The sequence below is a fragment of the Staphylococcus sp. GDY8P131P genome (assembly GCF_017891975.1).
GTDB classification, from domain to species: Bacteria; Bacillota; Bacilli; order Staphylococcales; family Staphylococcaceae; genus Staphylococcus; species Staphylococcus nepalensis.
In genome coordinates this window covers 57,672-173,014 of sequence record NZ_JAESKF010000020.1, presented here as the reverse complement: position 1 = coordinate 173,014, position 115,343 = coordinate 57,672, and the positions used below count along the sequence as shown (strand labels likewise).

Annotated in this window: 107 protein-coding genes and 3 pseudogenes (2 of these 110 cut by a window edge); 34 read left to right on the top strand and 76 right to left on the bottom strand. The window is 33.0% G+C overall.

The window, feature by feature from the left end; all coding sequences use genetic code 11:
• Positions 1 to 685 carry the 5' portion of an MsnO8 family LLM class oxidoreductase gene (locus KA894_RS13565; RefSeq protein ID WP_115341975.1) on the bottom strand. The gene continues 332 nt to the left of window position 1, outside the view, so 685 of the gene's 1,017 nt are visible here — the first part of the coding sequence; its start codon is at positions 683 to 685; its stop codon lies off the left edge, out of view.
• A 367-nt stretch (positions 686 to 1,052) separates the two neighbouring features.
• A complete protein-coding gene (locus KA894_RS13560; RefSeq protein WP_103372479.1) occupies positions 1,053 to 2,717 on the bottom strand; it encodes a Na/Pi cotransporter family protein in 1,665 nt (554 codons plus the stop codon).
• Positions 2,718 to 3,044: 327 nt separating this feature from the next.
• Between KA894_RS13560 and KA894_RS13555 the strand changes: the two genes are divergently transcribed.
• Positions 3,045 to 3,983, top strand: a complete 939-nt coding sequence (locus KA894_RS13555; protein WP_115341974.1) for a magnesium transporter CorA family protein — start codon at positions 3,045 to 3,047, stop codon at positions 3,981 to 3,983.
• Positions 3,984 to 4,092: 109 nt separating this feature from the next.
• On the opposite strand, the gene KA894_RS13550 is transcribed toward KA894_RS13555, so the two are convergent.
• Positions 4,093 to 5,523, bottom strand: coding sequence for a sucrose-specific PTS transporter subunit IIBC (locus tag KA894_RS13550; protein ID WP_103372481.1), 1,431 nt, complete (start codon positions 5,521 to 5,523; stop codon positions 4,093 to 4,095).
• A gap of 114 nt (positions 5,524 to 5,637) precedes the next feature.
• Complete coding sequence (locus tag KA894_RS13545) at positions 5,638 to 6,213, bottom strand: peptidoglycan recognition protein family protein (RefSeq protein ID WP_096808539.1); 576 nt, start codon at positions 6,211 to 6,213, stop codon at positions 5,638 to 5,640.
• A gap of 211 nt (positions 6,214 to 6,424) precedes the next feature.
• On the opposite strand from KA894_RS13545, the gene rsp reads away from it, so the two are divergent.
• Positions 6,425 to 8,524, top strand: a complete 2,100-nt coding sequence (rsp, locus tag KA894_RS13540) for an AraC family transcriptional regulator Rsp (protein ID WP_210134007.1) — start codon at positions 6,425 to 6,427, stop codon at positions 8,522 to 8,524.
• 146 nt (positions 8,525 to 8,670) lie between these two features.
• A complete protein-coding gene (locus tag KA894_RS13535; RefSeq protein ID WP_096808537.1) occupies positions 8,671 to 9,015 on the top strand; it encodes a DUF4889 domain-containing protein in 345 nt (114 codons plus the stop codon).
• Between the two features lie 254 nt (positions 9,016 to 9,269).
• Here the strand turns inward: KA894_RS13535 and KA894_RS13530 are convergent, their stop codons facing one another.
• From KA894_RS13530 to KA894_RS13515, 4 genes are all read right to left on the bottom strand, one after another.
• Positions 9,270 to 10,544 (bottom strand): cation:dicarboxylate symporter family transporter, encoded by a 1,275-nt coding sequence (locus KA894_RS13530; RefSeq protein ID WP_103372483.1) that lies wholly within the window; start codon positions 10,542 to 10,544, stop codon positions 9,270 to 9,272.
• A 556-nt stretch (positions 10,545 to 11,100) separates the two neighbouring features.
• Complete coding sequence (locus tag KA894_RS13525; RefSeq protein ID WP_103373764.1) at positions 11,101 to 12,045, bottom strand: SDR family NAD(P)-dependent oxidoreductase; 945 nt, start codon at positions 12,043 to 12,045, stop codon at positions 11,101 to 11,103.
• 73 nt (positions 12,046 to 12,118) lie between these two features.
• Positions 12,119 to 12,640: a TetR/AcrR family transcriptional regulator gene (locus tag KA894_RS13520; protein ID WP_115341973.1), complete on the bottom strand. Its 522-nt coding sequence runs from the start codon at positions 12,638 to 12,640 to the stop codon at positions 12,119 to 12,121.
• A gap of 257 nt (positions 12,641 to 12,897) precedes the next feature.
• Positions 12,898 to 13,254 (bottom strand): DUF3139 domain-containing protein, encoded by a 357-nt coding sequence (locus KA894_RS13515; protein WP_096808533.1) that lies wholly within the window; start codon positions 13,252 to 13,254, stop codon positions 12,898 to 12,900.
• Positions 13,255 to 13,652: 398 nt separating this feature from the next.
• Here KA894_RS13515 and KA894_RS13510 point away from each other — a divergent pair, with 398 nt between their 5' ends.
• The 3 genes from KA894_RS13510 to KA894_RS13500 all read left to right on the top strand — a co-directional run bounded on the left by KA894_RS13510 (position 13,653) and on the right by KA894_RS13500 (position 15,184).
• On the top strand, positions 13,653 to 14,093 hold the full coding sequence (locus tag KA894_RS13510; RefSeq protein WP_096808532.1) for a MarR family winged helix-turn-helix transcriptional regulator: 441 nt from the start codon (positions 13,653 to 13,655) through the stop codon (positions 14,091 to 14,093).
• 242 nt (positions 14,094 to 14,335) lie between these two features.
• Positions 14,336 to 14,707, top strand: coding sequence for an Hsp20 family protein (locus tag KA894_RS13505; protein WP_103372688.1), 372 nt, complete (start codon positions 14,336 to 14,338; stop codon positions 14,705 to 14,707).
• 42 nt (positions 14,708 to 14,749) lie between these two features.
• Positions 14,750 to 15,184 carry an Hsp20/alpha crystallin family protein gene (locus tag KA894_RS13500; RefSeq protein ID WP_096808530.1) on the top strand — a complete coding sequence of 145 codons (435 nt, stop codon included), beginning with the start codon at positions 14,750 to 14,752 and terminating at the stop codon, positions 15,182 to 15,184.
• Positions 15,185 to 15,318: 134 nt separating this feature from the next.
• Here KA894_RS13500 and KA894_RS13495 read toward each other — a convergent pair whose 3' ends face one another.
• From KA894_RS13495 to KA894_RS13420, 16 genes are all read right to left on the bottom strand, one after another.
• On the bottom strand, positions 15,319 to 16,482 hold the full coding sequence (locus KA894_RS13495) for a nitrate/nitrite transporter (RefSeq protein WP_119487912.1): 1,164 nt from the start codon (positions 16,480 to 16,482) through the stop codon (positions 15,319 to 15,321).
• A gap of 559 nt (positions 16,483 to 17,041) precedes the next feature.
• Positions 17,042 to 17,695 (bottom strand): nitrate respiration regulation response regulator NreC, encoded by a 654-nt coding sequence (nreC, locus tag KA894_RS13490; protein WP_119487911.1) that lies wholly within the window; start codon positions 17,693 to 17,695, stop codon positions 17,042 to 17,044.
• Positions 17,696 to 17,716: 21 nt separating this feature from the next.
• Positions 17,717 to 18,757: a sensor histidine kinase gene (locus KA894_RS13485; RefSeq protein ID WP_096811195.1), complete on the bottom strand. Its 1,041-nt coding sequence runs from the start codon at positions 18,755 to 18,757 to the stop codon at positions 17,717 to 17,719.
• Positions 18,758 to 18,760: 3 nt separating this feature from the next.
• Positions 18,761 to 19,213: a nitrate respiration regulation accessory nitrate sensor NreA gene (gene nreA / locus KA894_RS13480; protein WP_096808527.1), complete on the bottom strand. Its 453-nt coding sequence runs from the start codon at positions 19,211 to 19,213 to the stop codon at positions 18,761 to 18,763.
• 14 nt (positions 19,214 to 19,227) lie between these two features.
• On the bottom strand, positions 19,228 to 19,905 hold the full coding sequence (narI, locus tag KA894_RS13475) for a respiratory nitrate reductase subunit gamma (RefSeq protein WP_096808526.1): 678 nt from the start codon (positions 19,903 to 19,905) through the stop codon (positions 19,228 to 19,230).
• Positions 19,898 to 20,473 (bottom strand): nitrate reductase molybdenum cofactor assembly chaperone, encoded by a 576-nt coding sequence (gene narJ / locus KA894_RS13470; protein ID WP_096808525.1) that lies wholly within the window; start codon positions 20,471 to 20,473, stop codon positions 19,898 to 19,900. The genes narI and narJ overlap by 8 nt, the downstream gene beginning before the upstream one ends.
• A complete protein-coding gene (gene narH, locus KA894_RS13465; protein WP_103372691.1) occupies positions 20,466 to 22,034 on the bottom strand; it encodes a nitrate reductase subunit beta in 1,569 nt (522 codons plus the stop codon). Before narH ends, narJ begins: the two co-directional genes overlap by 8 nt.
• Positions 22,024 to 25,707: a nitrate reductase subunit alpha gene (locus tag KA894_RS13460; RefSeq protein WP_210134005.1), complete on the bottom strand. Its 3,684-nt coding sequence runs from the start codon at positions 25,705 to 25,707 to the stop codon at positions 22,024 to 22,026. Before KA894_RS13460 ends, narH begins: the two co-directional genes overlap by 11 nt.
• A 321-nt stretch (positions 25,708 to 26,028) precedes the next feature.
• Positions 26,029 to 26,967: a uroporphyrinogen-III C-methyltransferase gene (cobA, locus tag KA894_RS13455; protein ID WP_103372693.1), complete on the bottom strand. Its 939-nt coding sequence runs from the start codon at positions 26,965 to 26,967 to the stop codon at positions 26,029 to 26,031.
• The gene (nirD, locus tag KA894_RS13450) at positions 26,958 to 27,272 is read right to left on the bottom strand and encodes a nitrite reductase small subunit NirD (RefSeq protein WP_096808521.1); all 315 of its coding nucleotides are present in this window, start codon (positions 27,270 to 27,272) and stop codon (positions 26,958 to 26,960) included. The genes cobA and nirD overlap by 10 nt, the downstream gene beginning before the upstream one ends.
• 3 nt (positions 27,273 to 27,275) lie before the next feature.
• The gene (gene nirB, locus KA894_RS13445) at positions 27,276 to 29,681 is read right to left on the bottom strand and encodes a nitrite reductase large subunit NirB (RefSeq protein ID WP_103372694.1); all 2,406 of its coding nucleotides are present in this window, start codon (positions 29,679 to 29,681) and stop codon (positions 27,276 to 27,278) included.
• Positions 29,674 to 30,138 (bottom strand): precorrin-2 dehydrogenase/sirohydrochlorin ferrochelatase family protein, encoded by a 465-nt coding sequence (locus KA894_RS13440; protein WP_096808519.1) that lies wholly within the window; start codon positions 30,136 to 30,138, stop codon positions 29,674 to 29,676. Before KA894_RS13440 ends, nirB begins: the two co-directional genes overlap by 8 nt.
• The gene (locus tag KA894_RS13435) at positions 30,110 to 30,859 is read right to left on the bottom strand and encodes a sirohydrochlorin chelatase (protein WP_210134003.1); all 750 of its coding nucleotides are present in this window, start codon (positions 30,857 to 30,859) and stop codon (positions 30,110 to 30,112) included. The genes KA894_RS13440 and KA894_RS13435 overlap by 29 nt, the downstream gene beginning before the upstream one ends.
• A gap of 140 nt (positions 30,860 to 30,999) precedes the next feature.
• Positions 31,000 to 31,536: a GNAT family N-acetyltransferase gene (locus KA894_RS13430; RefSeq protein ID WP_096808517.1), complete on the bottom strand. Its 537-nt coding sequence runs from the start codon at positions 31,534 to 31,536 to the stop codon at positions 31,000 to 31,002.
• A 331-nt stretch (positions 31,537 to 31,867) separates the two neighbouring features.
• Entirely contained in the window at positions 31,868 to 32,686 is an 819-nt protein-coding gene (locus tag KA894_RS13425; protein ID WP_119487909.1) for a formate/nitrite transporter family protein, read from the bottom strand.
• Positions 32,687 to 32,800: 114 nt separating this feature from the next.
• Positions 32,801 to 32,968 carry a UTRA domain-containing protein gene (locus tag KA894_RS13420; RefSeq protein ID WP_369967516.1) on the bottom strand — a complete coding sequence of 56 codons (168 nt, stop codon included), beginning with the start codon at positions 32,966 to 32,968 and terminating at the stop codon, positions 32,801 to 32,803.
• 48 nt (positions 32,969 to 33,016) lie between these two features.
• Here KA894_RS13420 and KA894_RS13415 point away from each other — a divergent pair.
• Positions 33,017 to 33,214, top strand: a pseudogene (locus KA894_RS13415) (family 1 glycosylhydrolase); the annotation flags it as partial.
• A 334-nt stretch (positions 33,215 to 33,548) separates the two neighbouring features.
• On the opposite strand, the gene KA894_RS13410 reads toward KA894_RS13415, so the two are convergent.
• The 3 genes from KA894_RS13410 to KA894_RS13400 all read right to left on the bottom strand — a co-directional run bounded on the left by KA894_RS13410 (position 33,549) and on the right by KA894_RS13400 (position 34,882).
• Positions 33,549 to 33,725 carry a hypothetical protein gene (locus KA894_RS13410; protein ID WP_170006822.1) on the bottom strand — a complete coding sequence of 59 codons (177 nt, stop codon included), beginning with the start codon at positions 33,723 to 33,725 and terminating at the stop codon, positions 33,549 to 33,551.
• Positions 33,726 to 33,805: 80 nt separating this feature from the next.
• Positions 33,806 to 34,279 carry an SRPBCC family protein gene (locus tag KA894_RS13405; protein ID WP_096808514.1) on the bottom strand — a complete coding sequence of 158 codons (474 nt, stop codon included), beginning with the start codon at positions 34,277 to 34,279 and terminating at the stop codon, positions 33,806 to 33,808.
• Positions 34,280 to 34,294: 15 nt separating this feature from the next.
• A complete protein-coding gene (locus tag KA894_RS13400; protein WP_119488207.1) occupies positions 34,295 to 34,882 on the bottom strand; it encodes a helix-hairpin-helix domain-containing protein in 588 nt (195 codons plus the stop codon).
• A 160-nt stretch (positions 34,883 to 35,042) separates the two neighbouring features.
• On the opposite strand from KA894_RS13400, the gene KA894_RS13395 reads away from it, so the two are divergent.
• Together KA894_RS13395 and KA894_RS13390 are read left to right on the top strand one after the other, a co-directional pair.
• Complete coding sequence (locus tag KA894_RS13395) at positions 35,043 to 35,381, top strand: PadR family transcriptional regulator (RefSeq protein ID WP_103372697.1); 339 nt, start codon at positions 35,043 to 35,045, stop codon at positions 35,379 to 35,381.
• Complete coding sequence (locus KA894_RS13390; RefSeq protein WP_107644167.1) at positions 35,371 to 36,150, top strand: hypothetical protein; 780 nt, start codon at positions 35,371 to 35,373, stop codon at positions 36,148 to 36,150. Before KA894_RS13395 ends, KA894_RS13390 begins: the two co-directional genes overlap by 11 nt.
• 140 nt (positions 36,151 to 36,290) lie before the next feature.
• Here KA894_RS13390 and KA894_RS13385 read toward each other — a convergent pair whose 3' ends face one another.
• From KA894_RS13385 to KA894_RS13360, 6 genes are all read right to left on the bottom strand, one after another.
• On the bottom strand, positions 36,291 to 36,806 hold the full coding sequence (locus tag KA894_RS13385; protein ID WP_096808510.1) for a YceI family protein: 516 nt from the start codon (positions 36,804 to 36,806) through the stop codon (positions 36,291 to 36,293).
• Between the two features lie 181 nt (positions 36,807 to 36,987).
• Complete coding sequence (adcA, locus tag KA894_RS13380; RefSeq protein WP_119488208.1) at positions 36,988 to 38,532, bottom strand: zinc ABC transporter substrate-binding lipoprotein AdcA; 1,545 nt, start codon at positions 38,530 to 38,532, stop codon at positions 36,988 to 36,990.
• Positions 38,533 to 38,855: 323 nt separating this feature from the next.
• Positions 38,856 to 39,470, bottom strand: a complete 615-nt coding sequence (locus KA894_RS13375; protein WP_103372820.1) for a DsbA family protein — start codon at positions 39,468 to 39,470, stop codon at positions 38,856 to 38,858.
• 27 nt (positions 39,471 to 39,497) lie between these two features.
• Positions 39,498 to 39,869, bottom strand: a complete 372-nt coding sequence (locus KA894_RS13370; protein WP_103372821.1) for a cystatin-like fold lipoprotein — start codon at positions 39,867 to 39,869, stop codon at positions 39,498 to 39,500.
• 583 nt (positions 39,870 to 40,452) lie between these two features.
• Positions 40,453 to 40,782 carry an ASCH domain-containing protein gene (locus KA894_RS13365; RefSeq protein ID WP_103372822.1) on the bottom strand — a complete coding sequence of 110 codons (330 nt, stop codon included), beginning with the start codon at positions 40,780 to 40,782 and terminating at the stop codon, positions 40,453 to 40,455.
• A 126-nt stretch (positions 40,783 to 40,908) separates the two neighbouring features.
• Entirely contained in the window at positions 40,909 to 42,354 is a 1,446-nt protein-coding gene (locus KA894_RS13360; RefSeq protein WP_096808506.1) for an MDR family MFS transporter, read from the bottom strand.
• Positions 42,355 to 42,576: 222 nt separating this feature from the next.
• Here KA894_RS13360 and KA894_RS13355 point away from each other — a divergent pair, with 222 nt between their 5' ends.
• A complete protein-coding gene (locus KA894_RS13355) occupies positions 42,577 to 42,681 on the top strand; it encodes a putative metal homeostasis protein (RefSeq protein ID WP_017722768.1) in 105 nt (34 codons plus the stop codon).
• Between the two features lie 187 nt (positions 42,682 to 42,868).
• Here the strand turns inward: KA894_RS13355 and KA894_RS13350 are convergent, their stop codons facing one another.
• Positions 42,869 to 43,555, bottom strand: a complete 687-nt coding sequence (locus KA894_RS13350; RefSeq protein WP_096808505.1) for a 2,3-diphosphoglycerate-dependent phosphoglycerate mutase — start codon at positions 43,553 to 43,555, stop codon at positions 42,869 to 42,871.
• A gap of 370 nt (positions 43,556 to 43,925) precedes the next feature.
• On the opposite strand from KA894_RS13350, the gene KA894_RS13345 reads away from it, so the two are divergent.
• A complete protein-coding gene (locus KA894_RS13345; protein WP_115341963.1) occupies positions 43,926 to 44,288 on the top strand; it encodes an aggregation-promoting factor C-terminal-like domain-containing protein in 363 nt (120 codons plus the stop codon).
• 119 nt (positions 44,289 to 44,407) lie between these two features.
• Here the strand turns inward: KA894_RS13345 and KA894_RS13340 are convergent, their stop codons facing one another.
• Together KA894_RS13340 and KA894_RS13335 are read right to left on the bottom strand one after the other, a co-directional pair.
• Positions 44,408 to 45,277, bottom strand: a complete 870-nt coding sequence (locus tag KA894_RS13340; protein ID WP_096808503.1) for a cation diffusion facilitator family transporter — start codon at positions 45,275 to 45,277, stop codon at positions 44,408 to 44,410.
• A 307-nt stretch (positions 45,278 to 45,584) separates the two neighbouring features.
• Entirely contained in the window at positions 45,585 to 45,965 is a 381-nt protein-coding gene (locus KA894_RS13335) for a GtrA family protein (protein ID WP_103372825.1), read from the bottom strand.
• A gap of 257 nt (positions 45,966 to 46,222) precedes the next feature.
• On the opposite strand from KA894_RS13335, the gene KA894_RS13330 reads away from it, so the two are divergent.
• Positions 46,223 to 47,428: a putative multidrug effflux MFS transporter TcaB gene (locus tag KA894_RS13330; protein ID WP_096808501.1), complete on the top strand. Its 1,206-nt coding sequence runs from the start codon at positions 46,223 to 46,225 to the stop codon at positions 47,426 to 47,428.
• A gap of 122 nt (positions 47,429 to 47,550) precedes the next feature.
• Here KA894_RS13330 and KA894_RS13325 read toward each other — a convergent pair whose 3' ends face one another.
• Positions 47,551 to 48,015 (bottom strand): GyrI-like domain-containing protein, encoded by a 465-nt coding sequence (locus KA894_RS13325; protein ID WP_096823759.1) that lies wholly within the window; start codon positions 48,013 to 48,015, stop codon positions 47,551 to 47,553.
• A gap of 163 nt (positions 48,016 to 48,178) precedes the next feature.
• Between KA894_RS13325 and KA894_RS13320 the strand changes: the two genes are divergently transcribed.
• Positions 48,179 to 48,787, top strand: coding sequence for a C39 family peptidase (locus KA894_RS13320; RefSeq protein WP_096808500.1), 609 nt, complete (start codon positions 48,179 to 48,181; stop codon positions 48,785 to 48,787).
• A gap of 23 nt (positions 48,788 to 48,810) precedes the next feature.
• On the opposite strand, the gene KA894_RS13315 is transcribed toward KA894_RS13320, so the two are convergent.
• On the bottom strand, positions 48,811 to 49,623 hold the full coding sequence (locus KA894_RS13315) for a metallophosphoesterase (RefSeq protein ID WP_096808499.1): 813 nt from the start codon (positions 49,621 to 49,623) through the stop codon (positions 48,811 to 48,813).
• Between the two features lie 222 nt (positions 49,624 to 49,845).
• Here KA894_RS13315 and yidC point away from each other — a divergent pair.
• Together yidC and KA894_RS13305 are read left to right on the top strand one after the other, a co-directional pair.
• Positions 49,846 to 50,655 (top strand): annotated as a pseudogene (gene yidC / locus KA894_RS13310) (membrane protein insertase YidC).
• Between the two features lie 125 nt (positions 50,656 to 50,780).
• On the top strand, positions 50,781 to 51,281 hold the full coding sequence (locus KA894_RS13305) for a GNAT family N-acetyltransferase (protein WP_096808498.1): 501 nt from the start codon (positions 50,781 to 50,783) through the stop codon (positions 51,279 to 51,281).
• 221 nt (positions 51,282 to 51,502) lie between these two features.
• Here the strand turns inward: KA894_RS13305 and pcp are convergent, their stop codons facing one another.
• The 16 genes from pcp to KA894_RS13225 all read right to left on the bottom strand — a co-directional run bounded on the left by pcp (position 51,503) and on the right by KA894_RS13225 (position 66,990).
• Positions 51,503 to 52,144: a pyroglutamyl-peptidase I gene (pcp, locus tag KA894_RS13300; RefSeq protein ID WP_119488158.1), complete on the bottom strand. Its 642-nt coding sequence runs from the start codon at positions 52,142 to 52,144 to the stop codon at positions 51,503 to 51,505.
• 43 nt (positions 52,145 to 52,187) lie between these two features.
• The gene (locus KA894_RS13295; protein WP_115341961.1) at positions 52,188 to 53,114 is read right to left on the bottom strand and encodes a DUF979 domain-containing protein; all 927 of its coding nucleotides are present in this window, start codon (positions 53,112 to 53,114) and stop codon (positions 52,188 to 52,190) included.
• Complete coding sequence (locus KA894_RS13290; protein WP_119488157.1) at positions 53,107 to 53,811, bottom strand: DUF969 domain-containing protein; 705 nt, start codon at positions 53,809 to 53,811, stop codon at positions 53,107 to 53,109. Before KA894_RS13290 ends, KA894_RS13295 begins: the two co-directional genes overlap by 8 nt.
• Positions 53,812 to 54,169: 358 nt before the next feature.
• The gene (locus KA894_RS13285) at positions 54,170 to 54,610 is read right to left on the bottom strand and encodes a DUF805 domain-containing protein (RefSeq protein ID WP_096808494.1); all 441 of its coding nucleotides are present in this window, start codon (positions 54,608 to 54,610) and stop codon (positions 54,170 to 54,172) included.
• 129 nt (positions 54,611 to 54,739) lie between these two features.
• Positions 54,740 to 56,344 (bottom strand): M20/M25/M40 family metallo-hydrolase, encoded by a 1,605-nt coding sequence (locus KA894_RS13280; protein ID WP_119488156.1) that lies wholly within the window; start codon positions 56,342 to 56,344, stop codon positions 54,740 to 54,742.
• Positions 56,345 to 56,573: 229 nt separating this feature from the next.
• Positions 56,574 to 57,965 carry an MFS transporter gene (locus KA894_RS13275; RefSeq protein WP_103372829.1) on the bottom strand — a complete coding sequence of 464 codons (1,392 nt, stop codon included), beginning with the start codon at positions 57,963 to 57,965 and terminating at the stop codon, positions 56,574 to 56,576.
• A gap of 566 nt (positions 57,966 to 58,531) precedes the next feature.
• Positions 58,532 to 59,293, bottom strand: coding sequence for an alpha/beta hydrolase (locus KA894_RS13270; RefSeq protein ID WP_103372830.1), 762 nt, complete (start codon positions 59,291 to 59,293; stop codon positions 58,532 to 58,534).
• A 15-nt stretch (positions 59,294 to 59,308) separates the two neighbouring features.
• Entirely contained in the window at positions 59,309 to 60,001 is a 693-nt protein-coding gene (locus KA894_RS13265; protein ID WP_096808490.1) for an ABC transporter permease, read from the bottom strand.
• A complete protein-coding gene (locus KA894_RS13260) occupies positions 60,001 to 60,942 on the bottom strand; it encodes an osmoprotectant ABC transporter substrate-binding protein (protein ID WP_096808489.1) in 942 nt (313 codons plus the stop codon). The genes KA894_RS13265 and KA894_RS13260 overlap by 1 nt, the downstream gene beginning before the upstream one ends.
• Before the next feature lie 15 nt (positions 60,943 to 60,957).
• Entirely contained in the window at positions 60,958 to 61,593 is a 636-nt protein-coding gene (locus KA894_RS13255; RefSeq protein WP_096823757.1) for an ABC transporter permease, read from the bottom strand.
• A complete protein-coding gene (locus KA894_RS13250) occupies positions 61,593 to 62,777 on the bottom strand; it encodes a betaine/proline/choline family ABC transporter ATP-binding protein (RefSeq protein ID WP_103372831.1) in 1,185 nt (394 codons plus the stop codon). Before KA894_RS13250 ends, KA894_RS13255 begins: the two co-directional genes overlap by 1 nt.
• Before the next feature lie 283 nt (positions 62,778 to 63,060).
• A complete protein-coding gene (locus KA894_RS13245) occupies positions 63,061 to 63,528 on the bottom strand; it encodes a thioesterase family protein (RefSeq protein ID WP_115341958.1) in 468 nt (155 codons plus the stop codon).
• 12 nt (positions 63,529 to 63,540) lie between these two features.
• Complete coding sequence (locus tag KA894_RS13240) at positions 63,541 to 64,494, bottom strand: 3-hydroxyacyl-CoA dehydrogenase NAD-binding domain-containing protein (RefSeq protein WP_210134001.1); 954 nt, start codon at positions 64,492 to 64,494, stop codon at positions 63,541 to 63,543.
• Entirely contained in the window at positions 64,494 to 65,381 is an 888-nt protein-coding gene (locus tag KA894_RS13235) for a beta-keto acid cleavage family enzyme (protein WP_096808484.1), read from the bottom strand. The genes KA894_RS13240 and KA894_RS13235 overlap by 1 nt, the downstream gene beginning before the upstream one ends.
• A gap of 179 nt (positions 65,382 to 65,560) precedes the next feature.
• Entirely contained in the window at positions 65,561 to 66,121 is a 561-nt protein-coding gene (locus tag KA894_RS13230) for a TetR/AcrR family transcriptional regulator (RefSeq protein WP_096808483.1), read from the bottom strand.
• A gap of 272 nt (positions 66,122 to 66,393) precedes the next feature.
• The gene (locus tag KA894_RS13225) at positions 66,394 to 66,990 is read right to left on the bottom strand and encodes a YdeI/OmpD-associated family protein (RefSeq protein ID WP_115341957.1); all 597 of its coding nucleotides are present in this window, start codon (positions 66,988 to 66,990) and stop codon (positions 66,394 to 66,396) included.
• A 181-nt stretch (positions 66,991 to 67,171) separates the two neighbouring features.
• Here KA894_RS13225 and KA894_RS13220 point away from each other — a divergent pair, with 181 nt between their 5' ends.
• The gene (locus KA894_RS13220) at positions 67,172 to 68,551 is read left to right on the top strand and encodes an APC family permease (RefSeq protein ID WP_115341956.1); all 1,380 of its coding nucleotides are present in this window, start codon (positions 67,172 to 67,174) and stop codon (positions 68,549 to 68,551) included.
• Between the two features lie 726 nt (positions 68,552 to 69,277).
• Positions 69,278 to 70,648 carry a CitMHS family transporter gene (locus KA894_RS13215; RefSeq protein WP_096808480.1) on the top strand — a complete coding sequence of 457 codons (1,371 nt, stop codon included), beginning with the start codon at positions 69,278 to 69,280 and terminating at the stop codon, positions 70,646 to 70,648.
• Positions 70,649 to 70,693: 45 nt separating this feature from the next.
• Here KA894_RS13215 and KA894_RS13210 read toward each other — a convergent pair whose 3' ends face one another.
• From KA894_RS13210 to KA894_RS13195, 4 genes are all read right to left on the bottom strand, one after another.
• On the bottom strand, positions 70,694 to 71,878 hold the full coding sequence (locus KA894_RS13210; protein WP_115341955.1) for an MFS transporter: 1,185 nt from the start codon (positions 71,876 to 71,878) through the stop codon (positions 70,694 to 70,696).
• A gap of 309 nt (positions 71,879 to 72,187) precedes the next feature.
• Positions 72,188 to 72,961, bottom strand: coding sequence for an ABC transporter permease (locus KA894_RS13205; RefSeq protein ID WP_096808478.1), 774 nt, complete (start codon positions 72,959 to 72,961; stop codon positions 72,188 to 72,190).
• Positions 72,958 to 73,608: an ABC transporter ATP-binding protein gene (locus KA894_RS13200; protein ID WP_096808477.1), complete on the bottom strand. Its 651-nt coding sequence runs from the start codon at positions 73,606 to 73,608 to the stop codon at positions 72,958 to 72,960. Before KA894_RS13200 ends, KA894_RS13205 begins: the two co-directional genes overlap by 4 nt.
• Positions 73,609 to 73,734: 126 nt before the next feature.
• Positions 73,735 to 74,517 carry a CPBP family intramembrane glutamic endopeptidase gene (locus tag KA894_RS13195; protein WP_096808476.1) on the bottom strand — a complete coding sequence of 261 codons (783 nt, stop codon included), beginning with the start codon at positions 74,515 to 74,517 and terminating at the stop codon, positions 73,735 to 73,737.
• Between the two features lie 173 nt (positions 74,518 to 74,690).
• Between KA894_RS13195 and KA894_RS13190 the strand changes: the two genes are divergently transcribed.
• On the top strand, positions 74,691 to 76,274 hold the full coding sequence (locus KA894_RS13190) for an FMN-binding glutamate synthase family protein (protein WP_096808475.1): 1,584 nt from the start codon (positions 74,691 to 74,693) through the stop codon (positions 76,272 to 76,274).
• Positions 76,275 to 76,350: 76 nt separating this feature from the next.
• Here the strand turns inward: KA894_RS13190 and KA894_RS13185 are convergent, their stop codons facing one another.
• Positions 76,351 to 76,857 (bottom strand): thioredoxin domain-containing protein, encoded by a 507-nt coding sequence (locus KA894_RS13185; protein WP_119488105.1) that lies wholly within the window; start codon positions 76,855 to 76,857, stop codon positions 76,351 to 76,353.
• Between the two features lie 198 nt (positions 76,858 to 77,055).
• Here KA894_RS13185 and KA894_RS13180 point away from each other — a divergent pair, with 198 nt between their 5' ends.
• Complete coding sequence (locus tag KA894_RS13180; RefSeq protein ID WP_103373361.1) at positions 77,056 to 78,132, top strand: M42 family metallopeptidase; 1,077 nt, start codon at positions 77,056 to 77,058, stop codon at positions 78,130 to 78,132.
• Between the two features lie 114 nt (positions 78,133 to 78,246).
• Here the strand turns inward: KA894_RS13180 and KA894_RS13175 are convergent, their stop codons facing one another.
• Positions 78,247 to 79,065 (bottom strand): SDR family oxidoreductase, encoded by an 819-nt coding sequence (locus KA894_RS13175; RefSeq protein ID WP_119488106.1) that lies wholly within the window; start codon positions 79,063 to 79,065, stop codon positions 78,247 to 78,249.
• A 417-nt stretch (positions 79,066 to 79,482) separates the two neighbouring features.
• Here KA894_RS13175 and ppx point away from each other — a divergent pair, with 417 nt between their 5' ends.
• The 12 genes from ppx (at position 79,483) to hisIE (ending at position 92,042) form a co-directional block, all read left to right on the top strand.
• Positions 79,483 to 81,012 (top strand): exopolyphosphatase, encoded by a 1,530-nt coding sequence (gene ppx, locus KA894_RS13170; protein WP_182478051.1) that lies wholly within the window; start codon positions 79,483 to 79,485, stop codon positions 81,010 to 81,012.
• 67 nt (positions 81,013 to 81,079) lie between these two features.
• On the top strand, positions 81,080 to 83,239 hold the full coding sequence (locus tag KA894_RS13165; protein ID WP_170006909.1) for an RNA degradosome polyphosphate kinase: 2,160 nt from the start codon (positions 81,080 to 81,082) through the stop codon (positions 83,237 to 83,239).
• 278 nt (positions 83,240 to 83,517) lie between these two features.
• A complete protein-coding gene (locus tag KA894_RS13160; protein WP_103373340.1) occupies positions 83,518 to 84,813 on the top strand; it encodes a D-serine ammonia-lyase in 1,296 nt (431 codons plus the stop codon).
• A 321-nt stretch (positions 84,814 to 85,134) separates the two neighbouring features.
• Positions 85,135 to 85,950, top strand: a complete 816-nt coding sequence (locus tag KA894_RS13155) for an ATP phosphoribosyltransferase regulatory subunit (protein ID WP_103373341.1) — start codon at positions 85,135 to 85,137, stop codon at positions 85,948 to 85,950.
• A gap of 16 nt (positions 85,951 to 85,966) precedes the next feature.
• Positions 85,967 to 86,584, top strand: a complete 618-nt coding sequence (gene hisG, locus KA894_RS13150; RefSeq protein WP_103373342.1) for an ATP phosphoribosyltransferase — start codon at positions 85,967 to 85,969, stop codon at positions 86,582 to 86,584.
• Positions 86,574 to 87,842, top strand: a complete 1,269-nt coding sequence (gene hisD, locus KA894_RS13145; protein WP_369967532.1) for a histidinol dehydrogenase — start codon at positions 86,574 to 86,576, stop codon at positions 87,840 to 87,842. The genes hisG and hisD overlap by 11 nt, the downstream gene beginning before the upstream one ends.
• Positions 87,829 to 88,842, top strand: a complete 1,014-nt coding sequence (locus tag KA894_RS13140) for a pyridoxal phosphate-dependent aminotransferase (protein ID WP_119488108.1) — start codon at positions 87,829 to 87,831, stop codon at positions 88,840 to 88,842. Before hisD ends, KA894_RS13140 begins: the two co-directional genes overlap by 14 nt.
• Entirely contained in the window at positions 88,811 to 89,389 is a 579-nt protein-coding gene (hisB, locus tag KA894_RS13135; RefSeq protein ID WP_096808464.1) for an imidazoleglycerol-phosphate dehydratase HisB, read from the top strand. The genes KA894_RS13140 and hisB overlap by 32 nt, the downstream gene beginning before the upstream one ends.
• Positions 89,386 to 89,964 (top strand): imidazole glycerol phosphate synthase subunit HisH, encoded by a 579-nt coding sequence (hisH, locus tag KA894_RS13130; RefSeq protein ID WP_096808463.1) that lies wholly within the window; start codon positions 89,386 to 89,388, stop codon positions 89,962 to 89,964. Before hisB ends, hisH begins: the two co-directional genes overlap by 4 nt.
• Positions 89,957 to 90,661, top strand: a complete 705-nt coding sequence (hisA, locus tag KA894_RS13125) for a 1-(5-phosphoribosyl)-5-((5-phosphoribosylamino)methylideneamino)imidazole-4-carboxamide isomerase (protein ID WP_119488109.1) — start codon at positions 89,957 to 89,959, stop codon at positions 90,659 to 90,661. Before hisH ends, hisA begins: the two co-directional genes overlap by 8 nt.
• On the top strand, positions 90,658 to 91,416 hold the full coding sequence (gene hisF / locus KA894_RS13120; protein ID WP_103373345.1) for an imidazole glycerol phosphate synthase subunit HisF: 759 nt from the start codon (positions 90,658 to 90,660) through the stop codon (positions 91,414 to 91,416). Before hisA ends, hisF begins: the two co-directional genes overlap by 4 nt.
• Positions 91,413 to 92,042, top strand: coding sequence for a bifunctional phosphoribosyl-AMP cyclohydrolase/phosphoribosyl-ATP diphosphatase HisIE (hisIE, locus tag KA894_RS13115; RefSeq protein WP_096808460.1), 630 nt, complete (start codon positions 91,413 to 91,415; stop codon positions 92,040 to 92,042). Before hisF ends, hisIE begins: the two co-directional genes overlap by 4 nt.
• Before the next feature lie 115 nt (positions 92,043 to 92,157).
• Here the strand turns inward: hisIE and KA894_RS13110 are convergent, their stop codons facing one another.
• The 3 genes from KA894_RS13110 to KA894_RS13100 form a co-directional block, all read right to left on the bottom strand.
• The gene (locus tag KA894_RS13110) at positions 92,158 to 93,072 is read right to left on the bottom strand and encodes an ABC transporter substrate-binding protein (protein WP_096808459.1); all 915 of its coding nucleotides are present in this window, start codon (positions 93,070 to 93,072) and stop codon (positions 92,158 to 92,160) included.
• A 429-nt stretch (positions 93,073 to 93,501) separates the two neighbouring features.
• Entirely contained in the window at positions 93,502 to 94,002 is a 501-nt protein-coding gene (locus KA894_RS13105) for a GNAT family N-acetyltransferase (RefSeq protein WP_115341950.1), read from the bottom strand.
• 74 nt (positions 94,003 to 94,076) lie between these two features.
• Complete coding sequence (locus KA894_RS13100) at positions 94,077 to 94,784, bottom strand: SDR family oxidoreductase (protein ID WP_096808457.1); 708 nt, start codon at positions 94,782 to 94,784, stop codon at positions 94,077 to 94,079.
• Positions 94,785 to 94,981: 197 nt separating this feature from the next.
• Here KA894_RS13100 and KA894_RS13095 point away from each other — a divergent pair, with 197 nt between their 5' ends.
• Entirely contained in the window at positions 94,982 to 95,251 is a 270-nt protein-coding gene (locus tag KA894_RS13095) for a DUF1413 domain-containing protein (protein ID WP_096808456.1), read from the top strand.
• Between the two features lie 214 nt (positions 95,252 to 95,465).
• Here KA894_RS13095 and KA894_RS13090 read toward each other — a convergent pair whose 3' ends face one another.
• The 6 genes and pseudogenes from KA894_RS13090 to KA894_RS13065 form a co-directional block, all read right to left on the bottom strand.
• Positions 95,466 to 95,657, bottom strand: coding sequence for a hypothetical protein (locus tag KA894_RS13090; RefSeq protein WP_096808455.1), 192 nt, complete (start codon positions 95,655 to 95,657; stop codon positions 95,466 to 95,468).
• Between the two features lie 323 nt (positions 95,658 to 95,980).
• A pseudogene (locus KA894_RS14955) lies at positions 95,981 to 96,829 on the bottom strand (SDR family oxidoreductase).
• A gap of 12 nt (positions 96,830 to 96,841) precedes the next feature.
• Entirely contained in the window at positions 96,842 to 97,891 is a 1,050-nt protein-coding gene (gene uxuA, locus KA894_RS13080) for a mannonate dehydratase (protein WP_119487859.1), read from the bottom strand.
• A 19-nt stretch (positions 97,892 to 97,910) separates the two neighbouring features.
• The gene (gene uxaC / locus KA894_RS13075) at positions 97,911 to 99,338 is read right to left on the bottom strand and encodes a glucuronate isomerase (protein WP_232164873.1); all 1,428 of its coding nucleotides are present in this window, start codon (positions 99,336 to 99,338) and stop codon (positions 97,911 to 97,913) included.
• Between the two features lie 4 nt (positions 99,339 to 99,342).
• Positions 99,343 to 100,746, bottom strand: coding sequence for an MFS transporter (locus KA894_RS13070; protein WP_096808453.1), 1,404 nt, complete (start codon positions 100,744 to 100,746; stop codon positions 99,343 to 99,345).
• A 593-nt stretch (positions 100,747 to 101,339) separates the two neighbouring features.
• Positions 101,340 to 101,981 carry a bifunctional 2-keto-4-hydroxyglutarate aldolase/2-keto-3-deoxy-6-phosphogluconate aldolase gene (locus KA894_RS13065; RefSeq protein ID WP_096808452.1) on the bottom strand — a complete coding sequence of 214 codons (642 nt, stop codon included), beginning with the start codon at positions 101,979 to 101,981 and terminating at the stop codon, positions 101,340 to 101,342.
• A gap of 585 nt (positions 101,982 to 102,566) precedes the next feature.
• Here KA894_RS13065 and KA894_RS13060 point away from each other — a divergent pair.
• Entirely contained in the window at positions 102,567 to 103,412 is an 846-nt protein-coding gene (locus tag KA894_RS13060; protein WP_115341947.1) for an HAD family hydrolase, read from the top strand.
• Between the two features lie 3 nt (positions 103,413 to 103,415).
• A complete protein-coding gene (locus KA894_RS13055; RefSeq protein WP_096808450.1) occupies positions 103,416 to 105,140 on the top strand; it encodes a glycoside hydrolase family 3 protein in 1,725 nt (574 codons plus the stop codon).
• Between the two features lie 221 nt (positions 105,141 to 105,361).
• Here KA894_RS13055 and uidA read toward each other — a convergent pair whose 3' ends face one another.
• The 7 genes from uidA to gntK form a co-directional block, all read right to left on the bottom strand.
• A complete protein-coding gene (gene uidA, locus KA894_RS13050; protein ID WP_096808449.1) occupies positions 105,362 to 107,155 on the bottom strand; it encodes a beta-glucuronidase in 1,794 nt (597 codons plus the stop codon).
• Between the two features lie 37 nt (positions 107,156 to 107,192).
• Entirely contained in the window at positions 107,193 to 108,596 is a 1,404-nt protein-coding gene (locus KA894_RS13045) for an MFS transporter (protein ID WP_096808448.1), read from the bottom strand.
• Between the two features lie 524 nt (positions 108,597 to 109,120).
• Entirely contained in the window at positions 109,121 to 110,335 is a 1,215-nt protein-coding gene (locus tag KA894_RS13040) for a helix-turn-helix domain-containing protein (RefSeq protein WP_103372987.1), read from the bottom strand.
• 142 nt (positions 110,336 to 110,477) lie between these two features.
• Positions 110,478 to 111,551, bottom strand: a complete 1,074-nt coding sequence (locus tag KA894_RS13035) for a YkvI family membrane protein (protein WP_096808447.1) — start codon at positions 111,549 to 111,551, stop codon at positions 110,478 to 110,480.
• Between the two features lie 430 nt (positions 111,552 to 111,981).
• Positions 111,982 to 112,755: an SDR family oxidoreductase gene (locus tag KA894_RS13030; protein WP_115341945.1), complete on the bottom strand. Its 774-nt coding sequence runs from the start codon at positions 112,753 to 112,755 to the stop codon at positions 111,982 to 111,984.
• Positions 112,756 to 112,873: 118 nt separating this feature from the next.
• A complete protein-coding gene (locus tag KA894_RS13025; RefSeq protein ID WP_103372990.1) occupies positions 112,874 to 114,232 on the bottom strand; it encodes a gluconate:H+ symporter in 1,359 nt (452 codons plus the stop codon).
• A 189-nt stretch (positions 114,233 to 114,421) separates the two neighbouring features.
• Positions 114,422 to 115,343: the 3' portion of a gluconokinase gene (gene gntK / locus KA894_RS13020; protein WP_096808444.1), read on the bottom strand. The gene runs 635 nt beyond the window's last position; only the last 922 of its 1,557 coding nucleotides appear in the window; its start codon lies beyond the right edge, outside the window — the gene reads right to left on this strand; it ends in the stop codon at positions 114,422 to 114,424.

Sequence of the window (115,343 nt, the reverse complement as noted above, 5' to 3'; positions counted from 1 at the left end):
TCTCCGATACGACAGCAGCTAACGCGACGATTATTTTCCCTTCAGGATAATGGGCTTTATATGTACTGATTGCTTTGTGTAAAAGCGCCTGATCAGAATTTAAAAAATAAGCATAAATAAAACCAACTTTTTCATCAGCTGCAAAACATGCTGAACGCTCACTTCCCCCTAAAAGAAAGACTTGCGGTTTCTGAATTTCTTCATTACGGATTGTTGTTTTTAAATTTGAATAGGCATCTACTTCTGAAAATGTTTCATTATTAAATTGATTGAGTCGATGAAATTTATCGTTGAAAGATGTAGGTATGTCCTTGATATCTTCTTGCAAGGCTTGGGTAGCTAACGGAAAACCACCAGGTGCTTTACCAATACCTAAATCAACTCTTCCTGGAGCAATATGGCTAATAAAATGAAACTGCTCAATCACTTTGAATGGGCTATAATGCTGTAACATAACGCCACCAGAACCAACTCTTATATGGTTTGTTTGATTTAATAAATGCGTAACTAATATTTCAGGACTTGTCCCCACTACTTCATTTATATTATGATGTTCTGCCACAAAATATCTTGTATAATTTAACTTTTCTGCTACTTGTGCTAATTCAACGGTTCTAGATAAGCCTGTATTAACTGATTCATTATCGTCTATTGGACTTTGGTCAAGAATACTTATAGCTGTCATAAACAGCCCCCCAATCATTTTCTGAAAATTATATTAATTGTAATCTTAGACGTACTTCTTGTTTTTGTCAAGTATCCTTATCGATTTACTATGTTTTAAAAAGTGATGCCCACAGACCATTGTTCTCTCTCATTATCGATAAATGACGATACTAAAACGACACTAATTTTTAGCCCATACATGCTTTATTGCATAAAAAAAGAGACCCGATTGGATCTCTGATTGCCTACAAAGAGCAATGAGCTCTTGTATTCTTAAGCACAACAGATGGCCGGGTCTCTCAAAGTATGAAAATCAACATTGATTTCATATGTTTGCTATCATAATATTAAATTTTACATATACTATAGAACTCAACGTCATTTTTTTAATATGACCATCCTAATGTATGTTCTACTACGTTTTCATTTTCAATATTATCAATATCTATCATAGATTCTGAAATATTTCTTGAATGGTAACCAATACGTTCTAAGATAGCTATCATATCTAGATATAACAAGCCACCTTCTAACGTACACTCTCCTGAACTTAAACGCTTAATATGTTTTTTTCGGAGATCATGCTCAAGTGAATAAGAGTCATTACTTAAACTTACTATTTCATCTTTTTTAACTCTGTCATACACACTAAACATTTCAACTGTCTTTTCAAGAGACGCATTGACATGATTATATAATTTTTCAATACTTCTTTCTGCCTTCTCAGAAATCTGTATTGAGTCTGCTTCTTTTTTCTTTAAATCTAGTAAATACGCTTCAGTCAAACTCGCTACTTTTATAAACGTTCGATTTACGTCGAATAGTACAGACATTCTTTCTGCATCTTGTTTCGATATCTTTTTCTCTGAAATTTTAGTTAAATATTGTCTTACATTTTCATACATGCTTTCTACAGCAGCACGCTTTTGGAGTATCTCTTTTTCTGTTTTTCCATCACAATTTTTTATGTTTTCGAACATATCGAATGTCATTCTGCCTATGTTTTGAATTTCATCTTGTGCTTCTTGCAAAGCTATATTAGGCGCTCTATTAATTAAATTTTTATCTAATACTCTTGGCTTATATTTTTCATTCAAATCTTCACCTGGCACTAATTTCGTCACAATCCAAGCTAAAACAAAGATAAATGGTAATTGAATCAGTGTATTTGTTACGTTGAAAGTACCATGTGCAAAGGCGATTACCATTTCAGGTTTTAAATTCATGGCACCTTGCATCCACTCAATTACTAATTGAAATAGTGGCAAGATGATTAAGAATATCGTCGCGCCTATAACATTAAATAATACATGAACCAAGGCCACACGTTTTGCTGCTAATGATCCAGCTAAACTGGCAAGAATTGCAGTAATTGTCGTACCAATGTTATCTCCCAACAATACTGGTAAGGCACCGTGTAGACTAATCAAGTCATTAGCAAAGAACCCTTGTAAAATACCGATTGTGGCACTTGAACTTTGTATAATAACTGTTAAGACTGTTCCAGCTAACACACCATAAATTGGATTAGAAGACATATCTAACATAATTTGTTTAAAGGAATCTAAATTAGCTAATGGTTTTACTGCACCGCCCATTAATTCTAAACCATAGAACAATGCACCGAAACCAAATAAAATCATGCCTATATTTTTAACTTTGCGTTTTTGTATAAAGAAAATTAAAAACGCACCAATGGCTAAAATAGGCAACGAATAGGCACCAATATCAATACCTATAATAAATGCAGTAACCGTAGTACCAATATTCGCTCCCATAACGACGCCAATAGCTTGACGCATTGTCATAAAACCTGCACTAACAAGACCTATAGTAATAACTGTAGTACCTGAACTACTTTGAATTAAAATTGTCACAATCATACCTGCTAGTACACCCATCAAAGGGTTACTCGTAAAGGTATTTAATATACTTCTTAATCTATCACCAGCAGCAGCTTGTAAACCGTCGCCCATTTGTTTAATACCATATAAAAAGATTCCCAATCCACCTATAAAAGTAAATATAATCTCCATTACAGAAGAGTCCATCGTCACACCTCTTTAAAATATTTGTAAACTATGTGAATTATAACTAATTTTTGTTAAGCTAATGTTAATTTCTAGTTAAAATTAGAATCTAATTTCTAAATAATTTTGTAATCTTATTTCAACAGGCGTTTATTCGCATTTCAAAGCCCGTCATTACAACCCTGACAGTAATATGTACATTTATAAAAATTATGTCTATTTAATGAAATATCTAAATATTGATTAAATGCTTATCCAAAATAACATTAACAATATAGAATAGAACTTGTCATATTTTCAAATCTTCGCTACTATTAAAAAGAATTTAACGAAGGGAAGATTTATATTGTGATCACTGCTTATAAACATACACGTACACAAGAGGTTGTGACATCTACTTTAGACCATAACGCATCATGGATTAACGTTATAGACCCAAATTGGGAAGAAATAGAACAATTAATGACCTTATATCATATACCTGAAGATTTTATTAAAGACCCACTAGATACTGAAGAAAGTTCACGTATTGAATATGATGAAGATACACGCTATTCTCTTATTATTCTAGACTTACCTGTTGTCAATGATACAAACCTTAAAGTGCTGTCTTTTACCACGATTCCTTTAGGTATTATTATTGGTAATCAAAAAATAATTACTGTATGTAATATTGAAAATGAGTTTCTCGAAAAATTCAGCCAGCAAAATATTAATTTACATTTTCACAGTCGCTTCGCACTCAATATTTTATTAACTATTGCGAATCATTACAATAGAAATCTTAGATTATTGAACAAAACGAGATTACGTATAGAGCGTGATTTAAAAAATAATGTTACAAATAAGCAATTATATAACTTAATGGAAGTTGAAAAGAGTTTAGTTTATTTCTTAGCTGCACTCAAAGGCAATGAAACAATTATCAAAAAACTTTTTAGAGTACCTGCAATCAAGCGGTTTGAAGAAGATGAAGCGTTACTTGAAGACTTATTAATTGAAAATAACCAAGCTTTGGAAACGACGCGATTATATACAGACATATTAGAAAGCATTACTACTTCGTATGCATCATTACTTTCAAATGAAATGAATAACACTATGAAAACACTAACACTATTCACTGTATTTTTAACGCTACCGACCCTAGTATTTAGCTTTTTTGGAATGAATGTTCCATTACCTATCGATGAACATAGTTATATTTCTTGGATTATCGTAATCGGTATTTCACTAACAATTGTTTCTTTAGTCGGCGCATTTTTATGGCGTAAACAAAAATTTTAATAAAAAGAACTAAAGACAATTTATCTTTATTTTTTATAAAAACACACCCCTAAAATGAATGATACCATTCAACTTTAGGGGTGTATCTTAAATTATTGTTTATCCGTAATCACACATATTTTTTTCTGAAAGACAAAGCATACGTTACAACAAATGTAACTATAAAAGTAATAGCTATACCTATGCCATAATGTAACCATCCGTGATTCACACCACTGATGGAAATGAACCCTGGTAAACCTGCAGTTCCTAATGCGATCGCTTTTACTTTAAAAAATGATATATAGGCTGCACCAATTCCAGAACCTATAATTGCTCCAATAAATGGGTATCTTAATTTTAAGTTCACTCCAAACATTGCAGGTTCAGTAACACCTAATAATGCTGAAATACCTGCAGCAGAAGCTATCCCTTTTAATTTCTTATTCTTTTTTATAATTAGAAAAGCAGCAAGCGCAGCTGCGCCTTGTGCCACATTTGACATCGTTGCTATCGGGAAAATAAATGATCCGCCGGTCGTTGCGTTATCAGCAATGAGCTGAGTTTCAATTGCGATAAAGCTGTGATGCATGCCTGTTATCACAATAGGTGCATATAACAGTCCAAATATTAGTCCTCCAATTGCACCGCCGAATTCATATAACCACGTTAAACCATCTGAAAGCCAGTAACCCAATGTTCTTGTTATAGGTCCAACAAATAAAAATGTTATAAAAGCGGTAACTAATATTGAGATTAAAGGTGTCAATAAGTTATCTAACACCGTTGGCACGACCTTACGCAATCCTTGTTCTAATTTAGCCAATATATAAGTTGCTACTAACATAGGTAATACTTGTCCTTGGTATCCGACTCGATTAATTTCTAACCCAAATAAATGCCAGTGAGGGATTGATTTTCCTAATTCAACCGCTTTAGGATAATCGTATGCGCTCATTAGTTCTGGGTGAACTAGAATCATCCCTAGGGCAGCCCCTAAAAACGCATTACCGCCAAAACGTTTTGCTGCGCTAAAACCAATTAAAATTGGTAGCAACGTGAAAGGTGCATTAGCAAATATATCAATCATTTCTGCTAAGCCTTTAAATTGGCTATGTACCTCTATTAAAGAATGATGATTATAAAATATACCTGGCGCTGTTAAAATATTATTAATACCCATTAACAAACCACCAGCTACAATTGCTGGGATAATAGGTACAAATATGTCTGATAACATTTTCACAAATTTTTGGAATGGGTTCATGCTCTTATTACCTTCAGATTTCACCTCTGAAGTTGTCGATGCTTCTTTTCCTGTGATTTTTTCCAATTCTGCGAACACCTTATTTACAGTACCTGAACCTATGATAATTTGGTACTGACCTCCTGTAGCAAAGGTGCCTTTTACTACTTCCATTGATGATAAACTTTCTTCATCAATCAAACTTTCATCTTTGAGCACAAGACGTAATCTCGTGGCGCAATGTGCCATTGCATCAATATTATTCTCTCCGCCAATCGCATTTAAAATACTCTCAGCTGATTTTTTATAATTCATAGTTTAACCTCCCAATAACGAAACCGGTTCCAAATTCCTTTACTATTATTGTAACCGGTTCCAAATTAGAACGCAATATTTTTTGAAATTTTGATGATTTTTAAGCTTTATTATTTATCCAAGAATCTCAATGTCCTTTTTGCTAATATCGCTATAATACTGGCTTATTTTAAAAATAAAATAGTCTTTGAGTTTGTTAATACTTTCCAACGTATCTAGCCCATTTTGTAAATGAATTAGCCATGACCTAGCTGGACAAGCCGTATTATAAAACTCTTTATGGATTCTTACCGTGGTTCTATTAACAGGTAAATGATATTTCTTTAATATTGCAGCAGCTAACCAGAAACTAACTTCTTCTACCTTCATAAACTCATTATCATTTAATACACCATTTATTTTAGATTGGCATCGTTCTATCCCAATATAGTGGGTATTCGCAAACTTATCTCCACAGTGCCATTCCGTATAATGTGTTGGATGAAACCAATAACAAGTCGTTTGATCAACATAAACACTTGCCCACCCTTTTTCTAACTCATCTTGGTCGATTCTTTTTTTTAACCAAGTGATATATGCTTTTGCTGTATAATTTTCTGCATCATCATGAAGTACCACACCTAATATATCTCTTTTCAATTCTGTGATTGTCTCAGTTAGATTAAAATAATCAGAATATATATGTTCCATAAGCCACTCTCCTATTATTAAAATTTCTTACCATGAACCACTTAAATTTATCTATAAAATAATTAAGGACGTATACAATTTAATTTATCAGACGAAATCAACTGCCAAAATAGGAAAAAAGTTATATTTAATATGTTAATATTCACAACTATTTATTATATAATGTAATTTAACTAATATATCAATACACTATTAGGAGTTGCTAGATTAAATGGAACATGCCACATTATGTATCCACGAGTTTTTAACTACAAACACTCGCCGTTGTATCAATCAAGTGATATTGTTATTTTCTTTAAAAGGTCAGATAGATATCAATATAAACGGTAAACAAGGGTCGTTTGATAGTAATATCGTCATCATCAATCATAGTGATCTGTTTCGTATCACACATGCAGAACAACTTGTTGAGTTAAAAATCCCTATTCAACAAATCATCCCGCTAAATCAATTGTTTTTTAATTGCCATTATGATGTTAAAGTTTTAAATTCATCAGAATATTTAAAGCATTTAATTTTAAATATGATTGAAAAATTAAGTGACCATAGCACAATAGAGCTACCACAATTAACTGAAATCATCGCTATCTTAGAACAAGAAACTAAAAAATCAAATGATTATTTTTACATACCAAACATCCAATCTGATAATGAACTGTTAAATAAAATATCAGAATATATTAAATGTCATATCACTCGGCCTATCATGTCTAAAGAAATTTCTGCTACTTTTTATATTTCTGCTTCATACATTTCAATTTTGTTTAAAAAGTATTTAGGGATCAGTTTTAAACATTATATTACAAGTTTAAAAATTGCCATTTCGCTTTCAGAGGTTATGAACAGTAATAAAACGATTTACACTATTTCAGAAAATATGGGGTTCAATCATTACGCAAATTACACGCAACAATTTAAAAATTATCTAAATTTAACACCCATCTCGTATAGAAAAAGGCTAAACTTACTACATCATAAGTCTGTTAAATTATTAACTACTGATGTAAGCGATTATTCATGTTATTTTAAATCACAATTAATTGATAAACCTCAGACGTTTAATATACAAACAATCAATTTAGATTACCTAGAATACGATGACTCTGCGAAGCAACCTACTGTTTTTATTCATATAGATAGTATTATGGATGTTATTCAAACAAATTTAAATCAAAAGCTTAACTTTAGCGATCTTAGCAATTGCTATTTGCTCATAAATAACATTAGCAATCTTGCATTAGAGACATTAAATTTAAATGGCATTGTCAATTTTATCGATACACTGTTTTCTCAGTGTATGGGTGTGGTCATTAAAATTAAATCCATAGAACAATACGAAAAAGTCGAACAAGTTATCTCTCAATTCCTTATATTTAAACCAAAGTATCATAACCACAATGAGATGTATCATTTTATGATTCTATTCGATACAGAATATCTTTCTTTAAACGATGTAAATCGTTTGTATATCAGAGCTAAAAGTTTAAGTATTAATATCAAATTAGCTATAAATATTGAAGGTGTACTTAACCAAACGCAAAACCTCAATCATACAATTACACTTTTACATAGATTTAATTTTGACTTCAATTTTATCGATATAGAACGAAATGATGTCCGAGCTATGGTGCATAAATATAGCAATCGATTTGACAATATTTCAAATTATCAAGATTATTATGAAATATTCATCGCTATATCCAAGTTGAAGCCTTCCAAATGTGTATACACAAAGATTACGAAAAATTATTTTACTCAACGCGACCCCAAAACCCCTTTAGGGGTATCAGAAATGATGCAACATTTTTTATTTTTAATAAAAAATGGGGCTGCTATAGGTTATGAATTAATGTCTAAAAATGGCTCAGATATTGCTTTAATGAATCAACATGGCATTTATGAACCTATTGTTTATATCTTTCAGTTCTTGAAACCATTTTATAATAAACCTGCTCTGATACAATCTAATTATTTAATTACAAAAGATAAGCTTGGTATACACTTATTATTATTTAATTCAAAACAACACACTACAGAAAAAACACAAAAATTCATATTAAAAAAACAATCATCTATTTCAAAATCGATTTTGTTTATTCGTACTTTAAATAGAGAACATGGTTTTATTGCTTACGCATTGCCGCCTATTTTTAATAATACTTTTATCGAGCAATCGCTTTTACGAAACATTGAACGTTCAAACATGCCAAAATCTGAATTACGGCATACTACGTTCCCTAATAGTCCAATAGAATTTGATATAGGACACGACGAAGTCAAATACATGCTTTTAACGCCTACGCATAAGTAACAATTTTTATATAATACAGTCAATAAGAAATAAGGCGAAATTCGTACAATTGTTTTTAAAAGTACACTCTTTACTTCTTCTTCAATTGCATTATCCTAATATTTTAGATATAACTGAAGTAAAGGTATATAAAGGAGAATCTTATTTTGAAAAACAATAAAATGTTTGCAATTATTATCAGTGCTATTATGGTTATTGTAGCAATTGTCTTAGTTATCATGATGGTTTCAGGCGGACAAAAAGAAACATATTTCGGCTACATGAAAAATAGTACAACAGCTGAAAAAGTGGTGAGTGAGAAAGACCATAAAGTAGAAGAAAATGTAAAAATACCTTCTGAATCAGGATTTAACCCTAAAAAAGGCGACTTCGTCAAATTAACTAAGTCTGAAAATGAAGACGACTATAGTAAAATGGAAGTAGTCGATCACGATGATGTACCACATGGTTTAATGATGAAGATCCATGACATGGACATGAAAGGCATGTAATATAAAATTAATTTAATAGCATTCTATTTATGGCTGGTGCGTTCATTAATGCTCCAGCCATAAATATGATATAGACAGTAGCTAATGTGTTGAAGCATAAACATATAGCACCATTCCACTTTTTAACTTCCCTGTAGACGCTAGATAACGAAACTTATTTAAAATTATCTATTTTATTTCTAGTATTTATATAAAAAGCACTGAATAGCTCATTTTGCTATTCAGTGCGAAAATGTCAGAATTCAATTTTTTAATTATATAGATTTTAAATAGGCTTGGCCTTTTTCTTTATCATAAGCGTTTTCCCATTTTGCGATAACAATAGTAGATAAAGCATTGCCTAAAACGTTAACACAAGTTCGTACCATATCTAATAATCTATCTATACCAATAATCAGCGCTAAACCTTCCGCTGGTAATCCCATAGAAGTTAGCGTTGTAATAAGCACGACAATGGATACGCCTGGTACGCCTGCCATACCTTTAGAAGCTACCATTAAAGTGACCATAAGCATTATTTGTTGTCCGATTGACATGTCTATACCATACATTTGCGCAACAAATAATGCTGCTATAGATTGATATAATGCAGAACCATCAAGGTTGAAAGTATATCCGATTGGCACTACAAACGATGTAATGTCTTTTGGTGAACCAAAGTTCTCCATCTTTTTCATTATGATTGGTAATACAGATTCAGAACTAGACGTAGAAAATGCCAATACCAATTCATTTTTTAATATTTTAATAATAGAGAAAATACTAATACCACACATTCTAGCTACAATACCTAATACCACAATAACAAAGAACACCATGGCACCGATAACTACTAATAATAATTTTAATAATGGTAGTAATGCTGCGGCGCCAAAAGTCATTATGGTTGTACAAATAAATGCGAATACACCAATTGGAGCTAATTTCAATATTTTATTTATCATCCAAAATATAGCTTCTAATGAACCATTTAAAAAGTCCTTAACTGGTTGCGCTTTTTTACCAATGGCTGATAATGCAATACCAAAAAATACTGCAAAGAATATAATCGGTAATAATTCTCCTGCGGTTAAAGCTTCAAAAAAGTTTTGCGGTACAATGTTTACAATTGTATCGATAAAATGGTTGCCATATGTAGATTCTTCAGCAGCTTTCGCTGAGGATTCATATGTTGAAATATCACCTTTTGGTAGTTTATCAGGATTTAATCCACTACCTGGTTTAAATATATTTGCAAAAAGTATGCCTAGTCCAATAGCAACTGTTGTTATTATTTCAAAATATAAAATTGTTTTAAAACCGTAACGTCCTACTGTTTTAGATTCACCTAAGTTTGAAATAGACAACGCTAGTGAACAAAAAACAACTGGAATTACAATCATTTTTATTAAATTCAAGAAGATATCGCCAAAAGGCTTAATATAATTTGCAATCTCATCATGTCCATAAAGTAATAGACCTACGATAATACCTAATACCAATGCGATAATAACTTGCATTGGCAAACTTATTCTTCTTATTATTGCCATGATGTTACTCCCCTCTTCTGACATTGCTTAATTATATCAAAATATTTTTTGTTTAGATATAAATTTTTTTGATAAAATTTATAATATTACATTTATATTTTATTATTACTCTATTTATATATATATAAGTAACATTAACCTTTTGTCTAATCCCTAAAAAATCTAGTTGAGTATTAAAGCAATACATAAATAGAAGAGATTTCAACATACTATAATTTCACGTTTCAGCGCTTAAAATCACTTCTCTTTTAGTTATTTTTATATTTGTGTAACATAAATAATCAGTACTATTTTTTAATATTCGTTTCACTTCAAGCGTGAATAAATTGTTATATTACAATATCATTTAACATTCGTTATAGTAAGTAGAAAATCTATGTTATGTGGCTTAAGTTGTAATAAAGTAAGCAATGGATTGAAAGAATAGAAAGTAAAATCTATTTATTATAAAAAATAAACCTGATACATCAATCGATGTCTCAGGTTCTTTTATGATATTGACAGTGGTTGACTAGATTGAGTATGTGAAATAATGATTCCACTCCTCATACTTAAATTAATCATCCGCACGATTTAAAGTTTCCTTTAATGCTTTATCAAAGTCAGTACGTACGATAGGCCCAATTCTATTTTGATATTTATCACCATTCAAAATAAACCCTTCTTTTGTGATATACATCATTTCAATAATTTCTCTCATAAATGGATTGAACCGTCCTATTAATGAAATCATTAGTTTATTTAATGGGATGATGCGCTTTTTATAATTTGTAATTTTACGAATCTTATGAATGATCTCTTTCCCTGAAATGGGATTACTTCCTGGTATATTCCAATTTTCTTCGTATGAAGTTTCTTTTTCTGCAATATTTACAATCATTTTGGCAGCATCTGGTAAATAAATATACTCACGAGACGTTTTCAAATTTCCAATGAAAATTGTATGTTTATTATTTAATACGCCATCTATTGTGGGCTGTAAATATGTGTTTTGAGCACTAGGTCCAAAATAATCAGGTAATCTAACAATTAATGGCTTTGCTTTAGTCCATTTATTTTTATCAAAAATCAAATTTTCAAATTGAAGTCGTATTGCACCTTTTTTCGTATTTGGAAGTTTTGGATGATTTTCATCTCCTTGCGCACACTGACGGCCATATACATATATACCATCAATAATCACTATTTTTTTCTCTAACTTATCTGCTACCTGCATCACGTTTTCTCCGATAATAGGTAATTTCGATTTCATTTCTTGATAAGGTACGTTAGCACATTGAAATATTATATCTACATTTTCAGAAGCTTCTAATATGCTTTGGTAATTAAATATATCGCCTAGTGCATAAGTGAGATTAGCGTTATTATGTTTTTTAATTAAAGTTTCTAGTTTGCGTTTAGATCGCCCAAAAGCAATTACTTGTATATTACGTTGTAGCAATTCATAAACTAACGCTTGACCTGTACCGCCAGTCGCCCCTAAAACAATAACTTTATTCATGTTAACACTTCCTTTTTGTTAGTGATCAATCAATAAATAAACTTCCAAAAAAATAAATAACCATTTCAAATGATTATTTATTTAAATTACGATTTATCAAACTAGGTAAATTTATAAACTGAGAAATATTACATAATATACCTCTCGCTAAAAAAGTAGTAACTTCGTTTTCTGGGTTGTTCACATTTTCATTTTCAAATCTTTTTAACGCATAATCTCTAATTTTTAATAAACCTGTTCTAACTGTATTTTGTATATTTTCTTCTGTCACCGAAAACGCGATCACTTGAATATTAACTTCATTAGGATATTTATTAGAAATCGTTTCATAAGCCGTAATCATATCTTCTACAATATCTGCGTTATTAGATTTAATTTGTTCAAAACTTTCTATAATTCTTTCAAATGCTTGATTTAAAGCCGCAATAAATAATGCTTCTTTTGTTTTAAAAAATTTAAAAACATAGGGTTGCGAAATACCCGCTATAGTCGCTATATGTGCCGTTGTAGTTTTAAAGTAACCATTCTTCGAAAACGCTATTAAACTAGCTTCTAAAATTTCATTTTTTCGTTTCATGCTATTTTTATTTTCCATTTCGGCTCTGCCCCTTTATTTATTGATTGATTAATAAATAATATAAACCTAATAATATTATAATGCAAATTATACATATTAATATTAAAAATAAACTATAAAAGTAAACTATTAGATTCACTTTTACTTTTCACTTAATATATTTACCTCTCATTAATAAAAAATGGCTGACACCCTATATAAATAAGGAATCAGCCAACTTTATATTGCTTTTGCTCTAATCAATAAAATGATAACATCATTAAACAAATAACTTTTTAATCTTTAGGTTTATATTTCTCTTTAAACGTATTATGTTTTGCATCTTTTACATTTTTCTTAGTTTCTTCATCAAAACCTTGTACTAATATCCCCTTAAATGTGCTAACTGGTTGCACAACATAAGTATGTTCTGAATCATCTTTGAATTTAACTTCCTTATAATACAATCCTTTTTTAGCACTATATAAGGTTTTTTCAGATTGGATTTTTTCTGTTAAATGCGTTTCATCCATATAATTATCAACTAATTCCAAATTTTTGTGGCCTTGATACGTCCTTAAACCGAAGAAAAATGCCACTGCTAAAACCAATGAAAGCACCAATAGTCCTAAAATTTTTAAAAACGTCTTCATCTTTAATCTCCTTTTAATAAAAACAATCAATTAAATATTTTTTCATTCACCATTAAACCCATCAACTTTTTGTTAAAATACATAATATTCATATTATGAATGATAATAAATCATTTATAAAGTATTATATCTTTTTGTAACAAAATGTTCTTAAATTATGACTTTAATAAGTGATTAGATTTATTTCAAACAACGAATAAACGTACATTTTTGTTTTAATTTTTCAGATGGTATGTACTTGTATTAAGGTTGAATTTCTTTTAAATAAGCAATATTCAATATGTCTACTCAGATAATACTTAAATAATAGTATAAAAATATTATGAATAAGGTGCACAACAGTTCCTTGACAATGTTCGTGGTTCATAATAAGGTTAAATTTCAAAAGGGGTGATTAAATGGAGGAAAAAATTAGCTACTTAGAAAAACAACTGTGCTTTCTTTTTTATGTTTCTTCTAAAGAAATTATAAAAAAATATACTACCTATTTAAAAGAGTATGATTTAACATACACTGGCTATATTGTTATGCTCGCTATAAAAAATGATGAAAAGATAAACATTAAAACACTTGGTCAACGTGTTTATCTTGACTCAGGGACACTAACACCTTTACTAAAAAAATTAGAGAAGAAAGGATATGTTAGTAGAACACGTGAGATTGATGATGAACGTAATTTACAAATCGCACTTACAGACCAAGGTGCTGAAATTCAAGAGGCATTATCCCATGTTTCTAGAAAAGTTTTTAGTGAATTCGATATGGATATTGAAGAAGCTATTCACTTAAAAGAAACTCTACAAAACTTCGTAAATAAAAATTTTAATAAAGAACTTTAATATATAAAGAGGCAAAGAAAAGTTTGGATGTTATAAATCATACATCTCATTTGAACTTATACTTGCCTCTATTTTTTTAATAAGTCATTTAAATATAATACTTTCAATATTTTGCGAATATCCTTCCATTACACTATGATGAAATTGAAATATAAATTACTTTTAACTTTCATGCTTTGACTTTGACTTTCTTTGACTATTGTATTATAATATGAATATAAGGTTAAAGGAGAGGTGAAAAGATGATGCAAAACACTCAAAATTTTCCAACAGATATAATTGAAAGTTTACTAACTGAGCATCATGATTTTAAAGTAGATGTGTATGAATCAAATGGTGCATATCAAGTCATAGCTGAACTCCCTGGTTATAGCAAAGACGATGTCACTATTCAATTTGAAGATAAAACATTAACGATTCGCGTAACACAAACTTCTACTACAACCGAAAACCAAGATCAATACTTGATTAGAGAGCGCAATTCAAATGAACAAAGTAGACAATTTATATTTAAAAATGTAGATAAAGAAAATATCAAAGCAACAATGGAAGATGGTATTTTAAGTGTTGAATTACCAATTAATCACACAAAAACACAAATTAATATTGACTAAATTATAAACTAAATATAATTAAATTGAAGGAGAGATGTTTTTATGGCTTTCAATATGAGACCTTTTGATAATTCATTTTTCGATGTGAACCCTAGCGATTTTTTCAAAGATTTTGGACGTCAAATCTTCGATCAATTCCCAGGCAGTAGCAATATTAAAACGGATGTTAAAGAATTAGAAGACGCTTACGTAGTAGAAGCTGAATTACCAGGAATGAAAAAAGAAAATATTAATTTACAATTTGAAGATAATATTTTAACAATTGAAGGTAAACAAACCTTCGAAAATAACAAAGAAGATGAAAATGGACGTATTATCCATCAAGAACGTAGCTATAGTGATGTAAAACGACAATACCAATTTGATAATGTTGATGAAAATGGTATTAAAGCTGCGTATGAAAACGGTATGTTAAATGTTACACTACCTAAAAAAGAGAAAGAAGAATCCTCATCTTCTAACATTCAAATAGATTAATCCATCTAAAAAAGGCAACGCTTTAAAATCAAGCGTTGCTTTTTTATTTGTATTACTTTCTAGCTATTTATAAAGTAATCTAAATAAAACAACTACTATTAATGAATAGTTAACTATTTGACTATATTATTATATTAAACAGTGCTTACCTTGTTTCTTTTCAACATATGCATCATTGTTAACAAAGCAATCGTTCCAAATATAGCTAACAATATAAAAGCCAAATGACTTGTTCCTGTCATCATCGTTACATAAGATATAACAATAGGTGGGAAAAAGCCACCTAAGCCCCCCATCATAGAAACAATACCATTTGCAGAACCAGCCTCATTACTAAAGTAAAACGGTACAAGTTTAAAGATAAGCCCATTGCCTAACCCAGCACAAATACTAATGAGTAAACAACCAATTGTAAATAACAGAATATGATTTGAGATGCCTAAAATAATTGCGCCCACAATCATCAAAGAAAAATCAATCATCAATAATATAACGGCATTAAATTTGTCTCCTAATATCCCTCCCAAAGGCCTTAAAAATGTTGCTAATGCTATAAATACGCCCGACCGTAGACCAGCATCTACTTCGCTAATACCAAAGTCTTGTACAAGATAATTAGGTAAAAATAATCCAAATGCCACAAAAGCGCCAAAAGTAATAAAATACCAAAGTGATAAATAATATAATTTCAAATCTTTAAACAGACGTTTAGATTGTTCAATTAAAGGCACTTTAACCTTTTTCTCTTTTGCATCTCCAAATAAAAACATTAAAACTGCAAATAAAGCGATTACGACTAAATAACTTCTCACCGTCGTTTGCCAACCAATGATTGAAGCTATAGGTGGTGCCAAAAATGATGAAATTGCAGTCCCAATATTACCCATACCATATATACCATTTGCTAAGCCGACGCGTTCTTTAGGGAAGTATTTAGGGATAGATGTAACACCAACCGAAAACACAGCGCCACCGACGCCTAGAAAGAATCCTGAAGTCATTAACATCCCTGTTGTTTGAGCTTGACTTAAAAAATAAATTGGAAATAATAAAATAATAAAGCTACAGAAAAAGACCCATTTAGCACCTATGACATTTGTTAAATAACCAAACGGTACTCTTAAAATAGAACCGAGTATAACAGGTATTGCTAATATAATAGAGAGTTGATTCCCAGATATATTAACGTCTTGTGAAATAAAAGGTATTAACGGTGCGATAATACTCCATGCCATGAACCCCACGACTAAACTTAAAGATTGTAAAGTTAATTGAAAACCGCCACTTGCTTTGTTCATTACATTCACCTACATTTACGTTTTTTAATTAAAACACTAGTATTCTACAAATAGCCTACAATAATCATGTATTTCATTATTAAGTATTAAGGAATTAACTATGAAAGGTAAAACTGGTGTAACATTTGAGTCTTTAAAATTTTTAACATCGTAGAATACTAGCTATATAGTTAGTGTAAAATCTTTGTGAAAAAATAAACATAAGGATTATCCCTTAACTTTTGTCAAATTCCCCCTATTTCTATATTCATGAATTGATTATAAATAGTTTGTAAAATCACCCTTATATGCATAAACTTTAGTTCATATCGTCTACTTAACCTAAGGCTTTTATATAAAAAAAAGACCCGTTTGGGTCCATGCTTTTTTATGAAGCATCACTTATCAATGGATTAAATTAACATTACTGATGGCATATGTGTGTTAGCCTATACAACGCGTTTACGCAAATGTATAGTTCTAACCAATCCTTAGAGGAGACAATGAAGTCATTAAAAAACATGTGATTTCTGTCCTATTCTCGGCGTTATGGTTTTACATGAATATATTATCTAATAAACTAAAAATCAACTAGTTTTTTCTTCATCGCATATGCTACTAATTCAGGTTTCGATTTTAGTTCCAATTTTTGCATAATATGTGTCTTATGCGCTTCTACTGTTTTGACCGATACAAATAATTGTTCTGCTATTTCTTTATTACCATAGCCTTTTGCAATCAAAGGTAATATTTCAATTTCTCTTTTAGATAAAATTTTAAAAGGATCTGATGTTGAAGCTATATCTTGTGAAGTATTACTAATAAATTCATTTACAAGAGAAGTGGTTAGTTTCATATCTACATATGTCTCACCTTTATAAACAGTTCTAATTGCTAAAATGAGCTGCTCATCTGGAGCATTTTTTAAAATATAACCTTTTGCTCCATTTTTTAATACATGAAATAAGTATTCTTCATCATCATACATTGTTAATATTAAGATTTTTGTATCAGGGAAACTTTCAGCTATTTTACTGGTTGCTATTAGCCCAGATTCTCCTGGGGGCATACTCAAGTCCATCATTAATACATCCGGTTTATGTTTCATTACTTTTTGATATGCTTCTACACCATCAGCAGCAGTTCCCACAACTTCCATATCGTCCTGGTAGTTTAGAATCATAGAAAACCCTGTTCTGACAACCGCGTGATCATCTGCAATAACTATTCTCAAAATTAACTTCTCCTTACTCCCTTAAATTGGCACTTCTAAAGTCACAATCGTTCCTCTCCCAATTTGGCTATCAACATTCACTTCCGCATTAACTAATTCAGCGCGCTCATGCATGCCATAAAGCCCTAAACCAGTTCCTTGTGGTTGGTCTGTTTTAATAAATCCTCTACCTCTATCAACAACTTCAGCAATTAATCTATTATGATTATAATGTAAATCAATATCTACTTTATCGATATTAGCGTACTTAATGGCATTAAATAGTGCCTCTTGTACCACACGGTAAACAACCGTTTCAATTTCATTATCGAATCGTTGGGCATCTAAATTGGAATGATAAACAATTTTCATTCCATAATTCGATTCAACTTGTTTGAAATATGTTTTAAACGCTGCATCTAAACCTAAATCATCTAAAGAAGATGGTCTTAATTCAACAGATAAATTGCGTATATCATCTATAAGCTTGGACATCAACCCTTCGATGTGTTTTGAATCTTCAAGCAAATCAGCCATTTCTTGCTGATATTTTAATAATCTCAGCTCTACATCTATATTCAACATTTCTTGAACAACGCTATCATGCAATTCTCTAGAAATACGTTTTCTTTCATTCTCTTGTGCAGAAATTGTTTTTTGCATCATCTTACGTTGGTACATTTTATCATGACGCTCAATTTGCGGAGAAACATTTTGTAGAGTGAATACTTTAATGTCATTGATTGGATCAATCGTTTGGTATGTAGCAGTAAATGGCTCAACAGTACCTCTATTTGTTTTCATAAAAACCTGAAAACTTGTGTTTCCTACTTCTTCAGCTTCAAGAAAGCAATTTTTGCATGATTGTAAATCAAATTCATTTGTATAACCATCACATCGATTACATATAACATGAGTCATATCACGATAGTTCTCATCATTGGAAATAATATCTTTTGCAGCTTGATTCTTAGCAATGACTTTACCTTCATTATCAACGAATACTATCTTTTCTCTTGTGTTATTAAAATACTGCAATAATAATTGACTCATATCTTCCATCTGATTTATTTGCACTATCATCACCTAGTCTTCTTCTTTAAAAATACCTAACACATCACTTATTGAAAGTGTAGCATGCGCTAAAGGTAAGTTTTTTCTATTTCTCTGTCCTAAAAGCAAAACACCGTACACCTTATGGTTGTACCATAAAGGGATTGCCACCATTGCAGTTAAACATTCAGTTAAAACAATCGGATATTTATATTTTTCTGAAGGTAATAAACATTGGTCTACATTTTCAATAATCATACGTTTACCTGTCTTCATAACATTACCAGCAAGCCCTTTACCTTTTCTCAAGACAATCAGTTTATATCTAGTATTCAGATTGCCTGAAACATAATGCCATTTAATAGGTGATATTTGATTTTCTTGCTCATAAAACGCTAATCCCGCAAAGTCAAAACCTTCTCTTGTTCTAATTAAATCCAAAGCTGCTTGGTAATCAATCTTTTTATTTAAAAGCAATGAACTCAATATACGGCCCCCTTTTATACTTTATGTTTACGATAAATAATATAACTTCTACTCACATATGTTAATGGCACACTCCACACATGAACTAGTCTCGTAAATGGCCATAATGCCATAATTGTAAATCCTAACAACACATGGAATTTAAATGAGAGTGGTACATTTGCCATCAAAGCTGCATCTGGTGAAAAGATAAATAAATTTCTGAACCAAATTGATATGGATGCACGATAATCAAAATCGGGCGTCACAGCGTTAGTAACTAAAGTAGCGTAACACCCCATACAAACAATCAGTAATAATAAAAGGTTAACAATGATATCTGAAGCTGAACTGAGCTTTCTAATATTTTTTTGAGTGATGCGTCGTGCAGTTAATAACAACATACCTACCAATGTTATTATACCAAATATACTACCAATATACACTGCCCCTATATGATATAAATGATCGTTAACGCCAACCGCTCGTAACCAAGAAGCTGGAATAATTAAACCAACAAAGTGTCCAACCGCTACTGGAATAATGCCTAAATGGAACATGAGGCTCCCCCACCTCAAGCGTTTTTTTTCTATAAATTCACTCGATTTTGCCGTCCATGAAAACTTATCAAATTTAAATCTTGCAATATGTCCAATAAAAAATATAGCGATACATAGGTAAGGAAATATAACCCATAAGAATTGATTAAACATTTGCTTTCACCTCATTTGTTGGCTCAATACACGCTTTTAGCGTTTCTCTTAAAGCTTTAACCAAATAATAATAAGGGCTATCTTGTTCTGCCAATTGATTTGCCATAGCGTACGTACCATCTTCAATAATCATAATGACAAACTCAATATTGCTTTTTGCTCTTGGGTCATTTTGCCATTGTGCAATATATAAAAATTCCAGCATTAGTGGTAAAAAATCAGATAACTCATTGTCCGCCATTTTCAAACCAAACATTTCGTATAGTACTTTTAATTTAGCTAATAATTGTCCCCGTTCTTTTTGAGTATCAAATTTATTATAAGTCATATACAACGGCGCCTTCTTATTAAAATCAAACGTGTCAGAATAGAGTTGTTGAACCTCTAAAAAACGATATGCATGTATGCGCTCTCGATATATAATAAGGTTATGATAAGCTGGATGGTCTGGATGAATGATACTTTCAAATGGTTTAGGATGTAATGTCAATTTTTCAGGAAAATCTAATTGTTGAGCGAAATATCCGAGTGTTTCTTGAAATGATTTAAATTGTGCGATATTAATCACGGAAAATCCCTCCATAGAAATTATCATTATATATCTCTTGCCCCGATTTTTCTGAAGCTGTGCCTACAGGCACGCCGCACCCTTCGCAATTTGAACCAAAATATTCTCCTCCATATCCTTGACTGCCTTGTGCATGGTACGTATCCATATAGGCTTCTTTATGAGAAGTTGGAATAACAAATCGATCTTCATGCTTAGCAATAGCAAGTAAACGATACATATCTTTAGTTTGACGTTCGGTCAAACCTAATCTCTGTAACTTATCTTCATCAAATGGTTTATTCGTAACTTGGGCGCGCATGTAACTTCTCATCATCGCCATTCTTTGCAGTGCTTCTTTGACTGGTTCAGTTTTTCCCGCTGTAAGTAAACTTGCTAAATATTGTATTGGTAAACGCATTTCTTCAATAGCCGGGAAAATCATATCAGGATTTCTATTGGCATCCATCGCCGTTTTACCCTCGAAATAACTCATAATTGGACTTAGTGGAGGGCAATACCAAACCATCGGCATTGTGCGGTATTCTGGATGTAATGGGAATGCGAGTTTATATTCAATAGCTAATTTATAGACAGGTGAATTTTGCGCCGCTTCAATCCATTCCATAGAAATGCCATCTTTTTGTGCTTGTTCAACCACGCTTTCATCATATGGGTTTAAAAATAAATCTAATTGTTTTTCATATAAATCTTGGTCATTTTCTGTTGTAGCTGCTTCTTCAACTCTATCAGCATCGTATAAAAGTACTCCTAAATATCTCATTCGTCCTGTACACGTTTCTGAGCAAACTGTTGGTAAACCAGCTTCAATTCGTGGGAAACAAAATGTACATTTTTCAGCTTTATTTGTCTTCCAATTAAAATAAACTTTTTTGTAAGGACAACCTGTCATACAGTATCTCCAACCGCGACACGCTTCTTGGTCAACCAAGACAATACCATCTTCATCTCGTTTATACATAGCACCTGAAGGGCATGAAGCTACACAACTTGGGTTTAAGCAATGTTCACATAATCTAGGTAAGTACATCATAAACGTTTGATCAAATTTAAATTGAATATCTTCTTCAATACGTTGAACATTAGGATCTTCGGGACCTGTTACGTGTCCTCCAGCTAAATCATCTTCCCAATTTGGCCCCCATTTTAAATCTAATTTATCTCCTGAAATAATAGAGTGGGCTTTTGCTACTGGTGAATGATTTCCTGCTTTGGCTGTAGTTAAATGTTCGTAATTATAAGTCCACGGCTCATAATAATCTTTGATTACAGGCATATCTGGATTGTAAAATATTTTTCCAAGCGCGATTTTTGCCCATTTACTACCAGACTTGAGTTCTAATTTTCCTTTTTTATTTAAAACCCAACCACCTTTATAATGTGACTGATCTTCCCATCTTTTTGGATACCCAATGCCTGGTTTTGTTTCAACGTTATTGAACCACATATATTCTGCGCCGGGGCGATTAGTCCAAGTGCTTTTACATGTAACGCTACATGTATGACAACCAATGCATTTATCTAAATTCAATACCATTGCAATTTGTGCTTTAATCTTCAAGCCAGTCTACCTCCTTCAGTTTTCTCACTGCTACATAAACATCTCTTTGATTACCTATCGGCCCGTAATAATTAAAGTGGTAACTGATCTGAGCATAACCTCCAACGAGCTGTGTTGGTTTTAAATGTATACGTGTAGGTGCGTTGTGCGATCCGCCCCGCGTATCCGTTAATTGCGAGCCAGGTGTTTCAATATGTTTATCTTGTGCGTGATACATAAACATTGTCCCTCTCGGCATACGATGTGATACTACTGCTCTAGCTGTTACAACACCATTACGGTTATACACTTCCAACCATTCATTATCTAGAATGTCATGTACTTTCGCATCTTCAGATGAAATCCACACTGTTGGTCCTCCCCTAAACAATGTCAACATGTGCTGATTATCTTGATAAGTGGAGTGGATATTCCATTTGCCATGAGGTGTTAAATAACGTAGTACAAGAGTATTTTGATCCATCGTCACTTTCTTGTCTCTCGCACCGAATACCATCGGCGGTAATGTTGGTTTATAAACAGGCAAATTCTCGCCAAATTGTTGGAAAATTTCATGGTCAATGTAATAGCTTTGTCTTCCAGTTAATGTTCTAAATGGTACTAAGCGTTCTACATTCGTTGTAAATGGTGAATATCTTTGGCCATTTTTATTAGAACCCGGGAAAACCGCTGTCGGTATAACTTCTCTAGGTTGTGCCGTAATATTTAAAAACGAAATTTTTTCAGAAGCACGTTCACTTGAAATATCTTTCAATGGCATACCTGTTTGTTGCTCTAAATCTTCATAAGATTTTTGAGATAATTTGCCATTTGTTGCTGAAGAAAGATTTAACACTACATCTGCGGCGCGCCTTGCGGTATCTATTCTAGGCCGTTCATGCTTGATTGAACGCGCATCTGCATCGCTCCATGTACCTACCATACTTTTTAATTCTTCATATTGTTCGGCAACAGTAAAGCTCACACCATGCGCACCTATTTTTGCCTTTTCAAGCAGTGGACCTACCGTAATAAATTTGTCATAAATTTTTGTATAATCCCTATCAACCACTGCAAACCCGGGCATCGTTTTACCTGGGACTGCCTCTATTTCACCTTTAGTCCAATCTTTAACAATGCCATTAACATTGGAGATTTCTTGCGATGTATCATGTGCCAAAGGCGTTGTGATTACATCTTTATAGACACCATTTAAGTGGGTTTTCGCTGTTTCAGATAATGCTTTACTCAATGTTTTAAAAATATCCCAGTCTGAGCGAGACTCCCATAGTGGATCGATGGCTGGATTAAATGGATGCACAAATGGATGCATGTCTGTAGACGATAAATCGTGTTTTTCGTACCACGTTGCAGCCGGTAAAATGATATCTGAATATAAAGGTGTAGCAGTCATTCTGAAATCTAATGATATAAGCAAATCTAATTTACCTTCTGTATCATCTCTCCACTTGATTTCTTTAGGCTTAGCTTCTTCGTTAGGTTCAGCCATCAAACCAGATTTAGCTCCAAGTAAATGTTTCATAAAATATTCTTGTCCTTTTGCGGAACTTGAAATTAAATTTGAGCGCCATAAAAATAAAGTTTTTGGATGATTTTTCTTTAAATCAGGGTCTTCGATTGCAAATTTAGTTTCTCTAGCTTTAACTGAATCGATGGCCCTTTTTAATATTGCCTCATTATTAAACTCACCATTATCTCTAGCTTCTTCACCAAATGCCAAACTATTTTTATCAAATTGTGGATATGATGGTAACCATCCTAATTTTGCAGCTAATACGTTATAATCTGCCGGATGTTGATGTTTAATATTCTCTGCCAACGGAGATTTAATACTATCTACATTAGATTCTTCATATTTCCACTGGTCCGTAGCGAAATAAAACCAACTTGTACCATTTTGTAATCGAGGCGGGCCTTGCCAATCTTTTGCAAATGCTATTGTATTCCAACCTTCAATTGGTCTACATTTCTCTTGACCAACATAATGCGCCCAACCGCCGCCATTAACGCCTTGACAACCACACAGTAATACAAGGTTCAAAATAGAACGATAAATTGTATCTGAATTAAACCAGTGGTTAATGCCGGCGCCCATGATAATCATAGACTTTCCTTTGGTATCTATCGCATTTTGTGCAAATTCTCTTGCAACTTGCGTTACTACGCTTGATTTAACACTGGTGATTTTTTCTTGCCAAGCAGGCGTATAATATGATGTGGCATCTTCGTATCCCTTTGCTTCTAATTCATGCCCAAAGCGCTGTATGCCATATTGACTCGTCATCAGGTCATATACCGTAGCAACGTATTTTTGTTCACCGTTGGCTAATGTTATTTCCTTAACAGCAATCGGCCTTTCAAAAATACCGTTTCCTTCGTTATCAAAGAACGGAAATTGAATCTGCTTTAATTCATATTCATCTTCTACAAGACTTAAAACGGGTTCTATTTTGTTACCATTTTCGTTTTCTAATTTAAGATTCCACTGTTTACCTTCTTCCCAACGTTGACCCATTGTGCCATTTGGTACAGTTAATTGTTGTGTCAATTTATCAAAAACAACTGGTTTCCAATCGCTGTGTGCTGTTTGTGTTCCTATGTCTTCTGCTCTTAAGAAACGTCCTGCCTTGTATCCATTTTCGTCTTCGTCTAACATGATAATAAACGGCATATCTGTGTATTGTTTAGCATAATTAATAAAATATGGGTTAGGATGATTAACATAATATTCTTGTAAAATAACATGTGTCATGGCTTGTGCAACTGCTGCATCAGTTCCTGGATGTGGTGCTAACCAATTATCTGCAAATTTAACGTTTTCTGCGTAATCCGGTGCAACTGAAATAACTTTAGTACCTCTATAACGGACTTCTGTCATAAAATGTGCGTCTGGTGTCCTTGTTAGAGGCACGTTAGAACCCCACATCATAATATATGAAGCATTATACCAATCGCTTGATTCTGGAACGTCTGTTTGTTCTCCCCAAATCTGTGGTGATGCAGGCGGTAAATCTGCGTACCAATCATAAAAACTTAACATCTCACCACCAAGCAAGCTGACAAAACGCGCACCAGAAGCGTAACTCAACATAGACATAGCAGGGATTGGAGTAAAGCCTGCGATTCTATCTGGTCCAAATTTTTTAATTGTGTAAATGATTTGAGCTGAAATTAATTTAGAAACATCTTTCCAATTTGTTCGTACAAGGCCACCCTTTCCACGTGCTTGTTTATAAATTTTAGCCTTTTCTTCATCTTCTACAATCGATGCCCATGCAGCTACTGTATTGTTGTGATGCTTTTCTAATGCATCTGTCCATAATTCCCATAATTTACCACGAATATATGGATAACGAATTCTTAAAGGGCTATACTCATACCAAGAAAACGATGCACCACGCGGGCAACCTCTAGGCTCAAACTCAGGCATATCTGGGCCGCAACTTGGATAATCGGTTTGTTGGTTCTCCCATGTAATAACGCCGTTTTTCACAAACACTTTCCATGAACACGAACCCGTACAATTGACGCCATGGGTTGTTCTTACGACTTTGTCGTGGCTCCAACGTTCTCGATACATTTTTTCCCATTCTCTACTTTTACTTTCTAATACAGACCAATCACCATTGAATTTTTCAGTTGGTCTGAAAAACTTCATTCCAAACTTTTTCATTTTATACACCCTCTCAACATCGTTACCTATAAAATCTATATCATATGCATATCTGTGTTGTAGTTATCTTTTTGCTTTTCTTAATTAAATTGTACTTTTTTTCACAAATTCTATATATTAGGGATTTACCTAATTGAATATAAAAAAGCCCTAATTATCCAAAATTAACTGTTATTTGCACAGTTGATATAATTAAATAAAACACTTCTTTAAAATCAATATTAATAGTTGATTTTAGGGAAGTGTTTATTATGCGTTAAGGTATGCTTTTTTTATAATCATGACAGATTCATAAGCGTTTCGCGCGCTTCATATCATCGGTTATTCAATTAATTCTATATATTCATCAAATGTATACTTTTCTGTTATCTCATTAATAAGTTCTAATTGTGTTTCATGATACATTGACCTATCTTCTGGATTAATGATACAAAAATGCCCTTCGCTATATAGTGATAATGCTTTATCTATAGCAAGTTGGTAACCTCCAGTAATTAAGTAATTTTTTGTCGCCTTTTGTTTAAAATAATTTTCACAATCGATTTCAGACATTAATGAACCAACTAAAACCAAGCCAGGTGATCCTGCTTGTCTTTTTATAATTTGACCAATTGTCGTCACAGTTCCCTTAATTACTTTTTCCTGATAAGTAGAAATGTTATATACAACAACTACTGGGTAATCTATCTCTGTTTTCTGGTAGATTTGAGTCATCATTTCATTTAAATTTTTAATTCCCATATAAATAGCCAACGTGCCGTTTTTTAAGATTGCACTTATATCTACTTTTTTATGATTCTCTTTGCAAAAGTGCCCCGTTGTATAAGTAACATTTGTAGCAATTTTCCGTCCAGTAAGGCCCTGACCCATTATTGCCACTGCTGCACTAGCAGAAGTAATACCAGGTACAATTTCACAATCAATATTTTGTGCCTTTAAAGCAACGACTTCCTCACGCACTCGTCCGAAAATAGCTGGATCTCCACCCTTTAATCTCACAACACAACCATGTGAACTAGCTGCATCAATAAGTTGCCTATTAATTTCAGCTTGTTGAATATGTTTGTGGTAAGGTTGTTTTCCAACGTTAATGACTTTTATACCAGGCTTAGCTAGCTGTAAAATAAACGGATTTACAAGCCGATCGTATAAAATAATATCGGCTTGTCTTATCAAACGTTCTGCTTTACGTGTTAACAAATCTGGATCGCCTGGCCCAGCGCCAACAAGGTATACCTTCCCCTTCTTATTTAAAGACATATATAAACATCCCCATCGTGTATCACCGCTTGATAAACCTCTACACAACCCGTATCTGGCGATTGCACTAATCCTGTATTCATATCAATTTTTTGATCATGTAACGGACAATATACATAGTCTCCGCTAACAGTACCTTCTGATAATGGACCATCTTTATGTGGACATCGATTTTGAATTGCATGGATTTGTCCATCTTCAGTTAAAAATAGGCCGATTTCTTTATCTTCAATAACAACTTTTTTACCAATCAAGGGCGTTAATGAATCAATTGAAGACACTTTAATTTTAGTTTTAGAATCCATGATTTACACCTTCTCTACTTCAAATATTTGTCGTGCTTTTTTATGGTTTAAAAGTGCTGACCATGGCTCTTTATCCATTGCACTTTTAACTTTCATAATACGTTCATATAGTGTTGTTTGCTTTTTTTCATCCAATAAGATTGTGCTCACATTTTCAAAACCTAAACGTTCTAACCAGGGGGCTGTACGCTCTGCATAAATACCTGTTTCTCTATAATATTGCATAAACGCCCCACACAATTTGATAACTTCATCTTCCGTTTCGACTGTTGTTAAATATTGGCCAATAGTTACTTCAGTACCGCCATTGCCTCCAATATAAATTTGGAAACCATTTTCAACGCTAATAACACCAAAGTCTTTCACACCTGATTCTACACAGCTTCTGGGACACCCCGAAACACCCATTTTAAATTTATGCGGTGTATCAATATATTCAAATGCTTCTTCTAAACGAATGCCTAAACGTGTAGTGAATTGTGTACCAAATCTACAAAATGCTTTACCCACACAACTTTTTACTGAACGTGTTTTTTTACCATACGCTGACGCTGAACGCATGCCTAAGTCTGACCACACTTTAGGTAATAATTCTTTCTTAATTCCATAAAGGCCAATACGCTGTGACCCTGTCACTTTAACAAGTGGCACGTTGTATTTTTTAGCAACTTCGCCTAATCTAATCAGTTGTTCAGCGTCTGTGACACCGCCCCGCATTTGAGGAATAACAGAGAATGTGCCGTCATTTTGAATATTGGCATGATAGCGTTCATTGGCAAAACGTGATTCAATTTCATCTGTATGTTGGAACGGGTGGATCATATTGAGATAATAATTAATAGCTGGACGACATTTTGGACACCCATTTTTATCTTTAAAATCCAAAGCATGACGCACTTCTTTAGAGGTTTTAAGTGATTTTGCTCTAATTTGCGTTACAATTTGATCACGTGTCAAATCAGTACATGCACAAATGCCTGCCGGTTTATTTGCTACAAAATCATCCCCTAGTGTATGTTCAAGAATTTGTCCTATTTGTCCTTTACACTTTCCACAAGAATTACCTGCTTTCGTTAATTGCGTTACTTCGTCAATACTTGTTAACCCATTTTGTGTTATCGCATCAACGATAGTACCTTTATTGACGCCATTACAGCCACAGACTGTTTCATCGTCAGCCATATCCGCAATATTTAGACCGCTTGATTCACTGCCTTTATGTAAAAGCGAAACCATAGTATAGTCTTGAATTTCTTCTTTTTTCTTCATCATATTAAAAAATCTGGAGCCATCTTCTATGTCACCGTATAGCACTGCGCCAACAATATTGTCTCCTTTTAGAAAAACTTTTTTATAATGTTTATTAACGCTATCGAAGATTTCTATGCCTTTCACTTCAGCATCTTCACGTATTTGTCCAGCGCTATATAAATCACAACCTGATACTTTTAACGATGTGAACGTAGTCGATCCTTGATACCCTTCAGTTGGCATATGTGTTAAATAATCTGCTAACACCCTGCCTTGTTCATATAATGGAGCTACTAATCCATAAGTTTGTCCTCTATGTTCAGCACATTCTCCCACTGCATAAATGGATTCGTCACTTGTTCGCATAAAATCGTTCACCACAATACCTCTATTTACCTCCAACCCACATGATTGTGCCACTTGTGTATATGGACGAATGCCTACAGCCATCACAACTAAATCTGCTTTCAAGGTAGTCCCATCTGCTAATTCTATCCCTGTTACATCATGTTCACCTAATATTTTTTCTGTACGTGCTTCCATTTTAAAATGCATACCTTGAGCTTCTAAATCTGCTTTAAGTAATTCACCGGCTTTTTTATCTAATTGCATTTCCATCAACCATTCTGCAAGATGAATTACAGTAACTTCCATGCCTTGATCCATTAAACCGCGTGCACATTCTAAACCTAATAAACCACCGCCTATTACGATTGCATGTTTATTTGTTTGAGCAATCTCAATCATACGTTCAGTATCATCTATGGTTCTCCATCCTATTACACTATTTAATTGAGAACCTGGAATTGGTAGCACAAACGCACTTGACCCTGTAGCAAATATACAAATATCGTAATGGAATTGTTTGTTTTTTTCTGTGATAATTTCTTTTTTCTCACGATTAACTGATATAACTGGATCATTTGTAACCAATTCAATGCCATGTGTTTTATACCATTGATAACTATTCATAATGGTTTCTTTAACAGACATTTTCTTCTGCAAAATATTAGAAAGCATGATTCGATTATAATTTGGGTAGGGTTCTTTACCAATGATAGTAATTTCGTATTGCTCAGAGTCTCTTTCTAATATTTCTTCAATCGTGCGTAAACCTGCCATTCCATTTCCTATCATTACTAATCGTTTTTTAGACATGTTTATCCTCCTCATATACTTCTGCTAAAAACTGCTGTACTGCATGTGATACTTTCTTGACTTTGTTATAGTCTGTACCATTTGATCTAAATAAAATTTTCAAATCATGGTACTGAATTTCTGGCATATTATAGAAATCTGATTGTGTTTTGTCCCCTGTATGGTTAACAAGTTGATGTGGTAGTGCATCCTTTTTAACTTGATTATTTACTGAGGTATCGTTTGTTGCGATGATAATCATATCTGCTTTTTTAATGTCTTTACTGTCATAAGTTTTAGTTATTAATTTCAAGTTGGGGTGTTCTGTTTCAAAGAACTCTGGTAAAAATGTTTTGCTTATGATTGTTAATGAAATAATATCCTCATTAACTAATTGTTGAAATTTTCGATAAGCAATTTTTCCGCCACCTATAATGACAACTTGCTTATCAGCTAAATTGAGTTGTATCGGGTACATGATTACGTGTCTCCAATTGGGTAATTTGGTCTTTAATAATCAATTCCAATAAAGGGTGAAAATTTAATGATTTTGTAAATTCAATACAGCTATTATTTCTCATATATTGAATTTCACTTTTCATTTTATAAACTAAAAACCCATCGTATAAAAAGACAGGAACTACCAATATTTCTCCGCCCTCTGCCAATATCTCAGGTAACCGTTTTTTATAGCTATAATCCCCATATAGCATCACCATATTGATAGGTTTATTAGCAACATTACAATTATTTATTACTTGTTTAAGTTGTTCATTCGGTTGCTTATAACGTTCACTACCATGCGCAATAAAAACTATTTTGCTAATGGATGGGCTAACATACAGCGCGTTTTTAATTCTTTCATTTATGATGTTAACGATATGGTAGTGTGTTCCTAATGGTTGTGTAACCTGATACTCTATATACGGGTAATTGTTTTTAAGATGCTGTAATATTGTCGGGATATCTTGCAAATAATGTTTAGCTGAAAATAATAAAAGCGGTACGATGTTAAATTCATGTACACCTTGTTTCACTAGACTTGAAATCATGTTATATAAATGGTTAATATCACTTTCCAAAAATGTAATGTGAAAGTTGATACCACTTTCTTTCATTAGTCTATAGATGAATCGTTGTAACGCCTCATTTTGATAACCTCGTCTCATACCATGTATAACGAGTATATTTTCTCCCATGGCGCCCCCTCCCTTTACACTTGAATTGTAATATATTTCCAATGCTTTTTGTGAACAAATTCACAAAAAGTAAAAAAATAGGGAATCCCTTTAGTGAAAAACTAAAGGAATTCCCTATCATTTATTTAATTTTTATATCATTAAAACGGCGGTTCGCCCAACACGTCTTCATCAAATCGTTCTGGAATCAATACTTTTCTCATAATAACGCCTAAATCGCCATCATCGCTTTCATGCTCTGCGTATATTTCATAACCTCTTTTTTTGTAAATATCTAATAACCATGGATGTTTACGCGCAGAAGTTCCTAACGTAACTGCTGGTACTTTCAGTGTGTCTCTGAGATATGTCTCTTCAACATATCTCAACAATTTACCGCCTAAACCCTGTCCATCATATGATGGCTTAGTAGCAAACCACCATACAAATGGATAAATAGAAATACGGCGTTTACTTTCCCAAGGATAGCGCACTGTTATTGTAGAAATAATTTCTGTCTCATTTTCCAAGACAAATGTTGTACCAGTTTGTAAATTCTTTTCAACCATTTCAACAGTAGCATTGACAGATGGCCAATCAATACCTAATTCTCTTAACGGCGTAAAAGCCTCATACATTAATTTTTGTAATTCTACTGCATCATCGATAACAGCAATTCTAATATTATATTCAGACATTATGTCACTCCCTAACGTTTCTCATCTATGCAATGATTTGAACTATACTGAGATCATTAATCACAATAAATACAATATTGTTTCTTTATAAATGAGTCAATTGATTTGTTTTATTTACTCACTAGAACACTAGAGCGCCAAAAACAATTTGTTGAGTGATTTAGCGATTATTTAAAATACGATATAAACCCCTTTACACCACTTGCTGATTTTATATTCGAGGCTAATCTATTTATTAATAGACAGCGCTTAAACTAAAAAAAGCTATGAAGAAACCTAACGTGAGAGGTACTCCACAGCTCAATTAACTATATTTAATTGGTTCATTTATTTAATTATGCAAGCTATCTCGTTTACCATTCAAGTAAGCATAGACTAAGCCTACGAATAGACCTCCACCAATAAAGTTACCAATAAAGGCAAATACGATATTTTTTAAAACATGTAACCAAACGACAGCATCAAAGTTATAAAATAACATGCCTGCATATAATCCAGCATTAAACACCACATGTTCATATCCCATAAATACAAAGACAATCACACCACATGCAATGAAAAAGGCTTTTGATAAACCATCTTTAAATTGAATAGAAACATAGATACCAATATTTATAAAAAAGTTACAGAAAATAGCTTTACCTAAAATGGCATACCATGACGTATCGATCGTTTTTCCATCTACAAGTTCAGTCAAACTTGTAACCATTTCAGAAGTCATAATTGGCGTAAATTTCATCAAGCCAAATAATATGATGCCACCAATCATATTAAAAAAGAAACATACTAACATGATAATAAAAGCTTTATTCATACCGATTAACTTATAATACCAGCCAACTGTTAAATACATAAAATTACTAGTTAATAATTCAGATTGTGTTAACACAATTAATACTAAGGCTAAACTAAATGAAATAGCGCCTAATAAGTTAATGACACCTTCATTTGCACCAACCATTTGTGTCTTAAGCGCTAGCATAAAAACTGTCACAATAGCTAATAAGAAGCCTGACATAATTGATTTTAAAGCATAACGTCCGCGGGTTTGATCAAACATAACTTCTTTCATCTGTACCTGATTGTTAATATTATCAATTGTTTCTCTAGACATATATGTATCTTTAATAGATTTATGATTTTCTATCATAATGACACTCCCCCCTTATAAATTTCATCGAATAAACACCCCACACGTATAAATCTATTGTATTATTTTTCATTCAAATTTAATAGGGTGTAAGCTATTTTTATATTTAAACACTTATTTTTGAGATGGTATATAGAAATGCGCATGCTTATAATGATATAGAAGATGTGAACAATCAAATGGTACGCCAGTCGTAGTATAAAATACTTGTTCATACCTTAAGCAAGGATCCCCGTCATTTAGTGTTAATATTTTAGCCTCTCCATTATCTAATTTATCCACCGTAAAATAAATATCTGAAAAACCAACGGCTGCCGTAGATGAAGATGGGTTGATTTAATGGGCTATACGCCGTGGGGTATCATTGATATCGTTTCATTTACTACAGGCGAAATGAAAAAACGCTATGGCCTAATTTATGTAGATAGAAATAACTTGGGTAATGGCACCTTAGAGCGAAGAAAAAAAGATTCATTTAATTGGTACCAAAATGTAATTAATACAAATGTCGAATCACTATTTTATTAATATAAAATGTAAAGCTAGCTCGCTTATTAGTTCGTAGGTTTAACCAATTAAATGAATGAATCAGGATATGTAGAAATCAGAAAAATAATAGCTTAACAAGTTTGAAAATTTTATAAAAACAAATAAACGTCAATTTCTATTGAAAAAATATAGAAATTGACGTTTATGTTTTAGTCAGAGGTATTTATCTTTCAACCTCATTTAAGATGATATCGGCAATAGATAACTAGAGTGAGCATAAACTTTAACCAAATTTTTCATTCCTTACCATGGTTGCCTGAATAAAATCATAAATGCTTGTTAACTAACGAAACTTTTTATTCTAGTTTTCTTATTATTTTTTTAATTTTGTCAGTGTGTGTAGGCCATAGGCAAAAATACCATAACCTGCTAAAGTACGTAAAAACCATTTGAATGTGCTGCTACGTAAACTTTTTTCATTTAACAAAACAGCTGGTACAAGCGTACTAACAGCATACAACCCCAAAACTTTTAAATAACGTTTATACAATACACTCACCTCATTTCACTTTTATTATAACTAAAAGTGACGATGTGTGAGCACTCTAATTTTTACATATCTTTGACTTTTTACATATTTTTTAAAAGTGATTCTAAATTATCAAACGTGCTATTCATACCATCTTCTACGCCCATATCTAATAATTGCCGTGCTGATTTTGGATGAGGTAGTTCAGCTGTAGAAATAATACGTGTAATCGTGTCATCTTTTTGTTCTATTTGAATGATATTATGCATACCAGCCATATTTTTATCAATATGACCTTCCTTGTCAGCAAAGTAATCGTAATAATCAATCAAATTCGGTTCTTTTACTTCATTATATTTTGTTAATGTATAACTGGCGCCTTGATTAGTATATATTGCAAAAAAGGCTTGTCCTCCTTTTTTAATATTGAATTCAAATACTTCAGTTGTTGCATTTTGTGGGTGAAACCACTGTTCAAATAAAGCACGTTCTGTATAAGCTTGAAAAATTTGTTCTGCTGTTGCTTCAAAATCTCTTTTGAAAATAATTTTATTTTCGTTCACTTCTATTCCCATTTAATATACTCCTTCTTATGATTCGTTCATAATGACGTAAGACGTAACGATTTTTATTTTTGCATTTTTACTGTGACTCTCAAATTCAATAAAATCTGCAAAGTAAATTTTCATACCATTAACATTTGTCTGAATACCGTGCATTGCCCCGAATTTTCCGTGTGTTAAATGATGTGTAACTTCAATTTTTTTAATTTCTGTGCTGTGTGCTTCTATTTCATTATAAAATTCATCTAAGCTTTTTAATTCAAATGCGCCTGGTACCTTCCAAATGAAATTAGAAACCACAATTTGTGATAACTTTGTTTTATCGGCTAATGCAGAAGCTAGTAGAAAGTCTAACATTATTCGACGTTTTGGCTCATTATCACACGCCACATCTCCAACCAATTCAAACGGTATTTCAGATAATTTTTCATTTTTAAATGATAGTCCTTGTTCTTTTAAGGCTTTGTCCAATCTATCTATCGCTTTTGGTCCTACGCCATGAATATCTAAAATAGACGTTCGGTCATATTCTGCTACTTTTTCTAAAGTCATAACACCAATAGATTGCAATGCATTTGTAGCTGGACGTCCAATTTTAGGTAGCTCTGTTGCCATCATTAGCCTCCTCTCTTAGTCATTATATACCCCGTTAAATCTATTTTAGTTATGTGGTATATTTGTTATTAAATTATCAACTACCTTTTATTATAAGATAGTTGACAAGTTTTAAAATCCATACTATCTTTTATCATAAGATAGTGAAAAGAGGGATGTCATGTCAATTTCAAATCAAATGATGAAAGGTTTGTTAGATGGTGCAATTTTAGCGCTCATCTCTCAAGGAGAAACTTACGGATATGAAATTTTGGATAAATTGGAATCTCAACAATTTCCTGAAATCAGCGACGGCAGTATTTATCCTGTGCTATTAAGGTTAAGTAAAAAAGGCTATGTGATTTCTATTTCAAAAAAATCAGATTCGGGCGGGCCAAAGCGTAAATACTATAGCATCACGGAAGAAGGTAAAATGGAATTAGCTAACTTTAAATACAAGTGGAACGATTTAAATAATGGTATGAACAATTTAATGTGGAGGGTTAACAATGTTGAGTAAAAAAGCGGAAGATTTTTTATTAAAGTTGAGAATTGAGTTATTATTTCGTGGAAAAAATGAAGACGAAGTAAATTCAATTGAAGAAGAATTACGTGACCATATTACACTTGCAGAAGAAAACAACGATAATATCGAGGATCTATTAAACACACCCATTAAATCATATGCAGATAAATTTGCAAAAAATTTAAATATGACTCAAGGATTATTTAAATATATTTTATATTTCATATCTTTTATGTTTATCATGACAGCGATACCTAGAATGTTAGATCATTCATTTCAATTAACGATTGCTTTAATTTGTTACTTCGTTCTTATCTTTTTGGGATCATTTATCTTTATTTTATGCTTTGTCAAAAAATCAATTATGCGCTGGGGTGACAGTAAAATAACTTATGCTATTATTGGAATTTCATCTTCAGCTATTTTTGGTTTATATCTATTAAGTGAATATTTATTACGAAACTATCCACTTTATATAATTTGGTCACCTAATCAAACAACTAATTTCACCCTTGGGTTAATCCTTTTACTAATAACAATGGTGACTTGCTTTATTTTAAAACAAAAGTTTTACGCAGGTCTTATTCTATTATTATGCATCCCCAATCTGATTGGCACACTATTTACAGGCGGTGACTTTACAAACAAAAACTATGTCATGATTTCTTCAATCGCCTTAATTATCATATCTTGGATTTTTATCATTTATATAATGATTAAATATTATCGTGAAAAACGGTCAACCGATACAAACGGGCCCTAAAAACAAGCGTGATATCAACGACTAACATTGTAAAATAGATTTTATTGTTCTACTGCAACTATCTATAATGAGTATGATAATTAAAGGCCGAAGGGCACCATTATGCCCACCGGCCTCACTGCTATATTTAAATAACTATATTAGTCTTCTAATGCAAATTCAAGACTTACTTGGAAATGCACATCTTTGCCAATCATAACGCCACCAGTTTCAAGTGCTTGGTTAAATGTGATACCGAATTTTTCACGGTTAATAGTACCATTAGCAACAAAACCAGCAGTTGTTGCGCCATTCATAGGGTTTTTACTTTGTCCTTCATATGATAATTCAAAAGTTTCTTCTTCTGTAACATCTTTAATTGTTAAATTACCAGTAACAGATTGTTCTTCGACTTTTGTAACTTCAAATTTAATTTCAGGATAATTCTCAGCATCTAAGAAATCACCACTTCTCAAGTGATTATCACGATCACCTACACGTGTATCAATTGAATCTGCTTTAATCGTAAGCTCGCCTTTGATTGAATTTAAATCATTTAAATCACCTTCAAGTGATGCATTAAAATCATTAAATCTACCTTTGATATTTGAAATCACTAAATGCTTAACTGAAAATTCTACTACTGAATGCGCTGGATCAAAATTAAATTTTGTCATAATAAATTCATACCTCCAAATTTGTAACTTTTATTAATACATTAATTATACCAAGTATATTAAATATATCAATAAAAAAGCTCACATTTGTATTGCTTTATAATCATTCCCTTATAACAAAATTTTATTCATCCTCATTTTTAAAATGTATAATTTTAAAATAGACCAATATGTTAACAGCTTAATGTGCTAACATTTCTTCTTTTATTTCTTCTTCATTTAATTTTTGTGGGTAATATGTTGGCCAATTATCCAATTCTTTTAAAACTTTTTGTTTATCATTTCCCATAAAAATATGGAAATGAGCTGATTTTTTAGGTGCTATATTATGATCGCTAAATTGAACAAATTTTGGCAATGCTTTATTATCATCTGTTAATTTAAATGTATATCGTACGCCTCTATTACCTTTTTCATATTTCAATATATCCTTGCCATCATATACGTAATGGCCCGTCATTCTTTTGCCATCTTTTTCAAAAGTAATCGTATCTTTTGTGATGTCTATGTTATTTATATCTGTTTTATAACCTTTTTCGTAATATGTTTTATATTCTTTTTCATCCATTTTATCATCATTAGCAGCTTTATGTTTCATCACTTCATCTAATGTACCATCCTGTAAGTATGGATATACGGATTGCCATTGTCCCTGAAAGTCTGTTAGTTTTCTATCTTTTACTTGATTATCTTTAAAATACCCATCAGCAATAGCTTTATCATGTTTATTATGTGAATGTTTTTCCTCAGTTTTAATATTGTCGCTTAATGCCATATCAATATGTTTAATATTTTTATCCATTAAATTTTGATAGGTTAACTTTTCATCTTTCAATTCTTCTTTAGATAATGATTCCATGTTATTAAATTTTAATGGCTTAGCTTTAGTTTCTTTGCGAATCGTATCAGTAACTTTATTAGAAACATTTGCTTCATATAAGATATATTTAGCTCCTGAGTTATTAATCTCTTTAACAATATTTGTCAATGCTTTTTGAGATGGATCTTCGGCATTCATATTTTGCACGCCTTTTTGTACAAAACCATATCTTTGTGACAGGTATCCCATTGATTCATGGGAGATATACACAGTATTCCCTTGTTTATCTTTAGTGATGTCTTTCATTTTGTTATCTATCGTATCTAAATCATTTTTTAATTTCTTATAATTTTCTTCATAATATGATTGATGATCTGGATCTTTTTTAATTAATTCATCTTTAATTTCTTTTGCAAACACCTTATTAAAATGAGGGTCTAACCAAATATGTGGATCGTACCCGCCGTGATGATGTCCTTCATGATGCTCGTGTCCCTCATGTCCTCCATGATCCTCGTCATGTTGGTCTGTTAATAATTCAGATTTATCGATTTTATTTTCTAGTGATAATTTTATGTCATCGTCTTTTATCGTTGAAGCTACTTTTTTAGCAACAGGGTCTAAATCATCACCTGTATATAAAAACATATCCCCTTTACTTACATTCATTATTTCTTTTTGGGTTGGCTCATAACTATGTAAATCTGTACCGGGCGGATAAATCGATTTCACCGAAACATATTTGCCACCAATCTGATCAGCAAATGATTTCAGCGGAAATACTGTAGTATTTATTTCTATTTTCCCATCGTCTTCTTTATCACTATTCGATTTAGACACATCACACGCTGTCGCGATCATCGATAATATAATGATAATAGACATTAAATATATTGATTTTTTCATTTCTTCTCCTCCTTAAATAGTAACTGTTACGATTTAAAATTATAACCCTACCTTTATGAAAGTGCAATAGTTATTCTGAAATTATTTCGTAATTATTACGATTTATTTTAAAATGCTTTGTTAACGTCTTTTCTATAGTACGCCTAGTTAATATAGAATTAAAAAAAGCTGGAACACTTTAGTGTTCCAGCTTCAAAACGCATTGAATAATAAATAACTATTTTGAGTATACGTTTATATTAAATTTACCAATACAGACCTTTTATGACACATTAAAAAGAAACCTTACTAACAAAATAGAGCTAGTTATTACGTTATTCTATTCATTCGTTTGCTTCTAATATTTCTTTGTAATTTTTATATTTATATGGATCTTCTACCTTTTCACCAGCGATATATACAGTTGGCGCCGTTTTAATGTGATTGTCTTTATATTGCTTTTGGTCTTTCTCAGCAGCTTTCCAAGATTTACTATTTTTGGTTTTATAATCTTTTTTAATTTCTTCTTTTTTAAGAGTAGAAATATTTAATTGATCTATTTGTTGATCAACGAGTTTTTCAGTAATCCATTCTTTTTCTGAATCTGGTTGTTGATTAAACATCCGTTTTTGGTAATCTAAATAATGCTCAGGGGCAATTTGTTTTACAGCATGCCCTGCTCTAGCACCTTTAATTGAATCTTTTCCTAAAAAGGCCATATTAACAAATTGATAATCTACTTTATTAGTATCTATATATTCTTTTTTTAATTTAGGCATAATATTTTGTTCTACCTTTTTACAATACGGGCATTTAAAATCTCCATACTCAATGATTTTAATTTTACCGTTTTCACCATATTTATCATCTTTATGTACATGTTCGTCGTCGTCATTTGAACAGGCTGAAACCAATAATAATACTGTTATCAATAACAAACTTAACCATCGTTTTTTCATTATTTAACGTGCACCTTCTTCTTTATATTATGATTCCTCTAAGTCCATATTTTCTTCTTTATAGTCTGGCTCATGCTTTTGAGTATAACCTTTAGTGTTAAAATTTTCTAAGTAATGCGCTTTATCATCTTTTATCTTATACGTATAATAATGAATTTCGTCATCATCTTTTAAAGGTTTATAAGCGATGATTACATATTTGCCATTCTCGTAAACATATATATTTGAATCTTTTTTTTCGTATGTGGATTCGACATCGCCTTTTTGTTTATCTGCTAAAACTTTTTGATATTGTGCTTGTTGTTTTACTGCTTGATCAATTGCTTCAGCGTATTTCCCGCTGCTACATCCAACCATCATTATTATTGAAATAATAGTCACCGTCATAACTTTTTTCATATTCCCACTCCTAGTACAAAACCTACTTATATCGTATTATTTATCCATACTGTTTATCATACAATGAAATCACGGTATGTACTAGAACAATACTAATTATTTTCAGCTTAATTACTTTGTGTTTAAAAATTTGACTCATGTAATCATCTCTATACTGAATAAGTAAAACATAGATAACAATTATTAAGAAATTGGTATATAATCTATATATTTCAATGGCTAGATACCATTGCTAACAGCATATAAAAGAAGCTGATACATACATAATGTGTCAGCCTTAAATATCATATTGGCAGTAGATGTTTGGAATAAAAGTGCACTTATATCAAGCTTTTAAAACACCGCTTCTAAAGTACTAATTCTAAAGTGCTACTTCTTCATTTATGAAGCTTAGTAGCACTTATGCATGAGCCAAATCTCTTGTATGCTTTTTTCTCATCATTCTTGGTGAGGCTACGAAATCATTTTATAAAATATAATTTCTGTCCCACTTTCTCTATAAAATCTAATTTCCATTAATTTAAAAAAATGTCAACGCGTACACCTTATATATAAATAAAACAAGGTGCATCCTTCGTTTTCATCAAACTACTTCCACTCTAATAGCTAATGCACCATAATGAAGTTCATCAGTTTGAGAATAAATTTGGTATATAGCAGCTATTTTTTGAGACAATTGATCTTCTGATTTAGCTCCTATTTCTTTATTAGAATATTGCTTCAGTAAAGATTGAAACGAAGTAAATACTACCGTTTCTATAACTATGACTTTTAGCGTTTCTTTACTTTCTAAATTTTCAAATATGATACAATCGCCACTTTTAATGTCTTGCCTTTTCTCATCATTCAATCTAATTTCAATCGTTTTTATGCCATTTTTCATTAATTGAAAGGGTTCGTTGTTTAAGTGCATCGAGTGTTCTATAGTATATACGCTCCATTCTTCATAAGCATTAGGTTGATATCAAATTATCATATTATTAATACGCTTTACAAGTTTCTACAAAAATAGAAACAAAATATAACTGTGTTTAGATTATTAATTTTTGTCCTCTTCTAATCTAATTTGTCGTTTGCTTTTCAACATAAACACACTAATCAAACTCAAGATGGATATAATGACTGCAAACCAAAATGCGCCATGATAACCACTTAATAACGCTTGATGTTGGACCTCTGCTGCCATTTCCTTTTGGCCCATATCCTTAAAATCAGACATATCTGGCGTATAGTTCTTAGCAACTTGGCTCATAATCGTTATTAGACCTGCTGTACCAATAGAAGCTGAAATCTGTTGTACAGTATTGGTCATTGAAGAGCCATGTGCATTCATCTCTGGTGAAAGTTGGTTCATAGTATGTGTCATCAGTGGCATTAACCCAAGCGCTATACCAATCATACGAATTGCATACACAGTTGCTAATAATGCTGATGATGTCTGTTCATCCATTATTACAAAATAAGACGTTGTAATTACTACGATAAACATACCAATAAATGCCAATAATTTAGCACCGTATTTTTCATATAACAAACCAGAAATCACTGACATAATACCCATAACAATGGCTCCTGGTAATAATATTAAACCTGACTGAAGTGCAGAATCATTCATAATATTCTGTACAAACATTGGCAATACTGTTTCAGAACCAATCATTGAAATCATAGTGAAGGCCATAATAATAATACCTATCGCAAATTGGCTATCTTTAAATACTGAAAAATCAAGTAATGGATTGTCTAAACGCGTTTGACGCAAGATAAAGAGGGCCACTAAAATAATGCCACCTATTACAGTTGTTAATACAACAGGATCATTCCATCCATCACGTGAAATTGAACTTGTACCATAGAGTAAACCGCCAAATCCTATAACTGATAAGATAATGGAGAAAACATCAATAGGTGTCTTACGATTCGTTCCAACATTTTTCACGAATTTAAGTGCACCAATAAATGTAAGTGCCGCAATCGGTGCTACTACATGGAACAATGAACGCCAGTTAAAATATTCTACAAGGTAGCCTGATAGCGTTGGGCCAATAGCTGGCGCTAAACCTATAACCAAACCAAATGTCCCCATATATTTACCTCTTTCATGCGGTTCAAATATATCTAAAATGGTCGTCATCATCAAAGGCATCATAATTCCGGAACCAAGCGCTTGAACAATTCTTGCACTTAATAAAATAGTAAAGTTTGGGCTAAATCCTGCAATGATTGTTCCTATAAAAAATATAAATATTGCAGTTAAAAATACCTTTCTTGTTGAAAATCTTTGGATAATCATCGCTGACAATGGAATAACAACACCGTTCGTTAATAGAAAAGCTGTTGTAAGCCATTGTACTTGCGTATAATCTATTTTAAAATCTCTCATTATACTAGGTAATGCTGTTGTTAATAGCGTTTCGTTTAATAACCCAAAAAAACCACCACACAACATCATCAAAATCATTATAATTTTTGTTTTCTTATCCATTTTCTTACTCCTATATTTTAAAAATTTATCAACTTATGTTAGTCGCATTTCTGCATTATACCTATTTTATATGTATTTAGCATTAAAAAAACTTGAAATTTTTGGTTTAATTTGATGCTGTTTAAGTTAAAAAATAGATGCACCTTTGCAAATCGTAATAATTACTATTTACTTTTTTGATTTTATCTTGCATAATAACTTTAGATAAAGGAGGAACTTATTATGAAATTAGATTTACAAACAGCACGTCGTAATCTCAACAGTCCAAATATCAAAACAAGAAAACGTGCCCGTAAAATTATCCAGCAACATAAGCGAAATAAATAAAAAGAGCGAAATTTCAAAACCAAAAACAATTACCTTTGATTTCGTCATTCCGCTTCTCAATGGTGACTTGATTTCTAAAACACATAAAAATAGGTGTATTGAGAAATCAGTCACTTATTATACCGTTTAAGTTACTATATTAATGCGATACTTAAACTTTATTTTAAAAATAGATATCTTATGATAATTATAAATAGTACTTATCGATTACTTTTAAGTCATCTGTAAGTTCATAAATCAATGGTGCACCCGTTTTAATTTCATACCCTACTATATCTTCATCGGAAACGTCTTCTATATATTTAATTAACGCTCGCAGTGAATTACCATGGGCAGAAACTAAGACAGTCTTACCATCTAATAATTGTTGTGATATTTGATCATTCCAATAAGGTATAACTCTAACGAGCGTATCTTTTAAACTTTCAGATTCTGGCATCACTCTTCTATCTAAGTGTTCATATTTTCGATCATTTAAATAGTCATTTCTTTGTTGTTCACTTTGATTAGGTGGCGCTACATCATATGAACGTCTCCACGTATGCACTTGTTCTTCTCCAAATTTTTCTCTTGCTTTATCTTTATTCAAACCTTGTAACCCACCATAGTGACGCTCATTTAGTCTCCAAGTTTTAACGATAGGGATAAATAATTGATGAGATTCATCTAATAGATGATAGGTTGTTTTAATAGCACGTTGTAATAATGAAGTAAATACAACATCAATTGCGATACCTTGGTCTTTTATTTTTTTACCTGAAGTTATTGCTTCGGTTCTCCCTTGCTCAGATAAATCAACATCTGCCCAACCTGTAAAGAGATTCTCTGCATTCCACACGCTTTGACCGTGTCTACATAAAATTAACTTTGGCATACTATTCCTTCTTTCCATTAATTAAAATGATATTACTTACTACATTTACAAAACCGTTACAATCAATCATATTAAAAAAAGCTTAAAAATATTTATATGACGCTTATTTCTATTTAAATCGTCACTCTATATATTAAAATTATAACAATTTACACTGTATTTTGAAATAATTGTATTCTTTTATTCATAAATGACATTTTATTTTTATTTAACTGTAACCTATAGCCTATCTAATGATGTTATAGTTGAAATCGTTGAATAAGAAACAACATATTAATAAAACAAGATGTCATTTTTTTAACACAAAAAATCAATAATTAAACAAAGTATAATTCATTCAAACAAAAAATTAATAGGAGGATTTTTCTCAATGAAAAAATTATTATTAGCTTCTTTTGCATCAATTACTATCGCTACAACTGGAGTTGGCCTAAACTCAAACGCATCTATAGCTGATGCTGCAGAAACAACACAAGCAAACAATGGTGTTTATAGTGAATTTATTGCTGCAGGCGGTACAAAAGCATTATGGGATCATATTGTAATGCCAGAATCAAGCGGTAATCCGGATGCCGTAAATGAATTAGGCTACAGAGGTTTAGGACAAACTAAAGAAGCTTGGGGTACTGGTTCAGTAACAGAGCAAACTAAAGGGATGATTCAATATGCTGAAGACCGTTATGGCTCAATCGATGCAGCAATTGAATTTCGCGTTGCAAACGGCTGGTGGTAAAAACATAAATAGTGAATTTACCCCTCATTATATATTTTTTTTGCTAAAAAAAAGCGATGTAAGTGTCTATCATATTAGATGCTTACATCGCTTTTTATATAAAATTTTAGTTATTTATTCTACTGAATTGATCTGGGTTCTGGGTGAACATAAACTGAAGATATACCCTTACTATGCATATGTTGTTCTACTTTATCGCAAATTTGATGCGCTTCTTCTAGGGATATATTAGATTCAACCACAATGGTCACATCTACAAAGATACTACTTCCATGATAACGGCCTTTAATATTTTGAACATCTATCACTTCTTCAATTTCTAATACATAATTTCGATAAGCCTCTAACTCTTGCTCATTAAAACCATCACTTAATGTAAAGATAGACTCTTTGAAAATACCAAAACCTGTATATATAATAAGTAAACCTAAAATAATAGCTAATATCGTATCAAAAATAGGAAAACCAAATTGCGTGAACACTAAACCAATTGCTGTCCCTATACTCACTAACGCATCTGATAAATTATCTTTAGCTGCAGAATTCAATGAGCTACTTTTTGTATGATTAGCAATGCTTTGGTTAATGTAAAATACAGCCAGCATAATCAAACCACTAATGACACTGACGTAAATGTTTATAATATTAGGCGTTTCATGCTCGTCAGTCAATAACTCTGGGGCATTTTCTATAATAACCTGAATACCGACAAACATTATAATAAACGAAACAAGTAATGATGAAATATTTTCAGATTTCAAATGACCATATGGATGGTTTTTATCTGCAGGTTTAATAGAGATTTTTAAACCGATAATCACTGCTAATGACACAATAATATCCGTCATATTATTTAAACTATCTGCTTTAACAGCCGCTGAATTATATAAATAGCCTACTATAAATTTAATGATTGATAATATGACATAAACGGTTAAACTTAAAAACGCTCCTTTTTGAGCTGTTTTCAATTTTTCATTTTGACTCATCTTTATTTCCACCTTCAACATTATTGAATACTCATTATGACTTATCACCAGCATATTTACAACAATTTTTATTCAAAAATTATTTAATATAAAAACACTAATTATTTTTTTAGCCTTTCCTAATATTAATTATAATATTGAGTGAGAATAAAAAATAAGCGGAGCCGAAATCAATTGTTCTAAATAGATCTCATTACCCCGCCGGCCGTTTTAATATTTAAATGTCGTTACCATTGTACCTTATCTTTTATTGCATCTATGAAGCCTTCCATTGTTCGCATACTGTTTAGATTCTATACGTCCTTTATTAGTCTCTTAAAATATATTTAGAGAGTAAAAATGTAACTGGTATTGTGATAACCAACCCTGCAAAAGGGGCTATAACTGATGAAATGCTAAACCATTGAACAAAAATATATAATAATAAAGTTTGCATCCCCATATTGACCACTTGCGTTAATGGAAATTTCAAAAATTTCCTCCACGTTGGCGTTACTTTATAAACAAAGTAACAATTTAAATAATATGAAATAATAAAACTGATGATAAAGCCGCTTATATGACTAACTAAATAATTCAAGTCTAGTAATTTCAATAAACAAAGATAAACGATATAATAATTAAAAGTGTTCATGCCACCTACAATTACAAATTTAATAACTTCATAGTGCGTTTTAGTTAAATTCATTATTTTACTCCTTAGTAAATTCCAAATTATTTCGGATGATTACTATCAAAATATAAAATTACATGTATTATCTAGTATCATACTTTACCATAAAAATGTATGTCGTGTGTGATATAAACCATCCACTTACCATATAACCAATCCACGTCTCTCATCATATTAGGCTCATCATGAACTTAAATTCAAAACAATAGTTACAAAATGACTTAACATGTTTATAATAAGGGATTAGAGACAATTTCAAAGGAGTTTCAAACATGGACAAAATTTCAAATCGTCAATTACCAACCATGGTCATTATTGTGTTGGGTATAATGACTACGTTTGGACCTTTAACTATAGATATGTATGTACCTTCATTACCAAATGTGCAAAGTGATTTTAATACTTCTGTATCGCAGGTTCAACTCACTTTATCATTTGCGATGATTGGACTCGCTATCGGTCAATTTATCTTCGGTCCCCTATCTGACGCATATGGACGTAAAAAAATGGCTTTAATCATTATTTCAATCTATGCCATTGCCTCATTATTTGCCGTTTTTACAACCTCTATGAGCCTTTTACTTCTATTGCGACTATTTCAAGGCTTAACTGGGGGAGGCGCTATTGTTATCGCTAAAGCGACAATGGGCGACCAACATGAAGGTAAGGCTTTAGCTAAAGGACTTGCCTCTTTACTTGTGATCAATGGCATTATTACAATTATTGCTCCAATTATAGGTGGCTATGCATTAACCATATCCAATTGGAAAGCCATATTTTTAATTTTAACTGTAGTGAGTATCATCATATTGATATTATCAATGTTGCATTTAGAAGAAACACATAAAACAAATCTCTCTAAATTGAATTTTAGTGCTATCTTTAAAGACTTCGGTGCCTTATTTAAAAAACCTGCATTTATTATTCCAATGGTTTTACAAGGCTTAACATACGTCATGTTATTTAGCTTTTCAGCTGCAGGACCGTTTATTACACAGAAAATTTACGACATGACTCCTCAACAATTCAGCTATTTATTTGCATTTAACGGCGTTGGGCTAATCATTATGAGTCAACTTACAGCAAAATTGGTTGCATATATGAATAGATATCTATTGTTAATTATTTTGACAACAATTCAAATAGTGGGCGTCATACTAATCATTGTAACTTTAACACTTCATCTACCATTGTGGGTGTTAATTATTGCATTCTTTTTAAACGTGTGTCCTGTAACAGGCATAGGGCCTTTAAGTTTTGCCCTAGCGATGGAATCACGAACGGGCGGTAGTGGTAATGCCTCAAGCCTTTTAGGTTTATTCCAGTTTATACTTGGCGGCATAATGTCACCACTTGTTGGTTTACAAGGCGAATACAGTGTTTTACCATATATCACTATTTTAGTTATAACTGCTATACTCATTATTTGTTTAGAAATTGTCTTTAAATCTATTTTATTTAATAAACAATTAAAATAGATATCTTATTTTAATCATTTAAATGAAAGAACAGGGCGAACAATTTTTAGAAAATGTGTTCTTTACCCTGTTCTTTTTTATATCTCTTGATTGAATTTTATCTACTCTATTAACATCATTTGTTACAAAATAGGCAACCAAATTTCTGTAACATATGCTTCTGAATTTACATCACCTGATTTATATAATTCAAAAAAAGGTGCGTTTCTCAATTCATAATCTAAAGTATGTAAGATATCTCTGTTAATGGTTTGCATCGCTCGTTTTATTGACTCTGGAACCGGTCCTTTTGCGTCAAAGACAAGGTACCTTCCTTCAGCTAAATCAACTTGTTGCCAATTATTCTGCGCTTCCTCATTCGTTACACCGATTAAATAATGCATCTCTCCATTGGCCTTGGGTGTAAAGACGCCTAACAAGCCGTCTAAATGACGATTGCTTTGAAGTTTTAACTGATCTTTATGGCCTGCTGCTTCGAATTCCATCCAGAATTTAAAAATATTTTCTTGTGCTTTTTGCCCAGTTATATATTCTTTTTGAACACCTATAACTGACGTTTTTGATATTGTTTCTATTCTATATTTCATCTCTTCCAACCCCTTTTGGTTATTATAACTAAATTTATAAAATAATTTCTAATATTAACAATATGCTAAGCAACTTTATAGGCGCTTCACGGCAATAGATATATAATAAAAATATTAACTAGAGTTAATTGTTACTCATAAATTGAAACAGGAGTCACTCATTATGAACAAAAAAATATTAGCAGTTAAACCAATCAGTCAACTATTTCCAATCCCAATGATTATGGGATGTGAAGGTATCGCATGCGCAATGATATTACAATTCAACAATCATAATGTGCTCGCCTCCCATATTATGAAACATTGGCCTAAACATGATAATAATCCGTACAAAGGTTATGTAGGCCATCATTTATGGGTTAAACGCGGCTACCACCAAACAATCTTTCCAAATGCTTTAGTTCCATATTTACAAAAATATGATGCGCGTATGATTGACAGTACGGGTCAATCACTTAAAACATTATGTGACACGCTTGATCATGGCCAACCTGTTATCATTTATCACACTGTTTTAGGCCGTAAACCATTTAAACGCACTTTTAAATTTGACAATCAATCTCAGAAATTAGTCTCTAATATTCATGTCACAGTACTTATTGGTTATGATAAACATCATTATTATTATATCGATCCATTATGGTCAAGATTAAAAAAATCAATTATATTCCCTGCTATTTTTCCAAATAAATACCAAATTATTAAAATTAAAAAAGAAAAACTAGAAGCAAGTTACAACACACCTGGTCGCATGAGCCTACATTTTCAATAAAAGTAATTAAAACAAAACACCCATTAATCAATCACAATTTGATGCATAGCCTGATCAATCTCTTGCTCTATATCAGACGTACGCCACTCTCGTTGATACCCTAAACAAGGGCAAATATACGTCACGCCATTTTCTTCAAATGTATTTCTAAAATGAACATGGCCCATAATACTGTACTTGATATCATAACTTGTATAAATACTATTAAAATCTGATGTACCTATAAATGCATTAAAATAATCGAATATCCTATGTGGCATAGGGACAGCAAATTTAGGATGTGTAACAATATGGGTCATTAATATAATTTTTTTGTGTTTTACTTTTTCAATATCTTTAATTGTTTGTTTAGCAGCTATAGCTGATAATTTTCTATCTTCCATTGGCCAATCTATTTTCACTTTATCTTGCCAAGTAGCACCATAATACTTTCTTCGTGCAAGCCGTTCCAATGAAAATTTAGAATTGGCATACGTATAATCATACCAACCTGTATTACCAACAATGGCCCATTCATCATTGACAACATAGGGTTGATCAATTAAACAATTATCCATTTTAATATAAGTATCTAAAATTTCAGATGATGTAATCCCAGTTTCTGCTGACCAAAAATCATGATTCCCCGGGATAAATAACACTTTTATTTGCGCGTTTATTTCAATATTTTCTATAAATTGTTTCGTTCGTTGATAATGATTTGACACATCTCCGGCAATCAATAGTAATTCAATTTGTCGTTTTTGTATGATACGAACTAAAGCTGCTTGATAGTCTTTCGGTGTTAATTGATTATGTCTATCTACATGTAAATCAGAAATGACCCCTATTTGCATAATTATCACATTCCTTATTTATTGTAACAATTTCATTATGACATAACTCCAGTTTATTCATTAAATATTTCGTTTTTCTCTCAATCTTAACAATTTGCATTTTATATAAAATATATTTCTTTTTCTAAAAACACCCTTAAAGCTACTTTGGAAACGATTAAAAATTACATACAATTGTGTTAAAGTTAAGTTTATTACATTGCAGATTGGAAGGTATTTTTTATGAATAGAAAATGGACAGCCTTAATGGGTCTGTCTTTATGTTTAACTGCTTGTGGTTATTCAAATCAAGAAGAGAACCATCGTTTATTATATTTTTGTTAGATCTCTTGATACACTTTTGCATGGGCTAGGTCATTTGTTTGTTAATAACTATGGTATAGTCATCATTGCTATTGTTCTGATTATCCGACTATTTTTAATGCCCTTTATGTTAATCCAAGTTAAAAATATGCATCTGATGAGAGAAAAAACAAAAATAGTTCAACCACAGGTAGATGTTATCAAACAACATTTAAATGAGGCACAAACACAAGAAGACAAACGCGAAGCTAACAAAAAACTTATCACTACTTACAAGCAATATGGTATCAATCCATTGAAAGGCCTCATTGGTTGCTTACCTATTTTAACCCAATTCCCAATATTATTTGGTCTTATTATTACACTAAAGTTCCCTAGTAATGGTGGTATTGACCGTTTTCCATATTTTTTATGGTTCGATTTAACGAAACCTAATTTATGGATGTCATTCATCGCAGCACTTATTTATTTTGTTCAACCTCTCGTGAATACAATACATTATCCTAAAGACCAAAGAAAAACTCACTATATATTAATGGTGCTCTCTCCCATTTTCATTACGTACATTTCATTACATTCTGCTGCTGCACTAGGTTTGTATTGGTCATTTAGCGGGTTGTTTTTAATTTTACAATGCACTTTGCGCATACATATTATAGTAGATTAGTCAAAAAAGAAGCGGTTCAATTACAACAACAAATGCATAAAACAAGGCTTAAAATAACTTAGTAAGTATAGCAATATGTTCCCGTTATATATTTTTTAATGAATATCATTTTGTATTTAAAAAATTTCTTTTATAAACTTTTGATGCTATAATAAATTCAATTTGGTAGACAAAGGGGGAGTTTTGTATGGAATTTACTATAAGACCCTTAACAGAAACAGATAAGCGTGGTAAAGCAATTGTTCACTATGAAAGTTGGCTAGAAACCTACAATCACCTTTCCAAAAATAATTACTTAGAAAATCTTGATAAAGAACAATTTATTAAACAGTCTTTTTTACACAATGTGCCAACCTTAGTTGCGATTGTCGACAATGAAGTCGTAGGGTTTATATCTTACGGTAAAACACAGTCCTCTTCTTCTTCGGATGACTGGAGTGAAATATTTGCGCTGTATTTACTAGAAGAGTATCAACGTCATATGATTGGCTATGCGCTTACACAACGCGCGTTAGAGTTGTCTTATCCTGATAATGTAACACTATGGGTAGTCGAAGAGAATGAAAATGCTATTCATTTTTATGAGCAAATTGGATTTAAGGTAACTGATGATAAGAAACCGACTTACTTTGGAAAAACTTATAACGAAATTCGTATGGACTATATAAGAACAGAACATGATCATTAAACTATTTTAAAAAACAAAACATAAAAAAATACAAGCGCTAGTGCGCTTGTATTTTTCTGTCTCACGCCTTTTCCTTTTTCTAAATCATGTCTTAACTTCTATTAAATTAATTTTGGATATATTTTTCTCTCAAATAAGAACTTGTAAATAACATTAAATTAAATCGTTATCTAGATGGATTTTACTGCTATTCTATTACATTAACTGATTAGAAAGTATACTTAATGTGTTTCTCCTAGAGCGACTTTGATATCTTCATCTGATTCAATAATGGATTCAAGCGCAGCTTTCAATCCTTTTGCGATAGTTTGAATGGACATAGAAGGTTGTCCTGGTTTGTCTGTAACTTGTTCTGGAATAAAAGGGACATGAATAAAACCAAATTTAATATTTGGAAACTGAGTTGCTTGTAAAAACCCCAATTGATATAAAATATGATTACATACAAACGTACCTGCTGTATTAGATAATCTTGCTGGTACACCCGCTGTTTTAATTGCCTCTGTCATACGTTTTACTGGTAAATTAGAAAAATATGCAGCGTCACCTGATGATTGTATCATCTCATCTATAGGCTGATTGCCTTCATTATCAGGTATACGTGCATCATCTATATTGATACCTATGCGTTCTGGTGTTAATTCAAATCGACCACCAGCTTGCCCTATAGCTAAGACAATATCAAAATGGGTTGCTTTAAGTTTATTTTCTATGGTTACTTTACTTTTGTTAAAAACTGTCGGGATTTCTAATTTTTCTATCGTATGACCTTGTATCTCGTATGGTAATAAGTTAACCGCTTCTAATGCTGGATTGATTGTATCTCCTCCAAAAGGGTCAAAACCTGTTACTAAAATTTTCATCATTTGAAATCTCCTTTCATTGTTTAAATATTCATCAAATTACTTAAAAAGCCCAAATGTACATCAATCCTATATGAATCAAAATCAATATAAACGCAACAGGCGCCTGGGCTTTAATAACACCAAATTCTTGTTTCATTTCTAATAGTGCGACTGGCAATGTATTAAAATTAGCAGCCATCGGTGTTAATAACGTTCCACAAAATCCACCTGTCATTGCTAGTGCACCTGCAATAACTGGATCCCCACCTTGCGCAATAACAAAAGGAACACCAATACTTGCTGTGATAACTGTAAAAGCAGCAAATGCATTCCCCATCAACATTGTAAAAAGTACCATACCAATCACATAGGCCGCAGCACCTATTAAATGATTTCCCTCGGGCAAAAATGAGGATATCCCTTTGGAAATGACATCACCAACGCCGCTAACGGTAAATAGCACACCTAACGCTGCCAAAAATTGTGGCAATATCCCTACTGTACCAATTTGCTGTGTTAGTCTATCACTATCATACAATACATACTTTCCATTTGGTTTTATGACTATATAAGCAGCAATGAGTCCTAATATAGAAGACACTCCTAGTCCGATAGCTCCGCCTAATGGTGTCCAGTTTGAAACAATAACCGCAGCGACTGCCAGCACTATAGCTGGTATAAATAATTTATTTCCATATTTTTTCGAACCTTTATCTCCTTGTGTATCATTTACATCTACAATGTTTTTAATAACGACTTGTTTACATAGCGTTAATGCCCCCATAACTAAAATAAATATGCCATTAACAACATTGGGTATATATGGACCGCCAATAAATAAGATGGCTAATAAAATCCAAAATAATGCTGTACCATATTTCTTTTTATTTGAGGTGGCTTTTAGTACACGATAAGCGGTATAAAGTAATTGTAAGCCAATCAATATGTAAAAAATTTCTAAAATCTGATTTAATGTTTGATCACTCATGTGGTTTCACCTGCTTGTTGCCATACTTTTTATCTAAATATTTATCAAACCTTACATTATTAATCCATACAATCATAAAAACGATAACAGCAATGGGTAATGATGCTAGAACAAGGTCTATAGCATTTACTTTTATATTTAATGATTGAAATGTTCCCACCATTAAGAGTACGCCAGCCGCACCAACAAACAAATTTTGTCCAAAGAAATTACCATAATTTTCCATAGCAGAAGTTTGAGCTTTAATTTTTTCAATATCTTCTGGTTCTACTTCATTTTCTTGCAAATTATAACGTGTTCTTAAAGCCCCTTGCACCATTGGGTTAATTAGTGGACGAACAAATTGCGGATGCCCACCAATACGTATTGAAGCGACACCTGCAATCTCTCTTATCAATAAGTATATTGTCATTAAACGACCACTCGTCACTTTATTTACTTTGCCTATCATATTCGAAGCTTGCTTCTTTAAGCCAAATCGCTCAATTAAACCGACCATAGGTAGTGTTAAGATAAAAAGTGTTACTAAACGATTATCAACAAATGCTTTACCTAATGTTTCAAGAATTGCGTGTATATCCAATCCAGATACAATTCCTGTTATCACCGCGGCTATTAAAATAACAGCGATTGTATCAATTTTAAATAAAAATCCTAATACGATAATTAAAATACCTAATAATTTTAGCCATTCCATTTTCTGTCCTCCTTTTTTCTTTATATTAAAGGTTTCATTTTTTCAATACAATGAATTTTCTGATAATATTCAGTTGAAAATTTTTAATCTTTAACAAATAATATAAAAATAGACGAAATAGAACCCCTATTGATTAAAAGGTTTCCTTATTCCGTCTATACGTCCATACATGGATGGCTATAAAAATAAGTCTCATAAGTTAGTTTCATCCATTAGTTATTCATTAGATACGGCGCTTTAAAAGTAGTGCTTTTTAAGCTAGGCGTCAATTCATTTTTGTTTCGGTCAACTATCTTTAATCTCATATTCATTCGGAATGGTTCACAGATGCACATTTATTTAAGTGTTTGGAAACACATTACAACCATTTTAGTTCTGATTCACCAACGTGACGTGATGGTAGTAAAGTTTCAACAATTAATATAATTGTACAAAGCCACGCAATCACATTAAGTATCACAGCGATGCTATTGATTTGAATTATATCAAATAAAATATTCACCACGATAGTTATACCAATAAGCAAAATAGCAGTACTTCTTTTTCTACCGGCGTCGTAAAATCGCCGTAACGTGACTGCAAACATAGGCACAATCATCGCTAATACAAAAACGCCTACGATAGCGGATATGATTGCTGCAACCGTAAACACCCCTGTAACAAAGCAAATAATGCCTATGATAGCTACAATAAATACCAAAATGATATGAATCAATACTGGTGTCCAGAACTCTAATCTATTTGATTTACCTTGAAAATCTATATATTTTTTCCAAAAATCTTTATAGGCTTCTACCATATTTGACACTCCATTTTCCGTTTAAAATTAACCCTAAAAACCAATATTTAAATTTATACTTCATAATATATCGTAATAGCTTATCCACTAACAAGTAGAATTATACTTAAACAGTAAATATGATAATCTTTATGATTCAATATATGATTTAATAACAGTTTCTAATATAACTGGTAATTCTACAAATGCACTTTGTTTATGCAAACGTTCACTTAATTGATGCGCATCTTTACCGATGGGACCCAGCATTAATGTAGGTGCGCTAATCATTTTGATGGCTTCAAAAGGAATTGAATACGTTTGATTAAAATTGGGCGCATTCTGAGCATATAATGTCATATCATCCATATCAGTTTCAAACTTCAAATAACTGGCGTCACTTATACCATTAAAATAATGTACACGTTCACTATTACGTTGGAATTGATTTTTCAGTGTGTTTTGGACTAAATGAATCGTTGATTCTATACCCTCGTCATACGAAGTATTAACCGCAGGGTAGTATGGTGAAGCAAAAAATGTTACAACAGCAGGCGCAATATTTTTACATAATTGCATCAATTTATCTACGACATTAACGCTTTGTAAATGTAACTCACTTGTTTCTTTGATTGTCTGGTTTATAACTTGATTTATATGATCCACACCATATCGTTTGATTGCATACTGCTTAAGTTGCTCATAAGTCAGAACGTTTATTTTCGTATCAAATTGATAATTTTCTTCTTCTAATATAGAAAGCCATTCTGATTCACAACGTTCTACAGCCGTAATCACAGTATTAATAAAAGCGCTATAGATATCTTTCGGAGTCTTTTTGAATAAAAATATATTAAATAATCCCATGGTTTTAAAAGGTGTTTGAACATCATATGTATCTTTGAGGTCTCTCGTCATCAATGTAACAGGCAAAGGCGTTGATTCATTTTCAAAGCACTCTTTTAATTGGGTATTATATTCCAGTGCTTGCGTAATGTAACTCATCATAAAGCTAGAACTCAATCCTTCAAGTGGTTGGCCTACGTGTGTTTCTTTACCATAACAAAGCACACCAGGCATTATTTTTCCAATTGACCCTGAATATATGTAATGTTGGTCATCAATAGATGCTTGTTGAAACGTAGGCTCACTGTTTAAATGTAATTGAATATCCAAATGATATTCAGTTTTTAATGCCGCGAGTTTTTCTACTGCTTTTCTCATACCGGAAGAGTGTACTTCCTCATCTGGCACTGTTACTAATATAAGGTTAATATCCCACGCTTCCACTGAAGCTAACTCAATTAATGACAGGTGCAACATCAAACCTGCTTTCATATCCATTGTTCCGCGTCCAAATAAATAATCTCCACTGATTAAATCATTTACAGCATCTTCATCTAGATAGCCTTTATTTTGTTGAAAATAATAAGCTAATTTATCAGGGTCACAAGCGATATCCTTTGAAAAACCAAATTCGGATACCCCTACTGTATCATAATGACTTACTAGAACGATTGTTTTACCTGTCCGTGTACCATGATAAAAAGCGATGAGTGCTTCTTTATCATCTTCAGTCAACACTTTTTGTATATGGTCAGAGTTTTTTTGAAAATAATTAAGTTGTGACAATAATTGGTGCACTAAACTAGGAAAAGTTTTTTCACCTTGGGTATTCGTAACCGTTGGATGTTTTACAAGCCGTTTTAATAAAGCGAGTCGCTCTTTTTCATTTTGCCATAGTGTATTTTTCAAATTTACCCCTCCTATGTAAACGTTCACTAAATTATAATATGTATCTTAGATGATAACCAATATTTTCATTAAAATATACAATTAACTTAGTTTTACCGCACAAAATTATATTACTACCTCCTTAAATCAATAATATGCATTTAAAAATGCACCCTCAAAGTCAAATTGTCCATCCAACTTTTGGGGTGCATCATCTTTTCTGCTCAATTTACGAGCTAGCTTATTATATTTAATTATTAAATTGGCGTTTCGGTACTAGCAACCACACAGCAATAAACGCAATAATTGCAAGTGTAGCATTAAACCATAAACCATACATGGCGCCCACATGAATATTTTGCTTCGCTGTCATCATACTAAATATGGTACCTGAAATAGCTACACCAAATGAATTACCTAGCGATGACGCCATCTTATAAACGCCGGACGCTACACCAACTTTGTCTTCTGGTGCTGTGGTGACAGCTGTATCTGTTGAAGGTGTTGCGTACATCCCTAAACCGATACCGTATATTAAATAACCCAGCACACAACTAACAACATAAACTGTTGTCGGTAAAAATGTTAATGAAATTAAGATAATACCTATAGCGTTCAGCCCTGCCCCTATAAGCATCGGTTTTTTGGGACCGATTGCTTGTAGAACTTTTTCACCAACGCGAATCATAACTAAAACTGCTACTAAATAAGTGATTGTCATTACACCTGATTGAAAAGATGTGAAATGCAAACCTGATTGAAAATACGTATTTGCAACAATTAATGTACCTGCTACAGCGTTCAATAAAAAGTTAGAGACTGTAGCACCACTATACGCTTTATGTTTAAACAACTTGAAATCGATTAATGGGTTTTTAATTTTACTTTCAAATAATATAAATACAATAATTGAAATGATGAATATCACAATTAACATCAAAATAAACGGTGAAAAGAAACCATAATTTGAAGATTGTGTAATAATTAGATTGACACTCAGCATTGCAACTATCAGTATAATTAATCCTACGATGTCAAATTTGGCACGTTTGGATAGCTCAGTTTGAACTGCTTTCGTTTCCGGCGCATGTTTCATTAAATACATAGATAATAATGCTACGATTATAGATATTATAAATATAGAACGCCAGCCTACAAATGTAGCCATAATACCACCAAAGAATGAGCAGATACCTGTACCGCCCCATGAACCTATAGACCAGTAACTTAACGCACGTTGGCGCCTTCTACCAATATAATATTCATTGATAATTGCCAATGTTGAAGGCATAATACAAGCTGCTGATAATCCTTGTATGGCTCTCCCAATAACGAGTAATGGAATGAATCCAGGTATAATAATAAGTAAAGAACCTAATATACTTAAAAATAAACCTATGTAAGTCATTTTAACTCTGCCATACCTATCAGCAAGTCCACCTGTACCAACGACAAATAGACCACATAATAATGCTGTTAAACTTACAGCTACATTAATTGTTCCATAGTTCGTATCAAAAGATGATTGCAGTGCGGGAACAATATTAACGAGTGATTGAGCAAACAACCAAAATGTGATCACACTTAAAAAAATACCTAGAAGAAGCCGATTATCTCCTTCAAACGGTCGTTCTGTTTCCATATATTTTTTGCCTCCTAATCCCCCATGAAACAAGCAGTAATTATTATCAGTGGCTTTGACTATCAAACCACAAAAACATTTTTCTCCCTTTTAAAATAATTACTATAATATAGATATGACTTTTTACTTATCAAAAAAACAAATGATTTTTCAAAAGTCAATATATCCAAAATAACACTAAGTGGTTAATATTGCTAAAAAACAGTGCATATAGTGTATAAATATACCTAGAAAGAAATTTAACATTTATATAAACTATCTTATTTATGAGTTACCGTGACCAAATATTTTATCTCATTAGCACAATACCTCTACTTTGATCATTCAATATATAAATCTGTATTATATGTTTACCATTATCAGAAAATTCAAATAATATATCTTTATATCCTTGTATTTCGATAATAATTATAGTACTGTGCATTTAATCAAAATATAGCATCCCGTATTAAATGACATTAGAGCTACATTAAAATAACCCATTTCACATAAAAGAAGACAATTTCCCAGTAATTTGGAAAATTGTCTTCTTTTTATTTTAGAATTAAAAAGATAACACTTTATGATTATGCTTCAACGAACCATTGAATCGCACGTTTAATCGCATAATCCCAATAAGCATAATCATGTGCGCCTGGTCCATCTTCAAATAAGTATGACACTTGTTTTTCGTCTAAATAATTAATAAATTTCTTATTATCTTCATATAATTCATCTTCTGTGCCACACATAATCAATAATTCTGGTATCGCTTTATGTTGTTGCATAGCTTGTTCAACTAAATAATATGGGTCTAGTTCATTGCCCTTTGCATTTTTAGATATGCCAGCGATTGCTTCTCCTGAGTAATCGTACCATTTATAATCCATAAATGCCTGAGCATCAAATACAGCAGATAATGGGCAAGCTTTTGCAAATCGATGGCCCTCAGCTAAAGCATATTTAATTGTTCCATAGCCACCCATAGAATGACCTGCAATAAAATTATCCTCTCTTTTATGAGATAATGGCAAGATTTGATGTACATAATCAAACACTTCTAATATATAATCATAATATTTATGGCCAAATACCATATTGCTATAACCGCTATGGTCTGCATTAGGCATAATAACTGCAAGTTGATGTTCATTCGCATAGCGTTCAATACTGGTGTAGCGCATATAGGACGTTTCATCACTTGATAAACCATGTAATAATAATAAAGTTTTTAAGGGTTTAGGCTGTGCTTCTTTGTTAAAATAACTTGCATCTTCTGGTAAAACCACCATAAAATGATGATGCATGCCTATTGTTTTTGAATTATAATTAATCGATAATATTGCCAACTGTTTCACGACCTTCTATTCATTAATCGTTTGTGGTTGTTGTTTACTTCTTTTCTCTGCTCTGTGTGCTGGGTCTAAGCGTTTTTCTAATAATCTTAAACCTACATCAATTAAAATAGCAATTAATGCGATAGGTATTGCACCAGCTAAGATAAATGTCGTACCATCTGTAGCGTTTGTACCGCGAATAACAATATCGCCTAAAGTTGGCGCACCGATAAATGATCCCACTGCTACAACGCCAATTGCTACTACAAGTGCAATTCTTAATCCACCTAAAATGACTGAAAGCGATAAAGGTAGTTCAATCATTCTCAACACTTGGTTTCGTGTCATCCCCATGCCTTTACCAGCATCTTTAATATTTACATCTACACCCATAATACCTGTATAGGTGTTTTTTATAATTGGTAATAAAGCATATAAGAAGACTGTGACTACAACTGTTGTCGTACCTAACCCCATAACTAACATAAGAATCGCTAACATCGCAATGACTGGAACTGTTTGGATAATATTCGCAATCGTAATAATCAAACCAGAGAACTTACTGTATCTTGCGATGACGATACCAATTGGGATACCGACAATGGATGCAAATAATACACCATATACAGACATTAATAAATGTTTTAAAAATAAATCCCAAAGGTAGCCATAGTTAACTGAATAATATTCTACTAATTGCTGTAATAAATTACCTTCCATTAGTTTTGACCACCTTTCTTATCGTCTTCAAAATAATTATGTGCTTTCAAGAATTTTTCTGCAACCACAGCAGGCTCTTGACCTTCACCGTCTGCTTGATAATTCAATTTTTGCATTTCATCTGTAGATACTTTCTTAGCTAATTTATCAATAATTGGCTTCAATTCTGGATGTTTGTCTAACAATTCATTTGTAGCTACCGCACTCGCATCATAGGGTGGGAAAAAGTGTCTATCATCTTTTAATACTTTTAAATCATAAGCTGCAATACGGCCATCTGTGGAATAACCCACTGCTACTTCTAAATTATTTGAATGCAACGCATCGTATACTAAACCAATTTGCATTGGTCTAATCGTGTCAAATTTAAATCCATATTCTTGAGTAAACCCTGGATAGCCATCACCTTTACGATTTAACCATGAACTGTCCACTCCAAGTCGAAGTTCTGGATGCTTTTTCAAATCTGATACAGTATCTAAATTATATTTTTCTGCAGTTTCTTTCGTTACCATAAATGAATATGTGTTTGCAAAACCATATGAATCAAAAAATGTTTGATCGAATTTCTTTTGGAAACCATCTTGTGTTACTTTCATTGCTTTTTTAGGGTCTTTAATCGGATCTTCGTTTAATGCGCCAGTCAAGTCTGTACCATTATATCTTGTACCTGACATGTTAGCGTCACCATTAACTAACGCATTGTGTTGAATCGTACTTGATCCTAAATTGTTGATTAGTGTCGGTTTAATCTTACCGTTTGTATCATGTTCTATTAACAGTCTCAACATATGAGACATAATTTGTGATTCACTTGTTGCTAGCGCTGTAATTTTGACATCATCTTCTGAGCTGTTGCCACCTAATCCAGGTAAACTACATCCAGATAAGACCGTCAGACACAACACAAGCACAATACAATATTGTTTCAATTTCTTCATAATGTCCTCCTCAAATTATCTGGATACTTTTAATCCTTTAGGTACAGCCCATCTTTCTACGATTGAAAGTAAGAAGTCTACGAATAAAGCTAATGCAGTAACTAATACCGCTGCACTTATAATCATTAATGGGTCATACAAGTTTAATCCGTTAAATACAAAATCACCTAAACCGCCCGCGCCTACGTAGCTGGCTAAAGTAGCCCAACTAATTACGTAGACAGAAGATAGTCGGATACCCCCTAAAATAAGCGGTAAGGCTAATGGTAATTCAATATCTTTCATTAATTGAAAGCGTGTCATACCCATGCTTGTGCCTGCTTCTTTAATATTGTCATCTATGTTTTGTACACCTAATACAGTGTTATTTAAAATTGGTAATAATACATATATAAATAATGCTACGATTGCAGGTAATTTACCAACACCAAATATCGGTATCATGACAGCTAATACCGCTAATGTTGGGATTGTTTGAAGCACCCCAGCAATTGTTAATACAATATTAGATGTTCTTTTCATTTTAGATAGTAAAATCCCTATTGGTACCGCGATTACAATAGCAATTAATAAAGCGATGATTGAGATATAGAAATGTTCAACTGTTTTAGATATCAGTTGCCCACCATATTGATCTATAAAGTCTTTCATTACTTATCAGCTCCTACATTGTCGGGCTCAACAATAGCATTTTTTTGTGCGCTGATATCTTCATCTAATTCGCCCCAAATACTATCGTAAACAATATCAACTAAGTTTGCTCTTGTAATTAATCCAATCAGTGTTTCTTCATCGCTATCTACAACTGGTACGTTTCTTACATTACGTTTTAAGATTGTGCGTACTGTATCTTGTAATTTACTATCTACTCTCACTCTATAAATATCACGTTGCATCATGTCTATAAGTTCTTTCCCACCACGTAGTCCTTGGTTTATATCTTCAATGTCTAAATAACCAAGCAGCCTACTATTGTTTCCAACTACGAATATTGTATCCACGCGACGTTCTCTCATAATTTTAACCGCTTCGTTTAATGAACTGTCTGCATGTACTGTTACTGGTCGGATCATTGCATCTTTAACAGTTCTCATATTAGGTCTATCTTGAATCAATCTATTTTGACCAATAAAGTCGCGGACGAAATCATTTGCAGGATGACGTAAAATATTATCTGGCGTATCGTATTGAACGACTTGCCCTTCAGACATAATACAAATCTTGTCTGCCAGTTTAATCGCTTCATCCATATCATGTGTAACAAAAATAAATGTTTTACCTAATTTTTGTTGCAATTGTTTCACTAAGTCTTGCAACGTGTCTCTCGTGATTGGATCTAATGCGCCAAACGGTTCATCCATTAAAATGACATCTTGTTCAGCAGCTAATGCACGAACAACACCAATACGTTGTTGCTGCCCGCCAGAAAGTTGAGAAGGATATCTATCTAAATATTCTTCAGGTAAATCGACAAGTTTAATTAACTCTTTCGCTTTTTTCTCTTTCTTTTCTTCAGACCATTTTAATAACTTAGGGACTAATACAATATTTTCTTTAATGGTCATATGAGGCATTAATCCAATTTGTTGAATTACATAACCAATTTTCCTACGTAGTTCAACAGCATTCATTTTACGAACATTTTTGCCGTTGATTGCAATTTCTCCTTCTGTAGCTTCAATCATTCTATTTATCATTCTTAAAGCAGTTGTTTTACCGCTTCCACTTGTACCTATAAATGCGATAAATTCACCAGATTCAATTTCTAATGAAATATTATCGACAGCTTTTTTTGTGCCGCCATAGACTTTAGATAAGTTTTTTATACTTAACATGTGTTAATTCCTTTCTATACTTATATTCTCAATTAAAAGTTTCTTATAAATATAGGGCTACCTGTGGATGTTATACAAATCCGAAAATAAGTAAAAACATGTAGCACAACTAGCCCTACTTTATTCATGTGTCGGTCAAAAAGATTAATTTCGACTTATTTTATCCATACTATATATTAAGATAACTCAATAAATGAAAATAAACAATTTATAACTGTAAATTTTGTTTATTAAAATATTGAAGTAAATTTACATTCAATAGCTCAAAATTAATTCTAAAATTTTATTTTCGTTTTATGTCAATAAGGTGTCCTAATTCTTTTGGTTTTACTTGAATCCCACCCAACTGCGCATAATCATCTATAGCATTTTTAATTTTTCCTGGGAACGCTGATGGTCTACCAGTCGTTGTGTCCATCCCCATGAGCATCACTTCATACGTTGCACAGCGTGTGTTTTGAGAATCTACTAAATTCATAAATACATGCAACCGTTTAGCATCATAATCATATAATGCCACTTTTACCGTAATCGGTTCATCTACTTTAATTTCTTTTAAATACATAACATGATTCTCTAAAGTAAAAATGGTGTACTGAAGTTTGTCAATGGCTTCCATATCTAAACCTAGCTCCGCAAGCCAAGCATCTGTAGCATCACTAAATACACGATTATATTCAGCATCATTCATATGCTGATTATGGTCTACCCAAATATCTTTAACAGTTGTTCGATATTGAAATTGAGTCATATTAACCTCCGTTTATTTTGTAACTTTTTTCATTGAGGCAGTATCTCCCGGCCAATAAGCTTCCGCTAATTTTTTTACTTTAACTAAGAATTCATTACGTTTTTGATCTAATTCAGACATTGACTGACTTTGTGAAGCTATTTCACAGCCATTAACGACATCATCATATAGTGTTTGAGTTAATTCAGGCGCAATTAATTTTGTCCATGGTTTTTTCAATGCTGGTCCAAATTGTTTCAACATATGACGCATGCCACCTTCGCCGCCTGCAAGATGGAACGTCATAAATGGCCCATATTGTGCGTAACGTAATCCTGCTGCATGTGTAAATGCTTTATCTACTTCTTCTGTTGTCGCTACGCCGTCATTAACAATATGTAATGCTTCTCTCCATAATGCTTCCATTAACCTATCAGCGATATGACCTTCAATTTCATGTCTCACATGTAATACATCCATGCCAATACTTTCATATATTGCTTCAGCTTTAACCGTTGTAGCTTCATTCGTTTGTTTGCCAGGGACAACTTCTACCAATGGCAAAATATACACTGGGTGGAACGGGTGCGCCACCACTAAACGTTCAGGGTGTTTTAAATTTTGTTGTAATTCTGAAGGCATAATTCCAGAAGTACTCGATCCAATCATTGCATCTGGCTTAGCGTAAGCATCAATTTCAGTTAATACTTGATCTTTAATTGATTCGATTTCTGGAACATTTTCTTGAATATGATCAGCATCTTTTACAGCTTCTTCTAAATTTGCTGTGAATGAAAGCTTATCTAAAGATGCACCTTCTGCTAAACCTAATTGTTCAGCATATGGCCAATTTTGTTTTACTTGCTTTAACATTCTTTCATAAGCACCTTCACTCGGATCAGTTGCTACCACTTCATGACCGTGGGCTAAAATACGCGTAATCCAACCACTACCTATAACACCTGTACCTACCACTGCAAATTTCATTATTTGCCTCCTTTTGGATCTCTAAGTTGATATTTCACGCGCGCTTCAGCTGGCGTCATCGGTTCTATATCTAAATCTTTTAATATTTCAACCGCACGTTCAACAAGTTGCTCGTTAGAAGCTTTGACACCTTTAGATAAATATAAATTATCTTCTAATCCAACGCGCACATTGCCTCCACGTTTTGCTGCTTCTTCTACAGTTGGCAATTGCATTCTTCCAATTCCAAACGCTGACCAATGTGCATTGTCAGGAATACGTGTTTTAAAATATTCAATTGTTTCCGCGTCATTTTCAGCGCCCCACGGTATGCCTAAACAGAATTGGAACATTGGTTCACCTTCAATAAGGCCTTCATTAACTAATTGTTTAGCAAACGAAATATGTCCACTATCAAAACATTCTAATTCAGGTTTTACGCCTGCATCTTTTACAAGTTGTGCTTGTTTTCTTAACCAATCTGCTGGGCTTAAATACACAGCATCTCCCATGTTCACGCTTCCACAATCAAGCGTGCACATTTCTGGTAATAAGGCACCAATTGCTTCGTGTCTCTCAGCAGGTGTTTGCATATCTGAGCCTTTAGCCGCTGTATACGGATCTTCAAGGTTAGGGATAAAGTCTCCGCCACCACCTGAAGTAATATTGATAATAATATCTTCATCAGCTTCTCTAATTAATCTGACTGCTTCTTTAAAAAATTCAACATCATGGCTTATACCCCCTGTTTCTGGGTCTCTTGCATGAATGTGTGCTACAGTAGCTCCTGCTCTTGCACATTTAATTGCTGAATCTGCAATTTCTTGAGGCGTTACAGGAACACTTTTATTTTTATCTACAGTATCTCCAGCACCTGTTAAAGCTGCTGTTAGCATAACTTTTTTCATATATAAACCTCCAACAGAGTTTTTATCACATGGGATAGTGTACCAACTGGACGGTTTAGTTTCAACCCTTAAAACGGCCAAAAAAAGGGATAAATGATGATGTCTCGTCATTTATCCCTATACTATCAGTACTTCTCACGATTTGAGAATTTAATTATTTTTTTATAATTTTAACTTTTTTATGCATCGTTTCGTCGCATTCGATTTTTTTCAGTGTAAGATGTTAATCTTTCTAAAACTTTTGACCTCATTGACTCATCTAATGCATCTAATCCAAACACCTCTGATAACCATAAACCATCTACTGCCAACCTTATAATTGTCGCATCTACTTTATCAAGTCCGTCTCGTTCTATTTTATCTTGCCATGCTTTATAGGTATCTTGTAACGGCAATAATAAATTACTGTTTATACCTTGTGCAGCCAACATTCCAGAAGTAATGGATGCATTTTCTGAACGGTGTTCTCTTGTAGCTTCAATAAAGGCGCGAAGTAATTTACCTTCATCTTGATCGTCTTTTTGTACATGCTCATTGACATTATTTCTATACAATTCATCTGCATGATCTACAAGTCCTTGTATTAACGCAAATTTATTTTTAAAGTGATACAGTAAACCACCTTTACTTACACCTGCTTTTTTGGCTACTGCATCCAGAGTTAAATATTCACTGCCTTGTTCGTTAACAATAGCCGCTGCTGCTTGTAATAGTTGCGTACGTTTAGACGCTCTTGCCATGACTACACCTCCTTAAATAATTTAATTTCGTTTGTATTTTTATCTTTTGTTTATCCGAGCAAACTATAAACGATAAATTATCAACTTGCAACATTATTATATTTTTTATATAACTTTATAACAGTTTAATCAAGTGGTGATACGTGCTTTTACTAACTTAAACATATGATATAACTATACAACCCTTTTTATATTCGTAACACACAAAACATGCAATGTGTGTTTACAAACTACAACTGATTTGTATAGTAAAACGCCAATTTATTGAGCGATTAGTCATCATTCATCCCTTTGCCTTCTAAAATATGCTCAATATATTTTTCAACTCTATTTTGTCTTGTTGATGCCTTTTTAGCATTTCCAATATAGTACATATATTGACGTTGTCTACCTGGTGTTAAATGATTAAATGCTTCTTTTAATGCTGGTGATGCTTCTAATTTATTTTTTAATTCTTCAGGCATATGATATGTTTCTGTTGTTTTCATAGGTACCTTTTCTCCAGACTTTTCAAGACGAATCGCTTCCTCAATATACCATTTAATTTCATCTTTTCTGTTTTTGATTTCTTCTAGACTTTCAAACCTTAATTGTCTCGCTGCTTGAACATTTTTTGTTTGTTGAATCAATGAATGATAGGGGTCTTCCATGATAGCCCCCTTTTCAAATAACAAAGCACAGTATTGTTTAAAATTTTGTATAATTACAACGTTCTTATGATTTAAAGTATAACAAGGATGCATCCATTTATAATCTTCTACTAATTCAGTTTCTTGCAAAATTGTTCTAAGTAATTTAAAAGAGGCTTGCCAATCGTTTAATCCATCAATAAATGCATCTACCTTTATATTTTTATTTTTTTCAACCATAAGCACTCACCCTTTATTTTTTATTTATTTTCATTTTACTATGAATAGTGCAATTCAAGCCATTACAAAAGTATTCTAAAGAACAAACCAAGTTTTCCGATTAGTGTAATATGATTTAAATATAATTTGTGTTATGATGCTTTTATTATTTTCAATTTACATAAAATAAAGAGGTGTTCTAATGCAACAATCAAAACATTTAAAAAAAGTGCTGAGTTTATCTGATGTTATGGGTATTGCTATCGGACAAATTATTGGCGCTGGTGTCATGTCCTTAACGGGTATTGGTATACAAATGACAGGAAGTGGCATTACGCCAGCATTCATTCTATCATCACTTATAACATTACTTACGATGTTACCTATAGCAATTTTAGCTTCTAGTTTACCTACTACAGGGGGTATGTATCAATATACTAGTCGGTTACTGTCACCTAAAACAGGTGTTTTTTGGTTATTATTATTCATCTTTTTACAAATAACATTATCTTTATATGCGCTTTCTTTTGCACAATATCTTGAAGGTTTACTCCCTGGTGTTCCAGTAAGAACTGTAGCCTTTTTACTACTCACCGTTTTGTTTGTAGTTAATATCGTGGGCATTAAATCTGCTTCAATCGTCGGTAACTTAATGGTAATAACTTTAATCTTAGCTTTATCATTCTTTATTCTTTTTGGTTTACCTCATGTTAATTTTAGCGTATTCAGCACCTCATCCATGTTTCCTGATGGTTTTACTGGTTTCTTTACAGCAGTGGGTCTCGTTTCATTCGCTACAGGTGGAGCTCAAGTAGTAGCTGAACTTGGTGGAGAAATGAAAAACCCTAAGAGAGATATACCACTTGTAATCGTTGTAGCTACTATTTTTGTAGGGTTATTATATGCTTTTATCGCCTCTATTGCAGTTGGGGTTTTACCAATACCTGAAGTTGCAGGCAGACCTTTAACAAGTGTCGCTAAAGAAGTGCTACCATCACCAGTATTTATTTGCTTTATGGTTGGAGGAGCGATGTTCGCTTTAGCTACGACTCTGAACGCAACATTCACGTGGGTCACAAAAAGTTTATTAATTGCTATCGAAGATGGATACTTGCCCAAGACGTTAGGCACTGTTAATAAACGCTTTGGCACGCCACATTGGTTATTACTAATATTTTATATTATCGGAATTTTACCAATTGTAAGTGGTATGTCTCTAGATGTTGTCGCACAGTTAGGTACAGGTATTTCACTTATCGTATTTGCTTTCCCTGCGCTAGCTGTTACACAATTACCTAAAAAATATCCTGAAGCTTATAAGCAATCTTTCTTTAAATTGCCTTATCCAGTACTAGTGGTCATCGCTACGGCAGCCATTGTCGTTTTACTCTATCAATCATACTTGCTAATTTCAGATTTGAAATTAGGTTATATTATGGGAACATTTGCATATATTTTTATTTCTGCATTGATTGCTCATTTTTCTAATAAAAAATCAAACTTATCTATTGAATCTATACAATTCGCTAAAAATGTTCCAAAAAATGAGGACTGGGACAAAAACCAAATTTTTATAAAATGATTTCGTTTATCCACGCCATCAAGAAGAACTAGAAAAAATAGTCCAGAGCCGAATTGCTTGCATAAGTGCTACTAGCCCCCAATGGATTACATGAGCTTCGACTCATGCATAAGTGCTACTAGCCCCCAGTGGGTTACATGAGCTTCGGCTCATGCATAAGTGCTACTAGCCCCCAGTGGGTTACATGAGCTTCGACTCATGCATAAGTGCTACTAATCTTCATAAATGAAGAAGTAGCACTTTAGAAGTAGCACTTTTGAAATAGCTTTTTAGACCTGTTTTTCTTTAGTAAAGTAAGGCTTTATATTTTTATTCCATTCACCTCCTGCCAACACAATATTCAAGATTAAAACATTATTTATGTCTCAATACCTTTTTCAACAATAGCACTCCATTAAACTTAAAATGGATGCTATTGTTATGTATATGTTAAACACTATAAAAACATAAGAGTCACAAAGAAGTTTGTATCAATGTACTATTTAATACATTCAAACATGCCTCCCTTTTTTCAAATAAGTCACTTTATCAAAATACATCTTTAATCTATGTAGCGATTTGCTTTTCTTATGGTTTAATATAAGTAAAATTATATTAAAATCATTATAAAATATTAAAATCAATCCCTAATCTCTGTTACACTTATAAATAATCACTTTTTAAGTGTGTGTGGTAAAGCGTTAAATGATTTATGTAAGCGCTTTAAGTTTATGGAGGGGATGTTTTATGCAACAAGATAATATTTGGTTAACAATTGTTGGTCTCATTATTATCATTTTAATCGTTGGTTTATTGATAGCCAAACGTATCAGCCCTGTGGTAGGTATGATTTTAATACCAAGTATAGGGGCTTTAATATTAGGTTATAGTATTGGAGACTTAGTAGATTTCTTTAATAGTGGGTTAGATCAAGTAATCAACGTTGTCATCATGTTTATCTTTGCCATTATTTTCTTTGGAATCATGAGTGACAGTGGTTTATTTAAACCTTTAGTGAAAAGGTTAATTTTGTTAACGAGAGGTAACGTCATCATCGTCTGTATTGTCACAGCAATCATTGGTACGTTCGCGCAATTAGATGGTGCAGGTGCAACAACATTCTTGCTATCAATTCCTGCATTATTACCACTGTATAAAGCCTTAAATATGAATCGATATCTATTACTTTTATTACTTGCTTTAAGTGCCGCTATTATGAATATGGTACCTTGGGGCGGCCCGATGGCGCGTACGGCTTCAGTCTTAAACATAAAAAACGTGAACGAGCTATGGTATGGTGTTATTCCTATTCAAATTATAGGGTTCTTCCTTATACTCATATTTGCTGTATATTTAGGTTTCAGAGAAAAAACACGCATCAGCCGTGATATTCGTTCTGGTAAATTACCAGATACTCAAGACGTGGACATACATAAATTAGTAGAAATTTATGAGCATGATCAAGATATTAAGTTCCCTATCCGTGGTGTTGCTGTTACAAAACCTTGGATTAATTGGGTGAACGTCGCATTAACCATCGCAGTCATTGTAGCAATGTTAGCTAACATTGCTCCACCAGAATTCGCATTTATGATTGGTGTTGCAATTGCTTTAATTATTAATTTCCCAAATGTCGATGAACAAATGAGTCGTTTAAAAGCGCATGCGCCAAATGCTTTAATGATGGCTGCAGTTATCATTGCAGCAGGCATGTTCTTAGGAGTATTAAATGAAACTGGTATGTTAGAATCTATTGCACTCAGCTTTATTCATATTATTCCAGACGCAGTAGGTCCGTATTTACATATTATAGTGGGTATATTTGGTGTACCTCTAGATTTATTAACGAGTACGGATGCTTATTACTTTGCTGTATTACCAATCGTAGAACAAACAGCAAGTCAATTCGGTGTACCTAGTATTTCTACAGCTTATTCTATGGTTATTGGTAATATTATAGGAACATTCGTCAGTCCATTTTCACCAGCGCTATGGTTAGCTATAGGTCTTGCAGAAGCAAACATGGGTACTTATATTAAGTATGCTTTCTTCTGGGTTTGGGGATTTGCAATCGTAATGTTACTCATTGCTATGTTAATCGGCGTTGTAACTTTTTAATATGCACTTTATAAAAACAGCGAAGCCTTTTGGCTCCGCTGTTTTCTATGTGTTTATTTGAGTATTTTTATATTTTGCGACATTTTTAAGGCTAATCACTAAAATGAATGCTACGATAGCAATCGCAGCTGAGAAGTAGGTAGTTGCATATACGTTTAAATTAGATACAACTAAACCACCCACAATACCACCAATACCGATGCCGGCATTTAAACTGGACATATTCCAACTCATTACTTGGCTTGTATCACCTTCAACATGTTCAATAATACCACTTTGAACAGCTGGATTAGTACTCCATTGCATAATATTCCAAATAAAGATAACCATTAATAATAAGCCTGTTCCTGGTAAGAAAACATTAAGGATAAGCATCATGATAATAAATATAGTAGTAGCGATAATTAACCAACGTTTACTTGTAAGTCTATCCGATAAAAAACCACCCATTGAGGTACCTATTACACCTGCTACACCATTAATTAATAATGCAACAGAAACAAATGACAGATCATGTCCCCCAGAAAGCATCAATGGATTAATATATATGAATGTAACTGAGTTCGCTACTAATAATAAGAATGTGATACCTAAGTATTTTGTTACTTCAACTGGTCTCAGCACTTTAGAATAACTACTTGAACGTTTCGAATCTGTTTCTGTATTGGTAGATGGATAACTGCTTAATTTCGGAACATACGCATACATTAAAACCCCTACAAGTATACTAATAACAACAATAAATAGAAATGTATATCTCCAACCAACTAAATCACCTATAATTGTGCCAATCGGTACACCAAAAACGTTTGCGCCACTAAAGCCTGAATACACAATACCTATCATTTTGCCACGGTGTTGAGGTGCAGTTAACAAGGCTGTTAACGCTAGTATTTTAACTACAATTAAAGCAGCTGCTGCAGATGATAATATTCGTCCGACTACTAGAATAGAAAAGTTAGGCGCTATAGCAATAATAAGATTTCCTACAACAAACACTGCTAAAGCCCATAGTAAAACCTTTCGTGGTGAAAAACGGTTGGTTAACTTCACTAATATAGGACCAGCTACGGCAAATGTAATAGCGTATAAAGTTACTAATTGCCCTATGACAGGTTCAGAGACTTGTAAATCATTACTCATTAAATTCATAATCCCTGCAACCATCATTTCGACCATTCCAACAATAAATATACTTAAAATAAACGTAATAATACGCATAATTGACATAAATATCCTCCTCTCTTTGCTTTGATTTCAAAAATTTTATAACTGTTTTATTATAAACCATTCGTCAATATATATGAATATGTCACTATATGTAAAATTTTTAATTTCTAAATTAAAGGCAGGAAACGAACAGAAATCCAAAATTGAATTTGGTCTCATGTTCTGTCCCCTGCCGCACAAATTGATTGTAAATAAATGGGCAATCAGCAATCAAGGTATTTCTAAATCGTGCATCGTTTTGTAGTTCTCTCGCATATATAACTAGCATGCACTATAGCCAGACATGCACTGTAACAATCATATACATTTTCATCGATTATCTTCTGATATATGACGGCCAATTAATTGATCGCGTTGATTAAAGAATTGACGATAGCTTAAATAAGTTGCAATCAATGCTGACATAATAGTTGCAGTCGTATGAATAAACACGACCATCAGTTGAAATTTCACTGCTTCTAATGGTGCTACACCGCCAATAATTAAACCAGTCATCATACCTGGTATAGACACAATACCATATGTCTTCACAGAATCAATCGTTGGTACAATCGCTGTTTTTATACTTTCACGTATTGTACCTTTTGAAGATAGTTTTGGATCTGCGCCTAATGCTAATTTTGCTTCTATTTGACTCATTTCTTTCACGAATTCACGGTCTAAATTTTGATAAGCAAGGTTAATAGCAATCAACCCATTACTTCCAAGCATTCCTGCTATCGGAATAACTTCATTGGGTTTAAAATCAATTGCTCCAGTTAATATAACCCCAAATAATGGTAACGCAACCCCGACAAATATAGCAATGAAAGAAATCCAAAAAACATTATGCATGACTGGCGAAGCCCTACTAATAGTGTTCCAAGAGGCGTTAACAATTATGATTAAGACAAATAATAATAATAACCAAGCTTGATTTACATCAAATATAAAATGAAGTAAATAACCTAAGATAACTAATTGAACGACCGCTCTAATAGTAGCAATTAACAAATCTTTTATGATATGTAACTTCTCTTTATATGAGACGATAATTGGGAAAAGTAAGAGTGTGCCGGTAAGTACTAAAGCTGTCGTGCTCATCTTAAATCCTCCTCCTTCTCTATTTGACCATCAACGATTCTAATGCGTTTTTGAAAGTGTCTCATACTTTGGTCATTACTATGTGTAATCCACAATATACTTACACCTTCATCGGCAAGTTTAAAAATGAGAGATTCAATTTTTTCACTATTATGTATATCTAAAGCACTCGTAGCTTCATCTAGTAATAATATTTTTGGTTTATACATTAACTGTCTAGCTATGGTTATACGTTGTCGCTCTCCACCAGAAAGATGACTTACACTGGTATTAAAGTTATAGTGTCCTAGACCAACCGCTTTCAATAGTGCTTTAGCTCTTTTACGATTAAATTTATCGTTTCTTATATTAGCAGGGAAAGCTAAGTTATCGCCAATCGTTCTATCAAACAAATCACTTTCTTGTAGCAAATAACTCACTTCCATACGTAATTCTTCTGGGTTAATCGTTTCATATGCGTCCCCATTTAGATATAATTCTCCTTGCGTTGGACTTATCAAATTATTAATTAGGCGAAATAATGTACTTTTACCGCTTCCAGAAGGCCCAACAACAGCAATCGTTTCCCCTGATTCTATTTTCAAATTAATCTCTTGAATGATTTTACGGTTATCTATTTGATATGAAACATTTCTGAGTTCTAACATTTTGAACCTCCTAAATACATATATAAGTCGTATTCCCTAATATAATTACTTTATTATGTCATTCATTAGAAAAAGTTAAATAACTTTAATCTATACTCTCAATATGCCATTAAATGAAATAACTATTTATTTTAAAAAGACTATAGCAATAAAAGAAATTAAATTATTGAAAGCATGTAAAGAGATTGAAACAGCTAAATTTTTACCACTTTTTAAATATACAAATACTAATCCTAACGCAATAAATATATAACTACCAATTTCAAATGGCGATGTTGCGCCTAATACATGTATACCAGCAAATAATATAACAGAGAGTACACTTGCAACACCATACGTTATTTTTTTACCTAATTCATGAATAATTAAATGTCTAAATAATAATTCTTCAATGATTGGCGTCAAAACAACAATGTCCACAAATAAAAAGGGAAGCATCCAATTATTTTCAAACATATCCTCCAATATCATTTGGTTTTGCGTCTCACTATATTGCAAAGTTTCTGGTAAAAGTGTCATAAGCCAATCATAAAAACTATTTAAACCAATAGTAGAAATGTATGTAATAAAAATAACAAGTACATACTTACGAACTTGTTTGAATCTTTTTGTAGTCATTGTTTTCAAATTATCGTTTATATGCATCAAATAAAAGCTGAAAATAATACTTATTTCTGCTATGACACCGCCAATAATCAATACATTATGATTACTAAAAAGCGAAGTATCATCTAAATTAAAAGCAGAGTATAAGGCTAATAAAAATATTAATAACATTAGCGGTATGATATTATTCGCTAAGATATAAATGGGGATTAACCAGAAATCTCTTTTTACTACTTTTTGTTTTTGCCATATATTTGTATGTGTAAATTGAGTAATATGAGATTCTGATGGCTTGTCAGTCATATGACACCTTCCTTATGATTATTTATCAATAATATAACATAATTCTATACCTCAATTATAAGTTACTTTATAATTTTTGTGTTTTTAAAAATAAAATTTCGAATAACATATTTATATCATTGTAAAATGTATGATTTATTGTAGTATATAATTATATAAAGGGGGAATGTTACATGACTATACTGTCCATTTTGCAGTTCATCGTTAACATTATCATTGTTATTTTCATATTAAGTGTACTAATTTTAGGGGCTATCTTACTTATAAAAGATAAGCGCCAAAAACAACATAGTGTGTTACGCAATTATCCATTATTAGCGCGTATTCGCTATTTCGGTGAAAAAATAGGGCCTGAGTTGCGTCAATATTTATTTTTAGCAGATACTAAAGGAAAACCTTTTTCCAGAAATGATTTCACTAATATTGTATTAGCTGGAAAATATAATTCGAGAATGACGAGTTATGGCACGCAAAATGACTATGAAGATGGGTTTTATATTCAAAATACCATGTTTCCATTACAATCTACAGAATTACATATTGATCAGTCACCTATGATTTCGTCATTTATTTATACCATTGATAACGAACGCTTATTTGATCGAGATGAACATCGGATTGAAGCAGAAATCGATCCTTTTTATTTAGCAGATGAAGACGCCATTATCATAGGTTCTGAATTAAAGCATCCGTTTAAATTAAAACGTTTAGTTGGTCAATCTGGAATGAGTTATGGTGCTTTAGGAAGTCATGCCATCAGAGCACTATCAAAAGGATTAGGACGAGCTGGAACTTGGATGAATACTGGTGAAGGTGGTTTGTCTAAACACCATTTATCTGGAAATGTTGATATCATTTTCCAAATCGGGCCTGGTTTATTTGGTGTTCGCAATGAAGATGGCCAATTTGATATGGATGCTTTTTTAAATTTGGCTAAACAAACGACTATAAAAGCATTTGAAATTAAATTGGCCCAAGGTGCGAAAACACGTGGTGGCCATATGCAAGGTAATAAAGTGACAGAAGAAATCGCAAAAATTCGTAAAGTAGAACCATGGAAAACGATTAATTCACCAAACCGTTTTGAATCGATTAATAATTCTAAAGATTTATTGGATTGGATAACAAAACTACAACAACATGGCCAAAAACCTGTTGGGTTTAAAATGGTTATAAGTAAAGTTTCAGAAGTAGAAACACTTGTGCGGACTATGATTGAAACAGATCAATACCCTAACTTCATTACGGTTGATGGCGGTGAAGGTGGAACCGGCGCAACATTCCAAGAATTACAAGATAGCGTGGGTCTACCATTGTTCACTGCTCTTCCTATATTGACAGGTACTTTAGAAAAATATGGTATTCGTAAACACATCAAAATTTTTGCATCAGGTAAACTTGTAACACCCGATAAAATCGCCATTGCTTTAGGTTTAGGTGCTGATTTAGTCAATGTTGCACGTGGTATGATGATTAGCGTCGGGTGTATTATGAGTAGACAATGTCATATGAACACATGTCCAGTAGGCGTCGCAACCACTGACCCTAAACGAGAAAAAGGCCTAATTATAGAAGAAAAAGAATATCGCGTCACTAATTTTGTAACCAGTTTACACGAAGGGTTATTTAACATCGCCGCTGCGGTAGGTGCAGCCTCACCTACCCAAATATCCAAAGAACATATTATTATCAAAAAGAAAGACGGCAACTTACAATCTATATATGATTATAAATTAAAACTACTTGAACATAACTGATATCAAAAATAAGCGCTCTAATAATTTAAAGTGAATGTCAAACTTTGAAATATCAGAGCGTTTTTTCTTATTATTTTTATTTAATCTGTTTGTTTAACTTGGCTTCTATTGTTTCTTGATCATCATCTAAAGGATTAAATTCAAATGGATTATCATTGATAAAAACAATAGGAATACCTTTAATACCTCTTTCAAATGCTTCTTCATGAATAGCTAAAGAACGTTCATCTGCTTCTTTATGAGGTGAAAGATTAAAGGCTTGCTTCATCTTTGCTTCAATTGTAGAAAAGTCGACTTTCCATTGGTTCTGAGTTTGATATAACTCACGTATAATCTCTAAGGTTGTTTCTGGTTGTTGATAATCTAGATATATATTGGCTACTGTTCCTTTCAATAATGCTTGTTTTGTTTTATCAAAATGCTTAATGACATGCTGCACCTTTCCTTGCTCAACTAAAGGCGTTAATACAGTATCAGCAGCATAAAAATAATTTTTACAATAAGGACACGCAAAATTTATAAATGATTCCACTTTAATAGGTGCATCATTTGAGCCAAATGTTAAATGTTTAATTTCCGTCATAATTGATCCCCCCACTTTATCTATATTTATATTGAATCACGGAAAAGATTCGATTGCACCTTTTTAGTCTTAGCAAATTACTAAGAATTAAATTAACGTGTTATATTTTTTACAAATGAAGGGTCCAAAGTGCAATCCATTAGAATATCTAGCAGTTCATGATAAAATAAATATAATTATCATATTAGGGGGAATTATATGGACAATTCAGTAAAATTATTAAAAACGTTAACGGATGTGGATGGCATCGCAGGACATGAAAAAGCGGTAAAAACACTTATGCGCGATTATTTAACACCCGTAAGTGATGAAATCGTCGAAGACAATTTAGGGGGTATATTTGGAAAAAAATCTACTACTAACGGAAATAAAACATTAATGGTGGCAGGCCATTTAGATGAAATTGGTTTTGTAGTGACTAAAATCGATAACGATGGTTTCCTAAAATTCACACCTATTGGCGGTTGGTGGAACCAAGTTATGTTATCACAAAAAGTGACAATCACAACGGATCATGGCAAAAAAATCAGGGGCATCATTGGTTCAAAACCACCACATGTATTATCGCCTGAAGAACGTAAAAAAAACGTAGAAATCAAAGATATGTTTATTGATATTGGCGTAAAAAGTAAGAAAGAAGCTGAACAATTCGGTATTGAAATTGGTAATATGGTCACACCATATAGTGAATTTGAAACACTTGCGAACAATAAATATTTAACTGCAAAAGCTTTTGACAATCGTTATGGTTGTGCCCTTGCGGTAGATGTCTTAAATAACCTTACCAACGCATCTATCGATATTAACTTAGTCTCGGGTGCAAATGTACAAGAAGAGGTCGGTCTTCGTGGTGCCAAAGTTGCAGCTAATAAAATCAAACCTGACTTAGCACTTGCAGTAGACGTAGCTGTTGCATATGACACACCAGGCATGTCTGGCCAAACAAGCGAAACGGCTATTGGTCAAGGACCGGTTGTCATTATTATGGACGCATCCAACATAGGCCATGTTGGGTTTACAAAACACATCAAAGCAGTTGCTCAAAAACATAACATAGATATTCAATTAGATTCCACGCCTGGTGGCGGCACTGACGCTGGTAGTATTCATGTCGCTAACGAAGGTATTCCTACAGTATCAATTGGTGTTGCACTACGTTATATGCACTCCAATGTTTCCGTATTGCATACAGACGATTATAAAAACTCTGTAGCCTTAGTAACTGAAATAGTCAAATCTCTAAATGATGAAACAGTGGATGAAATCATCTGGTAATAAACTAAATATGAAATAAGATAAGCCGTGAGCATTAATCAAATTGATTTGCTCACGGCTTTTTAATACCACTTTATAACATTTGGTTTCAAATTATATGAATTTAGCAATTCGTTATTTAGTGGATTTTTTCCAACTATCATCACTCAACATTTCACCTGGCCATGTGTATGCCATCACACCACCGTCGATTGTAATTGATTCACCAGTGATAAACGAGCTATCATCTGATGCTAAAAATGCAACAAGTTTACCTACTTCTTCAGGCGTTCCTAATCGACCTAAAGGCGTCATCCACTTCTGATTTTCTCTGAATATTTGTCCATTTTCCTCGGATTTTGTCCCCGTCAATTTATCTATAAGTGGCGTTTCTATAGTACCGGGAGCGATTGCATTTGCTCTAATATTTTCACGGCCGTATTCAATTGCCGTTGAACGCGTAAAATTAATAATGCCTCCTTTTGCGGCATTATAACCCGAACGATTTAGGTCTGCAGCATGGCCCGAAAATGACGAAGTATTAATAATGGAACCGCCTTTTGACATCATTAATGGTAAGAAAAACTTTGTCATGAGAAATGTTCCTCTTAAATCTACACTCATAATTTTGTCAAATACATCAATTGGATATTCATGAATACGGCCTGCTGGGTTATCAACACCTGCATTATTAAATAATACATCAATTTGTCCATAATCCGATTCAATAGATTGAACCAGTCGTTCTATAGCATGCTCATCTGAGACATCAACTGTATAGCCTGAAGCTTTATACCCGGCATTATTAATTGCTTTCACAGTGTCATGGACAGATTCTGATATATCGACAGCTAACACGTGCGCGCCTTCCTCAGCCATAATGCGAGCAGCGGCTGCTCCAATGCCGGTACTCACACCAGTTAATACAGCGATTTTGTTATCTAATCTTCCCATATATTACACCTCTTTTTTAATTTTTCTTTCTTCTGTTTCAACCCTCTTTATTTTATTCATTTCCTTTTTTAATTAACTTTGAAACTTATATGTAGTCTTATCTATTGCTACTACTTGTTTGTCACATACTTACAATATATTTTTAAAAATTTATAATACTAATTTCAAAATGAGTTTGTTATAATTTCGATAACTTACTGAAGGAGGTCGTTACGGTGTCTTCAAATATGAGAGAAAAACCAACAGTTATTAATAGATTTTTAAATATCAAAGATAGATCTGTTCAAAAAAATAAATGTTTAATTGAATAATATTTAAATAAAGTATCACAAATTATGTTATTTATTGTAATATAAAGAACAAAAATGGGTAAATAATACTTACAAAAGTAAATTTACCTCACTTGTTTAGGAGGACATTATGGAACGCATAGGCCTAGTAGATATCGGATCAAATACAATTAGATTAGTTATCTTTGAGTTCGATTCAAAAACAGGATTAAATGAAATTTTAAATATTAAAACACCGGCACGTTTGAGCCAATACTTAACCGATGATTTAACTATGAACCAAGATGGTATCGACGTATTGACATCCACACTACACAGTTTTAAAGCAGTTGCCGATAAATTCAAAGTAAATGAATTACATCCTATTGCTACTGCCGCGATACGACAATCTACGAACCAACACGCTATTATCGAACATATCAAAAATGAACTTAATATAAATATTAAAATTATCCCTGAGCAAGAAGAAGCATTTTATGGGTTTTATGCCATCACACACACAACTGATGTAGAAAACGGTGTGTCTATCGATATCGGTGGTGGCTCTACAGAAGTCACTTTATTCAAAGATAAGGCAATGATTGAAGCACATAGTTTTCCATTTGGCGTGGTAACATTAAAACGAAAATTCTTTGAAAATAAAGATCATAATGATAAATCTGCTATTAAAGCGATGGAGAAATTCTTATCCAAGCAATTTGAACAACTTCCATGGTTACAAGATAGAGAAATTGCCTTAGTAGGAATTGGTGGCTCAGCTCGTAATGTTGCACGTATACATCAATCTGAGCATTCTTACCCTATCGGTGGCGTTCATAACTACACAATGTCTGAGGAAGATATTGATGAGGTTTATACAATAATCAAGAAAAGTTCCCGTGACGCGTTAAAAGACATAGATGGATTAAGTAGAGATCGCATAGACATCATAATACCTGCAGTTTCCGTATTTAAAACACTGTTCAAAAAGATAAATGCCACACACTTTACTTTCTCACGTAAAGGACTACGTGAAGGTTATGTTATGAAAACAATCGCTGAACGCCATCCTCGAGAATTTAGAAAAGAAAATATTCAAAAAGATGCATTATATCATTTGGCTAACGAGTATAGCATTGAAGAATCAAGTGCAAAACAACGCGTCAAATTAGCCCAGTCATTGTTAACGCAGCTTATTGAACTAGACAAAATTCAAGTTACTCATAAAGAACAAGCACTATTTGTTGAAGGCGCGTATTTATATTATTTAGGTAGATTTATTGATTCTGATTCGAGTTCGCCCCACACCTATTATATTATTGCGAATTCAATGATTGATGGCTTCTCACATGAAGATCGTGTCAAATTAGCAATGTTGGCAAGCTTTAAAAATAAATCACTGTTAAAATTTTACAATCAAGAAACGAAATGGCTACGCGGTAAAGCGTTAGATAACATTCAATTTTTAGGTGGCATTATCAAATTTGTAAACGCGCTCAACATATCACATACAAACCCCGTTGAACGTCTCGAATTACGTCACGATAGTAATGGATTCACGTTATACGTTCATTATATTGGTGAACCAATTGCTGAATCATACCAATCTCTTAGACAAAAAAAACATATCGAGAAAATTTTAAAAGAAAATCTTTCTATCATCTTTACAAAATCTTAAAATTCATATGATAAATTATACGTAGTAAAACATGTTATTAAGACTACAATAAGGTGGAATTAGAATGGTGCAGAAGAAATTGGGAGAGAAGGATTTAAATTTACCAAATTATTATAACAATAGAGAATTAAGCTGGTTGGACTTTAACTATAGAGTGTTACAAGAAGCAGAGGATAAAAATAATCCATTATTAGAGCAACTTAAATTCATTTCTATATTTAGTTCCAATTTAGATGAATTTTTTATGGTTCGTGTAGCTGGTTTACAAGACCAAGTTAAAATGGGATATGATAAACCAGAGAATAAAGCACAATTAACGCCTAAAGAACAGCTCGAACAAATAAAGATTAAAAATACAAAATACGTAGATTTACAATATAAACGTTATAAAGCGTTAACTGAAAATTTAAAACAACACCGTGTTGAAATAACACGTCCTGAATTATTACCTGAGTCATTATTGTCGCAATTAGAACACGAATTTAAAACAGGTATCTTACCTACATTAACACCATTAGGTATTGATGCTTACCATCCTTTCCCAAAACTTAATAATAAAAGTTTAAACATATTTGTAGATATCGACACAGAAGAAGCAATCAATTCAGCTATTGTACAAATTCCTTCATTAATCCCACGATTTTATACGTTAAATCAAGGGCAAACTCAATACGTTTTAATGTTGGAAGATATCATTATATTTTATATTCATCTTTTGTTTACTGGCTACGAGGTATTAAACACCTTTACATTTAGGATCACACGTAATGCAGACTTAACCATTCATGAAGATGGTGCCGAGGATTTATTAATTGAAATAGAACGCTTTTTAAAAGAGCGAAAACGCGGTACCGCAGTGCGTTTAGAGGTAGATGGACGACACGCAACGCATGAAGACATCCTCTGGATTATGAACCAACTGGAAGTTTATGACAACGATGTCTATTTTGTAGACGGTCCTTTGGATTTAACTATGTTGTTTGGGCTAGTTGATTACTTATCTAATCGGTTAAAGCATTTAACTTATAACAAATATGTACCACAACCACCTCAATCATTAGAAAGTGAAGATATATTTGATTTATCTTTAAAACGGGATATTTTCTTTCATCACCCCTATGAATCATTTGAACCAATTGTAGACTTTATTCGTGAAGCTGCAAATGATCCTAGTACAATTGCCATCAAACAAACACTGTATCGTGTAAGTAAAGATTCTCCTATTATCAATAGTTTAAAGACAGCTGCTGAAAATGGTAAACAAGTGACAGTGCTTGTTGAATTAAAAGCACGCTTTGATGAAGAAAATAATGTTCAATGGGCTAAAATGTTAGAAGACGCAGGGTGTCATGTCATTTATGGCATGACTTATTTAAAAACACACAGTAAAATTTCGCTCGTAGTGAAACGTACTAATAATCAACTTACCTCATTTGTACATTTAGGTACTGGAAACTACAATGACAAAACTGCAAAATTATATACAGATATGGGTATCATCACAACAAACAAAGCAATAGCAGAAGATGCCATCAACTTCTTTAATTACCTGAGCGGCTATACACTTAAACCGGAATATAATAAGCTCATTGTTGCACCATATGATATACGTGATGTATTTTTAGCTCGAATCGATAATGAAATTAAACTTCACCTTGAACATGGTAATGGGAAAATTATGATGAAGATGAACTCTTTAACAGATAAAGATATTATTCTTAAACTATTTGAAGCCTCACGTGCTGGTGTTCAAGTTCAATTAATTATTCGTGGTATATGTTGCTTAAAACCTGGTATACCAGGCATCAGCGACAACATAGAGGTCGTAAGTATCGTTGGCCGTTTTCTTGAGCATTCGCGCATATATTACTTTCATAACAACGGAGATGAACAAATTTATCTCTCTTCAGCTGATGCAATGACACGTAATATGATTAAACGCGTAGAAATATTGTTCCCGGTAGAAGATAAAGCCATCGCAAAACGTTTATTAGACTATATGAATTTACAATTATCAGATAACCAAAAAGGTCGTTATCAAGACCAACAAGGGCATTATCATTACATTCATAACAATTTGTCACCATTAAATTCTCAAGCCTATCTAATGAAAGAAGCTATCACATTTGGCCAAAAATTGAAGGAAGCTTCAACCCGCCCTGAAGCATCTCCCATACAATCTAAAAATAGATGGTTTTCTAAATTAAAAGACACTTTTAAACGCTGAGTGTACTTGTAATCATGCTTAAAATTAACTTTACCTATAACCAAAAAGCGCCTGAGACATAAATTAACGTCTGAGGCGTTTTTATAATCTTAATACTCAATGACAAATTAAATTTCATCCATCAGACACCATCCATGAAATATGACATTTTCATTATGACATGCTCTTTGCTATTCAACCTCATATATGTCGTTATACATTTTGGTTTTAAACCCATTTCAATTATTAATCTTTGTTATAATGAATGCATATAATTTCCTATACGAGGTGGTTTATCCATGATAGAACTTAAAAAATTAAAAGCGCATTTTCCATTAATAAATGAAATGCAACACTATAACCCTATATTTTGGAAAAATCCAAATTTCCGTAAAAATGCAACATTTCCTTTTACATTGAATGACATAGAAGATGCAGCAGCAAGATTAGAACGTTTTAGCAGTTATATTCGTAAAGTTTTTCCTGAAACCGAAAAAGATAATGGCATCATCGAATCTCCACTAAAAGCAATCCCTTTCATGCAACAAGCATTAACTAAATCTGAACATCTCGAACAAAGTGGTAAATTATGGCTTAAATGCGATAGTCATCTTGCTATATCAGGTTCTATTAAAGCGAGAGGTGGCATATATGAAGTTCTTAAATTAGCTGAAACAATTGCTATACAAGATGGTAGTTTAAAACAATCTGATGATTATCAAGTTTTAGCAGAGCCCTATTTTAAGGATCTCTTTAACCAATATACGGTTGCCGTGGGTTCAACTGGCAATCTCGGTTTAAGTATTGGTATGATGAGCGCCCAGTTTGGTTTTCAAGTAACCGTGCATATGTCTAGTGATGCGCGTCAATGGAAGAAAGACTTACTCCGCTCCCATGGTGTTGAAGTGGTAGAGCATCAATCTGATTATCAATATGCGGTAGCTGAAGGAAGAAAAGCTGCAGAAAGTGATCCTACATGCCATTTTGTTGATGATGAAGGTTCTGCTGATTTATTTTTAGGCTACACAGTCGCTGCATTACGATTAAAAACACAACTCAGTAATGAAGGGATACAAGTAGATGCAGAGCATCCCCTTTTTGTATACTTACCCTGTGGTGTTGGCGGTGGCCCTGGTGGTGTCGCTTTTGGTTTGAACCAAGTATTTGGTGAGCATGTATATTGTCTATTCGCTGAACCAACACATGCGCCTTGTATGACTTTAGGCATGATGACACAATATCATGACCAAATAGCTGTCACAGATATTGGTTTAGATGGACAGACAGATGCAGATGGCCTTGCAGTCTCGAGACCTTCTACACTGGTTGGTGAAATTATGAACACATTATTATATGGTGCTTATACAATAGAAGATCAACAAATGTATCGCTATTTATATATGCTTAGTGAAAAGGAACAAATATTTATTGAACCATCTGCAGCTGCAGGCTTCGCAGGAATAAAGGAAGTATTAAATCATGCAGATAGCCATAAAATTAACCTAGCTAACGCTAACCATATCGTTTGGGCGACAGGAGGGAATATGGTACCTAAAGAAGAAATGCTCAAATACGTAGAACAAGGAAAGCAATAATATCATATAAACAGAAACTGTAAAGCATTCTTTTAAAATGCTAGCCCTTATACAAGCGCCTTAGCGCTTGTATTTCTTTTCCCTATTCTTCCTTATTGGGTCGGGTAGCGAAATCATTTTATAAAATACGATTTCTACCCTAATCCCTTCTTAACTTTATGATCTAAAAACAATATACCAACTATCCTTCTAAATAAATGGTAACAATTATTTTCTGAATATTTATTGAATTCTAAATTTAACTGTGTTAAAGTATGTTTTATCAATTCACTTTAGTTCGGTAGAGAAACAAAGTAATCAATAAAGGATGGTCATTATATTATGAATACGCAAACACTTATTACTAATAAAGAATATGAATTAGATTTTTTAAAACACTTTCAGCAAGCAGGTTTTAGTCTTGTTGATTTTAGTTTTATAGAATCTTTATCTTGGCAATCACTTACTTCTGATGATTTACAACAAATGACTGAGCGTAGTTTTTGGCAACATGACCATCATATTTTTGCGTTACGCAATGATTTTACTGATCAATTACTACGTTACTATAGTAACTATCAACCGCAACAACAATGCATTGCCTATGCTGGACCAATTGTCAGAAATAATGAAGTTTATACTCAGTTGGGTATTGAACATTACAACCCAACTGTTAATGATATGCAAAACGACTTTAAAACATTTTACCAATATATTAAATATACATTGAACGATGATATTGATTTCGTCATCTTAGGTCATTATCAATTAATTGATTTATTATTATCTTCTAAAGCTCAAACACAACGTATTTTAAACCTTGTACAAGAGCGTAATATTTCAGAGTTATCAGCTCAATTAGGTCTTGCTCACCCTGTGGTTCAATTATTAACTACTAAAACAACTGAGCAGCTCGATCTATTAGGTCAATTGTTTCCCAATGATCACCGTACCATTCAATCATTACGTCGTTGGGAACAATGGTTTAAATCACAAGGCATTACAGAAATTCATTTAGATATCACACCCCAGCCGCCGCGCTCTTATTACAAAGGCGCTTTTATGAGATGTCATTTAAAAAACAACAAAACAAAACGACTCACAGGTGGATTTTATAAAGGCCCGTTAGAAGGTTTTGGTTTAGGATTTATACTTTAACAAAGGAGAGAATGTCATGCTTACTGTCGCATTAGCAAAAGGGAGACTACTTAAAAGTTTTATTAAGTATTTAAATGAGGTTGAAGAACCAAACATCGCGCGTGCACTGGAACAAAGAGAACGCCAATTATTAATAACTGTAAATGAAATACAATTCATTTTAGTAAAAGGTAGTGATGTACCGATTTATGTAGAACAAGGTGTAGCAGATATCGGTATTGTCGGAAGCGATATATTAGAGGAAGGCAATTATGTTATTAATAATTTGCTTGATTTACCGTTTGGTGAGTGTCATTTCGCACTAGCGGCTAAACCAGAGACACATACATTTAATAAAGTTGCGACTTCATTTACACAAACGACACGTCAGTATTTTGAAGCACAGGGTCTAGATGTAGAACTTGTTAAGCTATCTGGTTCAATCGAATTAGCATGTTTAGTCGATATGGTAGATGGTATAGTTGATATCGTTCAAACAGGCACCACTTTAAAATCAAATGGTTTAGTCGAAAAAGATCAGATTAAAAATGTTAATGCAAAATTGATTACAAATAAAGCATCATACTTTAAAAAATCATCTGAAATCGATGATTTAATTAAAATATTGGAGGTGTCTCTCATTGATTACAAATAAATCAACATTTTTAAATAACTATTTAAATCAATCATCATTAAATGAAGATTTATATCCCATTGTTAAGTCCATTTGTGACAACGTTAAGCAACAAGGCGATGAAGCATTAAAACATTATAATCAACAATTAGATCATGTAGATACGCCCCAATTAGAAATTCCAAAAGATAACTTAAAAATAGCCTATAACCGTATTGATGCATCACTACGTGAAGCACTTGAACATAGCCACGCAAGAATCAAAGCGTATCAAACCTCAATTAAATATGATCATCAACAAACATCTTCTGAATGTTATGAGTTATATCATCCTTTAGAACGGGTTGGTGTCTACGTTCCAGGTGGGAAAGCCAGCTATCCTTCTACCGTATTAATGACTGTAACGCTTGCAAAAGTTGCCGGCGTGAGCAATATCGTAGTCGTAACGCCACCACAACCCGAAGGCTTACCTGATGTTGTACTTGCTTCATGTTATATTGCTGGGGTTGATCAAGTTTATCAAGTAGGAGGTGCTCAAAGTATTGCTGCGCTTGCTTATGGCACAGAAACTATTCCCAAGGTAGATAAAATTGTCGGCCCTGGAAATCAATATGTTGCTTACGCTAAAAAGTATTTATTTGGTCAAGTCGGTATAGATCAAATTGCTGGCCCAAGTGAGATTGCGCTAATCATTGATCATACAGCTGATTTAGATGCCATCACTTATGATGTTTTTGCGCAAGCAGAGCATGATGAATTGGCTAGAACATTTGTTATCAGTGAAGATGAAGTATTATTACACCAATTAGAAGATAAAATTCAACAAGCCCTATCACAAATTGAACGTCAACCCATCGTTGCAGCAAGTTTGGCACATAACCATTTTTTAATTGCAGTAGACGATTTCGCAGAAGCATGCGATTTGATGAATCAAATTGCTCCAGAACACGCTTCTATTCAAACTAAACAACCATACAATTATTTAAATCATGTGAAATATGTAGGCGCACTTTTCTTAGGTCATTATTCTCCTGAAGTGATTGGCGACTATGTTGCTGGTCCAAGTCACGTGCTGCCTACGAATCAAACGGCACGTTTTACAAATGGATTATCTGTAAATGATTTCTTAACACGTCATTCTGTCATAGATTTATCCCAACAGACATTTAATGATATCGAACAATCAGCACGTAGGTTAGCGAACGTTGAGCACTTATATAACCACGAACAATCAATTGAAACACGAACAGCAAAGGAGACGCACAATGATCAGAATTAACAAAAATGAAAGCCCACTCAAACCATTATCTAATGAACAGCTTGCAACAATTATTCGACAGGCGGCATTTAATCTTTACCCCGATGATGAATATGAACGCTTTAAACAAGCTTACGCTGAGTACCATCAAATATTACCGGATCAAGTCATCGCTGGTAATGGATCTGACGAACTAATTCAAAAATTGATGTTAATCATGCCAGAAGGCCCAGCGTTAACATTGAACCCTGATTTTTTTATGTACCAAGCATACGCACAACAGGTTGCGCGCCCTATTGAATTTGTATCGTCAAATCCAGATTTAACTTTTGCTCTCGAAGATATTCTTAATCGTATTGAGGAAGTACAACCGTCATTCTTTATTATGAGTAACCCACATAATCCATCAGGTGTGCAATATAGCACAACTTTTTTAACAGCTATTGCTGACAAGATGCATGCTGTGGGCGGGTATTTTATTATCGATGAAGCTTACTTAGATTTTGGTGAGCCTTATGACATCAAGATGCAACCTCATATCATTCAAATGCGCACGCTCTCTAAAGCATTCGGAATTGCTGGGTTGCGTCTAGGTGTGTTAATTGGTACAACAGACACAATTCAACTCATTCAAAGAATCGAACACCCTTATCCCTTAAATACCATCACACTTCATATTGCAATTTACATGTTTGAACATCAAGCAATGATACGTGATTTTGTAAAACATCAAAGACAACTCGCACATAAACTTAAAGCAATGTTTAATGAATTAGTATCAGATGTAATGGTTGTCTATCCTTCTGCAACTAATTTTGTCTTAACTAAAGGCGCAACTGCACAAAGTTTGGGTAGATATATTAAAGCGCATGGTTACTTACCGAGATTATATGACGAACCAGAAATGGCTGATTATGTACGCTATTCTATTGCAACAGATGAACAATTAGATGAATTATATACGCTTATTAAAAATTGGAGGTCAAACTATGATAGTCAACAAAACACGCAATACAGCTGAAACCCAATTAACGATTTCTCTTGCTGATGACCACCGTGAAAGCCATATTAATACAGGTGTTGGATTTTTAGATCATATGTTGACACTCTTTACATTTCACAGTCAATTATCTATCAAAATAGAAGCAAATGGTGATACACAAGTAGATGACCATCATGTTACAGAAGATATCGGTATTGTACTTGGCCAATTATTATTAGAACTAGTTAAAGAACGAAAATACTTTCAACGCTATGGTGTAAGCTATTTACCAATGGATGAAACACTAGCGCGTACAGTAATAGATATTAGCGGTCGGCCTTACTTGTCTTTTAACGCGCAATTGAGCAAAGAGAAGGTAGGCACATTTGATACTGAACTTGTAGAAGAATTTTTCAGAGCATTAGTAATCAATTCACGTCTAACAACACACATTGATTTGCTACGTGGTGGTAACACGCATCATGAAATCGAAAGCATTTTTAAATCATTTGCGCGTGCGTTAAAAGATGCATTAACACCAATCGATATTAAGGTTACACCCTCTTCTAAGGGCGTGATTGAATGATTGCCATTATTGACTACGGTTTAGGTAATATTAAAAATATACAACGTGCGATAACACATTTAGGCTATGAAACGAAATTAACGGATAAAAAAGAAACTATTATAGCAGCAGATATCATTATCTTGCCTGGCGTAGGTCACTTTAAAGATGCTATGCAAGCTATTGAATATCGTGGTTTGAAAACTATTTTACAATCTATAACAGACAAGCCTATTATCGGTATTTGTCTAGGTATGCAGCTGCTATTTGAGCATAGTGATGAAGGTCATGTGAACGGGTTACAACTTTTCCCAGGAAATATTATACCTATCCATACAGCTTATCCAGTACCCCATTTGGGTTGGAATAATTTAATTAGCAACCGTAACCTTTTAACACAAGACGTCTATTTTGTACACTCATACCAAGCTGAAATGTCTGAACACGTGATTGCTTATGCAGATTATGGCGCATTAATTCCGGCAGTCGTCCAATATAAAAATTATATCGGCATCCAATTCCATCCAGAAAAAAGTGGCGAAGGTGGTTTGGCTATACTTAACCAAGCTTTGAAAGGCGGTTTCTTAAATGATTAAAATTTGGCCAGCAATTGATTTAATCAATGCAACAAGTGTAAGGCTAACAGAAGGAAAATATGATTCAGAAGAAAGAATGACACGTAGCGCTGAAGAAAGCATTACTTTTTACAATCAATTTAACTGTGTCAATCGTATTCACATCGTTGATTTAATCGGCGCAAAGCAACAAACCTCAATTGAAAAAAACTACATTAAACACCTAAGAACCTTAACAAATAAACCTATGGAAGTCGGTGGTGGAATCCGTAGTCATGAAACTATAGATGCCTACCTAGATGATGGCATTGACTATTGTATTATAGGGACTAAAGGCATTCAAGATATGGATTGGTTAACTGAAATGGCTCATGAATATCCAAACCAACTGTATCTTTCGGTAGACGCTTATCATCGTGAAGTGAAAATAAATGGTTGGGAACAAGATGCACAATTGGATTTATTTGATTTAGTTAAACAAATTGAGTCGCTGCCCTTAGGCGGTATCATTTATACCGATATTTCTAAAGACGGCCGCTTATCCGGGCCCAATTTTGAAATAACTGCTCAACTCGTAAAAGCAACTCAAAAACCTGTTATCGCTTCTGGTGGTATTCGTCATCAACAAGATTTAACACAATTAGAAAATGCTGGTGTCTATGCTGCAATCGTTGGTAAGGCCGCGCATAACGCTGATTTTTGGGAGGGGTTATCATGATTAAAAAAAGAATTATACCCTGTTTAGATGTTAAAGATGGGCGTGTTGTCAAAGGCATACAATTTAAAGGCTTACGCGATATTGGTAATCCTGTTGATTACGCACTTTATTACAATGAGCAAGGCGCGGATGAGTTAGTCTTTTTAGACATATCTCGTACGGAAGCCGGACACGGGCTCATGCTAGATGTAATTGAAGAAACTGCTGAAAAACTTTTCATCCCGTTGACTGTCGGTGGCGGTATATCCACAATCGATGACATTTCTCAATTGTTAAACCATGGTGCTGATAAAGTCTCTCTCAACTCGAGTGCATTAAATCACCCTAACTTTATTAAGCAAGTTAGTGAAAAATTTGGTAGCCAATGTATATGTATAGCAATTGATAGTAACTTTGACAGTGAGTTAAATGATTATTTTTGTTATACGCATGGTGGAAAAAAACGTACAGACAAACGTGTGTATGATTGGGTTCAAGAAGTCGAGTCACTAGGTGCTGGAGAGCTTTTAATTACCAGTATGACGCATGATGGTATGAAACAAGGCTTTGATGTCAAACACTTACATGAAATTGAGCAACTTGTTAATATCCCCATTATTGCTTCAGGCGGCGGTGGAACACCAAAACATTTTGTTGACTTGTTTAAACAAACTAATGTATCAGCAGGACTAGCTGCTAGTATACTACATGATAAAGAAACAACGGTAGATGAAATCAAACAAACAATGGCACAAGGAGGTATCCCAATTAGATGACTCAACAACCAGATTTTAGTAAAGGGCTTATACCCGCAATATTACAAGATGTCAATACGAAACAAGTACTGATGCTTGGATATATGAATGAAGCAGCTTATAACAAAACAGTCACTCATGGATTAGTTTGTTTTTATTCTCGTTCTAAAGAGCGCTTATGGACTAAAGGTGAAGCATCTGGCCATACACAAGTTGTGCAAGATATTCATTTAGACTGTGATCAAGACACTTTACTAATTGATGTAATACCAAATGGCCCCACTTGTCATACTGGTAGTCAAAGCTGTTTCAATACTGATGTACCGTTTTATATACAACAATTAGAAGATGCCGTGAGCGATAGCGCAGCATCTCATAAAGAAAATTCGTATACGCAATATTTGTTAAACGAAGGTTTGGAAAAAATAACTAAAAAATTTGGTGAAGAAGCATTTGAAGTTGTCATCGGTGCGATGAAATCTGATCACCAAGAAGTGACAAACGAAACTGCTGATTTAATGTACCACCTTTTCGTACTATTACATGCTTTAAATATAGAATTTAAAGATGTTGAAGCGGTGCTTGCACAACGGCATCAAGTACCAAATAACTTTAAAGGAGAACGTTCAGATATTAAAGATTGGTAATTCAATTACTTTGAATATATCTTTATTGAACATAAAAGCAGGAGTGATTTTGTGAATTTCACGCAATCACTCCTGCTTTATTTTATCGATATAAATACAAGTTTTTAAATAATCATTATGACTTCATAAGTTCTTTTTTAAATAATTCTGCTTGTTTTTCGACAGAAATCAAGTCTGCATAAATAGCTTCGTCCATTGGATAAAAAATGACATTATCATTTTTTACAGCTTTATTGTTATGCCATATATCAGAGTTTACAAAGTTATTATTCGGTTTTTGGCCATCTTCAGTTGGTACTAATAAATAATCACCTGAGTATTCATTGAATTTTTCTTTTGGCACTTTCATGTATTTTTCTTTTGGCATCACTTCTTTAGCTTCAGGATCTTCTTTTAAGCCAAACCCTTCGTATATTGCTTCACTACCCCGCCCAAACCTGGGACCGAATTGGTAAATATCTTTAGCTTGGATATCCATAATTGAAAATGTTTTATCTTCACCGATATGTGATTGGATTGCTTTACCATCTTCCGCTAATTTTTTCGAAAGCTTGTCGGCTTGTTTTTTAGCTTTTGCTTCTTGATTGACTAACTTCCCTATTTCGATATGTGTATCTTTGTAATCCATATTTTGAACTTTAAGTGGCACAGTTGGTGCTATTTTCGATAACTTTTTATTATTTTTATTTTCTTTATATGTAATGATTAAATCTGGTTTCAATTTGGCTGCCGCTTCAACGTCCTCTGGGTCAATCTTTTTAATTTTATCCATATTTAAATATTTAGAATCAGGAAAAACACTCGTTATCGCAATAGGTTTAACACCTAATTTTTTAAAATTGCCATAATTGGCAGTTAATACTAATACCCTTTTAGGGTTTTTTGGTATTTTAACTTTACTACCATCATCCGTAGTATAGGATTTTGTACCTTTGTCCTCTTTAGAATTGGACTTACTTGAATCATCCCCGTTGCCGCATGCTGCTAAAAATAATATTAAACATAACATTGTAATTAAAATTCTTTTCAAAATAATGACCTCTTTCATAATATATTACTTTCATTATAATTGAAAACGATTATCAATATCAACTTAATTATTATTATTTTTAAAATAATAGTTATGTAATAATTTCATGTTTATTATATAGACGTTATTTAGTAAATTAACTTTTCATATTATGATACTTAACATAAATCACTGAAATAAAAATCTTTCACCAATTCACTATAATGTACAGCTATATAATATATTACCGCAATACAATAAGCGTAGGCATGTAATTGCATTATTATACTACTGTCTAGTAAAGAGGCTATATCTCATATACATATTTCAAATTAGGCATTTACAGCATAACAAAAATTCAGGCTAAGACATTTAATTAATGTCCTAGCCTAGTTTAATTTCATCTATTATTATGTTTTTTATCTCTTATTAAAAGTAAATCACTTTAAACTACAGTTCCAATATCATTAAATCTTCATCGTAATAAATAGTACCATCGTATAGCGCTTTAGGTTCTACACCATATTTGCTAAAACCTAATTTTTTATACAATGAAATAGCAGCGTTATTTTCCGAAAGTACTGATAAGTTTATCGTTTTAATTAAACCTTGTTCAGTCACAACATCAATTATTTTTTGAATTAATTGTTGCGTGATGCCTAACTTTCTATAATTTGGGTCACAGTAAACCCCGACTAAATTACCTTTATGCTTAATTTTATTTAAGGTTTCGCTATAAAAAGTTGCAAAACAAACCAATTTTCCGCCATCAAACGCACCTATCGTAAAATGGGTAGAAGTACAAACTAACCTTTTTTTAAAATTTTCAATGGGGAAATTAATTTCTCGTTGATACGTTGATGCAAACCCTCTAGGATCCGTTTGAAGTGATTTCAAACGAAGTGAACGATATGCTTCTACATCATTGCTATTAAGATACCTAAAATTCATTGTCTTCCTACTTTCCGTGGACGATATACATGTCTAATTTGCCGAATGATACCCAAAGGCATCAGAAAAATAGCTTAAACTGGCCTAACTGTTATTTCATTTACATTCACATGGCTTGGTTGTTGTAATGCATAAACTACTGCTTCTGCAATGTTTTGAGGGTCTAATTTCTTACGTCCTCCCCAATCTGTATCTCCGCTTAAAGGTGTATCCACCATGCCAGGAGATATGCTCGTAACGCGAACGCCTGTTTTAGCTAATTCCTTTTCTAATCCTTGCGTAATCGTATGTACAGCTACTTTTGTAGCACTGTAAATTGTACTCGATTTCGTGACTTCAAAACCAGAAATAGAAGCAATATTAATAATATGTCCACTGGATTGTTGTAAGAAAGTTGGCAAGACTGCATTAATACCATATAAGGTGCCTTTTACGTTTACATCAATCATTGAATCCCACGCGGTTACATCACCTTCAGAAATAGCGGAAGAAAGCATTTGTCCTGCGCTATTAACCAAGATATCTACATGACCAAACTTATCCTTTGCATACTGAACTAAACGTGCTACATCGTTTTGTTGTGTTACGTCGACTGTTAATAAGTCAATATGTGTAGCATTCTCCTTAGAACGAATATGATCAGCAACATCTTTAAGTCGTGTTTCGTTACGTCCAGATAATAATACTTGTACACCCTTATTAGCTAATTCCTCTGCTATACTAGCACCTATACCACTGCTTGCGCCAGTAACGATTGCAACTTTATTTTCTATTTCAACCATTTAATCTTCCTTTCATTTCATTATTATTTATATTACTAAATTACCCTATTCACATGTATTCTACCATGGATAACCGCTTACAAAACAAAAATTCATCTTATTAAGAAGCACTTGCTATATTTCATAATTAATTATAAAGTGGGTATATAATACATATCTTAATCATTATTTCATCATATCGTTAAGGAGGGGTTATTATGGACTTTGAAGACAGCATCACACAATTAAGACAATCCATTGATAGAACCAGTTTTAGTTTCCGCTTTGAACAATTATTTGTTAAAGAAGATTGGCTTAAACTATCATTAACTAAACGACAACAATTAGAACGTGAATTCCGCAAGTTTGTAAACGAAAGTGATAAGTTACGCATTCCATACGCTTCAGAAGATCACATTCGAATGCGTATGTATAATGCTGTTTATGACTATAATGAAATCAAACATAACTTTAAAGCTTATGTTTAACATTAAAAACGTTACATGAACTTAAACGACATATAATACAAGAAAAGCCTACATTACTAAATGAACAGTAACATAGGCTTTTCTATTTTTTAAGGGCTCTAAATAAATCATGAAAGATGATACTAGGGAGAAAAATATGCATGAAGTTGAATACAAATCATACGATGAAAGATACGTGTATTCAACTTCAATACTGCTAGATGAATACAGCATATTAATTATTGACTAGTAGCTTTTTTTCTAAACCATAGTTGTATATTTTTTCTGCATCAATATAAGCTATATAATCAATACTTCTGTATCCATCTTTAATATCATTGATAATACCTTGGTTCACACCCGTACGAGTGTAAATTTCATAACTGCTTTCATTTGAAAAAATGACTTCTTCAATTACTTTTCTCATTTAATAATCACTCCGTATTTTTTCTTTCGTTAAGCATTGGTATCTTCTACACTCTTATCATAATCTATAATATTAAGAATTAAAAGGTTTTTGTGATTCATTTCACAAATTTATCACTTTTCATCTTTTTCTCTTTTTTTAGCGACCATTCAGATTGACAATCTTAATTTCCTTAATGCTAAAAATACTTTTGTTAGGTCTTTCATAGGTGTTCATAAAAAATGATTTATGCTTTATCATTTTTTGAACGCATCTGCGGTTATGCTCAGTTCGCACTTATACAATTTATATACAAGTTCTATCTTTTACATTCTAAAGTTTATTTAGACGCCTGAATATGCATTAAATTCGCCATCTACGGGTAAGACAACACCATTAACAAAACTAGAGGCTGGCTTACTTATTAAAAATAATAATGCGCCTATCAATTCATCAGGTTGCCCAAACCTTTTCATAGGTGTTGCGTTCAATATTTTTTGAGAACGCTCTGTATAAGTTCCATCTTTATTTAAGTGTAGTGATTTATTTTGATCTGTTAATAAAAATCCAGGTGCAATCGCATTAACGCTTATATTCGTTTGTGAGAAATAAACACTTAGCCATTGGGTGAAATTACTTACTGCAGTTTTAGCACCACTGTATGCCGGTATTTTAGTTAAAGGGCTAAACGCGTTCAAAGATGAAATGTTAATCATCACTGGGCCTTCTTTATCTATCATATCTTGTGCAAACACTTGTGATGGAATAAATGTACCTATAAAATTTAAATCGAAGATGAAACCTAGAGATTGTTCATCTAAATCAAAAAATGTTTTCAAATCTTTTTGACTGTTGACATCGTATCGCTCATCGTCTGTGGTACCTAGGGGTGGTTCTCCCCAGCGCCATTAATCAAAATATCTATCTTGCCAAATGTATTGTGGACGATTGTCTTAGCTTTTTCTACTGCTTTTTTGTCTATAACATTAGCAACAATGAATATTGCTTTACCTCCCATACCTTCAATGCGTTTGGCTACTGCTTCACCTTTTTCTTGATTCATACCAATGATTAATGATTGCGACATTAGCACCACATTTTGCTAAGGATTTTGATCATTTACTTCCGATAACGTCGGCGCCACTTGTTATCACAACTGTTTTATACGTTAAGTCTACTTTAAATGGTAGCATGTAACAGCCTCCTTATACTTGATTGCTTTTTTGTATTGCTTCATATAAACCATTTAAATATGTTGCACCTAGAGCGCGATCATATAAACCATATCCAGGCTTGCCTATTTCTCCCCAAATCATGCGTCCATGGTCAGGCCGAATGGGCCCTTCATACTCAAAATCATGTAATGCTTTAATAACTTTATACATATCGATTGATCCCTCTTCAGATAAGTGTGCAGACTCTTGGAATGATTTATCTCCAACTAATTTCACATTACGCGCGTGAACGAAATGTACGCGCCCTTTTTTACCAAAATAGGTTAGCATATCTGGAAAATCATTTTTCTTATCTGAACCTAGCGATCCGGAACACATCGTTAAACCATTATGTTTTGAAGGATGTAATTGAATAAAACGTTCTAGATTTGCCTTACTCGTTATAATTCTTGGTAAGCCAAATATATTCCAAGGTGGGTCATCTGGATGAATGGCCATTAATATGTCTTCTTCTTCTGCTACTGGGATTACTTTATTTATAAAATATGCTAAATGTTCCCATAATTTTTCTTCATCTATCACTTTATACGCCTCAAAAAGAGACGCCAAATCTTCTTTAGAATAACTTGAATCCCAACCAGGCAATGATAATTCTCCTTTTAGTGGGTCCATTTTAGCAATGTCATATTCATTATATATCAGTGCTGTAGAACCATCTTCTAACCGATAATCTAATTGAGATCGTGTCCAGTCAAAGACAGGCATAAAATTGTAGCAAACTACTTTGATACCGGCTTTTCCTAGGTTACGTAGGGTTTGACAATAATTTTCAATATATTGGTCTCTAGTCGGTTTACCTAATTTAATATCTTCATGTACTGGTACACTTTCTATCACTGAAAGTTCTAAGTCTGCTGATTCAATTTCTTTTTTCAAAGCGCTTATTTTTTCAAATGGCCATACATCACCTACTGGAATATCGTAAATCGCACTAACAATACCTCTCACACCTGGAATTTGCTTAATATACTCTAAACTGATTGGATCATCTTTCCCGTACCATCTAAACGTCATTTTCATAACAAATAGCAGCTCCTTTTCAAATTAATTTAAAATAATAATATGCATTGTTGTAACAAATATTTTCTATTAATTTTTTGAGTAACATTGGATCATTTGGAATTTCACCAATTTCTACTAAATTCCCTATAAATGTACATAAGATTCTACGGAAATAATCATGTCTCGAATATGAAATAAAGCTTCTTGAATCTGTTAACATGCCAACAAAGTGCATTAATAACCCTTGATCGGCGAGTGAAGTCATCTGATTTAACATGCCGCGTTTTGTATCATTAAACCACCATCCTGCACCGTGTTGTATCTTACTTTGGATGCCTGGTTCGTTTTGGAAATTTGCAATTGTTGAACCTATAATGTCATTAAACATTGGGTTCAAATTATAAAGTATTGTTTTAGGTAAATGACCTTCGGATGCCATCATATTGAGCAAATGATTTAAATTGAATGCTAAGTTTTGTTGATCACGAATGGAATCAAATCCAGCGTCTGGACCTATTTCTTCAAAACCTTGACTATTATTATTTCGTATTGCGCCAAAATGTATCTGCATAACCCATTCTCTTTCGGCGTAAAATTTACTTAATTCGTTTAATAAAAAGGTTTGGAATTGGGCATTTTCGTACGATGTTACAATTTCCCCTACTTGACTTTTTTTAAATATGTCTTGAATTTCCTGTTCAGTGTAAGGTTGATATTCTAATGTATTCAGTCCATGATCTGCTAGTCGTCCGCCTTTACTATGAAAATATACTATCCTTTGCTCCAATGCATCTATAAATGTTGAAACATCACGAATGGGTTGTGTCAATGCGCTCAATGTGTCAATAAATGTGACAAATGCTTTTTCACCTATTTTAAAAGCAACATCTGGTCTAAAGGCAGGTAATACTGTTGTCTTAAATTTTGTTTGAGCTTTGATTTCATCATGGTACGCTAAATCATCTGTAGGATTATCCGTTGTACAAATTAATCGTACATTAGACTGTGTAATTAATGTTTGTGTCGTCACGTGGTTTTCTTTTAAATATTGGTTCACTTCATCATAAATACGGTCAGCATTTGCTTCGTTTAAAACTTCATGTACATTAAAATACATTGCAAGTTCTAAATGAGACCAATGGTATAATGGGTTCGCTACAGCATTTTCTAACGTTTGTGCCCATTTTCTAAACTTTTCTCTGGGGTGTGCATCGCCTGTAATATAGTATTCATTAATGCCTTGAGCTCTCATGGCTCTCCATTTATAATGGTCTCCACCTAACCATAATTCTGTAATATTATCGAAGTGTCTGTTATCGCTAATTTGCTTAGGATCTAAATGACAATGGTAATCATAAATAGGCATATCTTTAGCATAATTTTGATACAATGATTTTGCTGTCTCATTGTGCAACATAAATGTTTCAGTGATAAATGATGTCATAGTCTTTTTATTTCCTTTCATTTCATTAAATTTCTTCTCTTAAAGCGAGTTCTTTAACAATTTGTTTGTGACGTTTATCTGTTAATGGATAGCCAAACAGGAATATAAGTAATGCAATTAAACATCCTACGCCAGGCACACCAAAAAATAATATTTTAAGACCAGTTAACGTTTCCGCTGATTGGGCAACATTCGGTTGATATCCTATCATTGTCAGTGCAACACCTGGAATAAACCCAGCTAACGCTTGCGAAATCTTACGTGTGAAACTATAGCTTGAATATGTAATCCCTTCAGAACGAATGCCAGATTTCCATTGTCCATACTCTACAACATCGGCAATAAAAGCCCATGTCACTGTGTTAGGAATCACGAGAAAGAATGAAGAGATTGTGTTTACAATTAAGAAAGTAGTAAGATGACCCCCAAAGTATATAAAATTCAAAAACTCACAAATTACAAACCCACCGATACCTATAATAGCGGTCATCTTTTTACCAACGCTTTTACTTAACAATGTTGTTAAAAATAACGCTGGTATTAAAACAATAAAATTCAAAGTACTAACTAATCCTACTAAATTAGGTGCGTCCATCACATACTGGAAGTAATACAATTGAGATGACTGTTTCAAAAACATCGCCATAATCGTTAATAATGTATAAATTGCCAAGATTGCAAAGGCACCGTTGTTCAAAACACTCAAGAAAGCTTTTTTCCCTAATCCTTTTTGTTTCGGTCTTTGAATGACGTGTCTTTCCTTAACATTTTTATAACAAATTAAATGCAAAATAACGCCAACTACTGCCAGTATTGCTACTGCTACAGGATAACCAATCGCGTGGTTTGGAAATTGATTAACTAAAGGAATTACCACAATGCCAGCAACAAACAATGCAGCTTGTGAACCTAAATTTCTATATACAGATAGTTGCGTTCTATCTTCTGAATTAACTGTCATGGATGCTGAAAGTGAACCATAAGGTATATTCACGCAAGAATACGCTGCGTTAAATAACATATACGTAGCAAATGCCCAAATGACTTTTCCAGTTTGATCTAAATGAGGTGAAATAAATGATAAAACTGTACAAATTGCTAGAGGCACTGTTCCATAAAGTATAAAGGGCCTGAATTTACCGCGTTTGCCGATATTGGTTCTAGAATCTATATAAGTGCCTACGCCTGTATCTACAAAAGCATCAAATATTTTAGACACTAGGAAAACCAATCCTCCATAGAATGCAGATATCCCTAATATATCTGTAAAAAATTTTAATAAATAAATTTGCCCCATATCGAACATCATACCGTTCCCTAGATCTCCCAAACCGTATGATAGTTTTTCTTTAAATTTCAGTTTGGGTGTAGCTATGTTTTCAAGTCTACTTTGAGTTGAATGTGCTTGCTCGGATGTTTTAGAAACCATAACCTATCTCTCCCTAATCGTTTAATATCGTGGTTGCCTATTATTGTTCATGTCATGCGATTAAAAACACTTTAGTTATAAACTGTCACACTATGTTTATAAAACATAGATGCATATCTCATTGGATTCACATTTCTATACCAAACCCTTTCATTCTTATATAAATCGTTTCCTCAAATCTACTGATCTCGTACAAATTTCAATTGCTAAACCAAACATATCATGGGTATATATCATCTTTTTTCTTAGAAAAGTAATTAATGTAAACGTTTTCTAATAGCGCTAAAATTTTTTCTACTCTATATGTAAACTCATTTTTGTTTCGTTCACCCTTTAACAATCTCCAATTGAAACGATAATGTTAACAACCGACAGCACATCAATATTTTTTAATTTATATACATTTACTATCTGTATGACTGTCTACTGGGTTGTTTACAAAACACACGTTAATGATAATTCTGACTGTCGCAAATCACCTAGAGACTAGATTTATATTTGTATTACTCATATCAAATAAGACTACTCGTTCTATTTTGAATAAGTGATAGCTTAGCGTTCGTACTATGATTTGGAATGTGATGACGCGCATGCTACTTATGTCGTATTGATTGAAATTTCTGTACAAATTCACGTGTTTGGGCCACAATGATATCTTCTTCGCCTTCTTTAACATTTCGGGTTAAAGCACTACCAATACCGATTGCAAAGGCGCCATTATTATACCACTGTTCCATATTTTCTAACGAAATACCACCGGACGGCATCATTTTCGCTTGTGGTAACGGACCGTGGACATCTCTTATAAATTTAGCCCCTAGTAGGTTACCAGGGAACAATTTAACGACTTCAACACCATGTTGAAGTGCGTTTGTAATTTCTGTTACTGAACTACACCCAGGTAAATAAGGAATTTGGTATAAATGACATATATGAGCTACTTGTACATCGAAATGTGGGCTAACAACGTAACGCGCACCATTCATAATGGCTATACGTGCTGTTACTGCGTCTAATACTGTACCTGCACCAATAACAACTTCTTTGTTAAACTTCTTTGTTAATGCTTTAATAGCCAATTCTGCATAAGGTGTTGTAAACGTTATTTCTATATTCAGAATACCACCTTCAATTATTTTTTCGCTTTTTAATATTGCATCTTCACTGGAATTCCCTCGGACAACTGCAACCAGATAATTATCGTTCATTTGTTGTAAAATACGTGTCTTTTCCATGCTGCTGCTCCTCTTCGTTTTATTTACATCGCTCAATTTAATTATATTTTTTATCTAATTCTAGTCAATTACTATAGTATGTATACATAACTTTGCTTCATTTATTTCAATACGCATTCGCTCGCCATAATAACTTGAAAAGTGTTGATAGTACTATATATTTGTGTATTTTTTCACAATGAATAGTTAAACAATATTTTCTTAAATAAATGTTGTTTCCTACAACCTATATGGCGACTATTTTTGGTATATTCGATGTATTTTATAAATAAAATGACTTTTTTTATAAAAAAATGTCATAAACTGGCAACTTTGTGAATTTAATCACTATTTCCCGAGGAAATGGCTAGTTTTTTTTAAATATGCGTGCTAACTTTAACAGTATAAAGAAAGCGCTTTATTATATTTTAACCTTCACAGCGAATTGTCGTTTCACACTTGAAGCAAACCATTATTAATTCATTTCTTTGAGTATGTAACATACATAGCTTATCTATTATTCAATGAATATAAAGAAAGTGCGTGTCTATATCTTTAATTAAATAATCATAATGATTGTAATTTTATTTGAGAGGAACATTTAAAATGATTGATTCTTTACCGAACTACCAACCTAAGTTCAAAAAACTAATTTGTGTTGATTCAGACGGATGCGCTATTGATTCTATGACAATAAAACACGAGCGTGCATTCGGCCCTGCACTTGTTGCAGAATGGCGGTTAGAAAATATCCAGTCTGAACTATTAAAACGATGGAATGATTTAAATTTATATGAAATCACTAGAGGTATTAATCGTTTTAGAGGATTAGAACGTATGTTAAGTGAACTTGTTGAACAAGGTATAAACATTGAGGGATACAAAGATATTAAGCATTGGGTCCAAACAACACATGCCTTCTCTAATCCTGCATTGGAAGAAGCGATACAAGCGAATCCTAATCAAATCGGATTAAAAAAAGCACTCTCTTGGTCGCATAACGTCAACGCTATAATCAAAACATTACCAAGCATAGGCCCGTTTAAATATGTACAGGAATCGTTGCAAAGTGCTTCAACTTTTGCTGATATCGCAATCGTATCGTCTGCAAATTTATCAGCAGTAGAATATGAATGGGAAACTTACAAGCTTACGCCCTATTTAAGCGGTATGTTTGCACAAGAAGCAGGCACAAAAGAATACTGTTTAGCACAATTAAAGCAGCATTATAATTTAGAAGACATCATTATGTTAGGAGATGCTAAAGGCGATTTAGAAGCAGCTCAATCACATAATATGTACTTTTATCCGATACTTGCAGGCCATGAAAACCAATCTTGGCTCGATTTCAACAATAAATATCTAAAATTATTTAAAGAAAGTAAGTTCAACCAAGAGATACAAGAAGCATTAAAAGATTTATTTTTCAATAATTTTGAAGGAGAGGAATAAATTATGGTTAAAGTAGATTTAACAGCAGCACCATATTATTTAAATACGGATCAGATAACATGGGTGGAAGAAACACTTAACAATTTAACAGATGAAGAAAAAATAGGTCAGCTATTTTTTAATTTATTTTCATTAGAAGGTGGAAAAAAATTCTACGACGCCGACTTAACTAACGAAGATGTGCTTAAACGCTACCATATTGGAGGCGCACGTTATGAAGGTGGCAATAAAGAAGATGTGCAACACTTACTTAATGACTTACAAAAGCATACAAAAGTGCCCGTACTTGTAGCAGCAAACTGTGATTCAGGTGGTAATGGGGCATGTAAAGACGGTACCTACATAGCAAGTGCTGCACAATGTGAAGCAGCACAAGATACAAAAGTTGCCTATAACGCTGGCCTAGTATCGGCACGTGAATCTTCTGCATTAGGAGTGCACATTAACTTCGATCCTTGTGTTGATATTCTAAAAAATTGGCGTAATACGATTGTTAATACGCGTTCATATGGCACAGATGCTGAAACAGTGATTAAATATTCAAGCGCATTTATAGACGGTTTTAACGCTGAACGTAACATGATCACGTGTATTAAGCACTTCCCAGGTGACGGTACAGAAGAACGTGATCAACACTTAGTGCTTGGCGTAAATGAATTAACAACACAAGAATGGGATGATAGCTTCCGTAAAGTTTATCAACATCATATCGATCGTGGTGTACAAATGATTATGGCTGGTCATATCGCACAACCTGCCTATTCGAAAAAATTAAACCCTAATCTTGAAGATAAAGATATCTTACCTGCAACGCTTTCTTCTGAGCTCATCACTGACTTATTAAAAGACGACATGAAATTTAATGGTTTAGTCGTTACCGATGCAAGTCACATGCTCGGTATGACCGCTTCCATGCGCCGTGAAGATTACGTCCCATTAGCAATTGCTTCCGGTTGTGATATGTTCTTATTTTTTAATGATTTAGAAGAAGATTATCAATTCATGCTTAAAGGCTATGAGAAAGGCGTTATTACTGAAGAACGGTTAAATGACGCAGTACGACGCGTACTAGGGTTAAAAGCACAGTTGAGCCTTCATAAAAAACAAAAAGATGGTTCAATTATTCAACCTAAAGAAGCGTTGGATATCATCGGTTGTACGGAACATTTGGAAATGCGTGCAGAAGCTGCAGATCTAGGTATTACGCTTGTAAAAAATACTTTAAACCAATTACCTATCCGTCCTGAAACGCATAAAAATATTATGCTTTATGTCATTGAAGGTGAAAAAGACGGCATTTACAAATCTGCTAACAACGTAGCAGACGATATTATTAAAGAACTTGAATCTCGAGGGTTCAACGTCACATTAAATGACGGTTCCACACGTATTAAAGGCAAAACGCTAGCATACCGCAACAACGTAGATGCAGCTTTAGTATTTGCAAATATTATTGGCTATGCAGCAGAAAACAACTACCGTATCAAGTGGGGCACTGCCATGAGTAATGAAATTCCATGGTACGTACATGAAGTGCCAACTGTGTTTGTTTCAACTAATTTCACTACACATCTACACGATGCAACAATGGTTAAGGCATATATTAACGCATACCATTCAAATCATGAAACAATCAAACAAACTATTGATAAAATCATGGGCGAGAGCGAATTCAAAGGCGCCTATAACGACTTAGTATGGACAGACAAATGGCAAGCAAAATTATAACCCATTATACCTGTTATCATGAAAAAATAAAATTATCAAAAAATAATAATCCTTTCAGAGTACACACAATAAGTGAAAACTTTGAAGGGATTGTTTCATCTTAATTTTAGTTATATTATATATTTCACAATTTCATTAAATAAAAACCACCTCAAATTTTACGGCTAATAACAAAATTTAGGGTGATTATGATAATATTTATTTTTATTGAGTGCGGTAACTTATGATTTATAACCAAAATCAGGTATATTTTCCCAACGCTTTTTAAAGTAATGCGCCACTGCTTTAGGACGTCGTTCACGTGTGAAGATACCTTTCTTATTTCCTTGAACTCTGATAATATCCGTAGATGTTTCAAAATCTGCAAAATTCCATGTTTGTTCACCAATAAACTGCGGATATTCATCTATTACTTCGTGGTTTGCTTCATAATATCGAACTTGATACTCTTCAGTAAATAATTCATCACTAATTGCATGTATCCCCGCTACCGTATCCGCTCCATATTCCGTAAACATAATCGGTTTATCTGGTTGTTTTTCAGTCCATCCATCTAATTCTGTTCTCAGGGCTTCTTTAGCTGCTACCAAATCACCTGTTTGTGTATACCATCCATAATATCTATTCAGACATAGTACATCTACTAAATCTTGTACTTGGCATGTGTCTGGTTGCGAAGTTAATATGGTAACTATTGTGACTGGTCGGTGTTGCGGGTCACATGCACGCGCTAAATGAACTAACGGTTCAAAATATGCTTTTGCCCCCGCTTCGGTAGAAGCAGGCTCATTAGCAATGGACCACATGACTACACAAGCATGATTTTTATCACGTTCGATTAACCCTTTAATCACTGATTCATGCGCTTCTTTCGTACCAATTTCTTCAAAAGTATTTCTTAAAGTAACACCAGACAATATCGTGCTAAAGTTAAGATGCACACCAACAGCTGTTGTTTCGTCTATTACTACAATACCTTGTTCATCTGCTAACCGCATCATCTCTTCAGAATATGGATAATGAGACGTTCGGAATGAATTACCACCAATCCACTTAATCAGATTAAAGTCCATTACATTTACAACTTCATTTAAGCCGCGTCCGTTGTAATATGTGTCTTCGTGTTTTCCGAAGCCTTTAAAATAGAATGGTCTATTATTAATTAAAAACTGCCCTTTTTTTACTTCTACAGAACGAATGCCAAAGCGCTCAGCATAACTATCTATTATTTGATTATTATCTAATAGCGTCACTTCTAAATGATATAAGTAAGCATTTAATGGTTCCCATAAGTGAGGTTGCTCTACTTTAATAGAACCGTTAAAACCAGATGTTTCAGCAACAATATGACCTTCTTCATCGATTAATCGAACTAATACTTCATCCACTGTGGCATTTGTAACAACCGTATAACCTACTTCTGCTATATCGCCTTTAAGCTCTGGTATAATTTCAATATCTTCTATAAACGTTCTAGGTGTTGTATAAATTTTAACAGGTCTATGAAGCCCAGCATAGTTAAAGAAATCAAAATTAGGTTTGTTCTTTTTAATTAAATTGCCATCTTTATCTGTCGTTTCACTATAGTCACCAACGGGTAAAGTGGTTTCGTCTAATATATTATTTACACATACTGTTAAGCGATGCTGTCCTGAATAAAACTGGTCATTTAATTCTACTTCAAAGGGCAAGAAGCCACCTTGATGTGATGTGACTTCTTGGCCATCAATATAAACAGTTGCTTTATGAGTTGCTGAACCAAACCGTAAAACAATGCGCTCATTTGATAAAACTTTAGGTATCGTAAATGTTCTTTCATACCAAACATTTCCAACATGATTACGTATGTTTGTCGTCACGCCTTGGTCATTATACGAACCCGGTACTGCCATCACTAAATCAGTATTTAAGGGTCGTGTTACGTCTATCGTGTCCTGATTACCTTCTAACTTAAACTGCCAAATACCGTTTAAATCAATAATGCTTCTGTGTTCATTCGTTACTGGATATAGCATATCGATGCTCCTCTCATAATATTAAAATGTGAATTATCTATATTTCTTCTCTAAGCGCTAATTCTTTAACAATTTGTTTGTGCTTCTGATCCGTAAGTGGATATGCAAAGAAGAATAAGATCACTGCAATTAAACAAATTGTTGCGGGTACGACAAAGAATAAAACTTTCAAACCAAATATTGTATCTGGTGTCTGAGCCGCATTAGGGACGTAACCAATAATTGTTAACGCCATCCCTGGTATAAAACCTGCTAAACCTTGGGAAATTTTTCTTGTAAAACTATAACTTGCATAAATAATACCTTCAGATCTTAGCCCTGATTGCCATTGTCCATATTCTACAACATCTGCAATAAATGCCCATGTCACCGTATTTGGAATAACTAAAAACAATTGTGCAATCGTATTAATAATTAAAAACGGTACGATTTGTTCTGAAAATAGTGAGAAATTTAATATTTGGAAGATGATAAAACCACTTACACCGATGATCGCTGTCATCTTCTTACCTACTCGTTTACTTAAAAACGTTGTAAGGAACAACGCTGGTATTAATACAATAAAATTCAATGTACTCACAATACCAATTAAGTTATCGAATCCCAGTACGTTTTTGTAATAATACAGTTGTGCACCTTGTTGTAAGAATAAAGCTGTAATCGTTAATAAAGTATAAATGGCTAAAATAATAAATGGTCTATTTTTCAGTAAATTAAAAAACGCTTTACGACCTAGCCCTTTAATTTGAGGACGCTCTACTGTATGACGCTCTTTAACACCTTTATAACACAACATATGTAGCGTCACACCCGCAACCGCAAGAATTCCAACTGCAACTGGGTATCCGATGGCATGATTAGGAAAAAGACTCACTAAAGGAATGATAATAATACCTGAAATAAACATTGCACCTTGCGAACCTAAATTACGAAATACTGATAATTGTGTACGGTCATCCGCATTGATTGTCATTGAAGCAGATAATGAACCATAAGGAATATTAACGATAGAATAAGCAGCGTTAAATAATAAATATGTTCCAAACGCCCAAATAATCTTACCTGTTTCACTTATATCTGGAGAAATAAAGGTCAGCACCGTTAATATTGCTAATGGAATACTGCCATATAATATAAACGGTCTAAACTTCCCACGTTTAGAAAAATTCTTTTGATTGTCAACAAGCGTCCCTACACCCGTATCTACAAAAGCGTCAAAGAACTTAGCCACTAAGAATACCAGTCCACCTATGGCTGATGGAATTCCCAATATATCTGTATAAAAGAGCAGCAAATAGATTTGCCCCATATCAAACATTAGTCCATTCCCTAAATCTCCAAAGCCATAAGATAATTTCTCTTTAAATTTTAATTTTGGTGATTCGATTTCGTTAAATTTTTTCAGCTTAGAATTTGCTGGTTTTAATCTCGCTGTAACCATAAGGATTACCTCTTTCCACTATCGAAATCAAAGTTATGAGCTTTAACTTTGTCATTTCATAGTCAGTTTTAATGATTGTGGCCCTCAATCGTTATATCATCCATAGTTTTGAAAGCGCTTTCTACTATAGATAAATTTTTTTACCCCTATAAATTAATTCGATTTTTATTATCGCGTGTTTACATCTTTAACACATTATTTATAGAGAGCTTACTTTTATTATATTTTTAAAATAATAACAGTCAATGAAATAATAACAACGTTGTTATTATTAAGTAGTTATCTTTTTAATTTCTTTTCATTTTGAACTATAGTTAAAGTCTGTAACAACGCCAATCGAAATTGATACGTTACTTTGTATATTAACCTGAGCGAGATACCTATTATATACCTCTATCTTAATGTGAAGTGGTTTAATTTTAATGTTTTTTTAAAGATATTATCATATTTTTGATATTTTTCTAATTTTATTTACAAATTTTATTTGTAATTATTAATTTTTACGTTTTTTTAACTCAAATTTATTAGTAGAATTCTTTATGCTCTATGCGATATTTCAATGGCGTCACACCATAGTGCTTTTTAAAACATTGAGTGAAGTAACTTTGTTCTTTAAAACCAACATAATTTGAAACTTCAGATACAGTCATTTTTGTGCGTGCTATTAAGTCGCGTCCTTTTTTAACTCTTAAAGTTGTAATAAATTGAGACAGTGACTGATGGCATTCTTGATTAAAAATCCTTGATAAATAACTCGGTGCTAAATCTACATAATTTGCTAACTCATCTAACGTTAAATGTGTATCTAAATTTCTTTCAATATATTGAATCACTTTACTTATTTTAGGACTATACGCGTTTGCTTTTATCTTCATAGCTCTTTCAGCGTATGCTTTAACAATCGAATGCGTTAATTCATCTAATAATTCAATATCCATTGTTTGATCAATCATAGTCGCGAATCTAGCTGAAATTTCATCAATATGAATCAAACTAACCCCTGCTTTTTCACCTGCTTTACGACATAACGTATTAATTAAATATGCTTTATATTGCTCATTTGAAATATCGTCTTTAACTCTTCTCAAACCAGCGACAGATATATTCATATTATTTAAGATGGACAAAGCTTCTTCGACATTACCATTTTCAACCGCTGTCAGTAGCTGATTCTCTAAATGATAACGATATTCTATTTCTTGTAATGTGTAATCAATTTGTGCTTTAGATTCTGCTAATATTGCTTCATTAGTATGAAAACTAAAATCAATATCTACAGTTTCATAAACAATATTTCTCTTCTTTAAAAAGCGAATTGCTAAACGACACATTTTTTGTGCTTTAACATGATGGCATAGTGGTACTTTTAATAAATATTGTTTCAGTATCGATAGTTTAGAAATTTTAATGTTCATACTTTGCAACATTTCATTACATTGCCGTTCATTTGGTCTTTTTTCCATATATGGCCCAATAATATAAACTTGTCTGTATTTTTTAAATTTGAAAATTAAAAAACTTACATTGAAACTATTTTTATAATGGTAAATTTTATTGCTGTGCATATGCACGATAAAATGTTTTAATTCGTTTTTAAATTGCTTCCTTGTTGTATTTATAAATGGTGTCTTGATATGGTTACTAATCCCCTTCATGTCATCCATATCATAACCTTCTAATTGAATACTTAATAATTGCAAAGCATGCATTTTCAAAATTTCTAGCGCTTCATCATTCATAAAAAAACACCCCATTCCTTATAATTGTATTATATCTAAATAATAAGGAATAGAGTATCAAATTAATAGAAAATTTCAAAAATGTTTTTCTTTACACTTTATAGACCATTATGATTTAAAACGTTTATAACAATATGGTTTTTTATTTATTTTTCTTTCCAAATTTCAATTTAAATGGTGCATAAAATAGGACGAAAATGAGAACTAAACCTAAATAACCAATTAAAGGATAGAAAATAGCTACAAGGTCTGTAAAGCCTACAAAACTTAAGCATAGTCCTACAAGCACTGTAATGGTATAGAATACTTTAAAACGCATAGAGTCTACTATCGTAAATCGTGTAGCGAATGCGTAAAACATACCTAAACCTGTATTGAAAATCATGCCAAATATCACGATTGCCATAATAACACCAAGTATTGGAGATATATGGTTCACAATGCCTAACATAGGCATTTCCATGTCGCCTACAATGTTAATTTGTGTGAAAATAGCTAAGTGACTTAATACAATCATGACACCTAAGGTTAAACCACCTAGTAGTCCACCAACAGCTGCGAGTTTGCTATTTTTTTCTGCTCCTCCCATAACGATTGCCATAGATGCGCCTACTGCTGTATTAAAAGAAGCATAATTGACACCTGCTACAAACCAATTCGGTAATGTAGATGGTTTAGCATCTGAAATTGTATCCAGTTCAGCAAATGGCACGTTTGTGGTTAAGAAACTATAAACCGAAATAATTAATATAAACAAAATTAAAAAAGGTGTAATATTCCCGATAACCTTAACGACACCTTCTACACGCAACATACCTGCAAGTATAATCAATATAGTCATTAAAATTGTACCGACGATTGATGGAAGTCCAAATTGCTGGTTTAAGTTTGAGCCTGCACCTGCAATCATTACCACGCCTACGCCAAATAAAGTGAAAATAATGACTAAATCAATAACCCAGCCTAGTATTTTTCCAAATAATGTTCCACCTGTGATATTATGTATGACATTTTTATGTGAGTCTGTGTTAAATCGGCTACCTAACCATACTAACATCATCCCCACATAAGCGAATAATGCTGTAGTGATGATCGCACCTAAAGTACCTAAAATACCAAAACTAGTAAAATATTGAAGTACTTCTTGCCCGGAAGCAAAACCAGCACCTACAATGACGCCAATGAAAGCACTTGCGATAAGTAATATTCTTTTCATAATTTCCCCCCTTATTGTGTCTACTATATACAAGTTAAGTGAAATTTCAACTGTAATATATTGATGTCACATTATGCTTTTTTGAAACAAACGCTTAGCATAGCTGTATATTTACAATTTGAAAATCACTATAATTATCTAATTTTATCATTTTATCTGTAAATTATGTTGAAATACCATATACAACTATATTTTTGGTACAAATGTACCAAAACTTCAAACCTATTTTTCAATTGTTATATAAAAAAAGCAGGCTAGAAATCACAAAAACTTTGACTGATTTCATATACCTGCGTTTTAAGCATATTAATTTATTTTAATACCTTTGGTTGACTGTATTTTGTGAAACAAACCCTTAATTTGATTGATAGGTTTGACCTATAGCAGTAAATGCTATAACGCAATCTACGTTTTTATTTCCTTTAATATACTATCTAAGTAAGTATCCACCATCAACCGGTAGGGAAACACCTGTAACATAATCTGACGCTTCACTTGCTAGGAAAATAAGTGGCCCCATTAAATTTTCAGGCACACCCCACTCGCCAGATGGAATATGACTTTTAATTTCTGGACCTCTCACTGGGTCTTCTTCTAATACTCTTGTCATATCTGTTCGAATATAACCTGGAGATAATGCATTAACTTGAATGTTATATTCTGCCAACGCATCTGCATAAGCTTTCGTGATACCTACAACACCATGTTTGCTTGCTGCATATGGAAAAATATTTTTACCTGCGCGGTAGGATTGCATTGAGCCTATATTAATAATTTTTCCTGATTGTTGTTTCGTCATCACTTTAGCCACTTCGTGAGCCATGTAATAAGATGCATTTAAATTGATATCAATTACTTTTTGCCAATCTTCATCTTTAAAGTCTAGTACATTATTTCTAATCTGCACACCAGCATTATTGACAAGAATATCTATATTTCCCCAAGTAGTTACCGCTTCATCAACTACTTTTTGAGCAGCGCCTTGTTTCGTGATATCTTGTTGTATAAATGCTATATTGCCTTCATGATCATTTACCATTTGCTTTAAATATTCCCAAGATTGTGTCGATGAACTGACGATAGTTACATTTGCACCATACATTGTTAAAGCAATGGTATAATACATGCCTAATCCACGCGCGCCCCCCGTTACAATAGCGTTCTTGCCTTTTAAAGAAAAACTATTCAAATCAAATTTTGTCATCATTTACGCCTCTTTTCTCAATATTAATGATTTCTTTTAAAAAAAGTCCTTAACTATATCATACTGTTAAGGACTTAAAAAACAACTATTCATTCATACTGCTGTACTGAATATGACATTATACAAAAATACTTAGTATTAAAATAAACACGAGTCCTGAAACAGAAATCACCGTTTCAAGTAATGACCATGTTAAAAATGTCTCTTTCACAGTTAAACCGAAATATTCTTTAAACATCCAGAAACCTGCGTCATTCACGTGAGATAAAATAACACTACCAGCGCCAATCGCTAATACGACCAATGCAACGTTAACATCAGATGCTTGTAGTAGTGGTAACACAATACCTGTTGATGAAATCGCAGCTACTGTAGATGAACCTAAGGCAATTCTTAAAACAGCTGCAACGACCCACGCTAAAAGAATTGGTGACATTTCAGTACCTTCAAACATTTTAGCTATTGTGTCACCAACTCCGCCGTCGATAAGTACTTGTTTAAAAGTACCGCCACCACCAATAATTAGGATCATCATACCTATTGGATAGATGGCATTAGAAACTGAGTCCATTATTTCTGAATTTTTTCTACCTTGTTTCACACCCATCGTAATAATAGCAAATAATACTGCAATTAACATTGCTGTGCCTGCTGTACCTATAAAGTAAATGAATGATTCAAATCCATTCGTTGCTTCTTCATTACCAGTTATTAACTGAACGATAGTGGCTAGTAACATTAAAATAACTGGTGATATTGCAGTTAATAAACTAATTCCAAATCCTGGCATTTCAGATTCTGAAAATTCCTTTTGTGCGCCTAAAGCTGAAATGTCGCCTTCTCGGCTATAGGCAGAAGGTGTAATCTTTTGTGCTACTTTATTAAATAATGGTCCAGCCACAATTGTAACTGGAATCGCAATAATAATACCATAAAGTAATACATGTCCTAAGTTAGCTTGTAACTCTTTTGCAATAACCACTGGACCTGGATGTGGTGGTAAGAAACCATGTGTAACAGATAACGCCACAACCATTGGTAAGCCAAGTTTTAATTGTGAAACGTTAGCACGTTTAGCTATCGTAAATACTAATGGAATTAATAATACGAGTCCAACTTCAAAGAAAAGCGCTATACCTACAATGAAAGCTGCAACAAGCATTGCCCATTGTACATGTTTATGACCAAATTTTTTAATAAGTGTGTCAGCAATTCTTGTAGCGCCTCCGCCGTCAGCTAATAATTTACCTAATATAGCCCCTAAACCAAAAATCAACGCAATATGACCTAATGTACTACCCATACCGTTTTCAATGGTTTCAATAATTTTATCTAAAGGCATACCAAGTAAAATTGCAGTGACAATAGATGTAATAATAAGTGAAATAAATGTATTCAATTTTAAGAAAATAATAAGTGATAATAATACGACAATCCCTATAACCACAGTAATTAATGGCCAAATTGTTTCAAACATAATCGTTCTCCCTTTCAACACTGAAAACATCATCGTAAAAATATCAAACCGACTCTCTTTTTGATAACGCTTACTTTCGTGTTTAAAATTTTTATTTTTCTATTATGGTTAAAAGTACAGCTATAAATAGCTCTAGCCCAACTAGATGATTCAGTTCTATTTATAGCCTGTCTTTTATTTAATCTCTTTCTATTTTTGTTCCTTGTCTTTAGTTATATGTTCACGCTGAAACGTAGCGATTTCAGCATAACGGTCTTCTAAAGAGCGGCTTAAATTGATAAATATTGAAATCAGTTTCTGGTAAATTTTCACATTATCTTGATTAGGTTTATGATCATTTGTAGTTCCAACCATTTCTTCGATAATAGAAAAATCATCAATTTCACCAAGTGCTTTCATACCAAGCACGCAAGCGCCTAGACATGAACTTTCATAACTTTCAGGAACAATTAAATTAGTGTCAAAGATATCAGCCATCATTTGACGCCAAACTTCACTTTTCGCAAAACCGCCTGTTGCTTTTATTGTTGAAGGTGTTTCGTTCATCACTTCTATCAAAGCTAAATAAACGGTATAAAGGTTATAAAGCACACCTTCTAAAGCTGCTCTAATCATATGTTCTTTTTGGTGCGTTAAGGTTAAGCCAAAAAATGAACCTCTTGCGTCTGCATTCCATAACGGCGCACGTTCCCCTGCTAAATATGGGTGGAATATTAATCCATCTGCACCCGGTTTAACTCGGTTCGCAATTTTAGTAAGTACATCATATGGATCGACACCTAAACGTTTTGCCGTTTCGACCTCGCTTGCCAATAATTCATCTCGTAGCCAACGTAATACCACACCGCCGTTATTGACTGGACCACCAATTACATAATGATTTTCGGTTAATACATAACAGAAAATTCTTCCCTTGTAATCTGTGCGTGGTTGATCTATCACAGTTCTAATTGCGCCTGAAGTACCGATTGTGACAGCAACTTCTCCTTTTTTAAAAGCGTTGACACCTAAATTAGAAAGTACACCATCGCTTGCACCAACAACAATTGGTGTATCTTCATCTATGCCCATCAATGTTGCATAACGACGTTTCATTCCCTTTAAAATATGT

What these genes read in the sequence shown, in the direction of transcription:
- KA894_RS13520 (WP_115341973.1), bottom strand. Translation starts at nt 12,640, where the DNA reads ATGGAAAATAAAAATAGCATGAAACGAAAAAATGAAATTTTAGAAGCT.
- KA894_RS13090 (WP_096808455.1), bottom strand. Translation starts at nt 95,657, where the DNA reads ATGAGAAAAGTAATTGAAGAAGTCATTTTTTCAAATGAAAGCAGTTAT.
- hisIE (WP_096808460.1), top strand. Translation starts at nt 91,413, where the DNA reads ATGACTCAACAACCAGATTTTAGTAAAGGGCTTATACCCGCAATATTA.
- KA894_RS13155 (WP_103373341.1), top strand. Translation starts at nt 85,135, where the DNA reads ATGAATACGCAAACACTTATTACTAATAAAGAATATGAATTAGATTTT.
- hisA (WP_119488109.1), top strand. Translation starts at nt 89,957, where the DNA reads ATGATTAAAATTTGGCCAGCAATTGATTTAATCAATGCAACAAGTGTA.
- pcp (WP_119488158.1), bottom strand. Translation starts at nt 52,144, where the DNA reads ATGAAAATTTTAGTAACAGGTTTTGACCCTTTTGGAGGAGATACAATC.
- KA894_RS13220 (WP_115341956.1), top strand. Translation starts at nt 67,172, where the DNA reads ATGCAACAATCAAAACATTTAAAAAAAGTGCTGAGTTTATCTGATGTT.
- KA894_RS13530 (WP_103372483.1), bottom strand. Translation starts at nt 10,544, where the DNA reads ATGGCAATAATAAGAAGAATAAGTTTGCCAATGCAAGTTATTATCGCA.
- KA894_RS13460 (WP_210134005.1), bottom strand. Translation starts at nt 25,707, where the DNA reads ATGAAAAAGTTTGGAATGAAGTTTTTCAGACCAACTGAAAAATTCAAT.
- KA894_RS13350 (WP_096808505.1), bottom strand. Translation starts at nt 43,555, where the DNA reads ATGCCAAAGTTAATTTTATGTAGACACGGTCAAAGCGTGTGGAATGCA.
- uidA (WP_096808449.1), bottom strand. Translation starts at nt 107,155, where the DNA reads ATGCTATATCCAGTAACGAATGAACACAGAAGCATTATTGATTTAAAC.
- KA894_RS13210 (WP_115341955.1), bottom strand. Translation starts at nt 71,878, where the DNA reads ATGTCAATTATGCGTATTATTACGTTTATTTTAAGTATATTTATTGTT.
- KA894_RS13260 (WP_096808489.1), bottom strand. Translation starts at nt 60,942, where the DNA reads ATGAAGAAATTGAAACAATATTGTATTGTGCTTGTGTTGTGTCTGACG.
- KA894_RS13505 (WP_103372688.1), top strand. Translation starts at nt 14,336, where the DNA reads ATGATGCAAAACACTCAAAATTTTCCAACAGATATAATTGAAAGTTTA.
- KA894_RS13205 (WP_096808478.1), bottom strand. Translation starts at nt 72,961, where the DNA reads ATGAGCACGACAGCTTTAGTACTTACCGGCACACTCTTACTTTTCCCA.
- narI (WP_096808526.1), bottom strand. Translation starts at nt 19,905, where the DNA reads ATGTTTAATCAATTCTTATGGGTTATATTTCCTTACCTATGTATCGCT.
- KA894_RS13275 (WP_103372829.1), bottom strand. Translation starts at nt 57,965, where the DNA reads ATGGAAACAGAACGACCGTTTGAAGGAGATAATCGGCTTCTTCTAGGT.
- KA894_RS13370 (WP_103372821.1), bottom strand. Translation starts at nt 39,869, where the DNA reads ATGAAAAAAGTTATGACGGTGACTATTATTTCAATAATAATGATGGTT.
- KA894_RS13185 (WP_119488105.1), bottom strand. Translation starts at nt 76,857, where the DNA reads ATGACGGAAATTAAACATTTAACATTTGGCTCAAATGATGCACCTATT.
- KA894_RS13045 (WP_096808448.1), bottom strand. Translation starts at nt 108,596, where the DNA reads ATGGTTACAGCGAGATTAAAACCAGCAAATTCTAAGCTGAAAAAATTT.
- hisH (WP_096808463.1), top strand. Translation starts at nt 89,386, where the DNA reads ATGATTGCCATTATTGACTACGGTTTAGGTAATATTAAAAATATACAA.
- KA894_RS13395 (WP_103372697.1), top strand. Translation starts at nt 35,043, where the DNA reads ATGTCAATTTCAAATCAAATGATGAAAGGTTTGTTAGATGGTGCAATT.
- KA894_RS13525 (WP_103373764.1), bottom strand. Translation starts at nt 12,045, where the DNA reads ATGAATAAAGTTATTGTTTTAGGGGCGACTGGCGGTACAGGTCAAGCG.
- KA894_RS13340 (WP_096808503.1), bottom strand. Translation starts at nt 45,277, where the DNA reads ATGAGTCAAAATGAAAAATTGAAAACAGCTCAAAAAGGAGCGTTTTTA.
- KA894_RS13375 (WP_103372820.1), bottom strand. Translation starts at nt 39,470, where the DNA reads ATGAAAAAACGATGGTTAAGTTTGTTATTGATAACAGTATTATTATTG.
- KA894_RS13140 (WP_119488108.1), top strand. Translation starts at nt 87,829, where the DNA reads ATGATCAGAATTAACAAAAATGAAAGCCCACTCAAACCATTATCTAAT.
- KA894_RS13200 (WP_096808477.1), bottom strand. Translation starts at nt 73,608, where the DNA reads ATGTTAGAACTCAGAAATGTTTCATATCAAATAGATAACCGTAAAATC.
- cobA (WP_103372693.1), bottom strand. Translation starts at nt 26,967, where the DNA reads ATGTCTTTAAATAAGAAGGGGAAGGTATACCTTGTTGGCGCTGGGCCA.
- KA894_RS13430 (WP_096808517.1), bottom strand. Translation starts at nt 31,536, where the DNA reads ATGTCTGAATATAATATTAGAATTGCTGTTATCGATGATGCAGTAGAA.
- KA894_RS13355 (WP_017722768.1), top strand. Translation starts at nt 42,577, where the DNA reads ATGAAATTAGATTTACAAACAGCACGTCGTAATCTCAACAGTCCAAAT.
- KA894_RS13030 (WP_115341945.1), bottom strand. Translation starts at nt 112,755, where the DNA reads ATGACAAAATTTGATTTGAATAGTTTTTCTTTAAAAGGCAAGAACGCT.
- KA894_RS13295 (WP_115341961.1), bottom strand. Translation starts at nt 53,114, where the DNA reads ATGAGTGATCAAACATTAAATCAGATTTTAGAAATTTTTTACATATTG.
- KA894_RS13255 (WP_096823757.1), bottom strand. Translation starts at nt 61,593, where the DNA reads ATGAAAGACTTTATAGATCAATATGGTGGGCAACTGATATCTAAAACA.
- nirD (WP_096808521.1), bottom strand. Translation starts at nt 27,272, where the DNA reads ATGGATTCTAAAACTAAAATTAAAGTGTCTTCAATTGATTCATTAACG.
- KA894_RS13545 (WP_096808539.1), bottom strand. Translation starts at nt 6,213, where the DNA reads ATGGAACATATATATTCTGATTATTTTAATCTAACTGAGACAATCACA.
- KA894_RS13550 (WP_103372481.1), bottom strand. Translation starts at nt 5,523, where the DNA reads ATGAATTATAAAAAATCAGCTGAGAGTATTTTAAATGCGATTGGCGGA.
- KA894_RS13175 (WP_119488106.1), bottom strand. Translation starts at nt 79,065, where the DNA reads ATGGGAAGATTAGATAACAAAATCGCTGTATTAACTGGTGTGAGTACC.
- KA894_RS13385 (WP_096808510.1), bottom strand. Translation starts at nt 36,806, where the DNA reads ATGACAAAATTTAATTTTGATCCAGCGCATTCAGTAGTAGAATTTTCA.
- KA894_RS13515 (WP_096808533.1), bottom strand. Translation starts at nt 13,254, where the DNA reads ATGAAGACGTTTTTAAAAATTTTAGGACTATTGGTGCTTTCATTGGTT.
- KA894_RS13025 (WP_103372990.1), bottom strand. Translation starts at nt 114,232, where the DNA reads ATGTTTGAAACAATTTGGCCATTAATTACTGTGGTTATAGGGATTGTC.
- KA894_RS13065 (WP_096808452.1), bottom strand. Translation starts at nt 101,981, where the DNA reads ATGGAAAAGACACGTATTTTACAACAAATGAACGATAATTATCTGGTT.
- KA894_RS13060 (WP_115341947.1), top strand. Translation starts at nt 102,567, where the DNA reads ATGATTGATTCTTTACCGAACTACCAACCTAAGTTCAAAAAACTAATT.
- KA894_RS13195 (WP_096808476.1), bottom strand. Translation starts at nt 74,517, where the DNA reads ATGACTGACAAGCCATCAGAATCTCATATTACTCAATTTACACATACA.
- hisF (WP_103373345.1), top strand. Translation starts at nt 90,658, where the DNA reads ATGATTAAAAAAAGAATTATACCCTGTTTAGATGTTAAAGATGGGCGT.
- KA894_RS13485 (WP_096811195.1), bottom strand. Translation starts at nt 18,757, where the DNA reads ATGATAGTGCAAATAAATCAGATGGAAGATATGAGTCAATTATTATTG.
- rsp (WP_210134007.1), top strand. Translation starts at nt 6,425, where the DNA reads ATGGAACATGCCACATTATGTATCCACGAGTTTTTAACTACAAACACT.
- KA894_RS13365 (WP_103372822.1), bottom strand. Translation starts at nt 40,782, where the DNA reads ATGCACTTAAACAACGAACCCTTTCAATTAATGAAAAATGGCATAAAA.
- uxaC (WP_232164873.1), bottom strand. Translation starts at nt 99,338, where the DNA reads ATGAAAGGAAATAAAAAGACTATGACATCATTTATCACTGAAACATTT.
- KA894_RS13290 (WP_119488157.1), bottom strand. Translation starts at nt 53,811, where the DNA reads ATGGAATGGCTAAAATTATTAGGTATTTTAATTATCGTATTAGGATTT.
- KA894_RS13035 (WP_096808447.1), bottom strand. Translation starts at nt 111,551, where the DNA reads ATGAAAAGAATATTACTTATCGCAAGTGCTTTCATTGGCGTCATTGTA.
- uxuA (WP_119487859.1), bottom strand. Translation starts at nt 97,891, where the DNA reads ATGAAAATGACGTTTAGATGGTACGGGAAAGATGATCCAATCAGTTTA.
- KA894_RS13285 (WP_096808494.1), bottom strand. Translation starts at nt 54,610, where the DNA reads ATGGTAGAAGCCTATAAAGATTTTTGGAAAAAATATATAGATTTTCAA.
- KA894_RS13315 (WP_096808499.1), bottom strand. Translation starts at nt 49,623, where the DNA reads ATGCAAATAGGGGTCATTTCTGATTTACATGTAGATAGACATAATCAA.
- KA894_RS13215 (WP_096808480.1), top strand. Translation starts at nt 69,278, where the DNA reads ATGCAACAAGATAATATTTGGTTAACAATTGTTGGTCTCATTATTATC.
- KA894_RS13320 (WP_096808500.1), top strand. Translation starts at nt 48,179, where the DNA reads ATGAACAAAAAAATATTAGCAGTTAAACCAATCAGTCAACTATTTCCA.
- KA894_RS13250 (WP_103372831.1), bottom strand. Translation starts at nt 62,777, where the DNA reads ATGTTAAGTATAAAAAACTTATCTAAAGTCTATGGCGGCACAAAAAAA.
- KA894_RS13240 (WP_210134001.1), bottom strand. Translation starts at nt 64,494, where the DNA reads ATGAAATTTGCAGTGGTAGGTACAGGTGTTATAGGTAGTGGTTGGATT.
- KA894_RS13440 (WP_096808519.1), bottom strand. Translation starts at nt 30,138, where the DNA reads ATGTACCCGATACAACTCAATTTAGCTGATAAGCAAGTTGTCATTATA.
- KA894_RS13400 (WP_119488207.1), bottom strand. Translation starts at nt 34,882, where the DNA reads ATGGCAACAGAGCTACCTAAAATTGGACGTCCAGCTACAAATGCATTG.
- KA894_RS13230 (WP_096808483.1), bottom strand. Translation starts at nt 66,121, where the DNA reads ATGGCAAGAGCGTCTAAACGTACGCAACTATTACAAGCAGCAGCGGCT.
- KA894_RS13180 (WP_103373361.1), top strand. Translation starts at nt 77,056, where the DNA reads ATGGACAATTCAGTAAAATTATTAAAAACGTTAACGGATGTGGATGGC.
- KA894_RS13345 (WP_115341963.1), top strand. Translation starts at nt 43,926, where the DNA reads ATGAAAAAATTATTATTAGCTTCTTTTGCATCAATTACTATCGCTACA.
- KA894_RS13105 (WP_115341950.1), bottom strand. Translation starts at nt 94,002, where the DNA reads ATGAATTTTAGGTATCTTAATAGCAATGATGTAGAAGCATATCGTTCA.
- KA894_RS13160 (WP_103373340.1), top strand. Translation starts at nt 83,518, where the DNA reads ATGATAGAACTTAAAAAATTAAAAGCGCATTTTCCATTAATAAATGAA.
- KA894_RS13335 (WP_103372825.1), bottom strand. Translation starts at nt 45,965, where the DNA reads ATGAATTTAACTAAAACGCACTATGAAGTTATTAAATTTGTAATTGTA.
- KA894_RS13405 (WP_096808514.1), bottom strand. Translation starts at nt 34,279, where the DNA reads ATGGGAATAGAAGTGAACGAAAATAAAATTATTTTCAAAAGAGATTTT.
- KA894_RS13360 (WP_096808506.1), bottom strand. Translation starts at nt 42,354, where the DNA reads ATGGATAAGAAAACAAAAATTATAATGATTTTGATGATGTTGTGTGGT.
- KA894_RS13265 (WP_096808490.1), bottom strand. Translation starts at nt 60,001, where the DNA reads ATGGAAGGTAATTTATTACAGCAATTAGTAGAATATTATTCAGTTAAC.
- KA894_RS13495 (WP_119487912.1), bottom strand. Translation starts at nt 16,482, where the DNA reads ATGAACAAAGCAAGTGGCGGTTTTCAATTAACTTTACAATCTTTAAGT.
- KA894_RS13095 (WP_096808456.1), top strand. Translation starts at nt 94,982, where the DNA reads ATGGACTTTGAAGACAGCATCACACAATTAAGACAATCCATTGATAGA.
- hisG (WP_103373342.1), top strand. Translation starts at nt 85,967, where the DNA reads ATGCTTACTGTCGCATTAGCAAAAGGGAGACTACTTAAAAGTTTTATT.
- KA894_RS13225 (WP_115341957.1), bottom strand. Translation starts at nt 66,990, where the DNA reads ATGGTTGAAAAAAATAAAAATATAAAGGTAGATGCATTTATTGATGGA.
- KA894_RS13425 (WP_119487909.1), bottom strand. Translation starts at nt 32,686, where the DNA reads ATGATAGAAAATCATAAATCTATTAAAGATACATATATGTCTAGAGAA.
- KA894_RS13070 (WP_096808453.1), bottom strand. Translation starts at nt 100,746, where the DNA reads ATGGTTTCTAAAACATCCGAGCAAGCACATTCAACTCAAAGTAGACTT.
- KA894_RS13040 (WP_103372987.1), bottom strand. Translation starts at nt 110,335, where the DNA reads ATGAATGATGAAGCGCTAGAAATTTTGAAAATGCATGCTTTGCAATTA.
- KA894_RS13390 (WP_107644167.1), top strand. Translation starts at nt 35,371, where the DNA reads ATGTTGAGTAAAAAAGCGGAAGATTTTTTATTAAAGTTGAGAATTGAG.
- KA894_RS13325 (WP_096823759.1), bottom strand. Translation starts at nt 48,015, where the DNA reads ATGAAATATAGAATAGAAACAATATCAAAAACGTCAGTTATAGGTGTT.
- adcA (WP_119488208.1), bottom strand. Translation starts at nt 38,532, where the DNA reads ATGAAAAAATCAATATATTTAATGTCTATTATCATTATATTATCGATG.
- nirB (WP_103372694.1), bottom strand. Translation starts at nt 29,681, where the DNA reads ATGTCTAAAAAACGATTAGTAATGATAGGAAATGGAATGGCAGGTTTA.
- KA894_RS13330 (WP_096808501.1), top strand. Translation starts at nt 46,223, where the DNA reads ATGGACAAAATTTCAAATCGTCAATTACCAACCATGGTCATTATTGTG.
- KA894_RS13190 (WP_096808475.1), top strand. Translation starts at nt 74,691, where the DNA reads ATGACTATACTGTCCATTTTGCAGTTCATCGTTAACATTATCATTGTT.
- KA894_RS13500 (WP_096808530.1), top strand. Translation starts at nt 14,750, where the DNA reads ATGGCTTTCAATATGAGACCTTTTGATAATTCATTTTTCGATGTGAAC.
- KA894_RS13510 (WP_096808532.1), top strand. Translation starts at nt 13,653, where the DNA reads ATGGAGGAAAAAATTAGCTACTTAGAAAAACAACTGTGCTTTCTTTTT.
- KA894_RS13235 (WP_096808484.1), bottom strand. Translation starts at nt 65,381, where the DNA reads ATGAAAAAAGTTATGCTAACAGCAGCTTTAACAGGTGCTGGAGATACT.
- KA894_RS13305 (WP_096808498.1), top strand. Translation starts at nt 50,781, where the DNA reads ATGGAATTTACTATAAGACCCTTAACAGAAACAGATAAGCGTGGTAAA.
- KA894_RS13245 (WP_115341958.1), bottom strand. Translation starts at nt 63,528, where the DNA reads ATGACTCAATTTCAATATCGAACAACTGTTAAAGATATTTGGGTAGAC.
- KA894_RS13100 (WP_096808457.1), bottom strand. Translation starts at nt 94,784, where the DNA reads ATGGTTGAAATAGAAAATAAAGTTGCAATCGTTACTGGCGCAAGCAGT.
- KA894_RS13560 (WP_103372479.1), bottom strand. Translation starts at nt 2,717, where the DNA reads ATGGACTCTTCTGTAATGGAGATTATATTTACTTTTATAGGTGGATTG.
- KA894_RS13435 (WP_210134003.1), bottom strand. Translation starts at nt 30,859, where the DNA reads ATGGGAGAAAATATACTCGTTATACATGGTATGAGACGAGGTTATCAA.
- KA894_RS13055 (WP_096808450.1), top strand. Translation starts at nt 103,416, where the DNA reads ATGGTTAAAGTAGATTTAACAGCAGCACCATATTATTTAAATACGGAT.
- hisB (WP_096808464.1), top strand. Translation starts at nt 88,811, where the DNA reads ATGATAGTCAACAAAACACGCAATACAGCTGAAACCCAATTAACGATT.